The sequence below is a fragment of the Pseudomonas sp. AU11447 genome (genome assembly GCF_001672555.2).
GTDB lineage: Bacteria > Pseudomonadota > Gammaproteobacteria > Pseudomonadales > Pseudomonadaceae > Pseudomonas > Pseudomonas nitroreducens.
Window position 1 is genome coordinate 167399 of sequence record NZ_LZDG02000043.1, and the last position, 109410, is coordinate 276808.

General features: G+C 64.9%; 110 protein-coding genes, 2 pseudogenes and 1 riboswitch (2 of these 113 only partly in view). Of the genes and pseudogenes, 64 read left to right on the forward strand and 48 right to left on the reverse strand.

The genetic code is table 11. The annotated features are described in order from the left end of the window. The 4 genes from livG to A6723_RS14220 all read right to left on the reverse strand — a co-directional run. A protein-coding gene (livG, locus tag A6723_RS14205; protein WP_054907399.1) for a high-affinity branched-chain amino acid ABC transporter ATP-binding protein LivG crosses the window boundary here: on the reverse strand, nucleotides 1-498 show its 5' portion. It extends 270 nt beyond the left edge of the window; 498 of the gene's 768 nt are visible here — the first part of the coding sequence; its start codon is at nucleotides 496-498; its stop codon lies beyond the left edge, outside the window. Further along, nucleotides 495-1751: a high-affinity branched-chain amino acid ABC transporter permease LivM gene (locus A6723_RS14210; RefSeq protein WP_054907400.1), complete on the reverse strand. Its 1257-nt coding sequence runs from the start codon at nucleotides 1749-1751 to the stop codon at nucleotides 495-497. Before A6723_RS14210 ends, livG begins: the two co-directional genes overlap by 4 nt. Next, nucleotides 1748-2671: a high-affinity branched-chain amino acid ABC transporter permease LivH gene (gene livH / locus A6723_RS14215; protein WP_024766895.1), complete on the reverse strand. Its 924-nt coding sequence runs from the start codon at nucleotides 2669-2671 to the stop codon at nucleotides 1748-1750. The genes A6723_RS14210 and livH overlap by 4 nt, the downstream gene beginning before the upstream one ends. 116 nt (nucleotides 2672-2787) lie before the next feature. Next, on the reverse strand, nucleotides 2788-3909 hold the full coding sequence (locus A6723_RS14220) for a branched-chain amino acid ABC transporter substrate-binding protein (protein ID WP_024766896.1): 1122 nt from the start codon (nucleotides 3907-3909) through the stop codon (nucleotides 2788-2790). Between the two features lie 309 nt (nucleotides 3910-4218). Here A6723_RS14220 and A6723_RS14225 point away from each other — a divergent pair, with 309 nt between their 5' ends. After that, nucleotides 4219-4536: a DUF2288 domain-containing protein gene (locus A6723_RS14225; RefSeq protein ID WP_054907401.1), complete on the forward strand. Its 318-nt coding sequence runs from the start codon at nucleotides 4219-4221 to the stop codon at nucleotides 4534-4536. Between the two features lie 66 nt (nucleotides 4537-4602). Further along, nucleotides 4603-4968 (forward strand): DUF5064 family protein, encoded by a 366-nt coding sequence (locus A6723_RS14230; RefSeq protein ID WP_024766898.1) that lies wholly within the window; start codon nucleotides 4603-4605, stop codon nucleotides 4966-4968. Nucleotides 4969-5150: 182 nt separating this feature from the next. Here the strand turns inward: A6723_RS14230 and phnE are convergent, their stop codons facing one another. Genes phnE through A6723_RS14250 form a run of 4 tightly spaced genes read right to left on the reverse strand, consistent with a single transcriptional unit; the run spans nucleotide 5151 to nucleotide 8414 of the window. Beyond that, a complete protein-coding gene (phnE, locus tag A6723_RS14235; RefSeq protein ID WP_082450536.1) occupies nucleotides 5151-5921 on the reverse strand; it encodes a phosphonate ABC transporter, permease protein PhnE in 771 nt (256 codons plus the stop codon). Further along, nucleotides 5918-6760 carry an ABC transporter permease gene (locus A6723_RS14240; protein ID WP_054907402.1) on the reverse strand — a complete coding sequence of 281 codons (843 nt, stop codon included), beginning with the start codon at nucleotides 6758-6760 and terminating at the stop codon, nucleotides 5918-5920. The genes phnE and A6723_RS14240 overlap by 4 nt, the downstream gene beginning before the upstream one ends. Next, the gene (locus tag A6723_RS14245) at nucleotides 6754-7560 is read right to left on the reverse strand and encodes a phosphonate ABC transporter ATP-binding protein (RefSeq protein WP_054907403.1); all 807 of its coding nucleotides are present in this window, start codon (nucleotides 7558-7560) and stop codon (nucleotides 6754-6756) included. The genes A6723_RS14240 and A6723_RS14245 overlap by 7 nt, the downstream gene beginning before the upstream one ends. Further along, complete coding sequence (locus A6723_RS14250) at nucleotides 7557-8414, reverse strand: putative selenate ABC transporter substrate-binding protein (protein WP_054907404.1); 858 nt, start codon at nucleotides 8412-8414, stop codon at nucleotides 7557-7559. Before A6723_RS14250 ends, A6723_RS14245 begins: the two co-directional genes overlap by 4 nt. A 167-nt stretch (nucleotides 8415-8581) precedes the next feature. On the opposite strand from A6723_RS14250, the gene A6723_RS14255 reads away from it, so the two are divergent. Beyond that, on the forward strand, nucleotides 8582-9481 hold the full coding sequence (locus A6723_RS14255; RefSeq protein ID WP_054907405.1) for an NAD(P)-dependent oxidoreductase: 900 nt from the start codon (nucleotides 8582-8584) through the stop codon (nucleotides 9479-9481). Beyond that, complete coding sequence (locus A6723_RS14260; RefSeq protein ID WP_054907406.1) at nucleotides 9478-10269, forward strand: hydroxypyruvate isomerase family protein; 792 nt, start codon at nucleotides 9478-9480, stop codon at nucleotides 10267-10269. The genes A6723_RS14255 and A6723_RS14260 overlap by 4 nt, the downstream gene beginning before the upstream one ends. 13 nt (nucleotides 10270-10282) lie before the next feature. Here the strand turns inward: A6723_RS14260 and A6723_RS14265 are convergent, their stop codons facing one another. Further along, nucleotides 10283-12445, reverse strand: a complete 2163-nt coding sequence (locus A6723_RS14265) for a bifunctional diguanylate cyclase/phosphodiesterase (RefSeq protein WP_054907407.1) — start codon at nucleotides 12443-12445, stop codon at nucleotides 10283-10285. A gap of 296 nt (nucleotides 12446-12741) precedes the next feature. Between A6723_RS14265 and A6723_RS14270 the strand changes: the two genes are divergently transcribed. Further along, complete coding sequence (locus A6723_RS14270) at nucleotides 12742-14400, forward strand: phosphoethanolamine transferase (RefSeq protein ID WP_054907408.1); 1659 nt, start codon at nucleotides 12742-12744, stop codon at nucleotides 14398-14400. 78 nt (nucleotides 14401-14478) lie between these two features. Here the strand turns inward: A6723_RS14270 and A6723_RS14275 are convergent, their stop codons facing one another. Both A6723_RS14275 and rapA read right to left on the reverse strand, forming a co-directional pair. Further along, nucleotides 14479-14931 (reverse strand): universal stress protein, encoded by a 453-nt coding sequence (locus tag A6723_RS14275; RefSeq protein WP_024764627.1) that lies wholly within the window; start codon nucleotides 14929-14931, stop codon nucleotides 14479-14481. Nucleotides 14932-15252: 321 nt separating this feature from the next. Then, a complete protein-coding gene (gene rapA, locus A6723_RS14280) occupies nucleotides 15253-18105 on the reverse strand; it encodes an RNA polymerase-associated protein RapA (protein ID WP_175405549.1) in 2853 nt (950 codons plus the stop codon). Nucleotides 18106-18332: 227 nt separating this feature from the next. Between rapA and A6723_RS14285 the strand changes: the two genes are divergently transcribed. The 7 genes from A6723_RS14285 (at nucleotide 18333) to A6723_RS14305 (ending at nucleotide 23009) form a co-directional block, all read left to right on the forward strand. Then, entirely contained in the window at nucleotides 18333-18638 is a 306-nt protein-coding gene (locus A6723_RS14285; RefSeq protein ID WP_054907410.1) for a hypothetical protein, read from the forward strand. Between the two features lie 48 nt (nucleotides 18639-18686). After that, on the forward strand, nucleotides 18687-19286 hold the full coding sequence (locus tag A6723_RS14290) for an alpha-ketoglutarate-dependent dioxygenase AlkB (RefSeq protein WP_054907411.1): 600 nt from the start codon (nucleotides 18687-18689) through the stop codon (nucleotides 19284-19286). After that, nucleotides 19283-19444, forward strand: coding sequence for a hypothetical protein (locus A6723_RS32135; protein ID WP_089285726.1), 162 nt, complete (start codon nucleotides 19283-19285; stop codon nucleotides 19442-19444). Before A6723_RS14290 ends, A6723_RS32135 begins: the two co-directional genes overlap by 4 nt. A 216-nt stretch (nucleotides 19445-19660) precedes the next feature. Then, nucleotides 19661-19771, forward strand: coding sequence for a cytochrome c oxidase subunit CcoM (gene ccoM / locus A6723_RS32560; RefSeq protein ID WP_024764625.1), 111 nt, complete (start codon nucleotides 19661-19663; stop codon nucleotides 19769-19771). Between the two features lie 182 nt (nucleotides 19772-19953). Continuing rightward, nucleotides 19954-21942, forward strand: coding sequence for an FUSC family protein (locus A6723_RS14295; protein WP_054907412.1), 1989 nt, complete (start codon nucleotides 19954-19956; stop codon nucleotides 21940-21942). Beyond that, complete coding sequence (locus tag A6723_RS14300) at nucleotides 21929-22138, forward strand: DUF1656 domain-containing protein (protein WP_054907413.1); 210 nt, start codon at nucleotides 21929-21931, stop codon at nucleotides 22136-22138. The genes A6723_RS14295 and A6723_RS14300 overlap by 14 nt, the downstream gene beginning before the upstream one ends. 13 nt (nucleotides 22139-22151) lie before the next feature. Continuing rightward, on the forward strand, nucleotides 22152-23009 hold the full coding sequence (locus A6723_RS14305; RefSeq protein ID WP_054907414.1) for an HlyD family secretion protein: 858 nt from the start codon (nucleotides 22152-22154) through the stop codon (nucleotides 23007-23009). Here the strand turns inward: A6723_RS14305 and A6723_RS14310 are convergent. From A6723_RS14310 to A6723_RS14320, 3 genes are all read right to left on the reverse strand, one after another. Beyond that, nucleotides 22990-24168: an MFS transporter gene (locus A6723_RS14310; protein ID WP_054907415.1), complete on the reverse strand. Its 1179-nt coding sequence runs from the start codon at nucleotides 24166-24168 to the stop codon at nucleotides 22990-22992. The genes A6723_RS14305 and A6723_RS14310 overlap by 20 nt on opposite strands. 142 nt (nucleotides 24169-24310) lie before the next feature. Further along, nucleotides 24311-24781 (reverse strand): MaoC family dehydratase, encoded by a 471-nt coding sequence (locus tag A6723_RS14315; protein ID WP_054907416.1) that lies wholly within the window; start codon nucleotides 24779-24781, stop codon nucleotides 24311-24313. Next, entirely contained in the window at nucleotides 24778-25731 is a 954-nt protein-coding gene (locus tag A6723_RS14320) for an alpha/beta hydrolase (protein WP_054907417.1), read from the reverse strand. The genes A6723_RS14315 and A6723_RS14320 overlap by 4 nt, the downstream gene beginning before the upstream one ends. Nucleotides 25732-26037: 306 nt before the next feature. Between A6723_RS14320 and fadD2 the strand changes: the two genes are divergently transcribed. Continuing rightward, nucleotides 26038-27726 carry a long-chain-fatty-acid--CoA ligase FadD2 gene (gene fadD2 / locus A6723_RS14325; RefSeq protein WP_054907418.1) on the forward strand — a complete coding sequence of 563 codons (1689 nt, stop codon included), beginning with the start codon at nucleotides 26038-26040 and terminating at the stop codon, nucleotides 27724-27726. A 75-nt stretch (nucleotides 27727-27801) separates the two neighbouring features. On the opposite strand, the gene A6723_RS14330 is transcribed toward fadD2, so the two are convergent. Further along, nucleotides 27802-28038 (reverse strand): YdcH family protein, encoded by a 237-nt coding sequence (locus A6723_RS14330; RefSeq protein ID WP_054907419.1) that lies wholly within the window; start codon nucleotides 28036-28038, stop codon nucleotides 27802-27804. 510 nt (nucleotides 28039-28548) lie between these two features. On the opposite strand from A6723_RS14330, the gene fadD1 reads away from it, so the two are divergent. From fadD1 to hrpA, 6 genes and pseudogenes are all read left to right on the forward strand, one after another. Beyond that, nucleotides 28549-30234 (forward strand): long-chain-fatty-acid--CoA ligase FadD1, encoded by a 1686-nt coding sequence (gene fadD1 / locus A6723_RS14335; protein WP_054907420.1) that lies wholly within the window; start codon nucleotides 28549-28551, stop codon nucleotides 30232-30234. A gap of 39 nt (nucleotides 30235-30273) precedes the next feature. Continuing rightward, nucleotides 30274-31146: pseudogene (locus A6723_RS32650) on the forward strand (cache domain-containing protein); the annotation flags it as partial. 258 nt (nucleotides 31147-31404) lie between these two features. Beyond that, nucleotides 31405-32004, forward strand: a pseudogene (locus A6723_RS32655) (methyl-accepting chemotaxis protein); the annotation flags it as partial. Between the two features lie 288 nt (nucleotides 32005-32292). Continuing rightward, a complete protein-coding gene (locus A6723_RS14345; protein ID WP_054907421.1) occupies nucleotides 32293-32544 on the forward strand; it encodes a GlsB/YeaQ/YmgE family stress response membrane protein in 252 nt (83 codons plus the stop codon). 11 nt (nucleotides 32545-32555) lie between these two features. Further along, nucleotides 32556-33041 carry a hypothetical protein gene (locus tag A6723_RS14350; protein ID WP_054907422.1) on the forward strand — a complete coding sequence of 162 codons (486 nt, stop codon included), beginning with the start codon at nucleotides 32556-32558 and terminating at the stop codon, nucleotides 33039-33041. A 171-nt stretch (nucleotides 33042-33212) separates the two neighbouring features. Next, nucleotides 33213-37232: an ATP-dependent RNA helicase HrpA gene (hrpA, locus tag A6723_RS14355; protein ID WP_054907423.1), complete on the forward strand. Its 4020-nt coding sequence runs from the start codon at nucleotides 33213-33215 to the stop codon at nucleotides 37230-37232. Between the two features lie 53 nt (nucleotides 37233-37285). Here the strand turns inward: hrpA and A6723_RS14360 are convergent, their stop codons facing one another. Next, nucleotides 37286-37990 (reverse strand): glutathione binding-like protein, encoded by a 705-nt coding sequence (locus A6723_RS14360; protein ID WP_054907424.1) that lies wholly within the window; start codon nucleotides 37988-37990, stop codon nucleotides 37286-37288. A gap of 132 nt (nucleotides 37991-38122) precedes the next feature. Between A6723_RS14360 and A6723_RS14365 the strand changes: the two genes are divergently transcribed. Beyond that, entirely contained in the window at nucleotides 38123-38560 is a 438-nt protein-coding gene (locus tag A6723_RS14365; RefSeq protein WP_054907425.1) for an HIT family protein, read from the forward strand. Between the two features lie 14 nt (nucleotides 38561-38574). Here the strand turns inward: A6723_RS14365 and A6723_RS14370 are convergent, their stop codons facing one another. After that, nucleotides 38575-38994 (reverse strand): hypothetical protein, encoded by a 420-nt coding sequence (locus A6723_RS14370; protein WP_054907426.1) that lies wholly within the window; start codon nucleotides 38992-38994, stop codon nucleotides 38575-38577. Nucleotides 38995-39168: 174 nt separating this feature from the next. Here A6723_RS14370 and A6723_RS14375 point away from each other — a divergent pair, with 174 nt between their 5' ends. Beyond that, nucleotides 39169-40233, forward strand: coding sequence for a GGDEF domain-containing protein (locus A6723_RS14375; RefSeq protein WP_064979759.1), 1065 nt, complete (start codon nucleotides 39169-39171; stop codon nucleotides 40231-40233). On the opposite strand, the gene A6723_RS14380 is transcribed toward A6723_RS14375, so the two are convergent. Continuing rightward, nucleotides 40215-41258, reverse strand: coding sequence for an acyltransferase (locus tag A6723_RS14380; RefSeq protein ID WP_054907428.1), 1044 nt, complete (start codon nucleotides 41256-41258; stop codon nucleotides 40215-40217). The two genes, A6723_RS14375 and A6723_RS14380, sit on opposite strands and share 19 nt — an antisense overlap. An 87-nt stretch (nucleotides 41259-41345) precedes the next feature. Further along, on the reverse strand, nucleotides 41346-42530 hold the full coding sequence (locus tag A6723_RS14385) for an MFS transporter (RefSeq protein ID WP_054907429.1): 1185 nt from the start codon (nucleotides 42528-42530) through the stop codon (nucleotides 41346-41348). Between the two features lie 103 nt (nucleotides 42531-42633). Here A6723_RS14385 and A6723_RS14390 point away from each other — a divergent pair, with 103 nt between their 5' ends. Further along, the gene (locus A6723_RS14390; RefSeq protein WP_054907430.1) at nucleotides 42634-43536 is read left to right on the forward strand and encodes a LysR family transcriptional regulator; all 903 of its coding nucleotides are present in this window, start codon (nucleotides 42634-42636) and stop codon (nucleotides 43534-43536) included. A 1-nt stretch (nucleotide 43537) separates the two neighbouring features. Here the strand turns inward: A6723_RS14390 and A6723_RS14395 are convergent, their stop codons facing one another. Further along, nucleotides 43538-44050, reverse strand: a complete 513-nt coding sequence (locus A6723_RS14395; RefSeq protein ID WP_054907431.1) for an ankyrin repeat domain-containing protein — start codon at nucleotides 44048-44050, stop codon at nucleotides 43538-43540. A gap of 426 nt (nucleotides 44051-44476) precedes the next feature. Between A6723_RS14395 and A6723_RS14400 the strand changes: the two genes are divergently transcribed. From A6723_RS14400 to A6723_RS14410, 3 genes are read left to right on the forward strand one after another with little or no spacing between them, the layout of a single operon-like run. Then, nucleotides 44477-45598, forward strand: a complete 1122-nt coding sequence (locus A6723_RS14400; protein WP_054907491.1) for a beta-ketoacyl-ACP synthase III — start codon at nucleotides 44477-44479, stop codon at nucleotides 45596-45598. A 2-nt stretch (nucleotides 45599-45600) separates the two neighbouring features. Further along, entirely contained in the window at nucleotides 45601-46209 is a 609-nt protein-coding gene (locus A6723_RS14405; protein WP_054907432.1) for an RNA polymerase sigma factor, read from the forward strand. Further along, nucleotides 46203-46442, forward strand: coding sequence for an anti-sigma factor (locus A6723_RS14410; RefSeq protein ID WP_054907433.1), 240 nt, complete (start codon nucleotides 46203-46205; stop codon nucleotides 46440-46442). The genes A6723_RS14405 and A6723_RS14410 overlap by 7 nt, the downstream gene beginning before the upstream one ends. 55 nt (nucleotides 46443-46497) lie before the next feature. Here A6723_RS14410 and A6723_RS14415 read toward each other — a convergent pair whose 3' ends face one another. Both A6723_RS14415 and A6723_RS14420 read right to left on the reverse strand, forming a co-directional pair. After that, nucleotides 46498-47376: a hypothetical protein gene (locus A6723_RS14415; RefSeq protein WP_054907434.1), complete on the reverse strand. Its 879-nt coding sequence runs from the start codon at nucleotides 47374-47376 to the stop codon at nucleotides 46498-46500. A 109-nt stretch (nucleotides 47377-47485) separates the two neighbouring features. Further along, nucleotides 47486-48397, reverse strand: coding sequence for a DedA family protein/thiosulfate sulfurtransferase GlpE (locus A6723_RS14420; RefSeq protein WP_054907435.1), 912 nt, complete (start codon nucleotides 48395-48397; stop codon nucleotides 47486-47488). Nucleotides 48398-48696: 299 nt separating this feature from the next. On the opposite strand from A6723_RS14420, the gene A6723_RS14425 reads away from it, so the two are divergent. Beyond that, a complete protein-coding gene (locus A6723_RS14425) occupies nucleotides 48697-50013 on the forward strand; it encodes an OprO/OprP family phosphate-selective porin (RefSeq protein ID WP_054907436.1) in 1317 nt (438 codons plus the stop codon). A 186-nt stretch (nucleotides 50014-50199) separates the two neighbouring features. Here A6723_RS14425 and A6723_RS14430 read toward each other — a convergent pair whose 3' ends face one another. Continuing rightward, complete coding sequence (locus A6723_RS14430) at nucleotides 50200-50664, reverse strand: GNAT family N-acetyltransferase (protein WP_054907437.1); 465 nt, start codon at nucleotides 50662-50664, stop codon at nucleotides 50200-50202. A gap of 145 nt (nucleotides 50665-50809) precedes the next feature. Here A6723_RS14430 and A6723_RS14435 point away from each other — a divergent pair, with 145 nt between their 5' ends. Both A6723_RS14435 and A6723_RS14440 read left to right on the forward strand, forming a co-directional pair. Next, a complete protein-coding gene (locus tag A6723_RS14435) occupies nucleotides 50810-51949 on the forward strand; it encodes an acyl-CoA dehydrogenase family protein (RefSeq protein WP_054907438.1) in 1140 nt (379 codons plus the stop codon). A 42-nt stretch (nucleotides 51950-51991) separates the two neighbouring features. After that, complete coding sequence (locus A6723_RS14440; protein ID WP_054907439.1) at nucleotides 51992-53173, forward strand: CaiB/BaiF CoA-transferase family protein; 1182 nt, start codon at nucleotides 51992-51994, stop codon at nucleotides 53171-53173. Nucleotides 53174-53179: 6 nt separating this feature from the next. On the opposite strand, the gene A6723_RS14445 is transcribed toward A6723_RS14440, so the two are convergent. The 3 genes from A6723_RS14445 to A6723_RS14455 form a co-directional block, all read right to left on the reverse strand. Continuing rightward, the gene (locus tag A6723_RS14445; RefSeq protein WP_024764595.1) at nucleotides 53180-53677 is read right to left on the reverse strand and encodes a SprT family zinc-dependent metalloprotease; all 498 of its coding nucleotides are present in this window, start codon (nucleotides 53675-53677) and stop codon (nucleotides 53180-53182) included. 242 nt (nucleotides 53678-53919) lie between these two features. After that, nucleotides 53920-54516, reverse strand: a complete 597-nt coding sequence (locus A6723_RS14450; RefSeq protein WP_024764594.1) for a Yip1 family protein — start codon at nucleotides 54514-54516, stop codon at nucleotides 53920-53922. A 160-nt stretch (nucleotides 54517-54676) separates the two neighbouring features. Continuing rightward, on the reverse strand, nucleotides 54677-55273 hold the full coding sequence (locus A6723_RS14455) for a DNA-J related domain-containing protein (protein ID WP_054907440.1): 597 nt from the start codon (nucleotides 55271-55273) through the stop codon (nucleotides 54677-54679). A gap of 101 nt (nucleotides 55274-55374) precedes the next feature. On the opposite strand from A6723_RS14455, the gene ttcA reads away from it, so the two are divergent. The 6 genes from ttcA to A6723_RS14485 all read left to right on the forward strand — a co-directional run bounded on the left by ttcA (nucleotide 55375) and on the right by A6723_RS14485 (nucleotide 59687). Beyond that, nucleotides 55375-56202, forward strand: a complete 828-nt coding sequence (gene ttcA / locus A6723_RS14460) for a tRNA 2-thiocytidine(32) synthetase TtcA (RefSeq protein WP_054907441.1) — start codon at nucleotides 55375-55377, stop codon at nucleotides 56200-56202. Between the two features lie 35 nt (nucleotides 56203-56237). Next, the gene (locus A6723_RS14465; protein ID WP_054907442.1) at nucleotides 56238-56909 is read left to right on the forward strand and encodes a DNA-3-methyladenine glycosylase I; all 672 of its coding nucleotides are present in this window, start codon (nucleotides 56238-56240) and stop codon (nucleotides 56907-56909) included. A 28-nt stretch (nucleotides 56910-56937) separates the two neighbouring features. Continuing rightward, on the forward strand, nucleotides 56938-57702 hold the full coding sequence (locus tag A6723_RS14470) for an NAD-dependent deacylase (RefSeq protein ID WP_054907443.1): 765 nt from the start codon (nucleotides 56938-56940) through the stop codon (nucleotides 57700-57702). Between the two features lie 69 nt (nucleotides 57703-57771). Further along, nucleotides 57772-58398: a C40 family peptidase gene (locus A6723_RS14475; protein ID WP_139092981.1), complete on the forward strand. Its 627-nt coding sequence runs from the start codon at nucleotides 57772-57774 to the stop codon at nucleotides 58396-58398. A gap of 80 nt (nucleotides 58399-58478) precedes the next feature. Further along, a complete protein-coding gene (locus tag A6723_RS14480) occupies nucleotides 58479-59009 on the forward strand; it encodes a C40 family peptidase (protein ID WP_054907445.1) in 531 nt (176 codons plus the stop codon). 15 nt (nucleotides 59010-59024) lie between these two features. Beyond that, nucleotides 59025-59687, forward strand: a complete 663-nt coding sequence (locus tag A6723_RS14485) for a class I SAM-dependent methyltransferase (protein WP_054907446.1) — start codon at nucleotides 59025-59027, stop codon at nucleotides 59685-59687. 63 nt (nucleotides 59688-59750) lie between these two features. Here A6723_RS14485 and A6723_RS14490 read toward each other — a convergent pair whose 3' ends face one another. The 5 genes from A6723_RS14490 to A6723_RS14510 all read right to left on the reverse strand — a co-directional run bounded on the left by A6723_RS14490 (nucleotide 59751) and on the right by A6723_RS14510 (nucleotide 63932). Beyond that, a complete protein-coding gene (locus tag A6723_RS14490) occupies nucleotides 59751-60449 on the reverse strand; it encodes a pirin family protein (protein WP_054907447.1) in 699 nt (232 codons plus the stop codon). 126 nt (nucleotides 60450-60575) lie between these two features. Further along, nucleotides 60576-61343 (reverse strand): L-cystine ABC transporter ATP-binding protein TcyN, encoded by a 768-nt coding sequence (gene tcyN, locus A6723_RS14495; RefSeq protein ID WP_054907448.1) that lies wholly within the window; start codon nucleotides 61341-61343, stop codon nucleotides 60576-60578. After that, nucleotides 61340-62011, reverse strand: coding sequence for a cystine ABC transporter permease (gene tcyL / locus A6723_RS14500; RefSeq protein WP_024764585.1), 672 nt, complete (start codon nucleotides 62009-62011; stop codon nucleotides 61340-61342). The genes tcyN and tcyL overlap by 4 nt, the downstream gene beginning before the upstream one ends. After that, nucleotides 62011-62811, reverse strand: a complete 801-nt coding sequence (tcyJ, locus tag A6723_RS14505; protein ID WP_024764584.1) for a cystine ABC transporter substrate-binding protein — start codon at nucleotides 62809-62811, stop codon at nucleotides 62011-62013. Before tcyJ ends, tcyL begins: the two co-directional genes overlap by 1 nt. A gap of 119 nt (nucleotides 62812-62930) precedes the next feature. Beyond that, nucleotides 62931-63932 carry a D-cysteine desulfhydrase gene (locus A6723_RS14510; RefSeq protein WP_054907449.1) on the reverse strand — a complete coding sequence of 334 codons (1002 nt, stop codon included), beginning with the start codon at nucleotides 63930-63932 and terminating at the stop codon, nucleotides 62931-62933. A gap of 283 nt (nucleotides 63933-64215) precedes the next feature. Here A6723_RS14510 and A6723_RS14515 point away from each other — a divergent pair, with 283 nt between their 5' ends. The 3 genes from A6723_RS14515 to A6723_RS14525 all read left to right on the forward strand — a co-directional run bounded on the left by A6723_RS14515 (nucleotide 64216) and on the right by A6723_RS14525 (nucleotide 65398). After that, nucleotides 64216-64620 carry a hypothetical protein gene (locus A6723_RS14515; protein ID WP_233299125.1) on the forward strand — a complete coding sequence of 135 codons (405 nt, stop codon included), beginning with the start codon at nucleotides 64216-64218 and terminating at the stop codon, nucleotides 64618-64620. Between the two features lie 118 nt (nucleotides 64621-64738). Further along, nucleotides 64739-64945: a hypothetical protein gene (locus tag A6723_RS14520; RefSeq protein ID WP_054907451.1), complete on the forward strand. Its 207-nt coding sequence runs from the start codon at nucleotides 64739-64741 to the stop codon at nucleotides 64943-64945. A 201-nt stretch (nucleotides 64946-65146) separates the two neighbouring features. Beyond that, nucleotides 65147-65398: a hypothetical protein gene (locus A6723_RS14525; protein WP_054907452.1), complete on the forward strand. Its 252-nt coding sequence runs from the start codon at nucleotides 65147-65149 to the stop codon at nucleotides 65396-65398. 45 nt (nucleotides 65399-65443) lie between these two features. Here A6723_RS14525 and A6723_RS14530 read toward each other — a convergent pair whose 3' ends face one another. From A6723_RS14530 to A6723_RS14550, 5 genes are all read right to left on the reverse strand, one after another. Beyond that, nucleotides 65444-67090, reverse strand: coding sequence for a hypothetical protein (locus A6723_RS14530; protein ID WP_054907453.1), 1647 nt, complete (start codon nucleotides 67088-67090; stop codon nucleotides 65444-65446). A gap of 97 nt (nucleotides 67091-67187) precedes the next feature. After that, entirely contained in the window at nucleotides 67188-67820 is a 633-nt protein-coding gene (locus A6723_RS14535; protein WP_054907454.1) for an ABC-type transport auxiliary lipoprotein family protein, read from the reverse strand. Further along, entirely contained in the window at nucleotides 67817-68755 is a 939-nt protein-coding gene (locus tag A6723_RS14540) for an MlaD family protein (RefSeq protein WP_054907455.1), read from the reverse strand. Before A6723_RS14540 ends, A6723_RS14535 begins: the two co-directional genes overlap by 4 nt. Continuing rightward, on the reverse strand, nucleotides 68756-69541 hold the full coding sequence (locus A6723_RS14545) for an ABC transporter ATP-binding protein (protein ID WP_054907456.1): 786 nt from the start codon (nucleotides 69539-69541) through the stop codon (nucleotides 68756-68758). Next, nucleotides 69538-70683: an MlaE family lipid ABC transporter permease subunit gene (locus A6723_RS14550; protein ID WP_054907457.1), complete on the reverse strand. Its 1146-nt coding sequence runs from the start codon at nucleotides 70681-70683 to the stop codon at nucleotides 69538-69540. Before A6723_RS14550 ends, A6723_RS14545 begins: the two co-directional genes overlap by 4 nt. A 130-nt stretch (nucleotides 70684-70813) precedes the next feature. After that, a riboswitch (cobalamin riboswitch) is annotated at nucleotides 70814-71039 on the forward strand. Between the two features lie 269 nt (nucleotides 71040-71308). On the opposite strand from A6723_RS14550, the gene cobO reads away from it, so the two are divergent. The 10 genes from cobO (at nucleotide 71309) to A6723_RS14600 (ending at nucleotide 80609) form a co-directional block, all read left to right on the forward strand. Next, nucleotides 71309-71920: a cob(I)yrinic acid a,c-diamide adenosyltransferase gene (gene cobO / locus A6723_RS14555; RefSeq protein WP_054907458.1), complete on the forward strand. Its 612-nt coding sequence runs from the start codon at nucleotides 71309-71311 to the stop codon at nucleotides 71918-71920. Nucleotides 71921-71948: 28 nt separating this feature from the next. After that, complete coding sequence (locus A6723_RS14560; protein ID WP_054907459.1) at nucleotides 71949-73241, forward strand: cobyrinate a,c-diamide synthase; 1293 nt, start codon at nucleotides 71949-71951, stop codon at nucleotides 73239-73241. Beyond that, entirely contained in the window at nucleotides 73238-73888 is a 651-nt protein-coding gene (gene bluB / locus A6723_RS14565) for a 5,6-dimethylbenzimidazole synthase (protein WP_054907460.1), read from the forward strand. Before A6723_RS14560 ends, bluB begins: the two co-directional genes overlap by 4 nt. Further along, on the forward strand, nucleotides 73885-74970 hold the full coding sequence (gene cbiB / locus A6723_RS14570) for an adenosylcobinamide-phosphate synthase CbiB (protein WP_054907461.1): 1086 nt from the start codon (nucleotides 73885-73887) through the stop codon (nucleotides 74968-74970). The genes bluB and cbiB overlap by 4 nt, the downstream gene beginning before the upstream one ends. Continuing rightward, nucleotides 74970-75971, forward strand: coding sequence for a threonine-phosphate decarboxylase CobD (cobD, locus tag A6723_RS14575; RefSeq protein WP_054907462.1), 1002 nt, complete (start codon nucleotides 74970-74972; stop codon nucleotides 75969-75971). Before cbiB ends, cobD begins: the two co-directional genes overlap by 1 nt. Nucleotides 75972-76000: 29 nt before the next feature. Further along, nucleotides 76001-77449 (forward strand): cobyric acid synthase, encoded by a 1449-nt coding sequence (locus A6723_RS14580; protein WP_054907492.1) that lies wholly within the window; start codon nucleotides 76001-76003, stop codon nucleotides 77447-77449. A 172-nt stretch (nucleotides 77450-77621) separates the two neighbouring features. Then, a complete protein-coding gene (cobU, locus tag A6723_RS14585; protein WP_054907463.1) occupies nucleotides 77622-78143 on the forward strand; it encodes a bifunctional adenosylcobinamide kinase/adenosylcobinamide-phosphate guanylyltransferase in 522 nt (173 codons plus the stop codon). Then, entirely contained in the window at nucleotides 78140-79195 is a 1056-nt protein-coding gene (gene cobT / locus A6723_RS14590) for a nicotinate-nucleotide--dimethylbenzimidazole phosphoribosyltransferase (RefSeq protein WP_038803293.1), read from the forward strand. Before cobU ends, cobT begins: the two co-directional genes overlap by 4 nt. Continuing rightward, nucleotides 79192-79791: an alpha-ribazole phosphatase family protein gene (gene cobC / locus A6723_RS14595; RefSeq protein WP_054907464.1), complete on the forward strand. Its 600-nt coding sequence runs from the start codon at nucleotides 79192-79194 to the stop codon at nucleotides 79789-79791. Before cobT ends, cobC begins: the two co-directional genes overlap by 4 nt. Before the next feature lie 113 nt (nucleotides 79792-79904). Next, entirely contained in the window at nucleotides 79905-80609 is a 705-nt protein-coding gene (locus A6723_RS14600; RefSeq protein WP_054907493.1) for an adenosylcobinamide-GDP ribazoletransferase, read from the forward strand. Nucleotides 80610-80773: 164 nt separating this feature from the next. Here the strand turns inward: A6723_RS14600 and A6723_RS14605 are convergent, their stop codons facing one another. After that, a complete protein-coding gene (locus A6723_RS14605) occupies nucleotides 80774-82594 on the reverse strand; it encodes an acyl-CoA dehydrogenase C-terminal domain-containing protein (RefSeq protein ID WP_064979761.1) in 1821 nt (606 codons plus the stop codon). A 174-nt stretch (nucleotides 82595-82768) separates the two neighbouring features. On the opposite strand from A6723_RS14605, the gene A6723_RS14610 reads away from it, so the two are divergent. The 5 genes from A6723_RS14610 (at nucleotide 82769) to A6723_RS14625 (ending at nucleotide 86334) form a co-directional block, all read left to right on the forward strand. Further along, on the forward strand, nucleotides 82769-83185 hold the full coding sequence (locus A6723_RS14610; RefSeq protein WP_054907466.1) for a MarR family winged helix-turn-helix transcriptional regulator: 417 nt from the start codon (nucleotides 82769-82771) through the stop codon (nucleotides 83183-83185). Nucleotides 83186-83259: 74 nt separating this feature from the next. Next, nucleotides 83260-84453: an MFS transporter gene (locus tag A6723_RS14615; protein ID WP_139092990.1), complete on the forward strand. Its 1194-nt coding sequence runs from the start codon at nucleotides 83260-83262 to the stop codon at nucleotides 84451-84453. Continuing rightward, complete coding sequence (locus tag A6723_RS32415; RefSeq protein WP_256233654.1) at nucleotides 84450-84572, forward strand: hypothetical protein; 123 nt, start codon at nucleotides 84450-84452, stop codon at nucleotides 84570-84572. The genes A6723_RS14615 and A6723_RS32415 overlap by 4 nt, the downstream gene beginning before the upstream one ends. A 48-nt stretch (nucleotides 84573-84620) precedes the next feature. Continuing rightward, a complete protein-coding gene (locus A6723_RS14620) occupies nucleotides 84621-85172 on the forward strand; it encodes a glutathione peroxidase (RefSeq protein WP_054907468.1) in 552 nt (183 codons plus the stop codon). A 229-nt stretch (nucleotides 85173-85401) separates the two neighbouring features. Then, on the forward strand, nucleotides 85402-86334 hold the full coding sequence (locus A6723_RS14625; protein WP_054907469.1) for a DUF2167 domain-containing protein: 933 nt from the start codon (nucleotides 85402-85404) through the stop codon (nucleotides 86332-86334). A gap of 213 nt (nucleotides 86335-86547) precedes the next feature. Here the strand turns inward: A6723_RS14625 and A6723_RS14630 are convergent, their stop codons facing one another. From A6723_RS14630 to purM, 3 genes are read right to left on the reverse strand one after another with little or no spacing between them, the layout of a single operon-like run. Then, nucleotides 86548-87264, reverse strand: a complete 717-nt coding sequence (locus tag A6723_RS14630) for a DUF3108 domain-containing protein (protein WP_024764562.1) — start codon at nucleotides 87262-87264, stop codon at nucleotides 86548-86550. Nucleotides 87265-87274: 10 nt separating this feature from the next. Continuing rightward, nucleotides 87275-87925, reverse strand: coding sequence for a phosphoribosylglycinamide formyltransferase (gene purN, locus A6723_RS14635; RefSeq protein ID WP_037013713.1), 651 nt, complete (start codon nucleotides 87923-87925; stop codon nucleotides 87275-87277). Beyond that, nucleotides 87925-88986, reverse strand: a complete 1062-nt coding sequence (gene purM, locus A6723_RS14640; RefSeq protein WP_054907470.1) for a phosphoribosylformylglycinamidine cyclo-ligase — start codon at nucleotides 88984-88986, stop codon at nucleotides 87925-87927. The genes purN and purM overlap by 1 nt, the downstream gene beginning before the upstream one ends. Before the next feature lie 212 nt (nucleotides 88987-89198). On the opposite strand from purM, the gene A6723_RS14645 reads away from it, so the two are divergent. Both A6723_RS14645 and hda read left to right on the forward strand, forming a co-directional pair. Continuing rightward, nucleotides 89199-90239 (forward strand): DUF2066 domain-containing protein, encoded by a 1041-nt coding sequence (locus A6723_RS14645; RefSeq protein ID WP_054907471.1) that lies wholly within the window; start codon nucleotides 89199-89201, stop codon nucleotides 90237-90239. A 145-nt stretch (nucleotides 90240-90384) separates the two neighbouring features. After that, complete coding sequence (gene hda / locus A6723_RS14650) at nucleotides 90385-91089, forward strand: DnaA regulatory inactivator Hda (RefSeq protein ID WP_024764559.1); 705 nt, start codon at nucleotides 90385-90387, stop codon at nucleotides 91087-91089. Nucleotides 91090-91113: 24 nt separating this feature from the next. Here hda and A6723_RS14655 read toward each other — a convergent pair whose 3' ends face one another. From A6723_RS14655 to arsC, 3 genes are read right to left on the reverse strand one after another with little or no spacing between them, the layout of a single operon-like run. Beyond that, a complete protein-coding gene (locus tag A6723_RS14655; RefSeq protein WP_054907472.1) occupies nucleotides 91114-91563 on the reverse strand; it encodes a DUF2069 domain-containing protein in 450 nt (149 codons plus the stop codon). After that, nucleotides 91564-92160 (reverse strand): NAD(P)H:quinone oxidoreductase, encoded by a 597-nt coding sequence (gene wrbA, locus A6723_RS14660; RefSeq protein ID WP_054907473.1) that lies wholly within the window; start codon nucleotides 92158-92160, stop codon nucleotides 91564-91566. Further along, complete coding sequence (arsC, locus tag A6723_RS14665) at nucleotides 92157-92510, reverse strand: arsenate reductase (glutaredoxin) (protein ID WP_054907474.1); 354 nt, start codon at nucleotides 92508-92510, stop codon at nucleotides 92157-92159. The genes wrbA and arsC overlap by 4 nt, the downstream gene beginning before the upstream one ends. 125 nt (nucleotides 92511-92635) lie before the next feature. On the opposite strand from arsC, the gene A6723_RS14670 reads away from it, so the two are divergent. Both A6723_RS14670 and A6723_RS14675 read left to right on the forward strand, forming a co-directional pair. Continuing rightward, entirely contained in the window at nucleotides 92636-93865 is a 1230-nt protein-coding gene (locus A6723_RS14670; RefSeq protein ID WP_054907475.1) for a YihY family inner membrane protein, read from the forward strand. A 157-nt stretch (nucleotides 93866-94022) separates the two neighbouring features. Then, the gene (locus A6723_RS14675) at nucleotides 94023-94217 is read left to right on the forward strand and encodes a hypothetical protein (RefSeq protein WP_054907476.1); all 195 of its coding nucleotides are present in this window, start codon (nucleotides 94023-94025) and stop codon (nucleotides 94215-94217) included. A gap of 4 nt (nucleotides 94218-94221) precedes the next feature. Here A6723_RS14675 and A6723_RS14680 read toward each other — a convergent pair whose 3' ends face one another. After that, nucleotides 94222-94617 (reverse strand): hypothetical protein, encoded by a 396-nt coding sequence (locus tag A6723_RS14680; RefSeq protein ID WP_054907494.1) that lies wholly within the window; start codon nucleotides 94615-94617, stop codon nucleotides 94222-94224. Nucleotides 94618-94802: 185 nt separating this feature from the next. Then, entirely contained in the window at nucleotides 94803-96212 is a 1410-nt protein-coding gene (locus A6723_RS14685) for a PilZ domain-containing protein (RefSeq protein ID WP_054907477.1), read from the reverse strand. Between the two features lie 30 nt (nucleotides 96213-96242). Between A6723_RS14685 and A6723_RS14690 the strand changes: the two genes are divergently transcribed. Both A6723_RS14690 and A6723_RS14695 read left to right on the forward strand, forming a co-directional pair. Next, complete coding sequence (locus tag A6723_RS14690) at nucleotides 96243-96713, forward strand: TlpA disulfide reductase family protein (RefSeq protein ID WP_054907478.1); 471 nt, start codon at nucleotides 96243-96245, stop codon at nucleotides 96711-96713. After that, entirely contained in the window at nucleotides 96713-96988 is a 276-nt protein-coding gene (locus tag A6723_RS14695; protein ID WP_024764551.1) for an acylphosphatase, read from the forward strand. The genes A6723_RS14690 and A6723_RS14695 overlap by 1 nt, the downstream gene beginning before the upstream one ends. Before the next feature lie 3 nt (nucleotides 96989-96991). Here A6723_RS14695 and A6723_RS14700 read toward each other — a convergent pair whose 3' ends face one another. Together A6723_RS14700 and A6723_RS14705 are read right to left on the reverse strand one after the other, a co-directional pair. Continuing rightward, nucleotides 96992-97948, reverse strand: a complete 957-nt coding sequence (locus tag A6723_RS14700; RefSeq protein WP_024764550.1) for a hypothetical protein — start codon at nucleotides 97946-97948, stop codon at nucleotides 96992-96994. An 8-nt stretch (nucleotides 97949-97956) separates the two neighbouring features. Next, nucleotides 97957-99672, reverse strand: a complete 1716-nt coding sequence (locus tag A6723_RS14705; RefSeq protein WP_054907479.1) for a proline--tRNA ligase — start codon at nucleotides 99670-99672, stop codon at nucleotides 97957-97959. A 156-nt stretch (nucleotides 99673-99828) separates the two neighbouring features. Between A6723_RS14705 and A6723_RS14710 the strand changes: the two genes are divergently transcribed. Continuing rightward, a complete protein-coding gene (locus A6723_RS14710) occupies nucleotides 99829-100191 on the forward strand; it encodes a PaaI family thioesterase (protein WP_139092991.1) in 363 nt (120 codons plus the stop codon). A gap of 84 nt (nucleotides 100192-100275) precedes the next feature. Here A6723_RS14710 and A6723_RS14715 read toward each other — a convergent pair whose 3' ends face one another. Next, entirely contained in the window at nucleotides 100276-101634 is a 1359-nt protein-coding gene (locus tag A6723_RS14715; RefSeq protein WP_054907481.1) for an OprD family porin, read from the reverse strand. A 439-nt stretch (nucleotides 101635-102073) separates the two neighbouring features. Between A6723_RS14715 and A6723_RS31775 the strand changes: the two genes are divergently transcribed. The 5 genes from A6723_RS31775 to A6723_RS14735 all read left to right on the forward strand — a co-directional run. Then, nucleotides 102074-102316, forward strand: a complete 243-nt coding sequence (locus A6723_RS31775; protein WP_054907482.1) for a hypothetical protein — start codon at nucleotides 102074-102076, stop codon at nucleotides 102314-102316. A 29-nt stretch (nucleotides 102317-102345) separates the two neighbouring features. After that, nucleotides 102346-102771, forward strand: a complete 426-nt coding sequence (locus tag A6723_RS14720) for an HIT domain-containing protein (protein ID WP_054907483.1) — start codon at nucleotides 102346-102348, stop codon at nucleotides 102769-102771. 3 nt (nucleotides 102772-102774) lie between these two features. Further along, a complete protein-coding gene (locus A6723_RS14725) occupies nucleotides 102775-102981 on the forward strand; it encodes a SlyX family protein (protein ID WP_054907484.1) in 207 nt (68 codons plus the stop codon). Nucleotides 102982-103255: 274 nt separating this feature from the next. Beyond that, a complete protein-coding gene (locus A6723_RS14730) occupies nucleotides 103256-104932 on the forward strand; it encodes a ShlB/FhaC/HecB family hemolysin secretion/activation protein (protein ID WP_175405552.1) in 1677 nt (558 codons plus the stop codon). Nucleotides 104933-104971: 39 nt separating this feature from the next. Next, nucleotides 104972-109410: the 5' portion of a hemagglutinin repeat-containing protein gene (locus A6723_RS14735; RefSeq protein WP_082450538.1), read on the forward strand. Its footprint extends 7495 nt past the window's final position; 4439 of the gene's 11934 nt are visible here — the first part of the coding sequence; it begins with the start codon at nucleotides 104972-104974; its stop codon lies off the right edge, out of view.

The window sequence follows — 109410 nt, forward strand, 5'->3', positions numbered from 1 at the left end:
GCGGGCGATCTCCAGGCGGCGCTGCTGGCCGTAGGCGAGGGTGCCCGCCGGGCGGTTGGCGATGTCCTTGAGATTGACGATTTCCAGCCAGTGCGAGGCGTAGTCCAGGGCCTCGGCTTCCGCGCGACGGAAGGCCGGGGTCTTGAGCAGGCCGGCGAGGAAGTTGGTATTGATGTGCCGGTGTTGCGCCACCAGCAGGTTCTCTACCGCGGTCATTTCCTTGAACAGGCGTACGTTCTGGAAGGTCCGCACCACGCCCTTGTGGGCGATCTTGTGGCCCGGCAGGCCCTGGATGGGCTCGCCGCGCAGCAGGATCTCGCCACCGGTGGGGGCGTAGAAGCCGGTCAGGCAGTTGAACACGGTGGTCTTGCCGGCGCCGTTGGGGCCGATCATCGAGATCACCTGTTTTTCCTGGACCTTCAGGGCCACGTTGTTGACGGCCAGCAGCCCGCCGAAGCGCATGGTGAGGCCGGATACTTCAAGAATCGGTCGGCTCATTTGCGCAACTCCAGGTGCGGGCGCTGCATGGGCAGAAGCCCCTGCGGACGCCAGATCATCATCAGCACCATGAGGGCGCCGAACATCAGCATGCGGTACTCGCTGAACTCACGCATCAGTTCGGGCAGCAGGATCATCACTACGGCGGCCAGGATGACGCCGAGCTGGGAACCCATGCCACCCAGCACCACGATGGCGAGGATGATGGCCGATTCGATAAAGGTGAACGACTCCGGGGTGACCAGGCCCTGGCGCGCGGCGAAGAAGCTGCCGGCAAAACCGGCGAAGCAGGCGCCGAGGGTGAAGGCGGAGAGCTTGATCAGCGTCGGGTTGAGGCCCAGCGCACGGCAAGCGATCTCGTCTTCGCGCAGGGCTTCCCAGGCGCGCCCCAGGGGCATGCGCAGCAGGCGGTTGATGACGAACAGCACCAGCAGCACCAGCAGCAACGCGACCAGGTAGAGGAACACGACCTTGTAGTTCGAGTTGTAGGCGATGCCGAAGAACTCGTGGAAGGTCTGCATGCCCTCGGGGGCGCGGCGCTCGAAGGTCAGGCCGAACAGGGTCGGCTTGTCGATGTTGCTGATGCCGTTGGGGCCGCCGGTCAACTCGGTCATGTTGCGCAGCAGGATGCGGATGATCTCGCCGAAGCCCAGGGTCACGATCGCCAGGTAGTCCCCGCGCAATCTCAACACCGGGAAGCCGAGGATGAAGCCGAAGAACGCAGCCATCAGGCCGGCAATCGGCAGGCACACCCAGAAGCCCAGGCCGTAGTAGTGCGACAGCAGCGCGTAGCTGTAGGCGCCCACGGCATAGAAGCCGACGTAGCCGAGGTCGAGCAGGCCAGCCAGGCCCACCACGATGTTCAGGCCCAGGCCCAGCAGCACGTAGATCAGGATCAGGGTGGCGATGTCCACCGCGCCGCGCGAGCCGAAGAACGGCCAGGCGAGGGCGACGACGATCAGGCCCATGATGATCTTGCGTTGCACGGAGGCGTGGGTCAGGCGTTCGGCCAGACGGGTATGCGGATGCGACAGGGCTTGCTTGACGCTGCCGCCGAAGGCGAAGCGGTCACGCACCAGCTGCCAGACGAACATCAGCACGGCACAGGCGGCGATGGTCCACAACCGGGTGGGGCTGACGTTCTCCAGTTGCAGGCCGATGCCGATCACGCTGAGCTTCAGGCCCAGCACCGGGTAGGCCACGGCCATCACCAGCAGGGCGCTGAAGAAGGCGGTCTTGAGTTTCCGAGTCATACCTTTTCCACCTCCGGGCGACCGAGCAGGCCAGTGGGGCGGAAGAGCAGCACGAGCACCAGCAGGGTGAAGGCCACCACGTCCTTGTACTGGTCACCGAACACGTCGGCGCCAAAGGCTTCGGCCACGCCCAGCACCAGGCCGCCGAGCATGGCGCCCGGGATGCTGCCGATGCCGCCCAGCACCGCGGCAGTGAATGCCTTGATGCCGGCGAGGAAGCCGATGTGCGGGTTGATCACGCCGTATTGCAGGCCCAGCAGCACCGCGGCCACGGCGGCCAGGGTGGCGCCGATGACGAAGGTCAGGGCGATGATGTTGTTGGTGTTGATGCCCAGCAGGTTGGCCATCTTCAGGTCCTCGGCGCAGGCGCGGCAGGCGCGGCCCAGGCGGGAGCGGGAGATGAACATGGACAGGCCGTACATGGTCAGCAGGGTGACGATGAAGATCAGCACCTGCATGTACGAGATGGTCACGCCGGTCATTTCGTCGGCGCCGATCACGAAGTTGCCCGGCAGCAGGTTGGGGATTGCCTTGTCCTTGGAGTCCTGGGCGAGTAGCACTTCGTTCTGCAGGAAGATCGACATGCCGATCGCGGAGATCAGCGGAATCAGCCGGTTGCTTCCGCGCAGGGGCCGATAGGCGATCCGCTCGATGCTGTAGCCGTAAGCGCTGGTGACGATGATCGCCGCGGCGAAGGTGCAGATGATGACGACAGGAAGACTCACGATTCCCATCATCGCCAGCCCCGTGATCACGATGAAGGCCACGTACGAGCCAATCATGTACACCTCGCCATGGGCGAAGTTGATCATGCCGATGATGCCGTAGACCATGGTGTAGCCAATGGCGATCAGGGCATAGGTGCTGCCGACGGTGAGGCCGTTGATCAGCTGTTGCAGGTAGTGATAGAGCTCAGGCATTACCTAACTCCTCGGGCGTCGCGTGAAGCGGCGCTTGTGGCGCGACGGACCCCCGGAATACTCGGATAAACAAAGCCCACTGCGTGGGCAGTGGGCTTTGTGTGGCGGCGGGTGGCTTACTTGGCTTCGGTCTTGGTGCCGTCCTTGTGCCACTGGTAGACCACGAAGTTGAAGTTCTTCAGGTCGCCCTTCTCGTCGAAGGCCAGGTCACCGGTCGGGGTCGCGAAGGTATTGGCGCGCAGAGCGGCGGCTACCTTGTCGGTGTCCTCGCTGCCGGCTTTCTTGATGCCTTCGGCGATGACCTGGACCGCGGCGTAGGCCGGGAACACGAACGGACCGCTCGGGTCTTCGTTCTTGGCCTTGAAGGCGTCAACCAGGGCCTGGTTCTTCGGATCCTGGTCGAAGGACTTCGGCAGGGTCACGTACAGGCCTTCGGAAGCCGGGCCGGCGATGGCGGAGATTTCCTTGTTACCCACGCCTTCCGGGCCCATGAAGCCGACTTTCAGGCCTTTCTCGGCAGCCTGGCGCAGGATCAGGCCCAGTTCCGGGTGGTAGCCGCCGTAGTAGACGAAGTCGACCTTGGCCTGCTTGAGCTTGGCGATCATCGCGGAGAAGTCCTTGTCGCCGGCGTTGATGCCTTCGAACAGGGCGACCTTGATGCCGGCGCCTTCCAGGGTCTTCTTCACGGCAGTGGCGATGCCTTCGCCGTACTGCTGCTTGTCGTGGATCACGGCCACGGTCTTGGGCTTGATGTGCTCGGCGATGAACTTGCCGGCGGTCGGGCCCTGCAGGCTGTCCAGACCGATGGTGCGGAAGATCAGCTTGTAGCCGCGGGAAGTGATGTCCGGGCTGGTGGAGGCGGCGGTGATCATCAGCACGCCTTCGTCTTCGTAGATGTCCGAAGCCGGTTGAGTGGAGCTGGAGCACAGGTGGCCAACGACGAACTTGACGCCATCGTTGACGATCTTGTTGGCAACGGCCACGGCTTGTTTCGGGTCGCAAGCGTCGTCGTAGACCACGCCTTCGAGTTGCTTGCCGTCGACGCCGCCGGCCTTGTTGATCTGCTCAATGGCCATTTTCGCGCCAATGAACTGCATCTCCCCATACTGGGCGACTGCGCCGGTCACCGGGCCGGCCAGAGCGATCTTGATGGTGTCGGCGGCCATGGAGAAGCTGGCAACGCCGGCCAGAGCCATGGCGGTGAACAGCTGGGAAAGACGCTGAGTACCCTTTTTCATAGTGCTCCACTCTTCTTGTGTTTTCGTTTTTGTAGTCCTGGTGGCCGAAGGGCTACCGGACCGGGATTGCCCCGGACAGGCCCACCGGCAACTGTACCGGTACAGTGTAGAGTGCCGCCGGACCGCTTGAAAAGCGGGGGGCGGACAGCCGATTGTGGGCATGTCGCAAGATTGAAACAAACGTACAGAAAAACGGCGCCTTCCGACTTATCCCCATGGGTTTTCCGTCACCATGGAAAACGCCGTCCGAACCTTGCCTGGCGCGGTCTCGGCGCTATCATGGCGCCGTTCGTTTACCAGGTGAGATCCATGACAGAAGAAGCTAGCACCCTCTATGCCAAGTTGCTTGGCGAAACCGCGAAGATTTCCTGGCAGGAACTCGCGCCCTTCTTTGCCCGCGGCAACCTGCTCAAGGTCGCGGGTTCTGCCGATCTGGTGGAGGTCGCGATGGGCGTGGCCGAGGACGACAGGGCGAAGGTATCGGCCTGGCTGGCCAGTGGTGAGCTGAGCAAGGTCGACGAAAAGCTGGCGCAGGATTTTCTCGACCGCGACCCGGAGCTCTGGGCGGTAGTGATCGCCCCCTGGGTGCTGGTACAAGAAAGAGTTCGAAAAGAGTCCGTGCACTGACACAGGGCGATTTCCAATTCGCAAAGGCCGGCTAGACTGTCGGGATTCCATAGAAGGAGATTCGCCATGTTCGAACCGGGCCATCTGCATCTCCAGTCCCTGCCGGGGCTGGGGCAGCAGGAGATCGACGCTCACATCAACTATGAAGTCCGCAAGGATGTGGAAAAAGGCACCATCGTTCACTTCGTCATGAAGGGCGAAATCGACGGCAATGCCTTCACCGAAGAATGGGACATGCCCAAGGAACAGGCCTTCAATTTCGCCAGCGATGCCACCCGCATCGCGCAGAAGCATGGCCTGCACCCGCGATTCGGCTCGATGGTGCGCAACCACAAGGAATACGACGCGATGTTCGAGGACATCCGTCAGAAGCTCGGCACCCAGCCCGGCGACCCGATCGACCTGGACAAGGTGATCCACGGCGACTCGTAACCCACGCACGCAATAAAAAGCCCGGCCTGTGTGCCGGGCTTTTTATTGCGTGCAGTTCAGTCCCGCCAGGCGCCGGCGGTTTACCGGTAGGAGCGAGCTTGCTCGCGAACGGATTCACCGGTGACTTGGTCGTGGGACGGTTCGCGAGCAAGAACCGGGCGTCCCACTCGCTTCTACCAGCGCTAGTGGCTCACCCAGCGCTGCCGCGCCCAGGCGCTGAGCGAATCCACACACAGCACCAGCAACAGCATGGCGAGGATCACGGTCGCCGCCTGGGCCTGCTGGAAGAGGCTGAGGCTGAAATACAGCATCTGCCCCAGCCCGCCCGCGCCGACGAAGCCAAGCACGCTGGCCATGCGGATGTTGTTCTCCCAGCGGTAGAGCATGTACGCCACCAGTTGCGGCCAGACGGCCGGCAGGGTGCCGTAGGCGAATGCAGCGACGCGTCCGCCACCGCCCAGGCGCACGGCCTCTGCCGGGGCGCTCGGGGTATTCTCCAGCGCCTCGGCGAACAGCCGACCGAGCACTCCGCCGGTGTGAAGGGCCAGGGCGAGCGTGCCAGCGTTCGGGCCCAGGCCGGCGGCCAGCACCATCAGCGCACCCCAGACCAGCTCCGGCACCGCGCGCAGGGCGTTGAGCAGCAGCCGCGAGAGACTCTGCGCAATGCGCCCGAAGCGCCCGGCCGCCGGCAGCGCCAGCAACATGCCCAGCAGCGCTGCGAGCAGGGTGCCGATGGCCGACATGGCCAGGGTCTCCAGGGCGCCGCGCCCGACTGCCGCGAGGTGCGTTGCGCTCAGGTCCGGCGAGAGGAAATCGCGCCCGTAATCGAGCATCTGGCCCAGGCCGCGCGCGTCGAACAGGCCGCCGCTGTCCATCTCCAGGTAGGCGAAGGACGCGCCGATGGCGAGCAGGATCAGCAGCAGCCAGCTCAGGCTGCGCAGCAGGCCGGTCATTCGAGCCTCCCGCGTAGGAAGCGGCTGAGCAGGTCGGCGCCCAGCACCAGCACCAGGAAGGTCAGCAGGATGCTCGCCACTTCGCCGCCGGCGAACATGCGCAGCGACAGGTCGATCTGCTGGCCGAGGCCGCCGGCGCCGACGAAGCCCATCACTACCGAGGCGCGGATCGCGCACTCCCAGCGGTAAACGGTGTAGGAAATCAGTTCCGCCGCCGCCGAGGGCAGCACGCCGTAGGCGAAGGCCTGCAACCGCGAGCCGCCGCCCAGCAGCACGGCGCGCGTCGGTCGCGGGTCCACCGATTCGAAGATTTCCGCGTAGACCTTGCCGAGCATGCCACCGTAGGTGATGGCGATGGCCAGCACGCCAGCGGTGGGGCCCAGGCCCACGGCGCGGACGAACAGCAGCGCCCAGACGATCTCCGGCACGCTGCGCAGTACGATCAGCAGGCCGCGCACCGGCCAGCGCAGCGCGCGCGCCCACCAGGCCGGCAGCCCGCCGCGGGGCAGGGCGGAGATCGACAGCGCGCGGGTTGCCAGCAAGGCGGCGGGGAAGGCGATCAACCAGGCCAGGGCCATGCCGGCGGTGGCGATGGCCAGGGTTTCCAGGGTGGCGCGGCCGAGCAGGGCGAGGAATTCCTCGTCATGGGCCGGCGGCCAGAAGCCTGCGAGGAAGTTCGCCATGGTCCGCGCGTTGTCGCCACTGAACAGGCCGGCGATATCCAGTTCGGACAGGCGCACTCCAGGCCACAGCAGGGCGAGGGCGAGCAGGGTGAGCAGCAGGCGCGGTAGCGCCGCCGGATCGCGGGGCGAAGTCTTCGACAGAGCAGGGTTCAGCATCGCGGGATCTGCACCACCACAGGCCTGCCTTCCGGCGAGGAAACGCCCTGCTGGCCGAGCTGCTCGTTGGCGTAGAGGGTGCGCAGGTCATCGGGGGTGACGTGCTGTGCTGCCTTGTCGAAGGCGATGCGACCGTCGCGTATTCCGACTATGCGCGGGAAGTGCTGCAGGGCGAGTTCGACCGCGTGGAGGCTGGCCAGCAGGGTCACGCCACGGTCCTGCGCTTCGCGGGTAAGCACGCCGAGGGTGTGGCCGGCGAGCACGGGGTCCATGGCCGAGACGGGTTCATCCGCCAGCAGCACTTCAGCCTGCTGGTACAGCGCACGGGCGATGCCGACGCGTTGCAGCTGGCCGCCGGAAAGCTTGTCGCAACGTTCGAAGAGCTTGTCGCCCAGGTCCAGGCGCTGCAATTCGCTGCGGGCGCCGGCGCTGTCGATGGGGTAGAGCAGGCTGGCCAGGCTCTTCCACAACGGCCACTGGCCGAGACGGCCAGCGAGCACGGCGGTGACCACGCGCTGGCGCGGTGGCAGCGGCGGGGCCTGGTGAATCAGCGCGATGCGGGCACGCAGGCGCTGGCGCGCGCCGGCACCCAGCGTCCAGGGTTGGGCGTCGAGCAGCTCGTAGCGCCCCGCCGAGGGTTGCAGGGCGGTAGCCAGGATGCGCAGCAGGGTGGTCTTGCCGGCGCCCGAAGGGCCGATGATCGCCACCCGTTCACCGGTATCGACACTGAGGTCGATACCGGCGAGCGAGCGCTGGCCATTGGCGTGGATGTGCTCCACGCCGGTCAGTTTCAGGGTCACTTCAGCAGGCCGGCGGCGCGCGCCGATTCCTCGATGCCCTTGTAGTTGTCAGGCTGGGTCTCGATGAAGCGGCTGGCCGCCTGCAGGTCGAGGATTTCCTTGTCGCGCGGCTTGCTCGGGTCGAGGGCGAGGAAGGCTTTCTTGATCTTCTCGGCCAGGGCCGGATCGAGGTTGCCGCGCACGGTCCAGTTGTAGTCGTAGTAGGTCGGCGTGGTGGCGAAGACCTTCACCTTGTTGGTGTCGACCTTGCCGCTGTCCACCAGCTTCTGCCAGACCGAAGCGTTGAGCACGCCGGCGTCGACCTTGCCGGCCTGGACCCAGGCAACGGTGGCGTCGTGGGCGCCGGAATAAGCGACGCGGGAGAAGAACTGCTCGGGAACCACGCCGTCCTTCTGCATGAAGTAGCGCGGCATCAGGCTGCCGGAGGTGGACGATACGGAGCCGAAGGCGAAGGTCTTGCCCTTGAGGTCCTGGATCGATTTCACGTTCGGGTCGGCGGTGATGAATTTGCTGGTGAACTGCTGGTCCTGCTCGCGCTGCACCAGCGGGATGGCGTTGCCGGTCTTCAGGCGCGCCTGGACGAAGGTGAAGCCGCCCAGCCAGGCCATGTCCAGGCGATCCGAAGCCAGGGCTTCGACCACGCCGGCGTAGTCGGACACCGGGATGAACTTCACCGGCATGCCCAGTTGCTCTTCAAGGTAGGCGCCCAGCGGCTTGAATTTGCGCAGCAGCTCGGTCGGGGCTTCGTCGGGGATGGCGGAGACCTTGAGTTCCTTCGGTGTATCGGCGTGGGCGAAAACAGCGGACAGGGACAGAGCGAAACCGGCGGCGAGCGCCAGGGTGCGTTTGAGCATGGGGAGAGTTCTCCGGGTCAATGGCGGAAAAAACTCCGGGAGTATAGTGGCGGCGCGACTGTTTGGCTGCCCTGCGGTTTCGTCGCGGCGCCTTCGGCCGGCAGTGACCGGCGCCTGTTAGAATGCCGATCCCCGTACTTTTCCCACCTCTGTACTGGAGATTGTCCATGTCGTCCGCCATTCCCTCCCTTGCCTTCGCCGGCCTCGGCCTGATGGGCGTGCCCATGTCGCGACGCCTGCTCGCTGCCGGCTATCCGTTGACCGTGTGGAATCGCTCCGCTGGCAAGCGTGAGCTGCTTGCTGCAGAGGGCGCCAGGGCCGTGGAAAGGCCTGCGGACCTGTGCGCGGATGCCGAGGTGGTGATGCTCTGCCTGGCCGATACTGCCGCCGTGCGCGAAGTAGTGTTCGGTGTCGGCGGCATCGTCGAAGGCGCTCGTGCAGGCCAGGTGCTGGTGGACTTCTCCAGCCTGGAACCGGCCGCCACCCGCGAGATGGCCGCCGAGCTGGAAGCGCGCACCGGCATGCGCTGGGTCGACGCGCCGGTCTCCGGCGGTACGCCGGGCGCCGAAGCCGGTACGCTGGCAATCATGGCGGGCGGGCGCGTCGAGGACATCGAGCGCGTGCGGCCGATCCTCGCCCATCTCGGCCAGCGCCTGACGCGCATGGGCGATGTCGGTGCCGGGCAGGTGACCAAGGTGTGCAACCAGATGATCGTCGCCTGTAATGCGCTGGTGATCGCCGAAGTGGTGGCGCTGGCGGAGAAGTCCGGCGTTGATGCCAGCCTGATCGCGCCCGCCCTGGCCGGCGGTTTCGCCGATTCCAAACCCTTGCAGATCCTGGCTCCGCAGATGGCGCAGAGCCAGTTCGAGCCGGTGAAGTGGCACGTGCGCACGCTGCTCAAGGACCTGGACACTGCCGTGAAGCTTTCCCGCGAGGAAGGCTCGGCCACGCCCATGAGCGGCCTCGCCGCGCAACTGATGCGCCTGCATGGCAGCCAGGGCAATCTTGAACGCGACCCGGCTACCCTGGTCGAGCAATACCGTCTTTCGAAGGAATTCCCCGCATGAAACTCTGCGCCAACCTGTCCCTGCTGTTTACCGAAGTCCCGCTGCTGCAGCGTATCGACGCCGCCGCCAAGGCCGGTTTCGAGGGCGTGGAGATCCAGTTCCCGTACGACGTCCCCGCGCAGGACCTGAAAGCCGCGCTGGACGACGCCGGCCTGCCGCTGATCCTCATCAACCTGCCGGCCGGCGACCTGATGCAGGGCGGCCCGGGCATTGCCGCTGTGCCGGAGCGCGCGGCGGAGTTCGAGGCGGCGCTGGCCAAGGCGCTGGACTACGCGCGCATCGTCAAGCCGCAGCACGTCAACGTGCTGGCCGGCCGGCTGGTCGAGGGGCAGGAGCGCGAGGTTGCTCTGCAGACCCTGGCCGAGCGCCTGCGCAGCACCTGCGATGCCTTCGCCGGCACGGGCACCGACGTGCTGATGGAAGCCATCAACTGCCATGACATGAAGGATTTCCTGCTCAATACCCCGGAGCACCTGCAGGACATGCTCGAGCGCGTGGCGCGGGAAAACCTGCGTGCGCAGCTGGACCTCTACCACATGGCGCGCATGGGCCTGGAGCTGGTGGATTGCATCTACGCGCTGATGGGCCAGATCGGCCACGTGCAGTTCGCCGACTACCCCGAGCGCGGCGAACCGGGCTCGGGCGAGATGGAGTTCGAAGTACCGCTGCAGGTGCTCGACGACGTCGGCTACGACGGCTGGCTGGGCGCGGAGTACCGCCCTACCGGTACCACCGCCGATTCCCTGCGCTGGCTGCCGCGCTGGCGTGCGGGGAAGTTCGATTTCTGATGGAACCTCGCAGTCAGGCCTGATTGCGCAGCAAGGCCGTGTCGCTGTCTTCGCGGTAGGCCTCGAGGAATTCCACCAGTGCGGAGAGGGGCAGCGGGCGGCTGAACAGGTACCCCTGGGCCAGCTCGCAATGGTTGTCGCGCAGGAACGCCAGTTGCTGCGCGTGCTCCACGCCCTCGGCGATCACCTTCAGGTGCAGCTTCTGCGCCATGGCGATGATCGCCTGGGCGATCTCGCTGTCGCGGCGCGACTGCGGCACGTCGCGGATGAAGGAGCGGTCCACCTTCAGCGCATCCAGCGGCAGCTGGCGCAGGTAGGACAGCGATGAGTAACCAGTGCCGAAATCGTCGATGGAAAGGCTCACACCCAGCTCGCGCAGGCGGTTGAGCAAGGGAACGGCCTGGCTGATATTGGACATCACGGCGTTTTCGGTGACCTCCATCTCCAGGTAGCGCGCGGCAAGGCCGGTGTCTTCGAGCGTCTGCTGGACTTCATCGACCAACCCTTCGCGGCCGAGGTTGCTGGCGCAGCAGTTCACCGCTACCCGCAGGTCCTTGTAGCCCAGGTCGTGCAGGCGTCGCAGGTCCTCGCAGGCGCGGCGCAGTACCCAGGCGTCGAGCGCACCGATCAGGCCATTGGCGGTCGCCAGGCCGATGAAGCGGTCCGGCGCCAGCAGGCCGTGGGTAGGATGCTTCCAGCGCACCAGCGCTTCGAGCTGTTCCACTTCGCCATGATCGATACGCAGGATCGGCTGGTAGTAGAGCACCAGCTCGTCGTCCCACAACGCCTTGCGCAGTTCTTCCTCCAGCTGCAGTTCCTGGGTCGCCTTGGTCTTCAGGTGCGGGCTGAAGAAGTGCGTGGCGTTGCGGCCGTTGCCCTTGGACTGATAGAGCGCCAGGTCCGCGTGCTTGAGCAGTTCTTCGGGTTGATCGCCGTCGTTGGGGAACAGGCTGATGCCCACGCTCATGGTCATCACCAGGTTGCGCCCGGCTGTGCTGATCGGCTCCTTCATGCGCTGCATCAGGCGTTGGGCGAGGATGCGCGCCTCGTGGTCCTCACCCAGGTCGGCGAGGATGCAGAACTCATCGCCGCCAAAGCGCGCCAGCAGGTCGGTGCTGCGCAGCGCACTGCGCAGGCGCTCGGAAACGATGCACAGCAGCTCGTCCCCGGCGGCATGGCCAAGGGAATCGTTGACCCGCTTGAAGTGATCGACGTCCAGCAGGATGACCGCCATGCCCTGGCCCTTCTGCCGATTGCGCTGCAGGCGGGCGGTGAATTCCTCGTTGAGCGCGTTGCGGTTATGCAGGCCGGTGAGGCCGTCGAAGCGAGCCAATTGCTGCAGCGAGGCATTGGCGTGGTCCAGTTGGCTGAGCAGGGCGTTGACCCGGCTCAACTCGCTTTCCTTGCTTTCCAGGCTGTCTTCGATCCAGGCCGCCCAGAGCCCGGCGAGCACCACGGCGAGGGCCAGCAGGCCGACCATCAGGCCGAGCTGGATGGCGTTGTTGCGCCCCAGGTCCGCCACCGGCGCTACCCAGGTGGGCAGGGTCAGGGTCAGGGCGGCCATGCCGGTGAAGTGCATGCTGGCGATGGCGCCACCCAGCAGCAGGCTGGCGAAAACCTGGTAGAGCCACTGGCGGCCCGCCGGCTGGCGATTGAGCACCGGTGCCAGCACCAGCGCGACGAAAGCTACCAGTACGGCCATCAGCACCGACAGGGTGACCAGCAGCGGGTCGTAGTGCTGCATCGGCGGCGACTCGATGGCAGCCATGCCGGTGTAGTGCATGCCGGCGATGCTCGCGCCGATGCAGCAGGCGGCCAGCAGGTATTGCAGGGGGCTCAGGCCGGCATGGGCGAGCAGGCGCATGGCGACTACGCAGATGGCGATGGCGATGAGCAGGGAGATCAGTGTCAGGCCGCCGGTGAAGTGCAGCGGCACCGAGGAGTGGAAGGCCAGCATGGCGACGAAGTGCATCGACCAGATGCCACTGCCCAGGCAGATGCCGCCGACCCACTGCCAACGGTGCGCGTGTTGCGGCGCGCGGACCATCCGCGCGGCGATGCTCAGCGCGACGAAGCTGGCGACGCAGGCAATGAGGATGGCCAGCAGGACCAGGCCGGAATTGTGAGAGCACTCCAACAGCACAGCATCGGGTAAGGCGTCCTTCTGCCAGTCCATGGGCGGGATGCTCCAGATGTCGAGGGAGGTAGTTGGCGAATTGATATCACTTTGATGTGAGTCTAGGAAGCTGTCTGCGGCTCGCAAGGTCTGACGGTCTTTTCCGACAAACTGGTTAATACGAAACGACGTACGGTAGTGCCAGGTTCTGCTTTGATATTGTCCAGATTCTGAAGGACGGGCAGTGTTTCGAAATTGACACTTTTTTGACTAATTGCCCGCTAGAGTTGCGCCGCCGGCCGGCAGCATCGGCCATCCCATTTTCTATCCGACTATCGATGTAAGGAGTGCGCTCGATGTCCGAGGGCAAGCGCCGCCTCTTCCCCCAGGTCAGCTCTGCAAGGCTGGTCCTGCTGTTCTCGCTGGCACTGGTGTTGTTCTACAACTTCGCCACTTGGCGGGCCCTGAACAGCCTGGTGCCCATGGAGGGCCTGTGGGGCGTGGCGTTCTTCGCCTCGTTCGCCTTGTTCCTCTGGGCCGCCTTCACGCTGTTGCTGACCCTGGTGTCTTTCCGCCCCTTGCTCAAGCCTGCGTTGACCCTGGTGGCGCTGGTTTCGGCGGCGGCGGCGTACTTCATGAACTCCTACGGTGTCGTGATCGATACCGTGATGGTGCAGAACGTCATCGAGACCAACCCCGGCGAGGCTGCCGCGCTGTTCAGTGCGCGCATGGTCGGCTATCTGCTTCTGCTGGGCGTGCTACCGGCGGTGATCATCTGGTTGACGCCGGTACGCTACAGCTCATTCTTCCGCGGGCTGCTGAACAAGGTGCTGGTCATCTTCGGTTGCCTGGTGGTGGTCGCCGTCTGCGTCGGTTCGTTCTATTCCACCTACGCCCCGGTATTCCGCCAGGAAGAGAAGCTGACGCACTTCATCAACCCGACCAACTACATCTATGCGGTGAGCAAGTTCACCAAGCAGCGCCTGGGCATCAAGGAAAACCTGGTGGTGCAGCCCATCGGCGAGGACGCGGTGATGCCGCGCAAGGTGAATGCCGACGGCAAGAAATCGCTGATGATCTTCGTGGTTGGCGAAACCGCCCGTGCGGACCATTTCTCACTCAACGGCTATGAGCGCGAGACCAACCCGGAGTTGAAGAAGCTCGATATCCTCAACTTCACCAACGTCAGTTCCTGCGGCACGTCGACGGCGGTTTCCGTGCCCTGCATGTTCTCGAAGTTCCCTCGCGAGGACTACAGCGACAAGAAAGGCAAGACCAACCAGGGGCTGCTGGACATCCTCCAGCGAGTCGGCGTGTCGGTGCTCTGGCTGGACAACAACAGCGATTGCAAGGGCACCTGTCTGCGCGTGCCCAGCCGCGATATCTCGAAGAATCAGCCGGGCCCGTTCTGCGACGGCAATCGCTGCCTTGACGAAGCCATGCTGCAGGACCTGCAGGCCTACATAGACGGCCTGAAGGACAACGCGATCATCGTCCTGCACGCCGACGGCAGCCATGGCCCGGAGTACTACGACCGCTATCCGAAGACCATGGAGCGCTTCACCCCGGTCTGCCATACCAACCAGTTGGGCAGCTGCAGCAAGGAAGAGCTGGTGAACGTCTACGACAACACCATCCTCTACACCGACTACTTCCTGTCCAAGGTCGTGGAGCTGCTCAAGCACAACGAGGGACGCTTCGATACCTCGATGCTCTACGTCTCCGACCACGGTGAGTCGCTGGGCGAGAACGGCGTATATCTGCACGCCGCGCCCTATGCCATCGCGCCGAAAGCACAGACCCACGTACCGATGGTGATGTGGTTCGGCAACGGAGCGCTGGGTGGCATGGGTGTCGATCGCGGCTGCCTGGAGAAGAAAGCCGGCGGCGACGAGCTGAGCCATGACAACCTGTTCCATTCGGTGCTCGGGCTTTACGGTGTGCAGACCAGCCTGTACCAACCAGACCTGGACATCTTCCACACCTGCAAACGCGCCATGACCGCTTCGCAATGACTGAAGCGCCGACCTGAACGGCGGCCATGAAAAAGGCCCTGCGGCAAAAGCCGCAGGGCCTTTTGTTTGCCGGGGCTGTTACTTCTCGCGAACCAGCAGCACCGGGCGGTTGCTGACGCGCAGCAGGCCTTCGGCCACGCTGCCCAGCATCAGGCGGCGTACGCCACGACGGCCGTGGGTGCCCATGACGATGACATCGGCCTTGGAGGCTTCGGCCTCGATCTCGATGCGCTCGGCGATTTCCTCGCTGGCGCGCTCCTGGCAGACCCGCTCGAAGCTGGTTTTCACCGGGAACTCAGCGATCTTCTCCTTCGCCTTGCCGAGGATGTCATCGGCGGCCTTCAGCGCGGCTTCGCGCAGCGGCTCCGGGTTGTAGTACACCGCGTAGTCGGGCAGATGGCGCAGCGGGCTGTCGACGATGGTGATAACGCGCAGCTCGCCGCCGCTCAGTTGGGCCAGCTTGGCCGCTTCGACCAGGGCTCGGTCGGAAACCGGGCTGCCGTCCACCGCTACCAGAATGCGCTCGTACATGATGTGTTCCCTCAATGAGTGGCTTGGTAGGGAAACTCTATCCCCCCATGGGCGAGAATCCCTTGCGCAGCGTCAATGGTAGTCGGTGTGCCCGAATGTGCCGGGAATAGAGCGGCGTAACGCGGTGTTTCGGTGGTGCGGGGCGTGGGAGCGGACTCTGTCCGCGATCGTGTCGTCCATGCGCCTGTCTTGCCCACGGAGCCGCCGATTCGACATCGCGGACGGAGCCCGCTCTGACACAGGCCGGCATGGACAGGTGCCCATGAAAAAAGCCGCCACCGGTTGTCCGGTGGCGGCTTCTTCATTTCAGCGTTGCCGCGATCAGCCCGCGACCAGCACGCGGATCGCCTCCAGGCGCAGCGAGGCCTTGTCCAGCATCGCCAGGCTGTCGTCACGCTGCTTGCGCAGGGCATCCAGCTCGCTGTCACGCACGCTGGGGTTGACGGCCTTGAGCGCGGTCAGGCGCGCCAGCTCTTCGTCCAGGGTCGCTTTCAACTGCTGGCGAGCCAGCTCCACGCGCTCGGCATGGCGCGGGGTGATCTTGGTCTCGGCCACGGAGAATTGCTTCGCCAGCACGTCGCGCTGGGCCTGCACGAACTTGTTGGCGCTGGCGCGCGGCACGCTTTCCAATTGGTCGTTCAGGGTGTCGAAGGACACGCGCGAGGACAGGTCGTTGCCGTTGGCGTCCATCAGGCAGCGCAGCGCCACTGGCGGCAGGAAGCGGCCGAGCTGCAGCTTGCGCGGTGCCACGGCCTCGCTGACGAACAGCAGTTCCAGCAGCACGGTGCCGGGCTTGAGTGCCTTGTTCTTGATCAGCGCCACCGAGGTATTGCCCAGCGAGCCGGACAGCACCAGGTCCATGCCGCCCTGCACCATGGGGTGTTCCCAGGTGAGGAACTGCATGTCTTCGCGGGCCAGGGCCTGGCCGCGGTCGTAGGTGACGGTCACGCCTTCGTCGTCGCCCAGCGGGAAGCTGGCGTCGAGCATCTTCTCGCTCGGACGCAGGATCAGGGCGTTCTCGGAATGGTCCTCGCTGTCGATGCCATAGGTGTCGAACAGGCGCTCCATGTAGATCGGCAGGGCGAACTGGTCGTCCTGTTCCTCGATCTCCGCCACCAGCGCCTCGCCTTCGCCGGCGCCACCGGAGTTGAGCTCCAGCAGGCGGTCACGGCCGTTGTGCATCTCGGCTTCCAGCGCCTCGCGAGCAGCGGTGCCTTCGGCCAGCAGGGCCTCGAAGGCGTCATCGTCGCCGCCGTCCAGCAGTTCCACCAGGCGCGGGCCGAAGCGGTGCTGCAGGGCGTTGCCGGTGGGGCAGGTGTTGAGGAAGGCGTTCAGCGCCTGGTGGTACCACTGGAACAGACGTTCCTGCGGGCTGTTTTCCAGGTGCGGGACGTGGATCTGGATGGTGTGCTTCTGGCCGATCCGGTCCAGGCGGCCGATGCGCTGTTCCAGCTGGTCCGGGTGGGCCGGCAGGTCGAACAGCACGAGGTGATGGGCGAATTGGAAGTTGCGGCCTTCGCTGCCGATTTCCGAGCAGACCAGCACCTGGGCGCCGAACTCTTCATCGGCGAAGTAGGCGGCGGCACGGTCGCGTTCGAGGATGCTCATGCCTTCGTGGAACACGGTGGCCGGGATGCCGGACTTCAGGCGCAGGGCGTCGCCCAGGTCCATGGCGGTCTCGGCGTGGGCGCAGATCACCAGCACCTTGTACTGCTTGAGCATCTTCAGGGTGTCGATCAGCCACTCGACGCGCGGGTCGAAGCGCCACCAGCGGTTGTTCTCGTCGCCGTCGTCGGCCTGGGCCTGGAAGCTGACTTCCGGGTAGAGGTCCGGGTGCTCGCCCAGCGGCAGTTCCATGTACTCGATCGGGTTGGTCAGTACGTAAGGATGCAGCTGGCGTTCCGGGAAGCCCTGCACGGCGGCACGGGTGTTGCGGAACAGCACGCGGCCGGTGCCGTGGCGGTCGAGCAGCTCGCGCACCAGGCGGGCACGGGATTCTTCGTTGCCGCCCTCGACGCTGGCCAGCAGTTCGTCACCCTCGCTGCCGAGGAAGCCGTGGATGGCCTGGCGCGCGGCAGGGGAGAGGGTGCCCTGGTCGACCAGCTCCTGCACCGCTTCGGCCACCGGGCGGTACTGGCTGCTTTCGCTGCGGAAGGCTTCCAGGTCGTGGAAACGGTCCGGGTCGAGCAGGCGCAGGCGGGCGAAGTGGCTGTCCAGGCCGAGCTGTTCCGGGGTCGCGGTGAGCAGCAGCACGCCGGGGATGACCTGGGAGAGTTGCTCGACCAACTGATATTCCGGGCTGGCCTGTTCCGGGTGCCACACGAGGTGGTGGGCCTCGTCGACCACCAGCAGGTCCCATTCGGCGGCGAACAGCGCGTCCTGGGCCTTCTCGTCCTCGCGCAGCCATTCCAGCGCCACCAGGGCCAACTGGGTGTCCTCGAAGGGATTGCTGGCATCGCTCTCGACGAAACGCTCGCGGTCGAACAGCGCGACTTCCAGGTTGAAGCGCCGACGCATTTCCACCAGCCACTGGTGCTGCAGGTTCTCCGGCACCAGGATCAGCACGCGGCTGGCGCGGCCGGAGAGCAGTTGGCGGTGAATCACCAGGCCCGCTTCGATGGTCTTGCCCAGGCCCACTTCGTCGGCCAGCAGAACGCGCGGCGCCATGCGGTCGGCGACTTCGCGGGCGATGTGCAACTGGTGGGCGATGGGTTGCGCGCGGGCGCCGCCCAGGCCCCAGAGCGAGGATTGCAGCAGGCGGGTGCGGTGTTCCAGGGTGTGATAGCGCAGGCCGAACCAGGACATCGGGTCGATCTGCCCGGCGAACAGGCGGTCGCTGGCCAGGCGGAACTGGATGAAGTTCGACAGCTGGGTTTCCGGGACGGTGTGCTGCTCGTTCTGCGCGGTCAGGCCGTGGTAGATCAGCAGGCCGTCGATCTCGTCCACTTCGCGGACGGTCATCTTCCAGCCTTCGAAATGGGTGATCTCGTCGCCCGGTGCGAAGCGCACGCGGGTCAGCGGCGCATTGCGCTCGGCGTACTGGCGGGTATCACCGGTAGCCGGATAGAGCACCGTGAGCATGCGGCCGTCCAGAGCGAGGATGGTCCCCAGCCCAAGTTCCGCTTCACTGTCACTGATCCAGCGTTGACCGGGTTGATACTGCGCCATGGACACCTCCCAAAAAAAGCCGGCTATGGTACCGGAACGCGCAGCGTTCAGCGATGGCGATCGACGCCTCCGGTCGTCCGAAATGTCGCTGGTGCCGCCGGCAGGTGCCGGGTTTCACGGCAGATTCATCGCGAATCGAAGAAAGTGTAGCGAGGCGGGCTCAAGTCTCTAGCGCTTGCGCCGATAGCCTGACCAGAGGACTTCCCACCGAGCTTCGGCGCAGGAGCATCCCGATGCTGCCACTTGTACCGACCCATTTTGCCCCCGTCACTGCCCAGCAGGACGTGCCCAGGCCGCGACCGGATGTCACCCCGGTGACCCCACCTGCGCCCAGTGCCGGCAACGCTGGCGTGGAGCTGGAGCGCCGGCCGGACGAGCAGGCGCTCAAGGACGAGTACCAGCGCCGACGCAAGCGTCGCGAGCAGGCCGATGGCACGCCCGAGGGCGAGGCGCTGGAGGAGCTGGAAGAAGTCGAAGAGTTGGGTGAAGGCGTGCAGGCCGCGCCGCGCAAGGGACTGTGGATCGATGTCGAGGTCTGACTTCCCGGGGGAGTAGACTCTGCCCATTGCTGAATCCCCGAGCCTTCCATGCTGTTCGACGACGCCCCCATCCTGCTGCCCGATGCAGAGCTGCGCCTGACCCCCGACTGGTGCCCGCCGCCGCGTGCTGCCCGCTGGCTGGCGCAGTTGCTGGCCGAGACGCCCTGGGAGCAACCGCTCGTCCATCTGCACGGCCGCGACTACCCGGTGCCGCGCCTGGTCAATTGGTACGGCGATCCCGATGCCTTCTATACCTACTCCGGCCTGACTCATGCGCCGCTTCCCTGGACGCCGCTACTGGCGGAGATTCGTGCCGCTGTGGAGGCGGCGGCCGGGCAGCGCTTCAATGGTGTGCTGCTCAACTACTACCGCGACGGCCAGGATTCCATGGGCTGGCACAGCGACGACGAGCCCGAACTCGGGCGTAATCCAGTGGTGGCCTCGTTGAATCTGGGAGGCACGCGGCGCTTCGACCTGCGGCGCAAGGGACGAAACACAATCGAACATTCCATCGCACTGTCCGACGGTTCGCTGCTGGTCATGTCCGGCGCGACACAGCATTATTGGCAACATCAGGTCGCCAAGACGCGCCGTCCGGTCGCGCCGCGCCTGAATCTGACTTTCCGCCTGGTGCATGCCCTGCCATGAGCAACGACGACAAGCTGATCGACTTCACCGCCGAGCGCGACAAGCGCATTCACGACGTGCACGAAAAGCGCCTGCAGGATGTACGCAAGGCCTTCGAGCAGGCGCTGCCGCTGGGCAAGTCGCGCAAGAAGGGCAAGAGCAAGCCGAAGAAGCGCTGAGTTTTTTCGCCGCCAATCCCCCGCTTCACCCGCAAACCCCCGCCCTGCGCGGCTTCCCGCCGCACCCTGTCCCCTCCGAAACTTGACCTGCGTCAGTGCTCCGGGCCTCCCCGGAAAGCGCCTTGTCGACCATTGATCCAGGTCAATTGGCCCCGCCCGGCCGCCGGTAATCTGCACACATCCCCAGACGATGTGAGGCAACAGGAGGCCAGCATCATGTTCATCGACGAAGTGGTTCTAGCAGGCATCCTTACCGTCGGACTGATGGTTGTTTTCTTCGGTGGGGTCGGAATTTTCATCTGGAAGGACAGCCACAAGAAGAGCTGATCCTTACAGATACACAGAGCACGCAAGGCACTTCGGGCGACTTAGGTCGCCCGTTTTTTTTGCCTCGACGAAAGTCGGGATGACATATTGTTAGCTTGCTAATAATATGATCAGCAACGATTCCGTCATCCTCTTTGCCGGCTATCTTTAAGCGATAGACCCGGACCCTTTCGAGAGACCGCGTGCGACCTACGCTGCAGGCATTCCTCGCGCCGGATACGCTGGCGCTGAAATTCGCGATCAAGACCCTCCTGGCCGGTGGCCTGGCGCTCTGGTGCGCCTTCCGCTTCGACCTTGAACAGCCGCAGTGGGCGCTGATGACCGTGTTCATCGTCTCCCAGCCGCTGTCGGGCATGGTGGTGGCCAAAGGGCTGTTCCGCCTGATCGGTACCCTTGTCGGCACCGCCATGTCGGTGGTGATGATGGCATTGTTTGCGCAGACGCCCTGGCTGTTCCTGCTGGCCATCTCGCTCTGGCTCGGGCTCTGCACTGCCGCCTCCACCAGCCTGCGCAACCATGTGTCCTATGCCTTCGTGCTGTCGGGCTACACCGTGGCGATCATCTGCCTGCCGGCGATCAGCCATCCCCTGGAAGTGTTCGACCAGGCGGTGGCGCGCAGCACGGAAATCTGCCTGGGGATCCTCTGCGCGTCGGCGATCAGCGCCATCCTCTGGCCGCGCCGCGTCGAGGCCAACCTGGACAAGCAGGCCCACGCTACCTGGCTCACCGGCATGCAGGCCGCGCGCAGCGAGATCGATGCGGACGCGCGGCAGATCAAGGGCCTGCTGCAGGCACTGGGCAAGATCGTCGAGGTCGATGTGCAACGCGACCACGCCTGGTTCGAAGGCTACCGCGGGCGGATGCGTTCGCGTGCGCTACGGATTCTTTCCCGCGACCTGCTCAGCCTGCTGCGCACCGCACGGGGCGTGGCCCGGCAGCGCAGCGTGCTGGACGCCGAGGACCGTGCGCGGCTGCAACCCTGGTTCGAGGAGTTGCGTGCCACCCTGGAAAACCCGCAGGTCGACACCATGCGCTCGCTGCAGGAACGCCTGCAGGAGGCCGGGCTGGATGAAAACTACTCCAACGACCTGCGTTACTGCCTGACTCGCTGCTCCTTGCTGCTGCTCAAGGCGCTGAACTCGGAAATGACCATGCGTGCGGTGGCCGACGGTCGGGTCGACGACGTTGCAACCGGCACCCTGTCCTGGCACCGCGACGGGCTGATGGCGCTGTTCTACGGCTTGCGCAGTGCGCTGGCGCTGCTGGGCATGTCGGCATTCTGGATGGCCACGGCCTGGCCGGCGGCGACCGGCGGCATGCTGCTGGCGGCGGTGATCTGCAGCCTGTTCGCCAACCGCGACAACGCCGTCACCATCGGCCTGGGCTTCCTGCGCGGCATCCTTTACGCGATCCCCGCGGCGGCCGTCGTCAGCCAGTGGCTGTTGCCGCAGTGGAACGGCTTTCCGCTGCTCTGCCTGGCACTGGGCGTGCCGCTGTTCTTCGCCTTGCTGGGCATGGCCACGCCGGCGCTGGCGGGCACGGCGACATCCTTTTCGATCCACTTCATCACCCTGGTGGCGCCGAGCAACGTGATGAAGTACGACCTGGCCAACCTGCTCAATTCCGCCCAGGGCATCGTCATCGGAGTGGGCTTTGCGGTGCTGGTGTTCCGCCTGCTGACCTTGCCGGCGGACTGGCTCAATCGCCGCTTGATCCAGGCCACCTGCGAGGACCTCGGGCGCCTGACCCGACGGCCGCTGGCGGAAGCCGAGAACTGGTTCGGCGGGCGCATGGCCGACCGTCTGATCCGCCTGGCGCGGCACTACACCCTGTTGCCCAGGGAAGAGCAGAAGCGCTGGCAGGATGGCTTGCTGGCGCTGGACCTGGGCAATGAGCTGATCCACATGCGCGCCTGTCTCAACGGTGCCCAGGGGCAATTGCGCAAGCGTCGCGACCAGTTCCTCGGCGCCCTGGGGAGTGTGTTGGAAAAGGGCCCGGGTGCGGGGCGCGAGCAGCGCCTGGAAAGCCTTTGCCCGCCGCTGGAGGAGGCCCTGGCTCACGATCTTGAAGGCGACAACGAACCCAACCGCCTGGCCCGTGCGGCGCTCGCCCAATTGCGTCATACCTGGCGCCAGTGGTGCCGTCTGGAGGACGCCAATGGGACTGCATGAGATCGGCTGGGGCGGCGTCTACATCAGCCCGCTGTTCATCTATGCACTGATGGCCCTGGGCCTGACTGCGCTGTTGCGCCTGCTGTTGCAGGCCACCCCCTTCGGGCGTTGGATCTGGCACGAGGCGCTGTTCGACTGCGCGTTGTTCGTGCTGATTCTTTGTGCCATTACCTGGGTGCTGAGTACGGCGCCTTGAGAGGAGAAGCTGTATGCGCGGATACCTTCGCGTAGCTGTCACCATCATTCTGGTCATTGCCGCCGTCATGGCCGGTACCTGGCTATGGCGCTACTACATGCTCTCGCCCTGGACCCGCGATGCGCGGGTGCGCGCGGATGTGGTGGTGATCGCCCCGGACGTTTCCGGCTGGGTCACCGACCTCGCCGTGCAGGACAACCAGCAGGTCAAGGCCGGCGACCTGATCATGCGCATCGACCACGAGCGCTACGCCGCCAACCTGGAGCAGGCCAAGGCCGTGGCCGAGACGCGCCAGCAGCAATATCGCCTGCGCCTGAGCGAAGCCTCGCGGCGCAACAAGCTGGGCATCGCTGCCATCAGTGCCGAGGACAAGGAAACCGCGCAGATCAACGCCGCCATCGCCAAGAGCGAGTTCGACGAGGCCCAGGCCCAGGTGCGGCTGGCGCAGCTCAACCTGACCCGCAGCGAGATGCGCGCCCCCCGTGATGGCCAGGTCACCAACCTGCGCCTGGCCCAGGGCAACTACGCCCAGGCCGGCCAGCCGGTGATGGCGCTGGTGGATCAGAAATCCTTCTACGTCACCGCCTACTTCGAAGAAACCAAGCTGCCCGGCATCGGTGTCGGCCAGCCGGCGCAGGTAGTGCTGATGAGCGGCGACATCGCCATCGACGGCACCGTGGAAAGCATCAGCAGTGGCATCACCGACCGCAACGCGATTCCCGACAGCCAATTGCTGGCCAACGTCGAGCCGACCTTCAACTGGGTGCGCCTGGCCCAGCGCATCCCGGTGCGCATCCGCCTGGACAAGGTGCCCGAGGGCGTGCACCTGAGCGCCGGGATGACCGCCAGCGTCACCGTGAAGGAGCGCTGAGCCCCGCTGCCTGCGGTTCGCGCCCGAACCAGCAGGAGAGTGCCGCGCACAGCACCGACGCGGCCACCAGGCTGACGCCGACCCAGGGCGTCCAGGCGATGCCGGCCAGGCTGATCACTGCGCCGCCCAGCGCCGCGCCGAGGGCAACGCCCAGGTGCATGGCCGAGGTGTTCAGTGCCACGCCGGCGCTGCCGCTGGCCGGGTCGCTGGCCAGCAGGTAGCTCTGCACCGCTGGCGAAATCATCCAGCTGATGGTGCTCCAGACCATCAATGCCCCGAGCAGCAGCCACGGATGCCCGAGGCTCAGCGGGATCGCCGTCATCGCCAGGGCGAACAGCACCGGCACCACGATCAGCGCGCGGCGCTGGCCGAGCCGGTCGCTCAGCCAGCCACCCAGATAACCGCCACCGATGGCCGCAAGGCCGATCAGTAACAGGGTCAGCGCAATGCTCTGGCTATCAGTGATCCCGGCGACCTGCTGGAACCAGGGCGTGATGTAGGCGAACAGGGTGAAGTGACCGCCCAACAGAAGAATCGACACCAGTTGCGCGAGGTTCAGCGCCGGGCTGCTCAGCTGGCGCCTGTACGCCGCGCCATTGGCCGGGCTCTCCAGCGTGCGGCGGGGCAGGGCGAGCAGCAGCAGGGCGGCCAGTGGCAGCGAGTAAAGGGCGATGGCGGCGAAAATCCAGCGCCAGCCGAACCAGTCGTTGACCAGTACGCCGGCTGGTACGCCGAACACCAGCGAGCCGCTGATGCCCATGAAGATCAGGCCAATGGCGCGCCCGCGCTGGCCCGGCGGCGCCAGCTCCACCGCCAGCAGGCTGGCTTGCATGATCAGCAACCCACAGCACGCGGCCATGCCGATACGCATCAGCAGCAGCGAGACGTAGCCGGGACTCAGCGCGGCGCCAGCATTGAACGCGGCAAACACCAGCAGGGTGATGAACAACAGCCGCCGGCAATCGGCGCCACGGGTCAGCCAGCCAAGCAAGGGGGCGGCGATGGCGAAACTCAGGGAAAACAGGCTGGTGAGCTGGCCGGCGAGGCTGAGGGAGACGTGCAGGTCGTCGGCGAGAGAGGGCAGGATGCCGGTGAGGATGGCCTCGGCGAGGCCCGCGGCGAAGGTGCAAAGGGACAGCAATAGCAGTCGAAGGTCCATGGCGGCTCCGATTCCCGGTGAGGGGTTTCGGGCACGAAGCCTTCGGTTATCCCGGATGGATGTGAGGTGACGGGGGCAGGGTAGTCGAGGGGGAAACTGTATACAAGTTTCCGGGGCCGGATGGCCGGCCCCGGAATTTGCATCAGCCGATGGTGATCGGCGGCAGGGCGGGCAGTTCGATGTCGAGTTTCTCGGTCGGCGCCATCACTTCGGCCTCGCCTTTCACCACGGCCTTGCCGTCCTGGTTGAGTACCACGGTGCCGATGCGCACGCGGTTCTTCGGCAGCTTTTCCAGCACTTCCAGTTCCACCGTCAGTTCGTCACCGAGCTTCACCGGGCGGGTGAAGGTCAGGTTCTGGCCGAGGTAGATGGTGCCCGGACCGGGCAGGGTGGTGGCGATCGCCGCGCTGATCAGCGCGCCGGTGAGCATGCCGTGGGCGATGCGCTCCTTGAACTGGGTGGTGGCGGCGTATTCGGCGTCCAGGTGCACCGGGTTGCGGTCGCCGGAGACCTCGGCGAACAGCTGGATGTCGCGCTCGCCGACGCTGCGCTTGAAGTTGGCCTTCTGGCCGACTTCGAGTTCTTCATAGGGGACGTTCTGCACGGAAGTCATAGGGGCTCCTCGGATTTCTCGACCTGCGGGACCGGGCACTGCACGCCCAGCCAGTCGATCAGGTTGTGGATGACCTCGTCGCGGTTGCTCTCGTTGAACAACTCGTGGCGAGCGTCGGGATAAATCTTCAGTTGGACGTCACGAACCCCGGCGCGGGTCATCGCCTGGGCGAGATCGCGCAGGCGCTTGCCCTGGCTGACCGGGTCGCGCTCGCCGCCGATCACCAGCACGGGCAGGTCGTTGCGGATGCGCGACAGATGCTCCACGGGTGTTATATCCGCCAGGCCGCCGAGCAGATCCACCCACAGCTGGTTGCTGCAGCGGAAGCCGCAGAGCGGGTCGGCGACATACTTGTCGACTTCGACGGGGTCGCGGCTGAGCCAGTCGAAGGCTGTACGGTTTGGCTTGAAGGCCTTGTTGAACGAGCCGAAGGACAGGACGTCGATCAGCGCGCTTTGCCCCAGCGGGCCCTGGCGCCAGCGCTCGAAGCGGGCGATGGCGCGAGCGCTTTTGTACAGTGCGACCGGCTGGTAATTGGAGCCGGACAGCACCGCCGCATTCACGCTGGCGCTGTGCTGCAGCAGGTAGGCGCTGCCAATGTAACTGCCCATGCTGTGGCCGAGCAGGATGATCGGCAGGTCCGGGTGTTCCTCGCGCACATGCTGGTTGAGCGTGTGCAGGTCGCCGATCACCTTGCCCCAGCCGCCGCGGTCGGCGTAATGGCCCAGCTCGCCGTTCTCGGCGGTGCGGCCGTGGCCGCGCTGGTCGATGGCATAGAGGTGATAGCCGGCGGCGTTCAGCGCCAGGGCCAGGCGCTCGTAGCGGCCGGCATGCTCGGCCATGCCGTGGGACAGCATCAGGGCCCCGCGGGACGGGCCTTCCGGCGCCCAGTGGCGGGTGTAGAGCAGTGTCTCGTCGCTGGCAGCGAGCCAGTAGGCGGCGTAGGGCATGGGGTCCATCCTGCTTCTTGTTCGTCGATTCTTATTGGAATGGGGCCATGGAGCGGGCCAGACGGGGCGATTCTGCCACGCCGGGACATCTTCTGTATGGATTGCCGATAGCTCCCGGCCATTGTCGTGCAAGTCCCGTCCCAGGCGGCCGCCGGCTCTATCCCGCGCCGTGCCGGGATGGTGGAGCAAGATTCACGCAGTCTATGACGCCGCCTGGAGTCTTTGCGATGACCAAAGGAACTGCTAGCTTCCGTCGAATGACCGCAATGACGGTTCGGTTTCGTTCAGGTACGAGGACAAGAATAAATGCAACCTGATTTCTGGAACGACAAACGCCCGGCCGGCGTGCCCAGCGACATTGACCTGACCGCCTACAAGTCGGTGGTGGAAGTCTTCGAACGCTCCTGCAAGAAGTTCGCCGACCGCCCGGCCTTCAGCAACATGGGCGTGACCCTGACCTACGCCGAGCTGGATCGCCTGTCCGCCGCCTTCGGCGCGTACCTGCAGAAGCACACCGACCTCAAGCCCGGCGACCGTATCGCCGTGCAGATGCCGAACATCCTGCAATACCCCATCGCCGTGTTCGGCGCCCTGCGCGCCGGCCTCATCGTGGTCAACACCAACCCGCTCTACACCGCCCGTGAGATGCGCCACCAGTTCAAGGATTCCGGCGCCCGCGCGCTGGTCTACGTGAACCTGTTCGGCAAGCTGGTGCAGGAAGTGCTGCCCGACACGGGCATCGAATACCTGATCGAAGCGCAGATGGGCGACCTGCAGCCGGCGCTCAAGGGCCTGCTGGTCAACACCGTGGTCAAGCACGTGAAGAAGATGGTGCCGGAGTACAACCTGCCCCAGGCCGTCTCCTTCAAATCGGCCTTGCGCCAGGGCCGCGGCCACGGCCTGCAACCGGTCAAGGTCGGCCTGGAAGACATCGCGGTGCTGCAGTACACCGGCGGTACCACCGGCGTGGCCAAGGGCGCCATGCTCACCCACGGCAACCTGGTGGCGAACATGCAGCAGGTGCATGCCTGTCTGCAGCAGCACGGGCCGGACGGCAAGCCGCTGATGCAGGTCGGCAACGAGGTGATGATCGCGCCGCTGCCGCTGTACCACATCTATGCCTTCACCGCGAACTGCATGTGCATGATGGTCAACGGCAACCACAACGTGCTGATCAGCAACCCGCGCGACATCCCCGGCTTCATCAAGGAACTGAAGAAGTGGCGCTTCTCTGCGCTGCTGGGCCTGAACACCCTGTTCGTCGCCCTGATGGACCGCCCCGAATTCAAGGAGCTGGACTTCTCCAACCTGAAGGTCACCAACTCCGGCGGCACTGCGCTGGTTACCGCCACCGCCGAGCGCTGGAAGGCCATGACCGGTTGCACCGTGGTCGAAGGCTACGGCCTCACCGAGACCTCCCCGGTGGTCAGCACCAACCCCTATGGCGACCAGGCCCGCCTGGGCACCGTCGGCATCCCGGTGCCGGGCACCGCGCTGAAGGTGATCGACGACGACGGCAACGACCTCGGCCTGGGCCAGCGTGGCGAGCTGTGCGTGAAGGGCCCGCAGGTGATGAAAGGCTACTGGCAGCGCGAAGAGGCCACCGCCGAGGTGCTGGACGCCGACGGCTGGCTGCGCACTGGCGACATCGCCGTGATCGACCCGGACGGCTTCACCCGCATCGTCGACCGCAAGAAGGACCTGATCATCGTCTCCGGCTTCAACGTCTACCCCAACGAGATCGAAGACGTGGTCATGGCCCACCCGAAAGTCGCCAACTGCGCAGCGGTCGGCGTGCCGGACGAGAAATCCGGCGAGGCGGTGAAGCTGTTTGTTGTCGCCCGCGAAGGCGGTGTGACCGTCGAGGAGCTCAAGGCCTACTGCAAGGAAAACTTCACCGGCTACAAGGTGCCCAAGCACATCGTGCTCAAGGACGCCCTGCCGATGACCCCGGTGGGCAAGATCCTGCGCCGCGAGCTGCGCGAAACCGCCTGAGACGAGCGTAAATGAAAAAGGGGGCTGATCCAGGATCAGCCCCCTTTTTTATGGCTGGTTGTCGGCCAGCGCTAGTCAACCACCACAGCCGCCACAGCAGCCGTCCTTCTTGCGCAGAATCTCGTAGAGATCGTCCTTGAGCTGCAGCTTCTGCTTCTTCAGCGACTCGATGGTGTCGTGCGATGCAGGGGTGATGCCGGCTTCCATGTTCTTGATCTCCTGGTCGAGATCGTTGTGGCTATGGAAGAGCTTTGCAAAGTGCGGGTCTTCGGCCTTGAGGCGGGTAATTTTTTCGCGGTATTCGGGAAACATGAGGGTTCTCCAGGAGAGTGCAAAAGTACTTTGCGGGAACCGCAAGGGGCCGGTGTTGAGGTAGATCACTGAAGACTGCGCAGCAAGGGCGCCCCGAGTGAGACCTTGTTCACAGCAGCAGGTGGCCGCAAATCACTTCCGGCGTACGAATTCGCGAAAAACCATCCGATCCGCAACGGCTGTTCCAGCCTTCCAGGCATAGGGTGGCTGAGCTCTCGTCACCGTTCTTTTTTCCGGTTTCATTTCCCTGAAATCTACTTTGTCAGACAATCCAACAAGGCTGAGAGCCTTCTGGGACGGGCTTTTCCGACGAAAGGGTGGTTGGTGACCGGAAAGCCTGTCTTCGGTCATTTTTCTTACGGACAAGGCTGTGTTTGGTGCTGGTCGCTGTTTCCCAAAGCTGATAATCTCGGCCCGCTTTTCGCTCCCCGAGCCGGGGGAAAGCGACATAAACACAACAAAGAACCGCGCACGCGGTAAAGATGAGCTGTTGCTTAGGAGTGGGCTTCCATGACCGACAATTTCTGGAAGGACAAATACCCAGTGGGGATCGCTGCCGAGATCAACGCTGACCAGTACCCGAACATCCTCGCGGTACTCAAAGAATCCTGCCAACGTTTTGCAGACAAGCCTGCCTTCAGCAACCTGGGCAAGACCCTGACCTACGGCGAGATGTACAAGCTCTCCGGGGACTTCGCCGCCTACCTGCAACAGAACACCGATCTCAAGCCCGGCGACCGCATCGCCGTGCAACTGCCCAACGTGCTCCAGTACCCGGTCGTGGTCTTCGGCGCCATGCGCGCGGGCCTGGTCGTGGTCAACACCAACCCGCTGTACACCGCGCGGGAAATGGAGCACCAGTTCAACGACTCCGGCGCCAAGGCGCTGGTGTGCCTGGCGAACATGGCGCACCTGGCCGAGGAAGTGCTGCCCAAGACCGGCATCCGCAATGTCATCGTCACCGAAGTGGGTGACATGCTGCCGCCGCTCAAGCGCTTCATCGTCAATTTCGTGGTTCGCAACATCAAGAAGATGGTGCCGGCCTACAACATCCCCAACGCGCAGAAGCTCACCGACGTCCTGGCCAAGGGCCGTGGCAAGGCGGTGAAGGAAGTCTCGCCGCACAACGACGACGTTGCCGTACTGCAGTACACCGGTGGCACCACCGGCGTGGCCAAGGGCGCGATGCTGACCCACCGCAACCTGGTCGCCAACATGCTGCAGTGCAAGGCACTGATGGGCGCCAACCTCAATGAAGGTTGCGAGATCCTCATCACCCCGCTGCCGCTGTACCACATCTACGCCTTCACCTTCCATTGCATGGCGATGATGCTCACCGGCAACCACAACATCCTGGTGACCAATCCGCGCGACCTGGCCAGCATGGTCAAGGAGCTGTCGCAGTGGAAGTTCACCGGCTTCGTTGGCCTGAACACCCTGTTCGTCGGCCTGTGCAACAACGAAGGCTTCCGCAAGCTGGACTTCTCCGCGCTGAAGCTGACCCTCTCCGGCGGCATGGCCCTGCAACAGGCCGCTGCCGAGCGCTGGAAGGACGTCACCGGCTGCGCCATCTGCGAAGGCTACGGCATGACCGAGACCAGCCCGGTGGTGTCGGTGAACCCGTTCCAGAACATCCAGATCGGCACCATCGGTATCCCGGTTCCGTCGACCCAGTGCAAAGTCATCAGCGATGACGGCCAGGACCTGCCGCTGGGCGAGCGTGGCGAACTGTGCGTCAAGGGCCCGCAGGTGATGAAGGGCTACTGGCAGCGCCAGGAAGCCACCGACGAGATCCTCGACAAGGATGGCTGGCTGCGTACCGGCGACATCGCGATCATCCAGGAAGACGGCTACATGCGTATCGTCGACCGCAAGAAGGACATGATCCTGGTGTCGGGTTTCAACGTGTACCCCAACGAGCTGGAAGACGTGCTCGCCACCCTGCCGGGCGTGCTGCAGTGCGCCGCCATCGGTATCCCGGACGAGAAGTCCGGCGAGGCGATCAAGGTCTTCGTGGTGTCCAAGCCGGGCGTCACGCTGACCAAGGAGCAGGTCATGCAGCACATGCACGACAACCTCACCGGCTACAAGCGTCCCAAGTCCGTGGAATTCCGCGACAGCCTGCCGACCACCAACGTCGGCAAGATCCTGCGCCGCGAATTGCGCGACGAGGAGCTCAAGAAACTCAAGGCTTGAGCCGATAAACAAGAAACCCGCCGCAAGGCGGGTTTTTTGATGGGGCAAGGAAGCCATGTCCCTTATCCGCCTGAGGTGAACGCCTTGAATACTGCCCTCCGTTTGCGCGCCAAGGTCCTGCTCCTGGCCATCGTGCCGATCCTGATCCTCACTCTGCTGTTGTGCGCCATCGCCACCGTCGCACTGAAGCAACTGGCGACGCAGCAGGAAGCGCAGATTCGCGAGAACCTCACCCAGGACCGCGAAGCGCAGCTGAAGAACTTCGTCGACGTCGCCCTGGCGGCCGTCGGCCCGGTTTACCAGGCTGCCGCTGACGGCGATGCCCAGGCGCGCGCGCAGGGCATTGCGATCCTCAAGCGCCTCGAATACGGCAAGGGCGGCTACTTCTGGGGTTACGACACCCGCTCCATCCGCGTCTTCCAGGGCACCAGCGACGAGCGCCTGGGCGAAGACTTCAGCGGTTACCGCGACCCCAATGGCGTCTACGCCATCCGCGAACTGGTGGCGGCGGGGCAGAGCGGCCAGCACTACGTGCGCTACAGCTTCACCCTGCCGGGCGGCAATACCATCGTGCCGAAGATCGGCTACGCGCATTACCTGCCCAAGTGGAACCTGGTGTTCGGTACTTCGCTCAACCTCGACGACGTCGAGCGCGAAGTGAAGGAAGCCGGTGCCACCTTCGACGCCAAGATCGACAACCTGCTGCTGCTCATGGGCGGCGCCGCGCTGGCGCTGCTGGTGGTGATCGGCCTGCTCGCCGGGCTGTTCAGCCGCACCATCGTCCAGCCCATCGTCCAGGTGCGCGATAACCTCGACGACATGGCCGCCGGCGACGGTAACCTGACCCATCGCCTGAACCTTGGCCGCCATGACGAACTGGGTGAACTGGCCGGCTCGTTCAACCGTTTCGTCGAGAAGATCCATGTACTGGTGCAACAGGTCGCCGGCACCACGAACCAGCTGTCGGGTCTGGTGGGTGATGTGGCCCAGCAGGCGCAGCGCTCCGAGCGCGCGATGGACGGCCAGCGTCACGAGACCGACCAGGTTGCCACCGCCATCAACGAGATGACCGCGGCTGCCCAGGAAGTCGCGCGCAGCGCACAGCAGGCCGCCGATGCGGCGCAGCAGACCGACCGCGAGGGCCAGGCCGCCAAGCGCGAGGTGGACCTCTGCGTGGCGCAGATCAACGACCTGGCCGGCGAGGTGCGCAGCAGCAGCGACTCCCTCGACACCTTGCGCCAGGACGTGCAGGGCATCGTTGGTGTGCTCGAAGTCATCCGCTCCATCGCCGAACAGACCAACCTGCTGGCGCTCAACGCCGCCATCGAAGCGGCCCGCGCCGGTGAGGCCGGGCGTGGCTTTGCCGTGGTCGCCGACGAAGTCCGCGCCCTGGCCAGCCGCACCCAGCAGAGCACCGGGGAAATCCAGCAGATGATCGACCGCCTGCGCGGCACCACGGAGGGCTCGGTGAGCGCCATGCAGCGCGCCAGCGACATGGCCGAGCGCACCCGTGGCCAGGCCAACCAGGCTGGCCAGTCGCTGGATGCCATCGCCCAACTGATCGGCACCATCAACTCGATGAACGCGCAGATCGCCAGCGCCGCCGAGGAGCAGACCGCGGTGGCCGAGGAGATCAACCGCAGCGTGCACCAGATCGCCGGCGGCGTGGAAAGCGTGGCGGACGACGCAGCCAAGGGCGCGCGTACGGCGACCGAGCTGAACGGCCTGGGCGAGCGCCTGCGCCAGCTCGTGGGGCAGTTCCGCATCTGAGCGGAGCCGCGCGTTGGCGGCGTCGCAGTGGTTTCGAATCGGAAGCGCCCATGGAAGGGAGCTTGCGTTCCGCTGAGCGTGCCAAGCCGGTAGCGCATTCAGTGGCAGCCCGAACAACCGGCTGCCCGGCCGATCGCAAGCCTGTCCCCCTCAAGGACCCTCCACCGGCGCCTCCGCGTTGGAGAGAGTCAACATTCCCCGCGGTACTTTCGGAAATCACCGATATCTCCATGGCACTGCCGCTCGTAGCCTCGGCCGGCGTTTCCACTGTCACGGAGTTCTAGCGCCATGCACCTCATCTGGACAATCTGTATCGGCTTCGTTGCGGGGCTTGTAGCGCGGTGGTTGGCGCCTGGGAGCAATTCCCTGGGGCTCTTCATCACCGCCGCCCTGGGTATTGCCGGCGCGCTGCTGGCGACCTTCGCGGGGCAGGCCTTGCACTTCTACCAACCCGGCGAGTCCACGGGCTTCATTGGCGCGGTCATCGGCGCCGTTGCCCTGCTCGTCCTCTACCACTTGCTGTTCGCCAAAAAGAGCTGAGGAAATTCGCCATGAGTTTGATGGATTCGTTGTTGCAGCAAGTGGTTGGTGCCGTCGGTGGCAATCTGGACGAGCACCTTGAAAATGCGCCCGCCGGCGCACTGGGGCAGAGCCTCACCGCCATGTTCCATTCCGATCAGACGCCGCCTTTCGCCAACACGGTGAGCCAGTTGTTCGGCCAGTCCAGCGATGTGCAGCGTGCGGGCATGCTGAATCAGTTGCTGGCCGCCGCTGGCCCGGCACTGCTCGCCCAGATGATGAGCGGCGGCCTGGGCAAGGTGCTGCAGCCAGGCGCGACGCAGCTGACGCCGGAACAGGCCGGACAGTTGAGCGCGTCGGAGGTGGAGGTGATGGCTGCCCAGGCGGAAAAGGCCAACCCCGGCGTAGTCGAAAGCATCGGCAACTTCTATGCCCAGCATCCCACGCTGATCAAGACCCTCGGCGGCGCGGCACTGGCCATCGCCCTGGCCAAGCTGCGCGAGCACCAGCAGGCCTGACTCCCGGCGGGGCGCGATGCCCCGCCAATCCGGGCCGCTACGCATTCGGCGTGGCGGCCCTTGCCGGTCCTCTGCGACAATCCACGGATTGTCGCCATGACAGCCCACTTTCCGGGACCGGCCTCGCTCGTTTGCGCTGCGCCGCTTCCCGCGCATACGCCAGCGAAGCCGATGACCCCAGAAACCACGCCGACTCCCGAACAGCTCCTGCAGCGCATGGACCATGCGCTGATCCGCGACCGCCATCGCCTGCGCCGGCAGCTCCACGAACTGCGCAAGCACCCGGACGACGCCAAGCTCGCCCAGTGGGCCGAGCGTTTCCAGGCCTCCTGCGCCAAGGTCGAGGCGCGCCGTGCGAGCATTCCGAAGATTCGCTACGACGACAGCCTGCCCATCGCCGCCAAGCGCGACGAGATCAAGGCCGCGCTGGAAAAGAGCCAGGTGGTGGTGATCGCCGGCGAAACCGGTTCGGGCAAGACCACCCAGCTGCCGAAGATCTGCCTGGAGCTGGGCCGCGGCACCCACGGCCTGATCGGCCACACCCAGCCGCGCCGGCTGGCCGCGCGCAGCGTGGCGACCCGCGTCGCCGAGGAAATCGGCACGCCACTGGGCTCGCTGGTCGGCTACCAGGTGCGCTTCGAGGACCAGAGCGACGAAAGCACGCTGATCAAGCTGATGACCGACGGCATCCTGCTGGCCGAGACCCAGCACGACCGCTACCTGGAACGCTACGACACGATTATCGTCGACGAAGCCCACGAACGCAGCCTGAACATCGACTTCCTGCTCGGCTTCCTGAAGACGCTGCTGCCGCGCCGTCCCGACCTGAAGCTGATCATCACCTCGGCGACCATCGACCTCGAACGCTTCTCCAAGCATTTCGGCGATGCACCCATCGTCGAGGTCTCGGGCCGCACTTACCCGGTGGACACCTGGTACCGACCGCTCGCCGCGGAAGTGGACGAGGACGGCGAGGCGCTGTTCGACGACCTGTCCGTGGACCAGGGCATCCTTCGTGCGCTGGACGAGATCGCCGCCCACGAACGCGAGATCGGCAAGCGCCCCGGCGATGTGCTGGTGTTCCTCCCCGGCGAGCGCGAGATCCGCGACGCCGCCGACATGCTGCGCAAGGCCAACCTGCGCCATACCGAGGTGTTGCCGCTGTATGCGCGCCTGACGCCGGCCGAGCAGCAGAAGATTTTCGCGCCCATGCCGGGGCGCAAGATCGTGCTCGCCACCAACGTCGCCGAGACCTCGCTGACCGTGCCGGGCATCCGCTACGTGATCGATAGCGGCACCGCGCGCATCAGCCGCTACAGCTACCGCGCCAAGGTCCAGCGCTTGCCCATCGAAGCCGTCTCGCAGGCCAGCGCCAACCAGCGCAAGGGCCGTTGCGGCCGGGTCGAGCCGGGCATCTGCGTGCGCCTGTACAGCGAGGAAGACTTCAACGGCCGCCCGGCCTTCACCGATCCGGAAATCCTGCGCACCAACCTGGCGGCGGTGATCCTGCAGATGCTCCATCTGCGACTGGGCGACATCGAGGCCTTCCCCTTCATCGAGCCGCCGGATGGCAAGGCGATCAACGACGGCTTCACCCTGCTGCAGGAACTCTCGGCAGTGAACCGCGAGGGCCAGCTCACACCGCTGGGCCGCCAGCTCGCGCGCCTGCCCATCGATCCGCGCCTGGGCCGCATGCTGCTGGAGGCCGCACAACTGGGCAGCCTGCCGGAAGTCCTCACCGTGGCCAGCGCGCTGTCGGTGCAGGACCCGCGCGAGCGGCCGATGGATCGCCAGCAGGCCGCCGACCAGGCCCACGCACAGTGGAAGGACCCGGACTCGGACTTCGCCGCCCTGATCAACCTCTGGCGCGGCTTCGAGGAGCAGCGCCAGGCGCTGGGCTCCAACCCGCTGCGCAACTGGTGCCGGAAGAATTTCCTGAACTACCTGCGCCTGCGCGAGTGGCGCGATGCGCACCGCCAGCTGACGCTGATCTGCCGCGAATTGCAGCTGCCTTTCGGCTCGAAGTCGGACGGTGCCCAGCGCAAGAGCGAACCCGTCCGCGAGCAGGCCAAGCCGCACGACAACCGTGGCCGCCAGCCGGTCGCCAAGGCGGATGAGCCGAAGGCCCGCGACATCGACTACGCCGCCGTGCACAAGGCGATCCTCTCCGGCCTGCTCAGCCAGATCGGCCAGAAGGCGGAGGAGGGCGACTACCTCGGCGCGCGCCAGCGGCGCTTCTGGATTCATCCCTCCAGCGTCATCGGCCGCAAGAAGCCGCAGTGGATCATGGCCGCCGAGCTGGTGGAGACCACCAAGCTGTTCGCCCGCATGGTCGCGAAAATCGAGCCGGACTGGCTGGAACCGCTGGCCGGGCACCTGGTGAAGAAGAACTACCTGGAACCGCACTGGGAGAAGCGCCGCGGCCAGGTGGTGGCCTACGAGCAGGTCACCCTGTACGGCCTGATCATCATCGGCCGCCGCGCCGTGCACTACGGCCCGATCGATGCGCCGGTGTCCCGCGAGATGTTCATCCGCGAGGCGCTGGTGCGCGGCGAGATCAACAGCCGCGCCAAGTGCCTGTCGGCCAACCGCCAGTTGCTGGAGAAGCTCGACGAGCTGGAAGCCAAGGCGCGCCGGCGCGACATCCTCGCCGACGAGGAAACCCTGTTCGCCTACTACGACGAACGACTGCCGGCGGATATCTACCAGTCCGCCAGCTTCGAGAAATGGTACGAGCGCGAGCACAAGGCAAAACCGGACCTGCTGATCATGCGCGAGGAAGATGTCCTCGCCCGCGATGCCAGTGAAGTCACTGCTGGTCTTTACCCGGATCGCCTGCAGCTGGGTGAGTTGCAGTTGCCGCTCACCTACCATTTCGAACCGGGCCACGTGCGTGACGGCGTGACCCTGCGCGTGCCGGCGCCACTGTTGCCGCAACTGCCTGCCGAACGCCTGGAATGGCTGGTGCCGGGCCTGCTGGAAGCCAAGTGCATCGAGCTGGTGCGCAGCCTGCCCAAGGCCATCCGCAAGAACTTCGTGCCGGTGCCGGACTTCGTCCGCGCAGCGCTGGGCAAGATGGTCTTCGCCGAGGGCGCGCTGTCCGAATCCCTCGGCCGCGAGCTGCAGCGCATGACCGGCAGCCGCGTGCCGGAAGAGGCCTGGGCGGAAGCCGAGACCCAGGTGGAAAGTCACCTGCGCATGAACATCGAAGTGGTCGACGCCCGTGGCAAGTTCCTTGGCGAAGGTCGTGATCTGGCGGAGCTCACCGCGCGCTTCGCCGAGGCCAGCCAGGCGGCGCTGGCGATTCCGCAGGCCGACAAGCCGCAAAAACCAGTGGAAGCCAAGGGCTTCGCCGGGGTGGCGGAAAAGGTCCAGCAGAAGGTCGCCGGGCTGTCGATGACGGTCTATCCGGCGCTGGTGGAAGAGGCTGGCGTGGTCAAGGAAAACCGCTTCCCGACTCAGGCCGAGGCCGACTACCAGCACCGCCGCGCCCTGCAACGCCTGCTCCTGCAACAGCTCGCCGAGCCGGCCAAGTTCCTGCGCAGCAAGCTGCCGGGGCAGACCGACATGGGCCTGCTCTACCGCGAGCTGGGCCGGGTCGAGTCGCTGGTGGAGGACATCCTGCTGGCCAGCCTGGACAGCGCCATTCTCGACGGTGAAGCCAACCTGCCGCGCGATGGCGCCGGGCTCGCGTCACTGGCCGAGAAGAAGCGCGGCGCCTGGACCGAACACGCCGAGCGCATCGCTCGCCTGACCCTGGAAATCCTCAAGCTCTGGCATGGCTTGCAGAAGCGCTTCAAGGGCAAGGTCGATCTGGCCATGACGGTGCCGCTCAACGATGTGAAGGGGCAACTGGCCAGGCTGGTCTACCCCGGCTTCGTGCGTGACACGCCGCTGGAATGGCTGAAGGAAATCCCGCGCTATCTGAAGGCTGTGGAACAGCGTCTGGACAAGGTCGCCGGTCAGGTCCAGCGCGACCGCGTGTGGAGCGGTGAGATGGCCGGCTACTGGGAGCAGTACTCGGCGCGCCTGGCCAAGCATGCCCAGGAGGGCAAGCGCGACCCGGAGCTGGTGCTCTATCGCTGGATGCTGGAGGAATACCGCGTCTCGCTGTTCGCCCAGCAGCTGGGGACGAAGATTCCGGTGTCGGACAAGCGCTTGTCGAAGCAGTGGAGCCAGGTCGAGGCCTGACGCTCAGGCTTCCTGTAGGAGCGAGCAAGCTCGCTCCTACAGGAAGTGAACCGTTAATCCCGTTTCGGAATGTTCAGCCCGCGCTGCACCGCAGGCCGCGCCAGGAAGCGCTCCAGCGCGCGCTTCACGTTCTGGAAGTTCTCGAAACCGACCAGACCACCCGCCTCGTAGAAACCGACCAGGTTGCGGATCCACGGGAAGGTGGCGATGTCGGCGATGGTGTAGCGCTCGCCCATGATCCAGTCGCGGCCTTCCAGGCGCTGGTCGAGCACGGCCAGCAGGCGCTTGGCTTCGTCGACGTAGCGCTGCAGCGGGCGCTTGTCCTCGTAGTCCTTGCCGGCGAATTTGTTGAAGAAGCCGATCTGGCCGAACATCGGGCCAATCCCGCCCATCTGGAACATCAGCCACTGCAGCGTCTCGTAGCGACCGCTGGCGCCGGGGGCGATCAGCGAGTCGGTCTTGTCGGCGAGGTAGACCAGGATCGCGCCGGACTCGAACAGCGCCAGCGGCTGGCCGTCCGGCCCGTTGGGGTCGAGGATCGCCGGAATCTTGTTGTTCGGGTTCAGCGAAAGGAATTCCGGGCTCATCTGGTCGTTGCGCTCGAAGCTGACCAGGTGCGGCTCGTAGGGCAGGCCGAGCTCTTCCAGCATGATCGACACCTTCACGCCATTGGGCGTGGGCAGCGAGTACAGCTGCAGGCGGTCAGGGTGTTCGGCGGGCCATTTACGGGTGATGGGGAACGCGGAAAGGTCTGACATGCATACTCCGGTCAGGTCACTGGGAAAAGCAGCGGAAGGCCTGAGGATAGACCTCCGGAAGCGGCCGGTCATGACCCGCGCGCGACAAAAAGGTAAGGTGCGGCCCCATAGTCAACGGAGAAGGAACCCACCATGAGCCTGCACGGCACCTACGACCCGCAGAACATCTTCGCCCAGATCATTCGCGGCGAAGCCCCCTGCTACAAGCTGTACGAGGACGACGACGTGCTCGCCTTCCTCGACCTGTTCCCGCAGTCCTACGGCCATGCGCTGGTGATTCCGAAGAATTCGCCGGCGCGCAACATCCTCGAAGTCGACCCTGACGCCTTGTCCAAGGTGATGCGGGTGGTGCAGCGCCTGACCGGCGTGATCGTCGAAGAGCTCAATCCCGATGGCGTGCAGGTCGCCCAGTTCAACGGCGCGCCCGCCGGGCAGACGGTGTTCCATATCCACGTGCACATCGTCCCGCGCTATGCCGGTGAAGGCCTGGGTATCCACGCGGCGAACAAGGCCGAGGCGGCTGAACTGGAGAAGCTGCAGGCGCGCCTCGTTGCCCGTCTGAACGGCTGAGGCGCGCCAGGCGGTTATTCGACGGCGGGCTTGATGTCGAAACCGGTGCGGTTGTCGCTGACGATGCGGAAGGCGTTGTTGCCGCCCGGCTCGAGCGGCACCAGCAGTTCGCGGCGCAGCATGGCCTTGCTGCACAGGCCTTCGCCGTCCTTGTCGCCGATGATGCCGACCACGTGCTTGCCCGCCGGCACGTGGAAGCTGGCCGACTCGCCCTTGCCGATGCGCGCGGCTATTTCGTGGTCGATGGTGATGGCGACGTAGCAGCCGCCACCGAGATAGCCGACGTCGCGGGTGACGTCGACCTTGACGCTGTCCTTGCCGGGTTGCTGGTAGGCCAGCAGGCGGTCGGTGGGGACGGGATGGACCTCGTCGTTCTGGTACGAGGCACAACCGGAAAGCGCGAGCACGGACAGGACGGCAAGAATCGAACGCATAGATTTCCTCCATGGACAATGCAGCCTAGGCTAGCCCATCCGGCTGGTTTCCGTCGGCTTGGCAACGCGCTGTAGGAATTTGGAGTAGTCTTCAGCAAACGTGAGCCGGGCTGGAGCGCTCGGCCGCCGCCATCGAGGCCGACCCGCCGGGCGGTTGAGCCAAGGAGCAGGGCGATGCACCGCAACAGCGATCCTGACCATCTGTTCGAGTCCAGCGCCGGACCGACCGGCCTGGAGGAGGCAGACCATCGTCTGCTGATGCGGTTGATCTTTACCTGTACCGGCGCGACGCTGGGATTGTTCTCGATTCTCCAGTTCTTCGCCGGCAACTACTGGCTGGCCGGTGCCGAACTGGCCACCTGCGGCCTGCTACTGTGGGCCACGCAGCGGCTCAAGCGGGTAACGCGCCTGGTGCCCTGGATCATCGCCTACCTGCTGCCGACCTTCTGCTTCATCCTCTACATCATCGTCATGCCCAACGCTTCGGCATCGGCCTTCGTCTGGGTCTACCTGATGCCCGTGATGGCTTACCTGCTGCTGGGCAAGTGGCGCGGCTTCCTGCTTGCCGTTCCGTTCATGCTGATCGCCACGGTCATGTACCTGCACGCCAATCACCTGCGCCTCGATGCCCCGGGGTTGATTGACATCGGCAATGGCATCTTCTGTGGCGTCCTGGTGATCGCCTTCATGCACGTGTACGAGGAGCGGCGTGCGGCCGCCTACAAGCAGCTGCGGAACCTGGCGCTGACCGACGCGCTGACTGGGGTGGCCAGCCGCGAGAGTTTTCAGCGCACGTTGCGCCGTTGCATCCAGGAGGCGGCGCGCTACGAGACGCGGCTTGTGTTGGTGGTGCTGGACGTCGACCATTTCAAGAACATCAACGACCAGTGGGGCCACGATGCCGGCGACAAGGCCCTGCAGCATCTGTGCAATCGCCTGCGCCACCGCCTGCGCGCCACCGACCTGATCGGCCGGCTGGGCGGCGAGGAATTCGGCCTGTTGCTGCCCTTCACCGACCGCTTCGACGCCAAGCCGCTGGTGGAGTCCCTGCGCCGGGATATCGACGAGGCGCCGCTGATGTACCACGGCCAGCGTATCCCGATCTCAGCCACCTTCGGCCTCGCCGAATGGCCGGGCGACGGGCTGGATGCGGACGAACTGTACCGCTGCACCGACCGTCGCCTGTATCGCGGCAAGGCTGAGGGGCGCAACCGCCTGGTCTACAGCGATCCGGTCTGAGTGCGCCTGGCGGCCAGCGGCTCGGCCAGGCGCGCATAGGCCGTGCGCACCTGGCGGGCCATCTTCCGTTCAACCCATTCGTAGCTCAGCCAGGACAGCAACAGGATGGCTGGCACGCTGATGCCCAGCGTCTGGTAGGGCGTCAGGCCCAGCCGTTCATGCAGCCAGTACGCGGCCAGCCAGAGCACGATCACGTGCAGCAGGTAGACCGAATAGGACCAGTCGCCCAGCGCATGCAGCACCCGGTTGCGCTCGAACAGCGGTTCCAGCGCCACGCAGGCGGCGAGCAGCGCGGCGGCGGGCAGGCCCCAGGTCAGCAGGCGCCAGGGATGGTCGGCAGGGAACAGCGCGATGGTCGCCACTGCCATCGCGGCTGTCGCCAGCGCCAGCGGTCGCGGCCAGTCCAGCCAGCCGCGCCGGTACAGCGCCGCGAGGCCCAGGCCGAGGAGGAACTCGAAGATGATCGGGTTGCGGTAGAAGTTGCTGACCCATGGCTCGCGCGCCAGTACCTGCGCCACCAGCAGCACCAGTGCGGTCACCAGCCAGGGACGCCAGCGTTCGGCAACCAGGAAGGAGAGGGCGAACAGGCCGTAGAAGAGCATCTCGAAGTTCAACGTCCAGCCCACCGGTAGCACCGGATACTTGCCGAAGCCGCCGGGGTTCTCGCTGGGGATGAACAGCATGGACAGCAGCAGCGACTTGCCGCCGACGCCGTAGACCGGCATCACGTCGGCGAAGGCATAGATGATCAACGCGGTGATCGCCGTGTATAGCCAGTAGGCCGGGGCGACGCGGGCCAGGCGCTGGACCAGGAAGGTCACCGGCGACATCGGTCGGCCGGCGCTGGAAAGGTGGATCACGAAGCCGCTGAGGACGAAGAAGATGTCGACGCCGACCTGGCCACGGGTGGAGAGCAATCTGCCGCCGAGGCTGTCGGCGCGGAAATCGAAGAACACCTGCATGAAGTGATGGAATACCACCAGCCAGGCGGCCAGTGCCCGCAGTGCCTGAAGCGAAACCAGCATGGGTGGGCGAGCCCTCCGTCTGTGGGAAAAGAAAAGGGGCGCGACAGTGCGCGCCCCTTTCCTCGACAGTGCGGCTTCGCCGATCGTTCACCGTGCCTGCTGGACGGTGCCCGCCGGCAGCGCCGGGCCGCGCTCCAGGCGCAGGCAGATCAGCGCTGTGGCGATGGCCGCCACCGGCAGCAGGGCGCCGACCCAGGGCAGTGCGGCGAGGCCGGGGCCGTGGTCGATGGTCATGCCGCCGAGCCAGGCACCCAGCGCGTTGCCGAGGTTGAACGCAGCGATGTTGAAACTGGCTGCCACGCTCTGGCCGGCACCATGGGCTTTCTCCAGCACCCACATCTGCAGCGGTGGCACGGTGGCGAAGCCGGCGGCGCCGAGCAGGGCAATGAAGACGACCACGGCGATCTGGTTCTGCAGCGCAAAACTCATCAACCCCATGACCACCGCCAGCGCCACCAGGCTGCCAAGCAGGGCGGGCACCAGCTTGCGGTCGGCCAGCTTGCCGCCGAGCAGGTTGCCCAGCACCAGCCCGCCGCCGAATACCAGCAGCACTGGCGACACGGCGCTTTCGGAGAAGCCGGCGAGTCGAGTCAGCAGCGGCGACACGTAGCTGAACACGGTGAACACGCCGCCGAAGCCGAGCACGGTGGTCAGCAGGCCAAGCAGCACGGCCGGGCGCTTCAGCACGCGGAAGTCGTCGCGCAGGTTGCCGGCCGCCGGCGGAGCGCCGTTGCGCGGCAGATAGATCGCCAGGATCGCCAGGGCCAGCACACCGATGCCGGTCACCACCCAGAAGGCCGCACGCCAGCCGTACAGTTGGCCGAGCCAGGTGCCCAGCGGGACGCCAAGGATGGTGGCGACGGTCAGGCCGGTGAACATCAGGGCGATGGCCGAGGCGCGGCGTTCGGCCGGCACCAGGCTGGTGGCGACCACCGAGCCGACGCCGAAGAAGGTGCCGTGGGCGAAGGAGGTCAGCACCCGCGCGGCCATCAGCGTGGCGTAGTCCGGTGCCAGGGCACAGGCGAGGTTGCCGAGGGTGAAGATCACCATCAGCCCCAGCAGCGTGCGGCGCTGCGGCCAGCGCGCGGTTAGGGCGGTGAGCAGCGGTGCGCCGAGCACCACGCCGAGGGCGTAGCCGGAAATCAGCAGGCCGGCAGCGGAGATCGACACGCCGAAGTCCTGGCCGACCTCCAGCAGCAATCCCATGATCACGAATTCGGTAACGCCGATGCCAAAGGCACCGGCGGTCAAGGCATACAAGGCAATGGGCACGATGGCTCTCCCTAGTGATTCGTAGAATGGGCGCCACCTTATCTCCGCGCGTATTGCTGATATAGACTGCCTTTGAGCAAATCACCTGTGAATTGAATTCAACATGGCGCGCCCTGACGTCAACCGCTTCGGCGAAATGGAAGTCTTCATCCGCGTGGTGGAAACCGGCGGTTTCACCGCCGCCGCGCAGCAGTGCGGGATGACACCCTCGGCAGTGAGCAAGCTGGTGGCGCGCCTGGAGGATCGCCTCGGCGCGCGGCTGTTCAACCGTTCAACCCGACGCCAGCAGCTCACGGCCGAGGGCGCGGCCTTCTACGAGCGCAGCCTGCGCATCCTCGCCGACCTGGACGAAGCTGAGCGCGAAGCCTCGGCCAGCGCCGAGCCCCAGGGCCGGGTACGCATCAGTTGCAACCTGCCGGTGGGGCGGCAATTCCTCATTCCGGCGCTCCCGCTGTTCTTCGAGCGCTACCCCGGCGTCAGTCTGGACCTGCAACTGACCGATGAAGTGGTGGACCTGCTGGAAGTGCGTGCAGACGTCGCCGTACGCAGCGGACCGCTGCGGGATTCGCGGCTGGTGGCGCGTTCACTGGGGGAGTCCGGGCACAAGATTGTCGCCGCACCCGAGTACCTGGCGCGACACGGTACGCCACAGCATCCGCGTGAGCTGCGCGCATACAACTGCCTGGGCTTCAGCTACCGGCGCGTCGAGCCGGACTGGCCATTCCTCGGCAAGCAGGCGGACGATCCCGAGCCCAACGGCAACCTTTTGGCCAGTGACGGCGACAGCGTGCGCCACCTGGCTTTGGCGGGATTAGGGCTGGCGCGGCTGGCGGAGTTCCAGGTGCGTGGGGATATCGCTGCCGGACGGCTGGTGGAGGTGCTGGCGGACTTCAACCCCGGCGATCGCAAGCCCATGCATGCGCTCTATCTGGGCAAGCCGGGGCACTTGCCCGCGCGGGTACGCGCGGTGCTCGACTTCCTCGCCGAGCACGTGCGCATCGACTGACTCAGGCGGCTTCGAGCAGCGCCAGGGTGTCGGTTGCACCCATCATTCTTGCCGCGGCCAGCGGAGTCAGGCCGCTGGCGTCGCGAGCATCGCGGTTCGCGCCGTGCTCCAGCAGGCAGCGGACGATTTCCGGGCGGTTGAACATCGCGGCCATCATCAGCGCGGTCTTGCCGTCGGGCGAGGCGCCGTCCACCTGGGCGCCGCGGCCGAGCAGCAGGCGGACCATCTCCAGGTCGCCCTTGAAGGCGGCGCCGGCCAGCGGTGTCTGGCCCGCATTGTTGCGCAGGTCCGGGTCGGCGCCGTGCTCCAGCAGCACGGCCACGGTGTCGTGGTGGCCATAGTAGCTGGCCAGCATCAGCAGGCTGTCGCCCTTGTGGTTGCGCAGGTTGGCCGGCAGGCCCTGGCCCAGCAGGCTGGCCAGGCGCTCGGTGTCGCCCTGGCGGGCGAGGTCGATCACCTGGTTGGCGAATTCCAGGGTCTGTTCGTCCATTTCCGGGCGGTTCGCAGCATTCATCCTGAAGTCTCCTTGGCAATGTCGGGAATGATTCGCAGGATAAGGATCCGCGCGCTCTGGCGCGCTAACGCCGTGCCTATGGTGCCGGTGGAAAAAATCAATCCCTTGCTTCAAGGCAGGCATGGCGTGATTTGCGTCTGTAATCTTGCGTAAATGCCGTCCTCGCACGGCGGCTTTTCGGCGAATTTTGCAGCATAATCAGCGACCAGCGGTTGCACCTGAGGTGAAACCGCAAACCGCCGGGCGGGCAAAGGTGCCGCCCCGGCAAGGGAGTGGCAAACTGCCCGGTTGCAGGGATTGCCATCCCAGAGGCTTCGCGCAGGGCGCGCAAGCCCATGAATATTCGGTGCCGGCCAATGCGCGGGCACCTTGCTGCCTAACCCAGCCGCCCGGCCCGGCGGCTTTGAGAATTGAAGAGGATTGACCGTGCATAAAGTCGTGATCAGCGGAACCGGCCTGTATACCCCGCCGTTCAGCATCTCCAACGATGAACTGGTGGAATCCTTCAACAGCTACGTCCGCAGTTACAACGACCAGCACGCTGACGCCATTGCCAAGGGCGAAGTGGAAGCCCTCTCCGAGTCCAGCTCGGCGTTCATCGAGAAGGCTTCGGGCATCAAGAGCCGCTTCGTGGTGAACAAGGAAGGCATCCTCGACCCGCAGCGCATGGCATCGCGCATCCCGGAGCGCTCCAACGACGACTGGGGCATCCTCTGCGAGATGGCCGCTGCCGCTGCCAAACAGGCGCTGGAACGCGCCGGCCGCAAGCCCGAGGACATCGACGGCGTGATCGTCGCCTGCTCCAACCTGCAGCGCGCCTACCCGGCTGTGGCCATCGAAGTACAGGCTGCCCTGGGCATCCAGGGCTTCGGCTACGACATGAACGTCGCCTGCTCCTCGGCCACCTTCGGCATCCAGGCCGCGGTGAACAGCGTGCAGCTGGGCCAGGCCCGCGCGATTCTGATGGTCAACCCGGAAATCTGCACCGGCCACCTGAATTTCCGCGACCGCGACAGCCACTTCATTTTCGGTGACGCCGCTACCGCCGTGATCATCGAGCGCGCCGACCAGGCGACTTCCAAGCACCAGTTCGACGTAGTCAGCACCAAGCTGCTGACCCAGTTCTCCAACAACATCCGCAACAACTTCGGCTTCCTCAACCGCGCGGCGGAAGAGGGCATCGGCACTCGCGACAAGTTGTTCGTGCAGGAAGGCCGCAAGGTGTTCAAGGACGTCTGCCCGATGGTGGCCGAGCTGATTGGCGAGCACCTGGCGCAGAACGACATCCCGGTCAGCGACGTGAAGCGCTTCTGGCTGCACCAGGCCAACCTGAACATGAACCTGCTGATCACCCGCAAGCTGATCGGCCGCGACGCCGAGCCGCACGAGGCGCCGGTGATCCTCGACACCTACGCCAATACCAGCTCGGCTGGCTCGGTGATCGCCCTGCACAAGTACCAGGACGACCTGCCCGCCGGTTCCATCGGCGTGCTGAGCTCCTTCGGCGCCGGTTACTCCATCGGCAGCGTGATCCTGCGCAAGCGCTGATCGTGCCCGCCGACGACAACGAGCTGTTGTCGCGCCTGCTGGCCGGTGACCAGCAGGCCTTCCGCACCCTGGTCGCGACCTACCAGGGTGCGATGCGCGCCGTCGCCATCGCCATTCTCGGCAGCGCCCATGCCGACGAGGTGGTGCAGGACGCCTGGCTTGCCGCTGTGCGCAACCTCGATGGTTTCCAGGGCCGCTCCAGCCTCAAGACCTGGCTGCTGACCATCACTGCCAACACCGCCAAATCCCGCCTGCGCAAGGTTCGTCGCGACGTTTCGCTGGACGAGCTGCCTGCGCCCCACGGCAGCATCGACGATTCCCGCTTCGCCGCCGACGGCCACTGGAGCCCGGCGCCGTTGGCGTGGCACGAGGACTCGCCCGAGGCCCTGCTGGCCGAGGACGAGCTGCGCCAATGCCTGGAAAAGACCCTGCTCAGCCTCTCCGAATTGCAGCGCAGCGTGTTGCTGCTGCGTGAGCGCCAGGGCCTGGAATTGGAGGAGATCTGTAATCTGCTGGAGGTTTCGCTCTCCAATGCCAGGGTGCTGCTGCACCGTGCGCGGCTGAAGGTGTTCGCCACCGTGGAGCACTTCGAGGAGACCGGGGAATGCTGACCTGCAAGGAACTGGTGGCGCGCTCCAGCGACCTGCTGGACGAACAGTTGGGCTGGCGCGAGAAGATCGCGTTGCGCCGGCACCTGCTGCTGTGCCGCCACTGCCGGCGCTACCTGCGGCAGATGCGCCTGACCCAGGCGACCCTGCGCCTGCTGCCAGAACCGCCTCGCCCGGACTCGGAGCGCCTGGCTGACCATCTCGCCGAGCTTCGCCGGGACAGCGCACGGCGCTGATGCTGGTGTCCTGCCTGTCTTTGGAAAGCGGACGCTTTCTGGGGCCGTGATGTGCCTATTCCGCAAGAGGTTGTTCGTTGACCAGGCTGTCGGCCAGAGCCTGCTCAATCGACATGATGTTTTCTGGCCTCAGCGGCCACTGGGGATTGCCGGCGATGGCCATCGTCCAGTCGTAGGGGAAGTAGTCATGCATTTGCCTGCTCGCGCCGACCTGGCAGCGATGGATCAAGAGCTCTTGAGCTTCAACCAGCGCAAGTCGTTGAAGCTCCAGATCCTTCAGTGTTTCTGCCGCTTCGGGGTCCGCCAGATCGATGCTCCCGTCCACGTTGTAGAGTGTGAGATTCCCGATTTCATACGTGCGATGGAAAGCAGTTCTCCAGCGTGAGTTGTTTCCCCAGCCGTGGGAAAGATCGTGCACGGGACGGTGATTGCGGTGGTTCGTGAAGTACAACGTGCTGCAGTCGGCAAAACCGTTGATGATCTGGAGGGACTGAGGACAGGAAATGTCGACAGCGCAGCGGGAGAAGATCAGCTCTCCGAATTTCAATCCTGGCCAATGGCAATGGCCCAGGGCAATACTCTGCTCGGCGGTGGAGTTATCCACCGACATTACTTCGCAAAGTGCAGGGTTGAATTGGGCGGGCGGATCGAACGGCACAAAACCCAAAGCTCGGAAGAACTGCTGGTATTCGCTAAGCGAAAAGTCCGAAGCGCACAGCAAGTGTTCGTTGATGACGGACAGGGCGAACAGTTCCTGAAGCTTTTCCTGATCCACGGTGCCGGGCCTTGAGCTGTTCAGTCTCTTCAGCGGCTCAAGTGTGCTCATGAGCGCGTGAAGCTCCTCGAGGGATCGCTTTAGAAGTTCTTCGTAGCGTCCCTCTCCGCTGTGCTGGATGAGTGCGTAATAGAGCGACCGAAAGCTGTCGTGCTTCATGGGGATCGAAAGTTTCCTTCGGGGGAATGGCGTGGTTTTGCTACGAGACTCAGGACGAATGGGTATGCACGCAGGATTGCTGTCCCTTTCGGTGTGACGATCAGGCGCATCAAGCCTGTTGCGCCCGCCACGCATCCAATCCCCCCGACAGGGCCCAGGTACGCGGATGCCCAAAAGCCTGCAGCCGCTCCGCCAGCATCGCTGCGGAAAGCTCGTGTGGGCAGGCGCAGTAGATCACCACGTCCTTGTCCTCCAGGCTGTCGCGCAACTCGTCCAGCTTCCCGTCCAGGCTGAAGGCGATGGAGCCGGGAATCGCCTCGTCATCGAATTGCGCGCGCACATCGAGGATCAGCGGTGGCTGGCCTGCGTCCAGGCGTGCGCGCAGCTCATCGACGCTGATGCGTGGAATCCGCGCGGTGCGCTTGAGCAGGCTGAAGCGCTGCCAGAGCTTCCAGGCGATGAACAGTGCGAAGGCGCCCAGCAGCACCGCTACGCCAAGGCTCGCGTACTCGGTGAGCCAACCCAGGACACGATCCACGGCATCGCTGAAGATGCTCCCGAGCATCAGCGCCGAGCCCGCCCAGAGCGCGGCGCCGGCACAGTCGTAGGCGAGGAAGCGTGGCAGCGGCGTGCGGGTCATGCCGGCCATGGTGGTGGTCAGCGCGCTGGCACCGGGGAGGAATCGCGAGATCAGCAGCGCCCGCGGCCCGATGCGGAGGTACAGGCTCTGGCTCTGGCGGATGCAACTGTCAGGCGACAGCGAAACCTTGCACACGCTGCGCAGCATGAAGCCGCCATAGCGTCGCCCGGCGCTGAACCAGATCAAATCGGCAATCAGGCAGGCGCACACGGCCACGGCCAGCGCCTGCCCCAATGGAACGCCGCTTCCCTGCAGGGCAAGTGCTCCGGCGACGATCAATGCCGGATAGGCGGGAATCGGCAAGCCGAGTTGTTCCAGCAGGACGTTGAAGAACAGCAGCGTCAGGCCGTGCTGCTGGATCAAGGGTTGCAGTTCATGCATGGGTAAGCCTGAGGGCGCTGTCTTTCAGAAGTGAGGTCGGAGCATACCGCCAAAGAGGCCGACAGAAACGGCTGAAAGCCTAGTCGGGCGTGGTCCTGAGCCTTTATGCCATAAGGAAATCAAAAGTTCCTTTGTAATAAAAGTTTTATCTACGAGCAACCGATCTGAAATAACCCCTCGCCAAGATTCCCAGCAACACAAACGGGGGCCGCCAGAACGGCCTGTGCGAGTCCTTGGGGGGCGCGCAGCAGCCAGGCACTCGGCGTGTTCAACGCAAATACCATTAAGGGGAATCTTCGATGATCCGTAAGCACTTCGCCGGTTACGCCGCCACTGCCCTGGCACTGGCCGTTTCCGCCCAGGCTTTCGCAGGCACAGTCACCACCGATGGCGCCGATATCGTGATCAAGACCAAAGGCGGTCTTGAAGTTGGCACCACCGACAAGGAATTCAGCTTCAAGCTCGGTGGCCGTCTGCAAGCGGATTACAGCCGCTTCGATGGTTTCTACACCAAGAACGGCAACAACGGTGACGGCGCCTACTTCCGCCGTGCCTACCTGGAACTGGGCGGCACTGTCTACAAAGACTGGAAATACCAGATCAACTACGACATGTCCCACAACTCCGGTAACGCTGACAACGGTTACTTCGACGAGGCTTCCTTCAGCTACACCGGCTTCAGCCCGGTTACCCTGAAGTTCGGCCGCTTCGACCCGGACTTCGGTCTGGAAAAAGCCACCAGCTCCAAGTGGGTCACCGCCACCGAGCGTACCACTGCCTACGAACTGGCTGATTGGATCAACACCCACCAGGACGGCATGGGTGCCCAGGTTGGCGGCGTCGTCGCCAACATGGCTTACCTGGACGCCGGCGTATACGCCAAGGATGCCGACGACACCGACGGCGACAGCGTCAAGCAGTTCAACTTCCGTGGCGTGTTCGCTCCGCTGAACACCGACGGCAACGTGCTGCACATTGGTGTGGACTACGCCTACCGCGACCTGGACGACGTAGCCTTCGACTCCCGCATCCGTCCGCGTCTGGGCATGCGTGGTATCGCCACCAACGGCGGTAACGATGCTGGCGACAACGGCAACCGCGCTACCTTCGGCGGCGCCACCCTGAGCCCGGCCGGTTCCTACAAGGACGACTCCACCTGGGGTGCTGAATTCGCCTACGCCTTCGGCCCGTTCTCCGCTCAGGCCGAGTACCTGAAGCGCAAGCTGAAGGCTGATGCCGACGCTTACGAAGACATCAAGGCTGACGGCTACTACGGCCAACTGGCTTACACCATCACCGGTGAATCCCGCGTGTACAAGCTCGATGGCGCCAAGTTCGACACCATCAAGCCGTCCAACAAGGAAATCGGTGCCTGGGAAGTCTTCTACCGTTACGACCACATCAAGGTCGATGACCCGAACGTGGTTGTGGCTACCGCTACCCGCGACGTGGGCGACACCAAGGCCAGCACCAACACCATCGGTGTGAACTGGTACGCCAACGAAGCCGTGAAGGTCTCCCTGGACTACGTCCACGTCAGCACCGACGGCATCCGCAATGCCAACGGCGACGACGACGGCAACGGTGTCGTGACCCGTCTGCAGTACGTGTTCTAAGAACTACAGCAATACCGTTTGACTCCTTTGTGTGAACCCCCGCCTCGGCGGGGGTTTTTTTATGGGAGTCGGAAAGCTTTTCTGTAGGATCGAGGGGGACGCCATCGTTATTGCTCGCGAACCTGCTGCATGCCAGAGCAGTCTGAAGCCTCGTTCGCGAGCAGGCTCGCTCCTGCACGGTTTGCCTCAGCGAAAGCCGGGCCTCGCCGGGCGCTGGCGGAATTCGAATTCGAGCAGTTCATCGAACGGATTGCCCATTTCCAGCCGCGTCCAGCCCAGCTTGATGAGGAAGGCCAGCGCCCCCTGGTTGTCTGGCCTCACGCTGGCGCGCCACAAGGGGCTGCTCTGCAGTTCCGCTCGGCTCATCACCAGCGCCATCACTGCGCGCCCTACGCCTGAGCCGCGCAACTCCGGGCGCACGGCGAGATCAGTGACGAAATAGTACGGGTGCTCGGGGCTCGGCAGGCAAATACCCACTACTGCCACCAGCACATCGCCACGCAGGATGCTGTACAGGACTCTGTCCGGAGCGGTCAGCAGCTGTTCCAGCCAGTCACGGTCCATCGGGCCAAGCTGCGCAAAGAGCACGGGGTCGGCGAACCAGCTTTCGTACGGCGGGAAGTCTTCCGCCTGGAAAGGGCGAATCTGCATGCGGGCGCTCTCCGGTGCAGCTTTGGGAAGTTTCACACTCGCATCTGCTGGGCGATTGCGTCAATCGACCCTGAGCGCTCGCGTCATTGAGGCCGCGCGTGGCCAGCACCTACCCTGCGGGCACTCAACCCACCGGGAGTCGATCATGCTGCGCAATCACTTCGAGACCGAACACAACCTGTTCCGCGATGCATTCCGTTCCTTCCTCGACAAGGAAGTGGTGCCCCACCAGGACGAATGGGAAGAAGCCGGCGTGGTGGACCGCTGCGTCTGGCGCAAGGCGGGGGAGATGGGCTTCCTGTTGCCCTGGGCAGAAGAGGAGTACGGCGGAACCGCTCTGAAGGATTTCCGCTACGAACAGATCATGTGCGAGGAACTGGCCGCCATCAACGAGCCGGGTTTCATGATCCCGCTGCACTCGGCGCTGTGCGGCCCCTACATCGCCGAGTATGGCAACGCTGAGCAGAAGGCCCGCTGGCTGCCCGGGATCATCCGTGGCGAGAGCATCCTCGCGGTGGCGATGACCGAGCCTTCCGCCGGCTCTGATCTCGCTGGCATGCGCACCACGGCGGTGGACAAGGGCGATCACTACGTCCTAAACGGCTCCAAGGTGTTCATCTCCAACGGCCTGCTGGCGGACCTGGTGATAGTCGCGGCCAAGACCGACCCGGCGAACAAGCACGCCATGGGCCTGTTCGTGGTCGAGCGCGGCATGCAGGGCTTCGAGCGCGGGCGCAATCTGAAGAAGCTGGGCATGAAGAGCCAGGATACCGCCGAGCTGTTCTTCAACGACGTGAAGGTGCCCAAGGAAAACCTGCTGGGCGACGCCAAGGGCGGCTTCTTCTACCTGATGAACATGCTGGCGCAGGAGCGACTGACCAACGCCTGTGGCGCGGTGGCTGGCGCCGAGGCCGCGCTGAACGCGACCGTCGACTACGTGAAGGAGCGCAAGGCGTTCGACCGTCCGATTGCGCATTTCCAGAACACCCGCTTCAAGCTCGCCGAGATGCGTACGCAGATTGACGTGGCGCAGGTTTTCACCGACCGCTGCGTGATGGACCACAACCAGAAGAAGCTCACCCCCGAAGTGGCCGCCGAAGCCAAGCTGTTCACCACCGAGCTGCTCTGCAAGGTGGTCGATGAAGGCGTGCAACTGCACGGCGGCTGGGGTTACATGTGGGAGTATCCGATCTGCAAGATGTACGCGAATGCGCGCATCCAGCGCATCTTTGCCGGTACTTCGGAGATCATGAAAGAGATCATCAGCCGCGGCATGAAGCTCTGAGGCGCGGCGCCCACGCATCGATTGAGCGAAACAGGAGTGCCCATGAACGGCCCGCTCGCCTCCCTGAAGATCCTCGACTTCTCCACCCTGCTGCCGGGGCCGTTCGCCTCGTTGCTGCTGGCCGACATGGGCGCCCAGGTGTTGCGCGTGGAGTCGCCCACGCGCATGGACCTGGTGCGCGTGCTGCCGCCGCACGTGGACGGCACCTCCGCCAGCCACGCCTACCTCAACCGCAACAAACGCTGCATTGCTCTGGATCTCAAGCAGGCCGAGGCGGTGGAGGTGGTGAAGCAACTGGTGCAGGAATACGACATCGTGCTGGAGCAGTTCCGCCCCGGCGTGATGGACAAGCTCGGCGTCGGTTACGAGGCGCTCAAGGCGATCAACCCGAAGCTGATCTACGTATCGATCACCGGCTACGGCCAGACCGGGCCGCTGCGCGACCGCGCCGGGCATGACATCAACTACTTGGCCCTGGCCGGCGTGGCCAGCTATACCGGCCGCCGCGAGACCGGCCCATTGCCGCTGGGCGTGCAACTGGCGGACATTGGCGGTGGTTCGCTGCATGGTGTGATGGGCCTGCTGGCGGCAGTCATCCATCGGCTACAGACGGGTGAGGGGCAGCAGGTCGACGTGAGCATGACCGACTGTGCCTTCAGCCTGCACGGCATGGCTGGCGCCGGCTATCTCGCGGCGGGAGTGGAGCCGGAGATGGAAGGCCTCGCGCTCAACGGTGGCAGCTTCTACGACTACTACCGCACCCGCGATGGCCGCTGGTTCTCGGTAGGCAGCCTGGAACCGCAGTTCATGCAACAGTTCTGCGCCGCCATCGGCCGCCCGGAGCTGGCCGCGCGCGGGCTGTCGCCCAAGCCGGAAGAGCAGCAGGCGCTCAAGCGTGAAATCGCCATCGAGTTCGAGAAGCAGGACTTCGCTCACTGGCAGGAGCGCTTTGCCGCGCTGGACGCCTGTGTCGAGCCGATGTTGTCCCTGGCCGAGGCGGTGGAGCATCCGCAGTTGCGTGAACGGGGTGTGGTCACGCAGGTGCCCAACGGCAAGGGCGGGGCGCAACGGCAGGTGGCCTGCCCGATCCGTTTCTCCGCCGGCCTGCCCGAGCCACGCCATATCGGCGCTGCGCTGGGAGCGCACACGGCGCAGGTGATGGCGGAACTGGGTTACACCGACGAACAGGTTGCTGCGCTGAAGGCGGCCAAGGTCATCGTCTGAGCAGCATCACTCGCGGCGGGTTTCGCCGGTGAATACCAGGGTGGCGCGGCACCGCCGGCAATAGTAGCGGCGGCCCTGGGCGACCAGGTTGTGACGCTGGGAGGAGAAGGGGAATTCGTTTCCCTCTCCACAGTGACAGCGATACAGGTAGCGGGTGGAGCGGCGACGCTTGATCTCGTAGGTGTGGCAGCGGTCCGGCGGCAAGCCGTAGATGCCGCGCATGATCAGTTGCCACTCCTCGCCGTGGGGGCGAATGCGCGGACCGAACATCTGGTGGGCGATCAGGTGCGCCACTTCATGGGCCACGGTCTGCTGCAGGAAGTGTTCGTGGTTTTCCCGGTACAGCTGCGGGTTGAATCGCAGCAGGTTTTCATCCAGGTGGGCGACGCCGGCCTTCTGGCCGCGTAGCCGGAAGCTCACTTCCGGGCGGGGAAAGCGCCGCTGGAAGAAGGCTTCGGCCTGCTGGTAGCAGGCTTCGACGCGAGCGTTGAGCTGTTCAGGCATACAGTGGTTCTCCGACGGGGCAAGATTATGCCGCAGTCGGCGCGCCGGTGGAGGATTTCTCGCGGCCGCTCGTCCGGGGTGCAGCTTCAGGCAAGCCGGACGAGTTTCAGGCAAGTGCCGCTCTCTGCAGGAGCGAGTTTGCTCGCGAACCCGTTCAGGAGGTGAAGTCGGCGGCTCGCTCCTGCGAGGAGCCCAAAAGAAACCGGGCCACAAGGGCCCGGTTTCTTCTGCAGAGTGTGAGATCAGGTGTATTCCGGGCCGACGCCGCTGCCCCAGAGGATGACCGACAGGGCCATCATCGCCACCAGCACCACCAGTCCTACCGCCAGCACGGAGCTGGAGAACAGGAAACCTTCATCCTTGGGAATGTTCATGAAGGTCGGGATGCCGACATAGAGCAGGTAGACCGTGTAGCAGATCGCGGCGGTGCCGATGATCATGCCCAGCCACAGGTGCGGATAGAGAGCCGCCAGGCCGCCGATGAACAGCGGAGTTGCGGTGTACGCAGCAAAGACGATGCATTGGGTCAGTGATGGCGACGCGTCGTACGTACGAGCCATCCAGTGGATGAAGGCGCCCATCACGGCGACGCCGGCGAGCATGGCGATGTAAGTCATGATGGTCAGCTGGATCGCGCTGGCGGCCGTCAGCTTGACCGGTCCCGCATTACCCAATACCCAGCCGACCTGCGTGGTGCCGATGTAGGCGGAAATGACCGGGATGGCAGCGAGGATCAGGACGTGGGTCAGGTACATGTGGCTGATGGATTCTTCCTCGCCACGGATGTCCTGCCATTCCTGATCGGGATGGGTGAAGAGCCCCCACACATGATGGATCATGTCAGCATTCTCCTCTTCTTATAGAAGGTCGCCCCCCAGCGAGGCGCCAGGTACGCGTAGCCAGCGTCATCCGGTGCCCGGCCGACCTATGCGACCTTAAGTCGCAGTATAGGAATGGCTGCAAGCCACGTCGTCCGTGGGTTTAGAGCAAATGGAAGTTTCACGGGCGGCTGTAATAGCGCTCCAGAATTTCCATCGCCTTGTTGATCGACTGCAACCGAGTGGTGCTGCCGCCGCGATCAGGGTGGTGCTGGCTCACCAGTTGGCGGTAGCGCAGCTTGATCAGCGCGTAATCCACCGGGCCGTCTTCCAGCTCGAAGAGTGCCAATGCCGCGGCTTTTTCCTCGTTGCCCTGCATGCGCGTCCAGAAGCTTTCCAGCAACTTCTCCACATCGCGCTCGGTGGTTTCCTTCAGGTGTTTTTCATCGAGGTAATAGGCGCGCAGCGCGTCCTGTTCGCCGAGAGCCTGCACACCCTGCATATAAGGAGAGAGGCGAATCTGCAGCGGACCGATCTCCAGGTGCGCGGCACCTTCTCCCCAGAGCTGGTCACGCAGTCGATACAGCGCGTTGAACACCATGAAATGGGTGCGGAACAACACCAGCTTGTCGGTCAGCGGCAGGTTGGGCACGCGGGTGGAGTGCCGAGCCTTCAATTGCTGGATCAGCTGGAATTCGGAGATTCCTTCAGGCGCTTCCCGTAGCAACTGCAGGAGCTGGTCCGTCAGTTCGAGGGAAGGATCGAGATCGTGCGTCATGCTGTCAGATTAGCAGCAGCCCGATAGAGGGGCTGGGGTACGCGTCGCTTTGCGCGTAAAATGACCGGCTTTTCGTCTTGCCCTTTGGATTCCAGAGCACCATGGCCAGCACCCTTTCGGTCAATCAGAACAAACTGCAGAAACGCCTGCGCCGCCAGGTTGGCGAAGCGGTCACCGACTTCAACATGATCGAGGACGGCGACAAGGTGATGGTCTGCCTGTCCGGCGGCAAGGACAGCTACACCCTGCTGGACATCCTGCTGTACCTGCAGAAGGTCGCCCCGATCCAGTTCGAGATAGTCGCGGTGAACATGGACCAGAAGCAGCCCGGCTTCCCCGAGCACGTGTTACCGGCGTACCTGGAGTCCGTCGGGGTGCAGTACCACATCATCGAGAAGGACACCTACTCGGTGGTGAAGGAGAAGATCCCGGAGGGCAAGACTACCTGCTCGCTGTGCTCGCGCCTGCGCCGTGGCACCCTCTACACCTACGCCGATGAGATCGGTGCAACCAAGATGGCGCTGGGGCACCACCGCGACGACATCCTGGAAACCTTCTTCCTTAATATGTTCTACGGCGGCACCCTCAAGGCCATGCCGCCCAAGCTGCTCTCCGACGACGGCCGCAACGTGGTGATCCGCCCGTTGGCGTACTGCAACGAGAAGGACATCGAAGCCTACTCGGTGCTCAAGGAATTCCCCATCATCCCGTGCAACCTGTGTGGTTCGCAGGAGAACCTGCAGCGCCAGGTGGTCAAGGAGATGCTGCTGGATTGGGAGCGCAAGTCGCCGGGCCGCACCGAGATCATGTTCCGCGCCCTGCAGAACGTGGTGCCGTCGCAATTGGCGGACCGCAACCTGTTCGACTTCAACAGCCTGCGCATCGACGAGAGTGCCACCCCGCGCTTCCTCGACGTGATGAACCTCTGATCCCCGTAAAGAACGAAAGCCCGCAAGGACGCCCGATGCGCGACTACCAGTGGTTGTACGAATACTGTCTGAACCGCTTTGGCTCGGTCGAGGCGCTGGAAGCACGCTTGCCCCAGGCCAGGTCGCCGGCGGAACTGGTGGAGGTCGGTGATGATCGCTACCTGTCGCTGATCAGCCTGCGCATCTTCCGCGCCGGGCTCAAGCACAGCCTGGTGGACGCCAAGTGGCCGGCCTTCGAGGAGGTCTTCTTTGGTTTCGACCCGGAGAAGGTCGTGCTGATGGGCGGCGAGCGCTTGGAAAACCTGATGCAGGACGCCCGGCTGATTCGTCACCTGGGCAAGCTCAAGAGCGTGCCGCGCAACGCCCAGTTCGTCCTGGACATTGCTCGTGAATACGGCAGTTTCGGCAAACTCCTGGCCAGTTGGCCGTCCAGTGACATCGTCGGTCTCTGGAAGCTGCTGGCCAAGCGTGGTAGTCAGTTGGGCGGCATGTCTGCGCCGCGTTTCCTGCGCATGGCCGGCAAGGATACGTTCGTCCTCGGCGACGATGTGGTTGCCGCGCTCAAGGCTCAGGAGATAGTCGACAAGGCGCCCACCAGCCAGAAGGATCTGGCGTTGGTGCAGGCTGCCTTTAATCAATGGCAGGAACAAAGCGGCCGTCCGCTGTGCCAGATTTCCATGATGCTGGCTTTCACGGTCAACCACTGATACGCGGTCCCGCCGCGGAGGAGGGCGCATGGACTCGGCGATCGAACGTACTGGCGCGGCGCTGGCTCGCGCAGAACGCATCCTGGTGATTACCGGTGCCGGGCTCTCCGCCGACTCCGGGATGCCTACCTATCGCGGCCTGGGCGGCCTGTACAACGGCCGGACGGCAGAAGGTGTGCCCATCGAAGTGGCGATCTCCGGGCCGATGCTGCAGAAGGACCCGGCGCTGTGCTGGAAGTACCTGGCGGAACTGGGCAAGGCCTGCCTGGGCGCGCAGCCCAACGCTGGTCATGAGGCCATTGCTGAATTGCAGAGGCTCAAGCCGGAATGCTGGGTGCTCACCCAGAACATCGATGGTTTCCACCGGCGCGCTGGGTCGCCGGCCGAGCGACTGATCGAGATCCATGGCGAACTGGCGCCGCTGTACTGCCAGTCGTGTGGGTTGGAAAGCGCCGAGCTGGCAGGGCACCTGGATGGCCCGCTACCACCGAAGTGCGCGCGCTGTGCAGGTGTGCTGCGCCCGCCGGTAGTGCTGTTCGAGGAGATGTTGCCGGAAGAGGCCATCAATACGCTCTATGCGCAACTGCGCAAGGGTTTCGATGCTGTTCTGCTGGTCGGGACCACCGCGAGCTTCCCGTACATCATCGAGCCCGTGCTGCGAACTCGGGATGCTGGAGGCTTCACCGCCGAGGTGAATCCGGGGCTGACTGACCTGAGTTCGGTGGTCGAAGAAAGAATGGTGGGTCGAGCCTTAGACATTATGCCGCGCCTGCTGAGTCACATTCCGCGATAAAAAACTTGCATTGGCCCCATTGAGCGGGCAAATTAGCCCGCTAATAAATGGAGCTAATGAGACACGGTCGTGCCCATGCTTAAACGCTTAGCACCCCTCGTGCCCATGAGTTTCGTTCTGCTGCTGGCAGCTTGCGCCAGCCATTCGCCGGAATCGCAGCCGAACCAGGTCGCTTCAGCACCTGCCACTCGAGCCGCCTTCCAGGTTAATCAGCACAAGATAGTGCTGGAGAATGAGTCGCAGGACGAGGGGGCCAAAAACGATAACGGCAGTTCGACTGCCCATGTATCCGACATTCTGGACCGCGCTTTCTCGCTGATCGGTACGCCGTACCGCTTTGGTGGAAAGTCGGAGCGGACCGGCTTCGATTGCAGCGGCTTCGTGGGCTATCTGTTCCGCGAAGAAGCGGGCATCAGCCTGCCGCGTTCCACGCGGGAGATGATCAACATGGATGTCCCGCTGGTCTCGAAAGAAGACCTGCAGCCGGGCGACCTGATCTTCTTCAACAACCGTGGTCGCGGTCGGGTCAGCCATGCCGGCATCTATATCGGTGACGGACAGTTCATCCACTCTGCCAGCCGCCGTGGCGGCGGTGTGCGCGTGGACAGCCTGGACGAGAGTTACTGGCGCCTGAGCTACATGGAAGCCAAGCGCGTGCTCGAACCGGGTTACGAGCCGAAGACGGTGACGCGCTAAACTTAAAGTTTTACTTTAAGTATTGCGCTCAAGTCACTGTTGGTACAAAGTGATGGCACTCCTTGACGGGATGCCATCACATGCTCGTTCCTCAGCGCATCATTCTCCTCGCTATTCTTGCCTCGCTGGCTGCCTGCGCCAGTCGCACTCCGCCTGCGCCGCCTCCCGTAGTGCGCGCTAACGCTGCTCCCGTCTACAACACCCAGGCTGCCGACGATGTTCTGATCCGTGCCATTGGCCTGGTCGGCACGCCATATCGCTGGGGCGGTAATACGCCGGATAGCGGATTCGATTGCAGCGGCCTGATCGGCTACGTCTATCGCGATGCCACCGGCCTGATGCTGCCGCGTTCCACTCGCGAGATGATTTCCATGCGTGCGCCGACCGTTGGCCGCGAATCCTTGCAGAGTGGCGACCTGGTGTTCTTCGCTACCAGCGGTGGACGTGGCGTCAGTCATGCGGGTATCTATGTCGGGGAAGGGCGCTTCGTTCACGCGCCCAGAACGGGCGGGACCGTGCGCCTGGACAGCCTTGATAGTGCCTATTGGCAGAAAGCCTTCCTGGAAGCCAAGCGCGTCCTCGCCGTGCAGAGTCTCGCCCTCCATCCCTGATACTTAGGAGGGCCCATGACCACCCGCACGCTGAACCTCGACGACTCGCTTTATCAGTACCTGCTCGACGTTTCCCTGCGCGATTCGCCAGTGAAGGCACGATTGCGCGCCGAGACGGCCAGGTTACCGATGTCTCGCTGGCAGGTCGCTCCGGAGCAGGGGCAGTTCCTCGCGCTGCTGGTCGGGCTGACCGGCGCGAAACGAATCCTCGAGATCGGCACCTTCACTGGCTATAGCGCCCTGTGCATGGCCGAGGCGCTGCCCGACTGCGGCCATATCCTCTGCTGCGACCTGCCGGGTGAGTACAACGACATCGCGCGCAGCTACTGGCACGACGCTGGCGTCGACTCGCGCATCGAGCTGCGGCTCGGACCTGCACTGGCCACCCTGGAAGCCCTGGTTGCAGGCGATCAGCAAGGCGCTTTCGACCTGGTCTTCATCGACGCCGACAAGGCGAATTACCTCACCTACCTGGAGCACGCGCTGGCTCTGCTGCGTGTGGGCGGGCTGGTGGTCTTCGACAACGTACTGTGGAGTGGACGAGTGTTGGAGGCCAACCCGGAGAGTGCGGATACCCGCGCGATCCAGCAACTCAACCTGGCCTTGAAGGTGGATGAGCGAGTGGACTATTCGCTGGTGCCGATTGGCGATGGCATGAGCCTTTGTCGCAAGCGTTGAAAAACCTTGGGCCAAAAAAAGGCACGCCGTGAGGCGTGCCTTTTTTCGTTACTGCGGCCTGGGTCAGGCAACATCCACCAGAATCACTTCGCTGTCTTCGAGTGCGGTGACCTTCACCACGGCCTCATCGGCGATTGCGGCGCCGTCACGGGCCAGTAGCTCGATACCGTTGACCTCGACCTTGCCCACCGCCGGAACCAGGTAGCCCCGGCGATTGCCGCCAAGCTCGTACTCGGCAGTCTGGCCTGCCTTCAGGGTGGCGGCGACCAGGCGGCCTTCGGCGCGGATGCGCAGGGCGTCGGCGTCGTTTTCATAGCCGCTGGCCAGGGTTACGAAGCGCCCGGCGCGATCGCCCTTCGGGAAGGGCTTGGCGCCCCAGGACGGTGTGCCGCCGCGTACCGAAGGGATGATCCAGATCTGGAAGATCTTGGTGACATCCTTCTCCAGGTTGTACTCGGAGTGCACGATGCCCGAGCCCGCGCTCATCACCTGTACGTCACCCGCTTCGGTGCGGCCCTTGTTGCCCAGGCTGTCCTGGTGGGTGATCGCGCCCTGGCGGACGTAGGTGATGATTTCCATCTCGCGGTGCGGGTGCGGTGGGAAGCCGGTGCCCGCGGCGATTTCGTCATCGTTCCAGACGCGGAGGTTGCCCCAGTCCATCCGCTCGGCGTCGTAGTACTCGGCGAAGGAGAAGTGGTGCTTGGCGTTGAGCCAGCCGTGGTTGGCACCGCCGAGTTGCTGGAAGGGTCTGCGTTCGATCATGACTTAGTCCTCGTGGGGCGCGGCTGGCCGGTGGGCCAGTCCGCGCGGTTCATGGGACTATCTTCTCTCGCAGATGATCGATAAAAAAGCGCAAATATCGGCAGATATAGATCGATTAATTCGATTCTATTCGGCGGCGCGCCTGTCGCCCTGATCGAGGAATTTGCTGAGGAACTGGCGGGTGCGCTCTTCCTTCGGGTGGGCGAACAGCGCTTTGGCATCGCCCTGTTCGACGATCACGCCTTTGTCGATGAAGATCGCCCGGTTGGCGACGTCGCGGGCGAAGCTCATCTCATGGGTGACGATGACCATGGTGCGCTTTTCCTGGGCCAGGCCGCGGATGGTCGCCAGGACCTCTCCGACCAGTTCCGGGTCCAGTGCCGAAGTCGGTTCGTCGAAGAGAATCACGTCCGGCTGCATGGCCAGGGCACGGGCGATGGCGACGCGCTGCTGCTGCCCGCCGGAGAGGCGCTTAGGATAGGAGTCTTCCTTGCCGGCCAGCCCGACCTTCGCCAGCAACTGGCGGGCGCGCTCGATGGCTTGGGCGCGCGGCTCCTTTTTCACGATGATCGGGCCTTCCACCACGTTTTCCAGCGCGGTGCGGTGGGGGAACAGGTTGAAGTTCTGGAAGACGAAACCCACGTGCTGCCGCAGCTTGCGGATCAGCCCCTGCTGACCGCTGAGCGGCCGCGAGGCGTCGATGAGGATGTCGCCGACCTTGATGGTCCCGCCGTTGGGCACCTCCAGCAGGTTCAGGCAGCGCAGCAGGGTGGTCTTGCCCGAGCCACTGGGGCCGATGATTGCGACCACTTCGCCGGGCTGGACGGTCAGGTCGATGCCCTTGAGCACCTCCTGGCCGCGGAACTGCTTGGTCAGCTGGCGGACTTCGATCATGCGTCTTGCTCCCGGTCGTGGCGGTTGACCCGATCTTCCAGGCGGTTCTGCAGGTGCGACAGGATGCTCGCGAGGATCCAGTAGATCAGCGCCGCGGCGAGGTACATGGTGAAGACCTCGAAGGTGCGCGCGGTGATCAACTGGGCCTGGCGGAACAGTTCCGGGACCTGGATGGTCGCGGCCAGGGCGGTGTCCTTGACCAGCGAGATGAAGCTGTTACCGAGCGGCGGCAGGGCGGTGCGGGCAGCCTGCGGCAGGATGACCCGGCGCAGAGTCTCGGCGCGGGTCATGCCGATGCTGGCGGCGGCCTCCCATTGGCCCTTGTCGATGGAGCCGATGGCGGCACGGAGGATTTCGCAGACATAGGCGGCCATGTTCAGCGAGAAGCCGATCAGAGCCGCCGGCAGCGGGTCAAGTTCGATGCCGGCCTGTGGCAGGCCGTAATAGATCATGAAGAGCTGGACCAGCAACGGCGTGCCGCGGAAGAACGACACGTAGATGCGCGCCAGCCAGCGCACGGCAGTGAATCCGTAAAGGCGCATCAGTGCCAGTACGAATCCGAGCAGTAGTCCGAAGAACATGCCGCCTACGCTGAGGACTACCGTGAAGATCGCGCCCTTGAGCAGGAAGGGCGCGGAATCCAGCGCAAGCTGCAGGCTTTCTTCGATCATTGGGTGACGTCAGCCTGGAACCATTTCTCCGAGAGTTTCTTCAGCGTGCCGTCGGCGCGGAATTTCTCGATAGCCTTGTTCAGCGCTGCGAGCAATTCCGGGTTGCCCTTGCGCAGGGCGATGCCGGCTTCCTGGCGGGCGAAGGGCGCGCCAGTGAGGGCCATGGCGCCCTTGGTCTTGTTGACCATGTCGAAGGCGGCCAGACGGTCGACCAGAATCACGTCGATGCGGCCGCTGCGCAGGTCCTGGAATTTGGTCGGGTCGTCCTCGTAAGTACGCACGTCAGCTTGCGGCACGTGTTCGCGCAGCCATTGCTCGTAGTTGGTGCCCAGGCCCACGCCGACTTTCACGCCCGCGAGTTTTTCCGGCGCGTCGTATTTGCCTTCGTCACCCTTGCGCACCAGCGCCTGGATGCCTGAAACGGTATAGGCCTCGGAGAAGTCGTACTTCTTCTTGCGCTCTTCGGAGATGGTCACCTGGTTGATCACCAGGTCCAGGCGCTTGGACTCCAGCGCGGCGAGGATGCCGTCCCACTTGGTCGGCTGCAGCTTGGCGGTGACGCCCAGTTCCTTGGCGATCAGCTCGGAGAAGTCGACTTCGAAACCGGCGAGCTTGCCGTTTTCGTCCTGGAAGCTGAAGGGTGGGTAGGTGCCTTCCAGGCCCACGCGCACCTGGCCTTTTTCCTTGATCTGGGCGAGCAGGTCGTCGGCGGCCTGGGCCTGGCCGAAGAGGCCGGCGCCGAGGGTGAGGGTCAGGCTGGCAAGCAGGAAATGGCGTCGCAGTGCGGAGAAGGTCATGGTGGTCCCCGTTTTTGGTGTTTTAAGCAGGTTAGTCAACGCGTGGCGACTATAGGGTCGGAATCGTTATGCAATAAAATAATAAAAAATTACATGCCTAGTTCTGGTTGGCATGTAGGTCAAGTCGCCGAATGATAGGCGAACAATGCCGGCGAACCGCCGGTGTGCAGGAAGAGGAGAGGTCCGGGTTTTACGAAGCGATCCCGGCGGATGCCGTCGAGCAATCCCGCCATGGCCTTGCCGGTATACACGGGGTCCAGCAGTAGGCCCTCCTGGCTCGCCAGCAGGCGGATCGCATCGAGCGTCCCGGCATTGGCTTCGCCGTAGCGCGGGCCAAAGTACTGGTCCCACAAGTGCACGGTCGGCACCTCCTGCGCTTCGTGGCTGAGCAGTTGCAGCGTGCGCTCAACCAGTCCTTCCACCTTTGGCCTCTGTGCCGCATCGGTGCGCGAAACGGTCACGCCGATCACGTCCAGCTGCGGCAGCGCATCGGCCAGTGCGATCGCAAGGCCTGCATGGGTGCCGGCGCTTCCCGAGGCGAGTACCACGGCGGAGAACTCCTGGCCGCTGGCCCGAACCTGCTCGGCCAGCTCCAGCCCGGCGCGTACGTAGCCCAGGGCGCCCAGCGCGTTGGAGCCGCCAATGGGTACGATGTAAGGCTTGCGACCCTCGCTGAGCAAGCGTTCACCGGTGTGTGCCAGCAGCTCGTCCGCGCTATCGAGGTTGGGCACGAGTTCGATGTCGGTGCCGAACAGGTCCAGCAGCAGGCGGTTGCCGTTGCTCAGGTAATTGCGATCCTCGGTGCCGATGGGGTTTTCCAGCAACGCCACGCAGCGCAGGCCGAGCTTCGCCGCAACGGCGGCGGTCTGGCGCACATGGTTGGACTGGATCGCGCCAGCGGTGACCAGCGTATCGGCGCCGGCCTTCAGTGCATCGGCGGCGAGGAATTCCAGCTTGCGCACCTTGTTGCCGCCCAGGGCGAAGGGTGTGGTGTCGTCACGCTTCACATAAAGTTCGCGGCCCAGGGATGTGGACAGGCGTTCCAGCTTTTCCAGCGGCGTCGGGCTGCCGGCCAGGTCGAGGCGGGGAAAGCGGGCGAGGGCTTCGCGAAGGGCGCTCATGAAGGATTCTCGATATGGCAGCGGAGTCGTCACGATAGAGCGCGGAAACTCCTCTCGCAATCTGCCGAGCGGCCGCTTGACGCCGGGCTGCACGGGAATGTCGCGTGACAATCCGCCATCTCGCCCTGGGAATCTCCGGAGGCTGTGAATCAATGTGCGGACAGCGGCTCGGCGAACCGCTACGCTCCACGCTCAGATCCGGAGTCTTCAACCGGGCGATAACGAAAACAGGAAAACCAGGGCGGGAAATCCGATGACTTCAGCAGTACTTTCACGCGCTTCGATGCAACGCTGGACGTTCCGGTTGCTCGGCGCACTGGCCCTGATGCTGGGGCTGAGCAGCCCGGCGCTGGCTGACCGGGTGATTCCCTCGGGGATGATGGTGGGCTTCGTCGACAGTGCGGTGTATCCGGTGATCACCCTGAAACGACCGAAACCGAGCCTGTTACGCCGGGTCATCACCATCGGCCTGTATGAAAAGACCATCAGCTATCCGCTGTCGGTGTCCATCCGTATCCGCGACGAGACCAATCGCTTCATGGTTTACGGCATGCTGCCGAAGATCACCGGGAAGTTCGTCGGCATCAAGATGGGCCTGGATAGCCGGATCAGCCAGATCTGGGTGATGACCGAGGCGGAAGCGACCGAGTACGTGACCCGCCCGGACACGCTCTTCCCACCGAGCTGATGGCATCTCCTGCCGAACTGAACGCTCTGCCTGCACCACTCGTGCGGGCAGGCAGCCGGAAGAGGGCGACATCGGCTATCATGTGCGCCGTTTCGACACTTTCAGAACCGGTCTACCCATGACGTCCTCCCAGCAACCACCCCGCGACGACAGCGCCGACAACGCGCAGGAACAACCCAAACTTTCCCTGGCCGAGCTGGCCAAGGCTGCGCTTGCTGCACAGAAGCAGGCCGCGTCCGCCTATCAGCACCGCAAGGCTCACGACAAGGCCGAGTTCCGCCCGCCGCACCCGCGCGGTTCGCGTCGCTCGATGGGCAAGCGCTGAGGCAGCCTCTCATCTGAAACTCCGTCAGCCAGCGCTCTTGCGGGGAGCGCAGGCTGAACTGCGACGACCGTTTCAGGTCGTATTCGCATCTGCCGGGCCAGGTCGGCTGGCAATTTCCCGCTCTCGCGAACACGTCAAGGATCGACAGCTGCGCACCCCTATGCCATGGCTGGAGGGGCGCCTCGCGTCAAAGGAGAATCAATGAAAGTCCTCGTTCCCATTTTCTCGCTGCTGGCGCTGGCCGGCTGCATCACCATGACCGGCAACTACGAAGTCAGCGCTCACGACGAGTCCGGCAAGGCCCTGAGCAATGGCAAGTTCCTCGCCCACGGCAGCGGCATCTACACCGTGCGCAACTCACTGTGCTCGGTCTACCCGAAGGCCATCGTCACCATCAGGGACGTGGAGTCGGACCAGGAACTGGAAGGTGAAAGTCCTTACCACTGTCGTTGATCCGCGTGATGGCGGCGCCAGGCCTGGGCCGCCATCTCTCAGGAGTCAATGCTGGTCTTTCAGCAGTTCCCCGCAGCGCTGCCGGACATCTTCGTCAGGGTCTGACTGCTGGCATTTGCGAAGCGTAGGCAGTGCGTCGCCCGGCCAGATTTCCCGCGGCCAGGCCGAGATTGCCTTGAGCGCCATATTGCGGTTGCGCACTGTCGGGCTTTGAAGACCCGTGCGAATCAGGTCCCAGCCTTCGCCGGGGAAGCGGTCGAGGTCCTGCAGTATGACGTCGAGTTCACTGTGCTGACGGTACGCCGGGCCCAGCCCAAGGGTCTTGCCCGGACCACTGGCAATGGCGGCCAGATCCAGTTGCTGTCTCGCCAGGTCCAGTACTCGCTGCATGCGCTCGTTGTCATCCGTTTGCATCAATTGGTACCAGTGCTCGTCGCGTCCTTCGGCCTGACGCAGGAAGAGCGGCTCCCAGATGTCCAGATCAAGCCGTCGTGCAGCGGATATTCCCTGCCAGGCCTGCTGTCGGTCGCCCTGTTGGAGCGCCGCCAGTACTACTCTTGGCCAGGCGGGGTCGTTGATGAAGTCCTGCGCTCGGGCAGTCAGGCGTTGGCGCGCCTGGGGTGTCCAGCCGGACTGTGCCAGGGTGTCCCAATCTTCATCGCCTTTCAGAAACTCGAGAATCTGTCCGGTGGTTTCCAGTGATTGCAGAGAGTCGCTCCGGCGATTGGTCACTTGCAGGAGATAGCTGTCACAAGCCCAGGCACCGTCGGAGTAGTCGCGAATATCACGGGCAGGGCCCCCGCACAGCAATGCGGAGAGGATTTCCCCGGCAGAGTTCAGCAACTCGTCATCCAGTCCGACGGTAGGTACCGAGAGCGCGGCGGCCAACTGCCCACCGACCGCGCAGCTATAGGCGAGGTATTCGTACATCACACCGTTGCGATACCCCTCTCGCAGTAGCCAGTCTCTGATCTGCAAGTTGTGCGTTCCTGCCAAGCGCTCTACCAGATGGATGCGTCCCCAGGCATGCACCTTGCGGGCAAGCTGCCACTGTTGCTGTTCCGCCTCCGTCGAGGGCAGCAGGTTCCCCAGCGCCACGGCTGCGTACAAGGTGAACTCTTCATGCAGGCCGAGTGTGGTTAGGATGTCGACATGACTCCTGTTTCCCAGAACTCCCAGCATCGCCATGGCGAATTTCACCGGGGCGCGGTCGGGGGCTTCGGTTGCCAGCCAGAGCGACAGCGACTCCAGTTTGTCTCTGCTGATACCAGGGTAATCGGGCAGGCGCTCGATCAATGCGTCGAGAAATTCCAAGGGAGAGGCGCGGCAAAGGTGTTCGTACAGCGTGTTCGTGGCAGGAGAGTCGGGGCTGTCGCAAGCCGCGCGCAGTTCGCCCAGCAGTTGCTCTACCTCCCCCGATTGCCCGGTATTGCCATGGTGGCCAAATACGCCATCCAAGGCACCGGCGCCCCAGCGCAATTCTCCTTCTGCCGTGGGAGCTTCATCCGGCAGCGTCGTTGCGTCGTCGGGAAGACCGTCAGGCTGGTCCGCGAAGCGGGTGAGAAAACCGTAGAGGCTCTGGCGCTCCGCGGGCCAGGCTTCCAGGGGGCGGTCCTGAAGAAGGACCACATTGGTGTCGGTTGTCCCTGCTGGGCGTCCCAGCAATCTGCGGAGCCAGACGTTCATGTCCATATGCGAACTTCCGTGCCGGTGAAATCCTGCAAGCTTGAGCCATTACACGACAAGCGCACAACCTGCCTGGGCCGGACGTGATGCGGTTGTCTTCAGGCTACCGGGCGCTGCCATCCTGTGGGCGATTCAATTGCCCCTGCTGCAAAGTCCATTGCACTACCTGCGCGGAAAGCTGATCGGCGGCCTTGCCGAAGGCGCTGACCACTTCGGGCACCTGTTTGCCGTCCACCGGCTGGCTGACCTCGAAGCTGCGCGAGGCGACGATGCGCTGGCCGAGGGTGCGTACCAGGCGGGCGTCGTAGCGGATGTGGATCACCGGTTTGCCGTTCTGGTACTCGCTCTGGAAGGCGCGTAGCTCGCCCGTCAGGTCGAGGTCGGCTTGCAGGCTGGTTTCGTCGCTACTCAGGGCGCGGATGCTGCCGTTGGCGGTGAAGGCGTCGAGCAGGCGGTCACGCAACAGGCCCGGCGCACGGTTGCTCCAGCGTGCCCCCTGGTAGCTGCTCAGCTGGTTGCCCTGCGGGACCACGGCGATGCGGTTGCTGTCCAGCGCCAGGCTGGCGGTAGGCGCGCTGACCCGCAGCGACCAGTTCACCGCCGCGCTGCCGCGCGCGGGTTGCTGGGTGGCCGGCAGCAGGTAGAAGTCCGGGCTTTCCGCTTTCGGCAGGATCGAGCAGGCGCCCAGCAGACCAACCAGAGTGGCGACGCCGAGGAGGCGGGGAAGGGCGGTCATGGCTGGAACTCCTTGTTGCGCTCGCGGCCGAGCAGGTAGCCGGTGGGGTTCTCCTGCAGGCGACGGGTGACGCCGCGCAGGTCTTCCAGAGTGGAGCGCAGTTCACGGATCGCCGGGCCGATCTCGCCCAGGCCATTGAGGCCGCCGTTCACCGAGTCGTAGTTGCTGTTCAGCAATTGCTCTACCCGTTCGCTGCTGGCGCGCAGGGACGCAAGGGTCTTCTGGGTGTCGTCGAGAATCGTCTGGCCCTTGCCGCCCAGGGTCTGGTTCGCGCGGTCGAGCAACTGGCTGGCATTGGCCAGGGTGACGCGCGCCTGCTCGCTGGCGGCGGCCAGTTCCTTGAAGGTCCGACGGATGTCGTCGCGCTGTTCGGCGACCACGCCGGTGGCCTGGTCGATGTGGTCCAGGGTGCGGCTGATGCGGTCGACGTTCTCCTGGGAGAACATGCGGTTCACGTTGTTGATCAGGTTGTTGATGTTGGTGGCGATGTCCTCGCCGTTGGCCAGCAGCTTGGCGAAGGGCGACGGGATGGTCTTGATCACCGGGATTTCGCCATCCTTGGCCTCCAGTGGCGGGCTGTCCTGGCCGGCGCTGGAGAGCTGGATGATGGCCTGGCCGGTGACGCCGGTGAGCGCCAGCTTGGCGCGCGTGTCCTCGCGAATCGGCGTGCTGTCGTAGACGCGGATGCGCGCGCGAACCTTGCGTGGGTCGTTCGGGTCCAGGCGCAGCGAGACCACGTCGCCGACGCGGATGCCGCTGTACTGCACGGTGCCGCCTTCGGACAGGCCGGTCACCGCCTCGCTGAAGATCACGTCGTAGATCTTGTAGCGCTGGTCGTTGCTCGATTGTGCCAGCCAGAGCGCGAAGAGCAGCGCACCGATAGACACCACGAGGGTGAACAGGCCGATCAGCACGTGATGGGCACGGGTTTCCATTCAGCTTTCCTCCTGCAGGTGTTCGGTGGCCTGCAGCGCGGCACGGCCGCGTGGGCCGTGGAAATAATCCTGTACCCAGGCGTCGTCGGTCTGGGCGACCTGGTCCAGCGGCCCGACCACCAGCACCCGCTTCTGCGAGAGCACGGCGACGCGGTCGCAGATGGTGTAGAGGGTGTCCAGGTCGTGGGTGACCAGGAACACGGTGAGACCGAAGGCGTCGCGCAGGGTCAGGATGAGTTGGTCGAAGGCCGCCGCGCCGATGGGGTCGAGGCCGGCGGTGGGTTCGTCGAGGAACAGGATGTCCGGGTCCAGCGCCAGGGCGCGGGCCAGGGCGGCGCGCTTGACCATCCCGCCGGACAGTTCGGCGGGATACTTGGCCCCTGCGTCCGGCGGCAGGCCGGCGAGGGAAATCTTCACCTTGGCCATGAACTCGGCGTCGCTGCGCGACAGGCCGGCGTGCTCGATCAGTGGCAGGCAGATGTTCTCGCTCACGGTCAGCGAGGAGAACAGCGCGCCGTTCTGGAACAGCACGCCAAAGCGCCGTTCGAGCTTCGAGCGCTCCAGCGGCGGCAGCGCTGGCAGGTTCTGCCCGAACACGTGGACGCTGCCTTCGCTGGGCTGGCGCAGGCCGATGATGCTGCGCAGCAGTACTGACTTGCCGGTGCCTGAGCCGCCGACCACGCCGAGTATCTCGCCCTTCATCACATCGAGGTCGAGATGCTCGTGCACGGCGTGGGTGCCGAAGCGGTTGGCCAGGTCGCGGACGACGATGATCGGTTCGCTCACCAGCCCATCTCCATGAAGAACAGCGCGAACATCGCATCCAGCAGGATTACCACGAAGATCGACTGGACCACGCTGGAAGTCGTGTGCTCGCCCACCGACTGCGCGCTGCCGCTGACGCGGAAGCCTTCCAGGCAGCCGATCACGGCGATGATGAAGGCGAATACCGGGGCTTTGACGATGCCGACCAGGAAGTGCTGCACGGCGATGTCGTTCTGCAGCATGTAGAGGAACATGCGTGGCGAGATGTCCAGACTCAGCGCGCAGACCACGCCGCCGCCGAAGATGCCGGAAATCATCGCCAGGAAGGTCAGCATCGGCAGGGTCAGCAGCAGCGCCAGCACGCGCGGCAGCACCAGCAGCTCCACGGGGTCGAGGCCCAGGGCCTGGATGGCGTCGATCTCCTGGTTGGCCTTCATCGAGCCGATCTGCGCGGTGAAGGCGCTGGCGGTGCGGCCAGCGAGCAGGATCGCGGTGAGCAGCACGCCGAATTCACGCAGGAAGGAGAAGCCCACCAGGTCGACGGTATAGATCTGTGCGCCGAATTTCTGCAGGACCGTGGCGCCGAGGAAGGCCACCACCGCGCCGACCATGAAGGTGAGCAGGGCGACGATGGGCACGGCGTCCAGGCCGGTTTCTTCCATATGCGCGGCTAGTGCGGTCAGTCGCCAGCGACGCGGCCGGAACAGGTTGCGCACCAGGGTCTGCAGGGTCAGGCCGATGAAGCCGAGTACGCCGATCAGGTGGTCCTTGAACGTCAGGGTAGCGACGCCGATGCGCTCCAGCACATCGACCAGCGCGTTGCCCGGTGCCGGGCCCTTCTCGTCCAGCCGGCACTGGGTAATGGCGCTGCCCACCGTGCGCAGCAGCGCCTGGCGCTCGGCGGGGAGGTTGCGGGCAATCTGGTCGAGCTGGCTCATGCGCGCGCCGCCGATGATCTCGGCGAGCAGCGCGGCGCCGGCGGTATCCAGCGCGCCAAGGCCGGCGAAATCCAGCTCGGCGGGGGACTCGGCGTTGCGCTGGGCGGCGACCTGGGCTTGCAGCGTGGCGAAGTGCGCGAGTGTCCAGTCGCCGCTGATGTGCATCAGGGACGGGGTCGCGGAGGTGTCGAGCTGAAGCTGGCCGGGTTGGGCAGTCGTCGTCATGATTCGCATTCTAGCGAAGTTGAGCGGCCTGACCACTTGACTTGTGTGACCCTTTTTAGAGCCCTGGCGGTTCTGCAGGCGGGCCCCGGCGACAGTCTGTTCAATTGACGCCCCAGCCCGCCAGCCACTAAGCTGCGCGCCTGCTTCAGGTGCCCGCGGCGCAAGTCGAGGGTGAAACAGGGAAGCCGGTGAATTCGATGCGCAATCGAGCATTCCGGCGCTGCCCCCGCAACGGTAAGCGAGCTTCGAACCGCATCCGCCACTGTGCCACTGGCATGGGAAGGCGCGGTTCTTTCGGAAACGCCAGGCGCTTCCACTCGCAAGCCCGGAGACCGGCCTGCTGCATCGCATGGCATCGCGGGAGGCGCTGTCGACGCAGGCCATGTGCGCCGCGCGTTGCCGTCCTCCGCCTGCCCCGACTGGTCAGTGCCGCGCGGGTGAGAGCGGCGGAGAATCCTTCAGGTGAATTCCCTGTTTCCCAAGCCGACGGCTTTCGCGCCGAGCGGCTTTTACCGCATGGCGCCGACGCATGCCGGCGGTTCGTTCCTGCCCATCCCATTCTCCGCTCGCTGCCGCCCGGCCAGCGAGCTGGCGCCTGCGCGCTCCCTTTCTAGAGGCAAACCCCATGACTGAATCCCCTGAAAAGGACGAACGCCACCGTTCGCGCATGCAGCGCAAGAAATCGGTGATCGACGAGAAGATCGCCCAGGCCCAGGGTGAACGCGGTGTGTTCCTGGTCAACAGCGGCAACGGCAAGGGCAAGAGCAGCTCGGCCTTCGGCATGGTCGCCCGCGCGCTGGGCCACGGCATGAAGGTCGGGGTGGTGCAGTTCATCAAGGGGGCTGCGACCACCGGGGAGGAGGCGTTCTTCCGCCGCTTCCCCGAGGAAGTCAGCTTCCATGTCATGGGCGAAGGCTTTACCTGGGAAACCCAGGACCGCCAGCGCGACATCGCCAAGGCACAGGCTGCCTGGGATGTGGCATGCCAACTGCTGAGCGACCCGCAAGTCGGCCTGGTGGTGCTGGACGAGGTGAACATCGCCCTCAAGCACGGCTATCTGGAGCTGGACACTGTGCTCGCCGACATTGCCGCCCGCCCGCCGATGCAGCATGTGGTCGCCACCGGCCGTGGCGTGCTACCGGAGATGGTAGATGCCGCCGATACCGTGACCGAGATGGGCCTGGTGAAACATGCCTTCAAGGCTGGCATCAAGGCGCAGAAAGGGGTGGAGTTCTGATGCATCCCGTTGTGGCGGAGCGCGCCCGATGACCTCTCGCCAATGCCCTGCACTGCTGATCGCCGCTCCCGCCTCCGGGCAGGGCAAGACCACCGTGACCGCTGCCCTGGCGCGCCTGCACACGCGCCTCGGGCGCAAGGTGCGGGTGTTCAAGTGCGGCCCGGACTTCCTCGACCCGATGATCCTCGCCCGCGCTAGCGGCGCGCCGGTCTATCAGTTGGACCTGTGGATGGTCGGCGAGGGCGAAAGCCGCCGGTTGCTCTGGGAGGCGGCCGGTGAGGCCGACCTGATTCTCATCGAAGGCGTGATGGGCCTGTTCGATGGCTCGCCCTCGGCCGCCGATCTTGCGCGGCGCTTCAACGTGCCGGTGATGGCGGTGATCAATGGCCAGTCCATGGCCCAGACCTTCGGCGCGATGGCCGTCGGCATGGCCACCTACCAGAGCGACCTGCCGTTCTCCGGCGTGCTCGCCAACCGCATCGGCAGCCAGCGCCACCGCGACCTGGTGCGTGACAGCCTGCCGGAATGGATTCGCTGGTATGGCGCGCTGCCGCGCGACACCGAGGTCGAGTTGCCCAGCCGTCATCTCGGGCTGGTGCAGGCCGACGAACTGGCCGACCTCGACGCACGCCTGGACGCCGCCGCTGATGCCCTGGCCGCCAGTGCCAGCACCGAGTTGCCGGCGCCGGTGAGCTTCGCCGCGCCCGAACCGCGTAGCGAGTCTTCCCGCCTCGACGGCGTGCGCATTGGCGTGGCGCGAGACAACGCCTTTGCCTTCCTCTATCAGGCCAACCTCGATCTGTTGCGCGAGCTGGGCGCCGAACTGGTGTTCTTTTCGCCGCTGCGTGACGAATTACTGCCGGAGGTGGACAGCCTCTATCTGCCCGGCGGCTACCCGGAGCTGCACCTGCAAGCGCTGGCCGACAACCGCGCCATGGCCCAGGCGATTCACGCCCACCACGAGATGGGCAAGCCGATCCTCGCCGAGTGCGGCGGCATGCTCTACCTGCTCGATGCCCTGACCGACGTAGCTGGCGAGCGTGCGGAGCTGCTGGGCCTGCTGCCGGGTGAGGCGCGCATGCAGAAGCGATTGGCCGCGCTGGCGTTGCAGGCCGTGACGCTGCCCGAAGGTACCCTGCGCGGACACACCTTCCACCATTCGTTGCTCGACAGCACTGAAGTACCGCTGGCCCGTGGCGTCTGCCCGAACGACAAGCCGGTGGCCGAAGCCGTGTTCCGACGTGGCCGTCTCACGGCGTCCTACATCCACTTCTACCTGCCATCCGATCCGGATGCCGCGGCCGCATTCTTCAGACCATGACCGACCACGCCTATAGCCCCGAGGAACGCGCGGCGCTCTACCGCGCTATCGCCGAGCGCCGCGACATGCGTCATTTCAGCGGTGGCGAGGTGCCGCCCGAATTGCTCGCGCGCCTGCTGGAAGCTGCCCACCAGGCGCCGAGTGTCGGCTTGATGCAGCCTTGGCGCTTCATCCGCGTGACGTCCAGAGACGTGCGCCAGTCGATCCACCAATTGGTGGAAGAGGAACGCATTCGTACCGCCGAAGCGCTGAGTGAGCGCTCCGATGAGTTCATGAAGCTGAAGGTCGAGGGCGTGCTCGACTGTGCCGAGGTGCTGGTGGCCGCACTGATGGATGGCCGCGAGGCGCATGTCTTCGGTCGCCGCACGCTGCCGAACATGGACCTGGCCTCGCTGTCCTGCGCCATCCAGAACCTCTGGCTGGCTTCCCGTGCGGAAGGGCTGGGCATGGGCTGGGTGTCGCTGTTCGACCCTGCCGCGCTCGGTGACCTGCTTGGCCTGCCAGACGGTGCCGAGGCGGTGGCAGTGATCTGTCTGGGGCCGGTCAGCGAGTTCTATCCCGCACCGATGCTGGCCCTGGAGGGCTGGCGCCAGCCGCGCTCGCTGGACGAGTTGGTGTTCGAAAACCGCTGGGGAGAGAAGGCATGAGCCTGGCCTTGCTGAGCGTCCTTGGCGTGGCGCTGGACGTCCTGCTAGGCGAGCCGAAACGCTGGCATCCGCTAGTGGCGTTCGGGCGGTTGGCGGATCGGCTGGAACGAAGGTTCAATCGTTCTCGAGTGGCCGACAGCGCCGAAAAGCTCCCTTTCCCTAACCCTGGCTGCGCGCCCCGCTCCGAAGGGAGAGGGGATCAATCGGAGCAGGCGGACACGGTGGTGTCAGCCGGCACATTCAATTCCCTCTCCCTTCAGGGAGAGGGTGTATCAGCGAGCACCATTACGCCCAAGAGCGACACCCCCGGCCTCGGCTGGCGCAGCCATGGTGTCACCGCGTGGATCATCGCGGTCATTCCGCTGACCCTCATCGCGCTGTTGCTGAGTCTTTTGCCCTACGTCGGCTGGATCGTCCAGGTGCTGGCGCTCTACGCCGCGCTGGGCCTGCGCAGTCTGGGCGAACACGCCGATCCGGTGGTGCTGGCGCTGCGTAGTGGCGACCTCAACGAGGCGCGCCTGCGCGTGGGTTACGTGGTCAGCCGCGAAACTGCCGAGCTGGACGAAACCGCGGTGGCCCGCGCGGCCACCGAGTCGGTGCTGGAGAATGGCAGCGACGCGGTCTTCGCGGCGCTGTTCTGGTTCGCCGTGGCGGGTGCTCCGGGCGTGGTGCTCTACCGCCTGAGCAACACCCTCGATGCCATGTGGGGCTACCGCAATGCGCGCTTCGAACGGTTCGGCTGGGCCGCGGCGAAGATCGACGATGTGCTCAACTACATTCCCGCCCGGCTGGTGGCGCTGACTTACGCGCTGCTGGGCCACACCCGGCTGGCCCTGCGCTGCTGGCGCACGCAGGCGCCAAAATGGGACAGCCCCAACGCCGGCCCGGTGATGGCGGCCGGCGCGGGGGCTCTGGGCGTGTCGCTCGGCGGCTCCGCCCGCTACCACGGCGAACTCCACGAACGCCCGCAGCTGGGCGAAGGCCCGGCGCCGACTGCCGTGGATATCTGGCGCGCGCTTGCCCTGGTGCGTCAGGGCGTGTTGTTGTGGTTGCTGATCATCCTGATTCTGGGAGTGCTCTGATGCTCGAACATGGCGGCCGGTTGCGCAAAGCGGCGCAGCAGTACGGAATTCCGCTCTCCGAGTGGCTCGACCTGTCCACCGGCATTTCGCCCTGGCCCTGGGCGTTGCCCAGCGTGCCGACGGCAGCCTGGATGCGCCTGCCCGAAGACAGCGACGGCCTCGAAGCCGCCGCGCGGCGCTACTACGGCGCCGAGAAGCTGCTGGCGCTGCCCGGCAGCCAGGCGGCGATCCAGCTGCTGCCGCGTTTGCGCCGGCCGGGCAAGGTCGGCGTGGTCTCGCCCTGTTACGCCGAGCACGCCGAATCCTGGCGTGCCGCCGGGCACATCCTGCGCGAAGTCAGCGACCAGGAAGTTCCTCATCACCTGGAGCGTTTCGACGTGCTGGTGGTGGTCAACCCGAACAACCCCACGGGGAAGCGCATCGAGGCTGGCGTACTGCTGGAATGGCACGCGCGCCTTCAGGAACGCGGCGGCTGGCTGGTGGTGGACGAAGCCTTCATGGACTGCACGCCCGAGCACAGCCTGACGCCCAGTTGCGCCAGCCGTCCGGGGCTGATCGTGCTGCGCTCCTTCGGCAAATTCTTCGGCCTGGCTGGCGCGCGGCTCGGCTTCGCCTTCGCCGAGCCACGCCTGCTGGAAAGCCTGGCGAAGCTGCTCGGCCCCTGGGCGGTGAACGGCCCTACGCGCTGGGTTGCCCAGGCGGTGCTGGGCGAGTTTCAGGAGCAGATCCAGCGGCGCCGCGACCTCAATGAAGCGAGTCGGCGCCTGGCTGGCCTGCTGGGCGAGCACGGCTTCGCGCCCCAGGGCGGCACGGCGCTGTTCCAGTGGGTGGTGTCCATGCGTGCTCACGCGCTGCGCGACCATCTGGCGCGCCAGGGCATTCTCGTGCGTCTGTTCGAGACGCCCGGCAGCCTGCGCTTCGGCCTGCCGCCGGACGAGAAGGGCTGGGAGCGCCTGGAACATGGCCTGCGTACCTTCAACCAGATGGAGAGCCTGCGGTGACGTCGCCCAGCGCACACAGCGCGACCTTGATGGTGCAGGGCACCACTTCGGATGCCGGCAAGAGCACGCTGGTGACGGCGCTGTGCCGCTGGCTGCGCCGCCAGGGCGTGGCGGTGGTGCCGTTCAAGCCGCAGAACATGGCGCTCAACAGTGCGGTGACCGCCGACGGCGGCGAAATCGGCCGCGCCCAGGCGGTGCAGGCGCAGGCCTGCCACCTGGCACCGCACACCGACATGAACCCGGTGCTGCTCAAGCCCAACAGCGACACCGGCGCCCAGGTGATCATCCATGGCCGCGCGGTCACCAGCATGAACGCGGTGGCCTATCACGACTACAAGCGCGTGGCGATGCAGGCGGTGCTCAAGTCCCATCAGCGCCTGAGCGCGCAGTACCCGGTGGTGATGGTGGAAGGTGCGGGCTCGCCGGCGGAGATCAACCTGCGCGCCAACGACATCGCCAACATGGGCTTCGCCGAGGCAGTGGACTGCCCGGTGATCCTGATCGCCGATATCGATCGTGGCGGCGTGTTCGCCCACCTCGTGGGCACCCTGGAGCTGCTCTCCGAGAGCGAGCGGGCGCGGGTGAAGGGCTTCGTCATCAACCGTTTCCGTGGCGATATCGCGTTGCTGCAGAACGGCCTCGACTGGCTGGAAGAGCGCACCGGCGTGCCCGTACTGGGCGTGCTGCCGTACCTGATGGACTTCCATCTGGAAGCCGAGGATGCCATCGACACCCGCCAGGCCGCCAAGACCGGCGAGCGACTGCGTGTCGTCGTGCCGGTGCTGCCGCGCATCAGCAACCACACCGATTTTGATCCGCTGCGCCTGCACCCGCAGGTGGAGCTGACTTTCGTCGGCCCCGGCCAGCCGATCCCACCGGCGGACCTGATCATCCTGCCTGGCTCCAAGAGCGTGCGGCCGGACCTGGCCTTTCTCCGTGAGCACGGCTGGGACGTGGCGATCCAGCGCCACCTGCGCTACGGCGGCAAGGTGCTGGGTATCTGCGGTGGCCTGCAGATGCTCGGTCGTACCCTGGCCGATCCGCATGGGCTGGAAGGTGCGGCGGGGGAGAGCGAGGGGCTCGGCCTGCTGGACCTGCGCACCGTGCTGGAACCGGAGAAGCAACTGCGCAACGTCAACGGCCGGCTGGCGCTGGAAGACGCGCCGGTGAGCGGCTACGAGATTCACGCCGGCGTCACCGAAGGCCCGGCGCTGGCCAATCCCGCCGTGCGCCTGAGCGATGGCCGTGCCGATGGTGCGTTGAGCGACGATGGCCAGGTGCTGGGCACCTATCTGCACGGGCTGTTCGAGTCCTCCGCCTCCAGTGCCGCGCTGCTGCGCTGGGCCGGGCTGCGCGAGGTGCAGCAGATCGATTACCACGCCCTGCGCGAACGCGACATCGAGCGCCTGGCCGACCAGGTCGAGGCGCATCTGGATACCGAAAAACTGAGGGCGTTATGCGGACTGCAGGGCGCATGACCGTTCGCGGTTATCCCCCATCCCGCCTCGCCGTGAAGTCGACGAATAACGCCGGAGACACGCTTTCTTGTAGGAGCGAGCTTGCTCGCGAACCGCATGACTCCGGCGTGACCGGAAACCTCTGTTCGCGAGCAAGCTCGCTCCTACAGGGGCTGACCTACTGGAAGAACCCATGCTTGAACTGATCCTCGGCGGCGCCCGCTCGGGCAAGAGCCGCCTGGCCGAGCGCCTGGCGCAGGACAGCGGCCTGCCGGTTACCTACGTCGCCACGGCCCAGGCCGGCGACGGCGAGATGTCCGCGCGCATCCTCCAGCACCGCGAGCGCCGCCCGGAACACTGGGGCCTGGTGGAAGAACCGCTGGCCCTGGCCGACGCACTGGAGCGCCTGGCCGCCCCCGGCCACTGCGTGCTGGTGGATTGCCTGACCCTGTGGGTTACCAACCTGCTGATCCATGAAGACGGCTGGCGCCTGCGCGGCGAGATCGACGCGCTGCTGGAAACGCTGCCGCAACTGCCGGGGCGCATCCTCCTGGTCAGCAACGAAACCGGGCTGGGCGTAGTGCCGATGGGCGAGCTCAGCCGCCGATATGTCGACGAGGCCGGCTGGTTGCACCAGTCCCTGGCCGAGGTCAGCGAGCGCGTGGTGTTCACCGTCGCCGGCCTGCCCATGGTGTTGAAGGGGGAAGCGTTATGAGTCTGCAATGGTGGCTGCAAGGCACCCAACCGATCGACCGCGTGGCGCAGGACAAAGCCGCCGCGCGTCAGGACCAACTGACCAAGCCGCGTGGCGCACTGGGCCGGCTGGAAGAGGAAACCATCCGCCTGGCCGGCCTGCAGGGCCGCGAGCGGCCGGGCCTGGAGCATGTCTGGATCGCCCTGTTCGCCGGTGACCACGGGGTGGTGGCGGAGGGCGTATCGGCCTATCCGCAGGCGGTGACCGTCGAGATGCTGCGCAACTTCGTGCGCGGCGGCGCGGCAATCAGCGTGTTGGCGCGCGACCTCGATGCGCGCCTGGAGGTCATCGACCTCGGCACGGCAACGCCGCTGGAGCCGCTGCCGGGTGTGCTGCACGTGATGGTCGGCGCCGGTACGGCGAACTTCACCAAGGAGCCGGCGATGACCGCCGCGCAATGCCTGATCGCCCTGGAAGCCGGCCGCGAGTCCGTGCGCCGCGCGCAACAGGCTGGCGCCGAGCTATTCATCGGCGGCGAGATGGGCATCGGCAACACCAGTGCCGCCGCTGCGCTGGCCTGCGCGCTGCTCGACGAACCGGCCCGCGCGCTGGTCGGCCCCGGCACGGGGTTGGACTCGCAGGGTGTCGCCCGCAAGGTCGAGGTGATCGACCGCGCGCTGGCGCTGCATCGCGCCCACTGTGACGAGCCATTCGAAGCGCTGTGCCGCCTGGGCGGCTTCGAGATTGCCGCACTGGTCGGCGCTTACCTGGCATGTGCGCAGAAGGGCATTGCCGTGCTGGTGGACGGCTTCATCTGCAGCACTGCCGCGCTGTGCGCGATTCATCTGAATCCGGCCTGTCGCGACTGGCTGCTGTTCGCCCATGCCGGTGCCGAACCGGGGCACAATCGTGTGCTGGCCGCGCTCAACGCGCAGCCGCTGCTGGACCTTGGCCTGCGCCTGGGCGAGGGCAGTGGCGCGGCGCTGGCAGTGCCGCTGCTGCGCCAGGCCTGCCGGCTGCACAGCGAGATGGCGACCTTCGCCGAAGCGGCGGTATCGGATCGCCCGGCATGACGCTGCGGCTGGAATTGCTGCGCCACGGCGAGACCGAGCGCGGCGGTGGCTTTCGCGGACGGCTGGACGACGCGCTGACCGAGAGCGGTTGGGCGCAGATGCGCGCGGCGGTGGGCGACGAATGTCGCTGGGCGGCGCTGGTCAGCTCGCCGTTGCAGCGTTGCGCGGCCTTCGCTCGGGAGCTGGCGGCGCGTCACGGCCTGCTGCTGGGCTTTGAGCCAGGCTTGCAGGAGCTGGACTTCGGCCAGTGGGAAGGCATTTCGCCAGCTAAGCTGATGGAGACGGATGCGCAGGCGCTCGGACGCTTCTGGGACGATCCCTACGCTTTCCCTCCACCTGGCGGCGAGGCCATGGGCGACTTCGAATCCCGCGTCTTTGCGGCGTTGGGGCGGCTCTACCAGGCCCATGCCGGATCTTCCGTACTGGTCGTCACCCATGGCGGTGTGATGCGCCTGTTCGGCGCCCTGGCCAGCGGCCTGCCGGCGAAGCGTCTGCTGGAAGTGGTGGTGGCCCACGGCGAATGCATGGTGCTGGACGTGACCCGCGAGGGCGACGGCTGGCACATCCAGAAAGCGCAATCACAAGTCGAGCCCTGATGAGCAACCTGCACCCGGAACGCGACCAGGAAGCCCCCGAGCCGCCCGCTGAAGCGAGTGGCGAAGACGCGCGCGCCGCCCAGCTCAGTGACTGGTCCCTGCCGCTGGTGGCGATGCAGTTCCTGACCCGCCTGCCGGTGCGCCTGGGGCACATGCCGACGCCGCAGCAGTTCGGTCGCGCCACGCTGTATTACCCGCTGGTGGGGCTGCTGATCGGGGCGGTGCTGTTCGCCATGGGCGAATTGCTCAGCGGCGTACACCTGCTGTTGCAGGCGGCACTCATCCTTCTGGTGTGGGTGGCCTTCACCGGCGCGCTGCACCTCGACGGCCTGGCCGACACGGCGGATGCCTGGATCGGCGGGCTGGGCGATCGGGAACGTACGCTGGCGATCATGAAGGACCCGCGCTGCGGCCCGGCCGCGGTGGTCGCCCTGGTGCTGTTGCTGCTGCTGAAGTTCGCGGCGATCACCGCCATTCTCGGCAACCACCAGCACTGGGGTTTGCTGCTGGCGCCCTGGCTGGGTCGCTGCGCGTTGCCGCTGCTGTTCTACACCACCGATTACGCGCGCAAGGGCGGCCTGGGCCAGGCGCTGGCCGATCACCTGCCGCACCGCGCGATGCCCTGGATGCTGGCGGCCAACGCCGCGCTGATGGTGCTGGTGGGCCTGACCGGCATGCTGGCGCTGGCTGTCGCGCTGGTGATGTTCGTCTGGCTGCGCAGCCGCTTCATCGCCCGCCTGGGCGGCACCACCGGGGATACCGCCGGGGCGATGCTGGAGATGATCGAGTGCGCGGTGCTGGTGGCGTTGGCGCTCTAGGGTCCAACGGATAGGCGCATGGGCTGTTCGTGTAGGAGCGAGCTTGCTCGCGAACTGCATGGCACCGCTGTTTCCGGGAAGCTTGTTCGCGAGCAAGCTCGCTCCTACAAAATACCTTCACTACCGCTCTCCCACGGGAGAGCGGGATAGCCGTGCCCCCCCCATCAATCGAACGCAAAATGCTCCGTCTTCAACCCCATGATCGACCGCACCGGCTTGGCCATCGCTGACGCGTGCCCCTTGGCGCGGGGTAGCAGGCGGGCGAAGTAGAAGTCACTGGTGGCGATCTTGGCCTTGTAGAAGTCGCTCGATTCGCTGCCGCCCTGGCGCAGGCGCTTGCGTGCGGCGGATTCCTGCAGTGCCCAGGAGTACGCCAGCGCGGCGTAGCCGGAAAACATCAGGTAATCGTGGCTGGCGGTGCTCACCAGGTCGCGTTGTTTGCGCGCGGTGAGGGCGATGCGCAGCGTGAGGATGTTCCACTGCGCGCAGAGCTTGAGCAGCGTGAGGGCGCGGCCACGCATGGCCGGTTCCTGCTTGAGCAGGTCGACGGCGAACTTCGCCACCTGGCGGGTGAAGTCGCGCACGGCCTTGCCCTGGGTCATCAGCAGCACCTTGCGGCCGAGCAGGTCCAGCGCCTGGATGCCGGTGGTGCCCTCGTAGAGCGTGGCGATCCGCGCGTCGCGGACGATCTGCTCCATGCCGTGTTCCTTGATGTAGCCGTGGCCGCCGAACACCTGCATGCCGAGGTTGGCGCTCTCCAGGCCCAGTTCAGTCAGGCAGCCCTTGAGGATCGGGGTGAGGAAGCCGAGCTTGTCGTCCCAGCGGTCGTACTCGGCATTATCGTTGGGCAGCAGGCCCTGGATCATCTTGTCGGCGTACTGGGTGGCCAGGTAGATCAGCGCGCGGCCGCCCTCGGCCACGGCCTTCTGGGTCAGCAGCATGCGGCGCACATCGCCGTGGTGCATCAGGCTATCGGCGATCTCCCCCGGCTCCTTGGTGCCGGAAAGGGCACGCATGGAGCGACGCTCGCGGGCATAGGCCAATGCGCCCTGGTAGGCCAGTTCGGCGGTGGCCACGCCCTGGATGGCGGTGCCGATGCGCGCGCTGTTCATGAAGGTGAACATGCACTCCAGGCCCTTGTTCGGCTCGCCGATCAGGTAGCCGGTGGCGCCGTCGAAGTTCATCACGCAGGTGGCCGAGGCCTTGATGCCCATCTTCTTTTCCAGCGCGCCGCAGCTCACGCCGTTGCGCGGGCCGAGGCTGCCCCCGTCGCCCGGCAGAAACTTCGGCACGATGAACAGCGAGATGCCGCGCGTGCCCTTGGGCGCGTCAGGCAGGCGGGCGAGGACGATGTGCACGATGTTCTCGGTGAGGTCATGTTCGCCCGAGGAGATGAAGATCTTGGTGCCGGTGATGGCGTAGCTGCCGTCGGCGTTGGTTTCCGCGCGGGTCTTCACCTGGCCCAGGTCGGTGCCGCACTGCGGCTCGGTGAGGCACATGGTGCCGCCCCAGCGACCTTCGGTGAGCGGGGTGAGATAGGTGTGTTTCTGCTCCTCGGTGCCGTGCTGCATCACGGTGTTCATCGCGCCCAGCGACAGGCCCGGGTACATGGAGAACGGCCAGTTGGCGGTGCCCAGCATTTCCTGCTTGAGCGCGCCCAGACTCATCGGCAGGCCCTGGCCGCCATATTCCACCGGGTGCGACAGGCCCTGCCAGCCGCCGGCCACGTAGGCGTCGTAGGCTTCCTTGAAACCCTTGGGTGTGCGTACTTCGCCGTTTTCCAGGTGGCAGCCTTCCTCGTCGCCGCTGTGGTAGAGCGGGGCGATCACCTCTTCGCAGAGCTTGGCGCATTCGCCGAGGATGGCATCGACCATGTCCGGCGTGGCTTCGCCGCCATTCACCAGGTTCTGGTAGTGGCCGGGGAAATCGAAGACTTCGTTGAGCAGGAAGCGGGTGTCGCGCAGCGGAGCTTTGTAGACGGGCATCGGGGACCTCGGACCGTGATGCGCCCCGCCGAAAGCGCGGGGCTGGATGGCCGCAGTTATACGGCTGGTGCGATGCGGTGCCCTTGGCTGCGTCAACGCCGGGCGCTGGCAGATGGGACAATCGGTCGCATCGGCCATTGCGCTTGAATGATTGCGGGTATATACACGTATCCCATGCTGACCACCCAATGTCTCTGTACCAAACTGCGCCGCTCGGCCCGTGCCGTGACCCGCGTCTACGACGATGCCTTGAAAGGCGTCGGGCTGACGACTGCGCAGTTTTCCCTGCTGCGGCATCTGTCGCGGCTGGAGCAGCCGAGCATCTCCGACCTGGCCGAGGCCATGGGTCTGGACCGCAGTACGCTGGGGCGCAACCTCAAGCCGCTGGAAGCCGACGGCCTGGTGACGCTGGAAGAGGGTGAGGACCTGCGCAACCGCATCGTCGCGCTGACTCCCGCAGGGTTGGAACGCATTGTCCGCGGCGGTGAAGTCTGGGACGCGGCGCAGGACGATGTAGCGGCCCACCTGGGCGATGACAAGCGTCGGCAACTGGAAGCCCTGCTGGATGAACTGGCCGCGTTGGAGAGCTAGCGCGGGCCTGCGTGCACTGGATACGAACGATTAGAAGCGGGTATATACCCGTGTAGGAGCAAGTGATGTCGAAGCTGTCGCGTACGGGGTTCTGGATACTGCTATCCGGCGCCCTGATCCTCGCCCTGTCCCTGGGCACCCGCCACGGCTTCGGCCTGTTCCTGGCGCCGATGAGCGCCGAATTCGGCTGGGGGCGCGAGACCTTCGCCTTCGCTATCGCCCTGCAGAACCTGATCTGGGGCATCGCCCAGCCGTTCACCGGCGCCATTGCCGACCGCTTCGGCGCGATGCGTGCGGTGGTGGTGGGTGGCATCCTCTATGCCATCGGCCTGGTGCTGATGGGCTATTCCGATTCGGCCTTCAGCCTGTCCATGAGCGCCGGCCTGCTGATCGGCATCGGCCTGTCTGGCACCTCGTTCTCGGTGATTCTCGGTGCGGTCGGCCGCGCGGTGCCGCTGGAGCAGCGCAGCATGGCGATGGGTATCTCGGCGGCGGCGGGCTCGTTCGGCCAGTTCGCCATGCTGCCCGGCACGCTCGGGCTGATCAGTTGGCTCGGCTGGTCTGCTGCGCTGCTCGCCCTCGGCCTGATGGTGGCGCTGATCGTGCCGTTGGCCACGCTGATGAAGGACAAGCCGCTGCCGATGCAGGGGCATGAACAGACACTGGGCGAGGCGCTGCGCGAAGCCGTCGGGCATTCCGGCTTCTGGTTGCTGTCCCTGGGCTTCTTCGTCTGTGGCTTCCAGGTGGTATTCATCGGTGTGCACCTGCCGGCTTATCTGGTGGACCGCCACCTGCCGGCCACCGTCGGTACCACGGTGCTGGCGCTGGTGGGGCTGTTCAACGTGTTCGGCACCTATATCGCCGGCTGGCTCGGCGGTCGCATGAGCAAGCCCAAGCTGCTCACCGGGCTGTACCTGCTGCGCGGCGTGGTGATCATCGCCTTCCTCTGGGCGCCGTTGACGGTCTGGACTGCTTACCTGTTCGGCATCGCCATGGGCCTGCTGTGGCTGTCCACGGTGCCGCTCACCAACGGCACGGTGGCCACGCTGTTCGGCGTACGCAACCTGTCGATGCTCGGCGGCATCACCTTCCTGTTCCACCAGATCGGCGCCTTCCTCGGCGGCTGGCTGGGCGGCTACGTATATGACCACACCGGCAACTACGACCTGGTCTGGCAGATTTCCATCCTCCTCAGCCTGCTGGCCGGCCTGCTCAACTGGCCGGTGCGCGAGCGTCCTGTCGAGCGCGCCGCGCTGGGGACAGCGTGAAGCGCCCAGTGGTGATCGGGCTGGTGCTGGGCCTCGGCCTGGCGCTAGCGGGCCTGGCGTGGTGGGGCTGGCAACGTGGTGGCCTCGCGCTGATGCAACTGGGCATGGGCAGTTGCTGATGCCCGTCGTGCGGGGTAGCGTGACGGGATAATTCGAGGATCACTGCCATGCGTCTCTCCCTGCTCGCTCTCTCTCTTTTCTTGCCGCTGGCGGCCCAGGCCGCCGATTGCCCGGCGCTGCTCAAGACCCAGGGCGAACTGCCCAAACTGCGTTCCAAGGATGTGCTCGACCTGTGCGAGCTGTACGCCGGCAAGCCGCTGGTGATTGTGAATACCGCCAGCCACTGCGGCTTCACCCCGCAATTCAAAGGGCTCGAAGCCGTCTACCAGAAGTACAAGGGCCAGGGCCTGGAAGTACTCGGCGTGCCATCCGACGATTTCAAGCAGGAAGACGCGGACGCCGCCGAGACCGCGAAGATCTGCTACGGCAACTACGGTGTGACCTTCAACATGACCTCGGTGCAGCACGTCAGCGGCGACGAGGCGATCCCGCTGTTCAAGGACCTCGCCCAGCAGGCCGACCAGGTGCCGCGCTGGAATTTCTTCAAGTACGTAGTGGACCGCCAGGGCAAGGTGGTGGCGGAGTTTTCCAGCCTGACCAAGCCGGATGATCCGGAGCTGCAAGCGGCAATCGAAAAGGCCATCGCCAGCCAGCCGTAAGCGTGCGAATGAGCTCTTCGTAGGAGCGAGCTTGCTCGCGAACCTTTTGGCACAGGCACTGCCGGCTGATTTGTTCGCGAGCAAGCTCGCTCCTGCGGGTGAATACTGCTCCGTGCCCGAATGCAGAAATTTCCTGTTACAGACCGACTGGGTCAGTGAGACAATCCGCGCCCGGCGCCACCACGGGTGGCCGCCGATGTCATGGATTCGATTCAGGAGATTCACCCCTATGGATGGCAAAGCCCTCTTTCTCGTTGCCTTGCTCGCCCAGGCCGTGGCCGCCCCGGCGTTCGCTGCAGCCGCTACCTCCAACCAGAGCGAAGCCCCCGCGGCTGCCGCTGCTCCCGCCGCCGAGTCGGACGAGGAGATGTCGCCCGAGACCTTCGTCGCCAGCCTGCATTTCCAGAAGGGCAAGGTGGTAGTGGGCGACAACCTCGCCACCTTCGACCTGCCGGACAACTTCGTCTTCCTCGACAGCAAGGATGCCGAGCGCGTACTGGAAGCCTGGGGCAACCCGCCCAGCTCCGAGCCGCCGCTGGGCATGTTGATGCCGGCCGGTGTCTCGCCCTTCGAAGCTGCCTCCTGGGCAGTGACCGTTCAATACGAAGAGAGTGGCTACGTGTCCGACGAGGACGCGGCGAAGATCGATTACGCCGAGATGCTCAAGGACATGCAGGACGACCTCAAGCAGGCCAATCCGCAGCGCGAGCAGCAGGGTTTCGAGGCCATCCAGCTGATTGGCTGGGCCGCGCCGCCGCGTTACGACGCCGCCGAGAAGAAGCTCTACTGGGCCAAGGAGTTGCAGTTCGGCGACGCCAAGGAGCACACGCTGAACTACAACATCCGCGCGCTGGGCCGCAAAGGCGTGCTGGTGCTGAATTTTGTCGCGGGCATGGAGCAGCTGCCGGAAATCGAGAAGAACGTCGGCAAGGTATTGGCGATGACCGAGTTCAACCCGGGCAACCGCTACGTCGATTTCAATCCCAGTGTCGACAAGGTTGCCGCCTACGGCCTGGGTGCGCTGATCGCCGGCAAGGTTGCCGCCAAGGTCGGCCTGTTCGCCACCCTGCTGGTCCTGCTGAAGAAGCTGTGGATCGTCCCGGCCCTGGCCATCGGCTGGATTGCCCGGCGATTCAAGCGCAAGCCGTCGAACGAAGGCTGATACGCAGCCGATGAACAGCCGGGCAGATGCCCGGGTTTTTGGGCTCTTCGTAGGACCGAGGGGGACGCCCAGTCCTTGCTCGCGAACCGCTTGATGCCGGAGCCGCCTGGAACTCTGTCCGCGAGCAAGCTCGCTCCTACAGGGTCATGGCAATAGCGCAAGCGGACAAGAAAAAGCCGGGCAGATGCCCGGCTTTTTCTTGGTGCTGAAGGATCAGCCTTTCTCGCCCTGAACCGCCTTGCCGTTCACGGTGCCTTCCTTGAGCATGATCTGGTACTCCTTGCCGTCGGACTCCTGCTGGTACAGGCGCACGAGGAGGAAGTCCCAATCCTTGGCGAACCAGAGGATGGTCTTGCGGTTGCTCTTGGTGGGGTCGCGGACGCGCTCCACCTTGATCGCGGTGATCAGGCCGGCCTGGGTACGCACCTTCTCTTCGCCGAGAACACGGAAGTCGTAGGTATCGACGTCGGTCCCCTCGATGACCTGGTAGCTCATGGCCTTCTTGCCAACGGCCACGTCATGCTGCAGCGCGAGCTGGTAGGTGGACTTGTCCAGCTGGCCCTTGTTCAGCGGCTGGCGTACCTGGTCGCCACGGTCGCTGCCCAGCACCTGCTTCTCGGCCCAGTCGAAATCGAGCTCGGTCTGCTTGTTCTTGCCCAGGCCTTCGCGGGCCCAGCGGTAGGTCAGCGGCAGGTAGGTGTCGTTCTCGACCTTGAACGTGCTGTTCTCGGTCAGGCTGGCCAGCAGCATGGAGGCCTTGAAATTCAGCTCCCAGCGGCCGCCGTCGCCTTGCTTGAGGCTGCGGGAGGCGGTGCCGCTGATGGGCATCTGCTTCCAGTCGGCGGTGTAGCTGGCGTCGAACGGTTCCAGCTCATAAGCCTGGGCCGGCAGGGTCAGCACGGCCATCAGGAATAACAGAGCTCTACGCATCGCGAATCTCCTAGGTTCGGTACGAATGGCCGGATGCGGGCAGAAGCTCCCCATCCAGCATGGCGCCATGTTCGCCCAGCCTGACTCGGCCTTCGGCGAACCAGCGCATGGCCAGCGGATAAATCACATGTTCCTGCACGTGCACGCGCTGGGCCAGCGTTTCCGGCGTGTCGTCAGACTCTACCGGGATTGCCGCCTGTACGACCAGAGGCCCGCCATCAAGTTCCTCGGTAACGAAGTGTACGCTACAGCCGTGCTCGGCATCGCCAGCCTCCAGCGCCCGCTGGTGCGTGTGCAGGCCCTTGTACTTGGGCAACAGGGACGGATGGATGTTCAGCAGGCGGCCCTGGTAGTGACGCACGAAGTCGGCGCTGAGGATGCGCATGAAGCCGGCGAGCAACACCAGGTCGGCGTCAAAGCCATCGATGGCCTGGATCAGCGCGGCATCGAAGCTTTCGCGGTCGGCGTAGGCCTTGTGGTCGAGGAAACGGGTCTCGATGTGGGCCTTACGCGCGCGCTCCAGGCCGTAAGCGTCCGCGCGGTTGGAGATCACCGCGCGGATCACTGCCGGCGTGTCGGCGCCGGCGAGACTGTCGATCAGGGCTTGCAGGTTGCTGCCGGAGCCGGAAATCAGCACCACGACATTGCAAGGTGTGGACATCAGTGGCCTTTCAGGTTGTTCAGGACCACGCGCTCGGCGTCGGCGGCGCAAGCCTCGATGCGGCCGATGACCCACGGCTGCTCGCCGGCGTCACGCAGGGCCTTCAGGGAAGCCTCGACCTGATCCTGGGCGACGCAGATGACCATGCCGACGCCGCAGTTCAGCACGCGGTGCATCTCGGTCTCGTCGACGTTGCCTTTTTCCTGCAGCCAGTCGAAGACCGCCGGGCGCTGCCAGCTGGCTACATCGACCACGGCCTGGGCGTTGTCCGGCAGTACGCGCGGGATGTTGTCCAGCAGGCCGCCGCCGGTGATGTGGGCCATGGCCTTGACCGCGCCGGTCTGCTTGATCAGTTGCAGCAGCGGCTTGACGTAGATGCGGGTCGGGGCCATCAGCAGGTCGGCCAGGGGCTTGCCGTTCAACTGGGTGGATTCGATGTCGGCACCGGAGACTTCGATGATCTTGCGGATCAGCGAGTAGCCATTGGAGTGCGGGCCGGAGGAGGGCAGGGCGATCAGGGCGTCGCCGGCAACCACTTTCGAGCCGTCGATGATTTCCGATTTTTCCACTACGCCGACGCAGAAGCCGGCCAGGTCGTAGTCTTCGCCTTCGTACATGCCCGGCATTTCGGCGGTTTCACCACCGACCAGGGAGCAGCCGGCCAGCTCGCAGCCGGCGCCGATGCCGGTGACCACGGTGGCGGCCACGTCGACATTGAGTTTGCCGGTGGCGTAGTAGTCGAGGAAGAACAGCGGCTCGGCGCCGCAGACGACCAGGTCGTTCACGCACATGGCGACCAGGTCCTGGCCGATGCTGTCGTGCTTGTTCAGGTTCAGCGCCAGGCGCAGCTTGGTGCCGACGCCATCGGTGCCGGAGACCAGCACGGGTTGCTTGTAGCCAGCCGGGATTTCGCACAGAGCGCCAAAGCCACCCAGGCCTCCCATCACTTCAGGACGTGCGGTGCGCTTGGCGACGCCTTTGATGCGTTCGACCAGGGCTTCGCCGGCGTCGATGTCCACACCGGCGTCCTTGTAGCTCAACGAGGGTTGCTTGCTGCTCATAAATCCAGGCCTATAGAAGGGATGATTCGTCTTGCCGCCGGGTGCGCCGTTTGCGCTTCCCGGCCTGCGCGGGAGGCGCGGGATTTTATCAGGCTTGCCCGGCAGCGGCCATCTCGCGCTGTTGCCGCTGGCCGGACGGCTGTTTAAGGTATAGGCCTTCATTGCCAGCTCGTTGCGTGCTGGCATCTTCGTTTTCGCCGCGAGAGCCCGCCATGCGCCTGACCGCCCGCCTGTTGATCCTCTGCCTGACGCTGTTCAGCCTGCCGTCCTTCGCTGAAACGCTGGGCAACCTGTACCAGGTGCACGAACCGGTCGCCTCCCAGCAACCGGACGAGCGCAACGCCGGCCTGACCCGCGCCCTGCAGACCCTGGTGCTGCGCCTGACCGGTAACGCCGGCGCCGCACAGAACCCGGCGCTGGCCGGTTACTTCAAGGATCCGCAGCAGCTGATCAGCCAGTATGGCTTCGAGAACGGCCCGCCCATGGCGCTGGTGGTGGACTTCGACCCGACTGCCACTGACAACGCCCTGCGCCAGGCCGGCCTGCCGGTCTGGGGCGCCAGCCGCCCGAGCGTGCTGGCCTGGTGGCTGAACGAAAGCGCCAACGGCAGCAGCCTGGTCGGCGACAGCCAGGAAGCCTCCGCCCCGCTGAACCGCGCCGCCCAGCGCCGCGGCCTGCCGCTGCGCCTGCCGATAGCTGATCTCAGCGAACAGCAGGTCGGTACTGCCGAAAACCTCAACGCTGCGCAGCCCGACGCGCTGAAATCCGCCTCCGAGCGCTACGGCGCCGACGCCCTGCTGGCGGTGGACGCCAAAGAGGCCGACGGCAAATGGACCGCCACCTGGCGCGTGTGGATGGGCGATAGCCGCGAGCAGGGACAGGCCCAGGGCGATACCCCGGATGCGCTGGCCGATGCAGTGATGCTGGGCGTGTCCCAGCGCCTGTCGCAGCGTTTCGTCGGTTCCGCCGGCTCGGCTTCGGCCCAGGTCCTGCAGATCGAGGGCGCCGACCTGGCCCGTTACGCCGAAGTCTCGCGCCTGCTGGAGCCCATGGGCGCCAAATTGGTGGAGGTACAGGGCAACCGTCTCGTCTACCGCGTCACCGCCAGCCCCGAACAACTGCGTGCGCAACTGGCCCTGGCCCGCCTGCAGGAAGCCCCGGCCGAGCCGGCGCAACCGGCGGTCGACGCCAATGGCCAAGCGCTGCCGAACGCGGCCGTGCCGGCGCAGAGCACCCTGCGCTTCCACTGGTAATGAGCCCTGCGGAGGCGGGCAAAGTCCCGCTTCCCGGCGCCGGTGGCTCTGAGTCGCACGTGGTAGCTGCGTTATCCTTCTGATTTGGATAAACTTTCAGTCACCAAGGCCCACCCCAAGCGATTGAAGAAACGCCCGGCCCGGCATGACTCCTATGCAGCTCCCACTCAGCGTACGTCTGCGCGATGACGCAACGTTCGCCAACTACTACCCCGGTGCCAACGCCGCGGCGCTCGGCTATGTCGAGCGTCTGTGCGAGCCCGAGGCGGGGTGGACGGAAAGCCTGATCTATCTCTGGGGCGCCGAAGGCGTGGGCCGCAGCCACCTGCTGCAGGCCGCCTGCATTCGCTCCGAGCAACTGGGCGAGCCGTCTGTCTACCTGCCAATGGCCGATCTGGTGGCCTACGGTCCGGAAATCTTCGACAACCTCGAACAGCGCGAGCTGGTGTGCCTGGACGATCTCGACGCCCTGGCCGGCAAGCGCGAATGGGAAGAGGCGCTGTTCCACCTGTTCAACCGCCTGCGCGATTCCGGCCGCAAGCTGCTGCTGTCGGCCTCGGTGTCGCCGCGCGAGTTGGGGGTGAAGCTGCCGGACCTGAAATCCCGCCTGACGCTTTCGCTGATCTTCCAGCTGCACCCGCTGACCGACGACGAGAAGCTGCGCGCCCTTCAGCTGCGCGCCTCGCGCCGTGGCCTGCACCTGACCGACGAAGTGGGGCGCTTCATCCTCACCCGCGGCGCGCGCAGCATGCAGTTCCTCTTCGACCTGCTGGACGAGCTGGACAAGGCCTCGCTGCAGGCGCAGCGCAAGCTGACCATTCCCTTCCTCAAGGAAACCATGGGCTGGTAAGCCCCGGTTTCCCTGACTCCCTTATCAGGCGCTCGTCGCTTCCTGCTGCGGTTCCTGGCCTTCACCGGCTAGCTTGCGGTCGTACTGGAAGCGCCAGCGCGTGTACATCAGCGCCGAGCAGAACAGCGACACGCTGAGGATGATCTCCGCCCAGCCGAAGATGGCGTGGTTGGGATCGAAGGCATTCAGCACGCCGAGGATGAAGTACAGGTTGATCACGTAGCACGCCCAGGCATGGCCGCGGGCGCTGCCGATCAGGATGCCCGGCGCTACCACCAGCAGCGGCAGCAGCTTGAAGCCTAGGAACACCCAGGGTACCCAGCGCGCGCCGCCGTGGGCGTCGGCGAACAGCAGGTCCCAGATGACGATGAGCAGGATCAGCCCGATGAAGCTGCCGAGGGCGACCGCGCGGCTGGCGGCCAGCCGGGGTTTGAGCCAGTCCATGGACGGCAGCGGTTTGTTCTTGCGGGCCATTCAACTCTCCAGTTTGCGGGCAACTTCGGCCAGACGCTTTCCGAGCGCGCGGCACAGGGTGATCTCGTGTTCGTCCAGGCTGCGCTTGCCATCGGCGCCGGCGAAATGGCTGGCGCCGTAGGGCGTGCCGCCGCCGCGGGTTTCCAGCAGGGCGGGCTCGCTGTAGGGAATGCCGGTGACGATCATGCCGTGGTGCAGCAGTGGTAGCAGCATCGACAGCTGGGTGGTTTCCTGGCCGCCATGCAGGCTGGCGGTCGAGGTGAAGACTGCCGCCGGCTTGCCTACCAGGCCACCGGTCAGCCAGAGGCTGCTGGTGCCGTCGAGGAAGTACTTGAGCGACGCGGCCATGTTGCCGAAGCGGGTCGGACTGCCGAGGACCAGGCCGGAGCAACCCTTCAGGTCATCCAGGGTGGCGTAGAGCGCGCCTTCTGCCGGAATGTCCGGGGCGACGGCTTCGCACTCGGTGGACACCGCCGGCACTGTGCGTACGCGCGCTTCCAGGCCGCCGGCCTCGACGCCGCGGGCAATCTGCCGGGCCATTTCGGCGGTGGCGCCGTGGCGGCTGTAGTAGAGGACGAGGACGTAAGGCGCGCTCAAGGCAGGATCTCCAGCACCTTCTCCGGCGGGCGGCCGATCACCGCCTTGTCGCCGACGATGAGGATCGGCCGCTCGATCAGCTTGGGATGGCTGGCCATCGCCTCTATCAGTTGGTCGTCGCCCAGTGCCGGGTTGGCCAGGTTCAGCTCCTTGTATTCGTCCTCGCCGGTGCGCAGCAGTTGGCGTGCGCCGATGCCCAGCTTACCGAGCAGTGCCTTGAGTTCGGCCGCGCTGGGCGGAGTTTCCAGGTAGCGGATGATCTCGGGCTGGATGCCGCGTTCCTCGAGCAGTTCGAGGGCGCCGCGGGATTTGGAGCAGCGCGGATTATGAAAAAGTGAAATCTGGCTCATGTGCCGGGACTCGCAAGGCCGATGAAGTGGCGGCTATTCTAACCGCCTCCTCGGACTGGACTGAACCGCTGTCGTTCGCCGCGATCTACGAGGACGGTTTTTTCAGTGCAGCCAAAGGACACTTCATGCACGAACGCTTGCAGGGCCTGGTCGAATTCGGCCGTTATCTGGTCCAGCGCTTCCTGGCCGACAAGGCGCCCAACAGCGCCGCGGCCCTGACCTACACCACGCTGTTCGCGGTCGTCCCGATGATGACGGTGACCTTCGCCATGCTCTCGGCCGTACCGGCCTTCGAGGGCATGGGCGAGCGCATCCAGCTGTTCGTGTTCCGCAACTTCGTGCCCTCTACCGGCGAGGCGGTGGAAGCCTACCTGCGCAACTTCACCGTGCAGGCGCGCCACCTGACCTGGCTGGGCGTGGCCTTCCTGGCGGTGACTGCGTTCACCATGCTGGTGACAATCGAGAAGGCCTTCAACGCCATCTGGCGTGTACGTCAGCCGCGTCGGGGCGTAACGCGCTTCCTGCTGTACTGGGCGATCCTCAGCCTGGGCCCGTTGCTGCTGGGGACCGGTTTCGCCGTGTCCACCTACATCACCTCGCTGTCGCTGCTCTCCGGCCCCCACGCGCTGCCGGGCGCGGCGATGCTGCTGAAGTTCATGCCGCTGCTGGCCAGCGTGGCGGCCTTCACCCTGATCTATGCGGCGGTACCCAACGCTCGGGTGCCGTTCCTGCACGCACTGGCCGGTGGGGTGTTCACCTCGATCCTGTTCGAAGCGGCGAAGTCGCTGTTCGGCTTCTATGTGAGTTTCTTCCCCGGCTACAAGCTGATCTACGGCGCCTTCGCCACGGTGCCGCTGTTCCTGCTGTGGATCTACCTGTCGTGGCTGATCGTGCTATTCGGTGCGGAACTGGTCTGCAACCTGTCGTCGACCCGTCTCTGGCGTCGACGCGCGATGCCGCGCCTGCTGGTGATCCTCGGCGTACTGCGGGTGTTCTTCGACCGCCAGCGCCATGGCTTGCCGACGCGTCTGGCGCATCTGCATCGGGCGGGCTGGTTGTTGCCGGAAGACGAGTGGGAAGAGGTGCTGGATTTCCTGGAGGGCGAGCAACTGGTCTGCCGTGCCGGTTCGACCACCGCGGCCTGGGTGCTGTGCCGCGACCTGGGCAGCTACAGCCTGCACCACCTGCTCAACCGCAGCCCCTGGCCATTGCCGTGCCTGGAGGCCTTGCCGGCGACTCTGGATGAGCCGTGGTACCCGCACTTGCGGGAAACGCTGGCGCGCTATCAGGCCGACCGGCAGGAGCTGTTCGGCGATAGCCTGGCGAAATGGTTGAAGCCGTCACATTCCGAGTGACGCAAAACGTCAGTTTGCGGCGAATCTGATTCTGTCGCGGCTTTGTACCACTTCAGAAATGCGCCAATTCTCGCTATTTCAGAATTGGCACAGTTCTGGCTATGGAGGTTTCAGGACATAGGAGTCCTTCAGAAGTTCCTCCAAGGCCAGCGAATCCATGAAAAAAGACCAGAACAACGTAGTGCACCTGCATCAGCGCGATCTGACGAGCGCCCTGGAGCGGTTGAATCGAATCACTGGTCTGCAATTCAGCAGCTGGCCTGAGTCGCTCCTGCCGTCCGTCACGCACGACAGCGCCGAGACCGTTGCGGCCGAGCCGTCGGATGAAACCCTGGTGCGGCAGCTGGGCTGATTCTTCAGAGGCTGGTGGCTACTGGACGCGCGGCGCCTGCCTGCTGCTCCACCGCCTGCATGAAGACTTCCTCGGCAATCACCCGAGACAAGGGAATGGCCGCGCGAAGCTTGATCTGTGCATCCTCGATCCGCAGGGAAAACGGCAGTCGAGCCACACCCGAGAGCAGGATGCGACTCTGTTTATTGACCGTGCCATGGTCGATTACCACTTCCCGACTGCGCTCCCCATCGCGGTAGCTGAGCAACAGCGTCACCGGCAGGTCCGCCACGCCAGGCAGATGCAGCCAGACCGCGACATTGAAGTCGGCCAGCCGTCCTCCATTCGCCGCATTGGCCGGCCGGGCGCTGGCGACAATATGGCTGGGAACCTTGCTGACAAGCTGGTCTGTAGGCTGCATCTGGCTGTCCTGTCGCTGGAGGCTGGCGTGCATGGCGCCAGTCGCATTCTGAAGGCCGCTGAGTTATCGGCGAGCGAGAATCGTCCCGAGAGTCAGAACGAACGTTCGAATTATAAGGAGGCAGATGCCTGGCATATCGGGCCTACTGCCGATCTTGCCTGTGACATCTCTCCCAAAATCGACAATCAGGCCAGGCGTAGCGGGTGCCGAGCTACCAGTGGCGTGCTGAGGTTGGCTGCCGGCAGGGGCAGGATGGTCTGGTTGTCGAAGCTGGCCAGTTGCAGCCAGAGGTTCTCGCCTTCGACGAATTGCCCCTGGGCGACCCAGAGCCCGTGATACCAGCCGTTGCCCGGTTCCGGAGTGCTCTGCAGTACGCCGGGGTGACGCTGCGCGTCAGGTGCACGGCGCAGCCAGACCGGGCGGGGAAGCCCTTTGAGGTAACGCAGGCCCAGGTGCAGCCCGTCACTGTTGAGGTGTCGCCAGCGCACCACGGCCAGGGTGGGAGTGCCGCCATTGCTGGGGATCAGCAGGAGTTGGCCGACCGGGAGCTGCCCGGCCTGCTGGCCGGAACAGAGAATGCGCGCGCCGCCCGCGCTGGCATCCATCAGCGTGGCTTCCCGGCAGGGGCTGGCTGAGCTGTCCAGCAGGTGCTGCTGGATGGCTGGGAGGCCGACTACCACGCGGCAGTTGCCGGTTTGTTCTGCACGTTCATGGCGGCGGGTCTGGTGGCCCAGCCAGTGGTGGCGGACGCGGTCCAGCAGTGCGCCTTGCTCCAGTCGACGCAGCGGCGCGGGATCGTGCAGGGCGATCAGCAGGGCGCCCAGTTCCAGGCGGCGCAGTTGCTCCTTCGGGGCATCGCTTGCCTGCTCTGCAGCCAGGCAAGGTTGATCGGAGCCCAGGTCGACCACGAAGCCTTCCTGTTCCTCATCGTCCCAGGGCAGGAGTCGACCGAGAGCAGCCAGCGGTGCCAGCGCGCTGAACAGTTGCGGGGCTTCCCCTTCGGTCAGGTGGAACGGGTTGCTCAGGGCCAGCAGCAGGATCTGCTGGTACAGCCCGCGCAAGGTGCCTGCGGGCACCGGGTCGAAAGCGGCGGCAACCGGCTCGTCCAGGCACTCCTGATGCTCGCCGATCCAGTAAAGCAGGTGGCTGTCGCGCCAGAGGCTGCCGGGCGGCTGCTGGTATTGCTGGTAATGGCGCAGCAGGGCCTGGGCGAGGAAATGCTGGGCCATGTACAAGCACCAGGCCATGTGCGGCCGCGAAGGCTTGTGGCCGTGCAGGATCTGCAGCAACAGGCGCTTGAAGCCGGCGGCCAGTTCGCTGCAGAAGTGCACGAACAACGCCGGCGGCGTCTTTTCCTGGCGGATCAGCCGTTCGTAATGCCGGTATTCTTCGCTGAGGCTTTGCAGGGCGCGCTGCCTTTCCAGTAAGGTCAGCGCGCATCGGTTGAGGCGGAACAGCGTGCCCAGGGCCTTCTGCAAACCTTCCTGCAGGGGCTGCTGCCGCGATTCCTGGAGCCCAGCCGCCAGGTTGCTCATTGCCTCGGTGTCTTCTTCGAGGATGTCCGGCACCTCCAGGCGCAGGGCATTGAGCATCATGACCACCCCGCATACACGAGGATTGAAGGCATGGGAGTGCGGCTCCGTATTGTGATGGGCTTGATGGCCGGCCTGATCCTGGCCGGCTGCTCGGCGGACTATGGCACCGATCAGCATGGACAGAAAGTACCCGCTGCCGGCGTGGATGGCCAGTGGCTAGTTATCAATTACTGGGCCGAGTGGTGTGCGCCCTGTCGCAAGGAGATTCCCGAGCTGAATCACCTGGCAGAGGAGGGCAAGGCTAAGAGCTTCCGGGTGCTGGGGGTGAACTTCGATGGGCTGCGCGATGCGGACCTGGCAAAGGCTTCACAGGCGCTGGGCGTGCAATACACCGTGCTGGCTGATGACCCCGCGCCGCGGTTCAGTCTGCCGCGCAGTGAAGCCTTGCCTGTAACCTACATCGTCGACCCTGAGGGCAAGCTGCGCGAGCAGTTGCTCGGCGAGCAGACCGCCGCCGGCGTGCTGGCGCGCCTTGGCGCGTTGCGTGAGGAGAAGCAGTAATGGCCAGGATCTGTCTGCACGGCTACATCAGTGGCAAGGTGCAGGGTGTTTATTACCGCCAGAGCACCCAGGAACAGGCCGAGCGCCTGGAAATCGACGGCTGGGTACGCAACCTCGAAGACGGGCGCGTCGAGCTGTTGGTCGAAGGCGAGGAGGATGCGGTGCGCGAGCTGGAGAAATGGTTGGCCCGCGGACCGGTGAAGGCGAAGGTAGCGGCGGTGGAGCTGCAGCCGATGACACCCCAGGGCATCACCGGCTTCATCGTTCGCCGCTAGGCGTCAGTTGCTGACGCCGGGGTCCGCTGCCAGGCGACCGGCGTCGGTCATCAGGCTGTGGAGGAACTCCTTCTGCAGCTCCGGATCGTTGCGGGTCAGCTCGATCAGGCTCTGTTCCAGTTCGCTGGCTTCCTCTTCCAGGCCCAGGTCGGAGAGGCGTTTCACCCGGTGTACCCAGTGGTGCACATCGTCACCTTCCAGGTCATCGTAAATCAGCGCGTGGGCTTCCTGCAGCTTGCCGCGCAGAGAGCGGCTGACCAGCAGGCTGGCGTCGGCGCGGGTGTCGTCGGAAGGGTCCTGGACGCTGAACTGCAGGCGGCCGATGCGGCTGACCTCGTCGTCGCTGAACGGGCCTTCCAGCAGGTTCAGGCGCAGCACGCCGTGACGGTCGGTGAGCAGCTCCTGGGAGTTCTTGCCGGCGGTGACGGTCACCGGGCGCTCCGACCAGGGCAGGCTGGAGTACTCGGTGCGCTTGTCGCGCTGTTTCTCGTCGATCGAGGCCAGGTTCTGCTCGGCACGGCCGTTGGACTCGACGTTCATGAACGGATTCATGCCGTCGATGCCGTAGCGGATCCAGCCACGGGTGACGCTCTCGGGCAGGTTGCCCAGGGCGAACACGTTGACCACGTTGGCGCCGATACCGCCAACGAAGGCCACGACGCCCAACGGCATTTCGTAGACCTTGCGCCAGCCCTGGTACGGCGTGTAGCGGTCGTAGCGGCGGGTGACCTCGAACTCGGTGACTTCGAAGGTCTTCTGTTCCTGCACGCGAATACGGCGCTGCGGCAGTTCCAGCGTGCCCGGGGTGCCCACGTCGATCTGCAGGCTGTGGTCGAGCAGTTTGCGCTCGACACGCTCTTCATGCTCGCTGCGTTGCGGCAGCTGGTTGGCGCAGCCGCTCAGCAGAAGGCTGCCGCACAGGGCGGCAGCCACGAGGCTTGAGGTACTTCGGGTGGACATCGCTCTGCTCAGTTGCCGATCTTGGCCGTGATGAAAGCTTGCAGGTCGGACAGGGCGACAGGCTGCGACTCGGCGTCACGGCGACCCTTGTACTCCAGGGTGCCTTCGTCCAGGCCGCGCTCGCTGACCACGATGCGGTGCGGGATGCCGATCAGCTCCATGTCGGCGAACTTCACGCCGGGGCTGGTCTTCTTGTCGCGGTCGTCCAGCAGCACTTCGAAGCCAGCGGCGGTGAGGTCCGCGTAGAGCTTGTCAGTGGCGGCGTGCACGGCCTCGTTCTCGTACTTCATCGGCACGATGGCGATCTGGAAGGGCGCCAGGGCGGCCGGCCAGAGGATGCCGCGGTCGTCGTAGTTCTGCTCGATGGCGGCGGCGACCACACGGGATACACCGATGCCGTAGCAGCCCATGATCAGGGTGACCGGCTTGCCGTTCTCGCCCAGTACGGAAAGCTTCATGGCTTCGCTGTACTTGGTGCCGAGCTGGAAGATGTGGCCGACTTCGATGCCGCGGCGGATGATCAGAGTGCCCTTGCCGTCCGGGCTCGGGTCGCCTTCCACGACGTTACGCAGGTCGGCGACTTCCGGTACCGGCAGGTCGCGTTCCCAGTTCACGCCGAAGTAGTGCTTGTCGTCGACGTTGGCGCCGGCGGCGAAGTCGCTCATCAGTGCCACGGAGCGGTCGATGATGCAGGGCAGCGGCAGGTTCAGCGGGCCGAGGGAGCCGGGCGCGGCGCCGATGGCGGCCTTGATGTCCGCTTCGCTGGCCATCTGCAGGGGGCTGGCCACCAGCGGGTGGTTGCCGGCCTTGATTTCGTTGAGCTCGTGGTCGCCACGGACGATCAGGGCGATCAGCTTGCCTTCCTCGGCGGCGTGCACCACCAGGGTCTTGATGGTTTTCTCGATCGGCAGGCCGAACTTCTCCACCAGGGCGGCGATGGTCTTGGTCTCGGGAGTATCGACCAGGCGCAGCTCTTCGCTGGCAGCGCCACGAGCGGTCTCGCGAGGCAGGGCCTCGGCCTTCTCGATGTTGGCGGCGTAGTCGGTGGACTCGCCGAAGACGATATCGTCTTCACCGGAGCCGGCCAGTACGTGGAATTCGTGGGAACCACTGCCGCCGATGGAGCCGTTGTCCGCCTGCACGGCACGGAAATCCAGGCCGAGGCGGGTGAAGATCTTGCTGTACGCACCGTACATGACGTCGTAGGTCGCCTGCAGCGAGTCCTGGCTGGCGTGGAAGGAGTAGGCATCCTTCATGATGAACTCGCGGCCACGCATCAGGCCGAAGCGCGGACGGATCTCGTCACGGAACTTGGTCTGGATCTGGTACATGTTGATCGGCAGCTGCTTGTAGCTGTTCAGCTCGTTGCGCGCCAGATCGGTGATCACTTCCTCGTGCGTCGGGCCGACACAGAAGTCGCGGTCATGGCGATCCTTCAGGCGCAGCAACTCGGGGCCGTACTGCTGCCAGCGACCGGATTCCTGCCACAGTTCGGCGGGCTGGATGGCCGGCATCAGCACTTCCAGGGCACCGGCGGCGTTCATCTCTTCGCGAACGATGGTCTCCACCTTGCGCAGCACCCGCAGACCCATTGGCAGCCAGGTGTACAGACCGGACGCCAGCTTGCGGATCATGCCGGCGCGCAGCATCAGCTGATGGCTGATCACGACCGCATCGGAAGGGGTTTCTTTCAGGGTGGACAGCAGGTACTGACTGGTACGCATCTTTGGCCGTTTTGTCGGTTGCGAAGGGGAATATAGGCTGGGCATTGTACGGTGCAGGTCTGGCTGCGTACAGGGCGCGGCGGACGGAGAGGGAGGAGTGGCGTGAGTCGTTTAACTGCGGCGCAGGTACAGGCGTTCATTCGCGCGGGATTGCCCATGGCGGACGACATGGATCTGCGCATCGATGCACTGGAAGGACGCAGCGCCTTCGTACGGGTTCCGTTCCACGGGCGGATGGTGCGTCCGGGGGGTACAGTGTCCGGGCCGACCATCATGTCACTGGCGGATGCGGCGATGTACGCAGTGATTCTGGCGCAACTGGATAACGTCGAGATGGCTGTTACTTCCAACCTCAATATCAACTTCTTGAGCAAACCCAAGCCGGAAGACCTGTTGGCGGAAGCCAAGATATTGAAGCTGGGGCGTCGGCAGGTGGTTTGCGAGGTATCTGTCTATTCGGTCAGCAATCCCGAGGAGTTGGTTGCCCATGTGACCGGGACCTATGTTTTACCGATGTAACAGATACGTTCGAAGTTGTAGGTAAGTTGCAATAAAAAAGCCCGGCAGAAGCCGGGCTTTTTAATACCAGCGCGTCGTCGTGAATTACATCACGGACAGCGGGTAGTCGACGATCAGACGGAACTCGTCCACATCGCCTTCGCCCTGGTCGGAGTTGCCGCGGTGCCAGGCTTGGCGAATGCGGAAGGACAGGTCCTTCGCGGCGCCTTCCTGAATCACGTACTTGGCTTCCAGGTTGGTTTCGTGGTGTTTGCCGTCTTCGCCGTACAGGCCATCGTAAGCGGTGCCAACAGCCTTGGTGCCGTCGATGTCCTTACCGTTGATGTAGCGGCCCATGAAGGTCAGGCCAGGCACACCGTACTCTTTCATGTTCAGGTCGTAACGAGCCTGCCAGGATTTTTCGCCCGGGCCGTTGAAGTCGGAGTACTGAACGGAGTTGGCGAGGAAGATCGAGTCGCCGCCCTTGTTGTTGTCGCCGATACCGATGTAGTCGAACGGGGTATCGCCATTCACTTTCTGGAAGGCCAGGGTGAAGGTATGCGCGCTCAGGGTGTAGGCGGCTGCCAGCGAGAAGGCATTGTTGCTGATGTCGCCAGCTTTGGCCGAACCGGTATCGCTGGTGCGGTAGTAGTTGAAGTCGAAGCCCAGGGACTGGTCGTCGGCGATCGGCAGGGTGTAGTTCAGGTTGGTGTAGTACTGGTTCCAGACGTCTTCCAGCTTGGCGCCGTACAGCGATGCGCTGAAGTTGTCGGAGAAGGCGTACTTGCCGCCAACGAAGTCTGCGGTCTTGCCGGTTACGCCAGCGTAGTTGGCCCAGATTTCACCGTCGTGGCTGGTGTCGTTCTGGCTGGTGCCGGAGTAGTAGTGGCCGCCCTCGACGTCCAGGCCGTCGATTTCGCTGCTCATGATGGCCAGGCCGCTAGCGGTCTGGGGCAGCAGGCGGGTGCCGCCTACGGCGAATACCGGTGCGGTCGGCTGCATGTCACCGGCTTTCAGCTCGGTCTTGGAAACGCGAACCTTGATAGCGCCGCCAGCTTTGCCGAAGGAATCCTGCGGGGTGCCGTCGTCGCTGATTGCCAGGTTCTCGGTGCCGGTACGGCCACGGCCGGAATCCAGCTTCAGGCCGAGGTAGCCGAAGGCGTCAACGCCGAAGCCTACAGTGCCCTGGGTGAAGCCAGAGTTGTAGTTGGCCCAGAAGCCCTGGGTCCATTCTTCGCGGTAGCCGTTCTTGTAGCCACTGGCTTTGGAGGCGTCGGCAACGTTACCGCCGCCATTGCGCTGATCGCGATTGAAGTAGTAGTTGCGAACCAGGAAGTTCAGGCTGCTGTCTTCGACAAAGCCTTTAGCGTCAGCCTGATTACCTACGAAGGGTTCGGCCATTGCCAGTTGTGTGCTGCCTGCAGAAACCGCCAGGGCGATGGCGCTCCACTTCATCACTTTCATTGTGATTGCTCCTTTGGTTTTGAAATTATCTGCCATCACAGTGCCGCGGTGACGGCTCATTCTTTTTGTCGGCGCTAACTTATAGCACGCGTGTTCAGTTGGCGATAGTTGCCCAAATAAACACACGGAAACGTTACGGGACTGTCGCAAAGCTGCATGAAGCATGTCGCATTCAAGCAGTTTCGATGTTGCAAAAAGAGGTTGTCCCCCCATTGCTCCAATGTTGCTTCAGTCTTGTGGTTTTATTCTCCCTCAACCACTTCATGCTTTCTCACGCTTTCGCGTCCACATTCTGAAAGGGGTGGCCGTCGGAGCGATGTCCTTGCCTCTAGCAACAACCGTGCACAAATGCCCGGAGCCGCTTTCACAGTGCGCGTCTTGCGACGTGTTGGCGCATTTCACGGCTTCTGTTGGGGATTTGCAACATGGAAGCGCGCCGATGTCGTTTTCCGACATCCCGCAGATCCCGCTGTTTAAACGATTTTTCAGCGCTGATGGGCGGGATTGCCGTGTGGTTTCCTGCACGCGCCTGTTGTCGGGATATGCCAATTCGCGTCATGCCCGATCCTGGGGCAAGGCCCTGGCCAGCTTGCTCCGGGATGGGGCTGCGCCTGAGCATGTTCGCCGCAACGGCTCTCTAGTATTCTTCGCGCCCTTCGGCTCCTTCGCGGAGCTAGGCTAAAACAAGGCTCGTCGAGCAGGAGAAGTCTTATGTTCGCCCTGGATTCCCGTCTCCAGCAGGACACCGTTGCACTGGGGGATTTCCCACTGAGCAGCCTGCTGCTGATGAATGACTCACAGTACCCCTGGTTCATCCTGGTGCCGCGCCGCGAGGATGTCAGCGAAATATTCCAGCTGGACGTCGCTGACCAGCAGCAGCTTTGGCGCGAGGCGACCCAACTGGCCGAAGTGCTCAAGGACACTTTCGATGCGGACAAGATGAACGTCGCCAACCTGGGCAACGTCGTCAGTCAACTGCACGTGCACGTCATTGTGCGCAAGACGAGCGATGCCGCCTGGCCGGGCCCGGTTTGGGGCAAGCACCCGGCTGTGCCTTATAAAGAAGAAGAGCTGGCTCGCATACGCGAGAAGTTGCGCATGGTGCTGGGCGATGGTTTTCGCTTCAGCCAGGAGTAAGTGATGGATCTGGAAAAACGGATGGCCGATCTGGAGAGCCGGCTGGCCTTCCAGGATGATGCGCTACAGACAATGAGCGATGTGGTCTATGAGCAGGAGCGGGTGATCGAGCGCCTGCGCCTGCAGATGCAAGCATTGCTCAAGCGCCTGGAAGACTTGCAGGGGCAGGTTGGCGTCTCGGAAGACGATGCGCCTCCTCCCCATTACTGAGCAGTAAGCGCCCGGTATTAAAAGGGAATCCTGGTGTGCGCGAAGCCTTCTCCCGGCAATTGCTGCTCGTGCCGAAACCGTGACAATCGGACGCACAGGCAAATGCTACTTGTGCGGAATGTCTCCCGGAAAATGGGAAACAACCTACATTTCATCGGGATAATGGCCTAAGGGCATCATGTATCAAATATGATCCAATCCGTCTTTTGGGATGGACTGGCCGTGTGGCCAGAAGACAGGGATCGTAAGGATGCGTGTTCTCTACCGTGGCTGGATGCCGGCCCTGGCATTCTGCTGTGCTTCGGCAAGCTTTGCTGCACCACTGCCCACACCGGGTGACAACGACCTCCAGCGTCAACGCCAGGAGCAACTCCTGCGTGAGCAGCAGAAGCGCCTGGAGGAGCTCCAGCAGCTCCCTGGCAAGGCGCCCAGCGAGGCGCCGCCGACCACGGCGCCGGACACTCGTTGCTTCACCATACGCAACATTACCCTCGAAGGCGCCGAGCACCTCGACGCGCGTTCGCGTGAAGCGCTGCTGGCCCCCTATCGCGACCAATGCGTGGGGGTGAATCAGCTCAATGAGCTGCTCAAGGGCATCACCGACCATTACCTCTCCCGAGGTTTCGTCACTACCCGCGCTTACTTGCCGCAGCAGGATCTTTCCAGCGGCGAGCTGAAGGTCATCGTGGTTGAAGGCCGCTTCGAAGGTTTCGACCAGTCGGAGCTGGCCAGTGATCGCGAACTGGCCATGACCTTTCCCGGTGCCACCGGCGACGTCCTGAATCTGCGCGAGCTGGAGCAACTGGTCGACCAGATCAACCGACTGCCCTCACGCCAAGCGCAGATGGAGTTGGTGCCGGGCCAGGAGGTCGGCGGCAGCCGGGTGCAGCTCAAGGGTGAGCGCAGCAAGCCCTGGCGCGTCTCCGCCAGCCGCGACAATAACGGCGACTCCAGCTCTGGTGAACAGCAGGCCGGCCTCGGCCTGGACTGGGACAGCCCGCTGGGCCTGGCCGACCAGTTCGGTCTGCGCTTCGGCGAGGACGTCGTCAGTGACCACTGGAAGCACTCCGACAACCAGAGCCTGTGGTACAGCGTCCCGTATGGCTGGTGGACCTTCAACTACAACTACAGCCGCAATTACTACCGCACCCTTAACCAGGGCACCGGGTTCGCTTTCAAGTACGACGGCGATAACGAAACCCACCAGTTGGGTGCTGAGCGCGTGCTGCATCGTGACGACGTGAGCAAGACCGCGGTGAACCTCGGGCTTAGCCATCAGCGCACGCGCAACTATGTTGAGGACACCCTGCTCGAAGACTCCAGCACCCACCTTAGCGAAGGCCGTGTCGGCTTCAACCATGGCCGGCGCATCGGCAGTGCCTTCGTCAACGCCGACATCGGCTGGCAGCGCGGCATCGGTGCCTTCGGCGCACAGGACGACGATCACGACGCTCCCCACGGCAACCCCACCGCCCGCTACAACAAATACAGCCTGACCCTGAGCTATTTGCAGCCGTTCACGCTTTGGGAACAAGCCTTCAGTTTCGAAAGCCTCGCCACCGGCCAACGTAGCGAAGACGCCCTCTATAGCCCCCAGCGCATCAGCCTGGGCGGGCTCAGCTCGGTCCGCGGGTTCAAGGACCAGACCCTCTCCGGCGATTCCGGCTACTACTGGCGCAACCAGCTGCGTTGGCGCCGTGCCGTGACCTGGGAACCGCTGTTGCCCTGGGTGCAGGAGTACGGTGTGGCCTACGCCTATGACTTCGGCGCCATTCGCCACGACCGGTACAACACCGGTGTCAGCGGGCGCCTGAGCGGTCAGGGGGTGGAGCTCAGCGCGCGCGGGCAATACGCCGCCGCCTCCGTCACCTTGGCGCGCTCGCTGGAGCGCCCCGACATCATCGAACGACGCGAACACCCGGTTTATTTCCGCGTCGACCTCTTCTTCTGAACCGCTCCGCTCTTTAGCTAGTACTTGGGAGATTCCCACATGGACATCCGCCACCCGTTGTACCAGGCCATTGCCAGCGTCCTCGCCGGCATCCTGATCCTCAATCCCATCGTCGCGGCTGCGGCCGAGCTGGCAGTGGATGCGGCGGCGGGGGGCAATACCCACCTGGGTGCAGCAGGCAACGGCGTGCCGGTGGTGAACATCGCCACGCCCAATGGCGCGGGGCTCTCGCACAATAAATTTACCGACTACAACGTCGGGCAGAACGGCCTGATCCTCAACAACGCCACCGGCAAGACCCAGGCAACCCAACTGGGTGGAATCATCGTCGGCAACCCGAACCTCAAGGGTGGCGCCGCGCAGAAGATTCTCAACGAAGTCACCGGGGCGAATTCCTCGCAATTGCGTGGCTACACGGAAGTAGCGGGGCAAGCGGCCCATGTGATCGTCAGTAATCCACATGGCGTTACTTGCAACGGCTGCGGATTCATCAATACCCCGCGCGCCACGCTGACCACCGGCAAGCCGCTGATGGACGGCGAGCGCCTGCGCGGCTATGACGTTGATGGCGGCGAGATCGCCATCGAAGGCGCCGGCCTGAATGCCAGTAATATCGACCGGTTCGAACTGATCACCCGCAGCACCAAGCTCAACGCCGACCTTTACGCCAAGCAGCTCGCGGTGGTGACCGGGCGCAACCAGGTGGACGCCGAAAGCCTGGCCGCCACCGCCAAGGCCGACGACGGCAGCGCCAAGCCGCAACTGGCCATCGACAGCTCCGCATTGGGTGGCATGTACGCCGGCGCCATTCGCCTCGTAGGCACCGAGCAGGGCGTGGGTGTGAAGCTGGCCGGCAACATGGCCGCCAGCGGTGGCGATATCCAGATCGATGCCAATGGTCAGTTGTCACTCGCGCAAACCAGCGCTGCTGGCAGCCTGCGCGCCAAGGCCAGTGACATCGCTCTCAACGGCCAGACCTATGCGGCTGGCGTCGCCGAGTTGAGCGCGACCGGCCAACTGAGCAATAGCCAGAGCCTGGCTGCCGGCCAGCGCGTGGCGCTCAGTGCCGCGCGGGTCAGCAACAGCGGCATCGTCGAAGCCGGCGTCAATCCGGACAACAGCCGCAACGCCCAGGGCGACGTGGCGATCACCGCGCAGAACCTGCGCAACAGCGGCAGCGTGGTGGCCAGCCGCAACCTCGAAGCCAACGCCAGCGGCACGCTGGACAATCAGGGCGGCGCATTCAAGGGCGCCGACACCCGGCTCACCGCCGCGACCCTGGACAACCGTCAGGGGCGCCTGCTCGCCGGCAATCAACTGACGCTCAGCGCTGCGCGCCTGGACAACCGCAACGGCCAGGCCGTCGCCAATCGCCTGCAAGTCAGCGGTGGCGCGCTGGACAACCGCCTCGGCCGGATCGAAGCCGAACAAGCGCTGGACTTCACCCTCGACAGCCTCGACAACAGCGGCAAGGGCAACCTCGTCAGCAATGGCACCCTGCAAGCCCGCGTCCAGCAGAAGCTCGACAACCAGGCCGACGGCCTGCTTTCGGCCAAGGGCGCGCTCGGTGTGCAGGCCGGTACCCTCGACAACCGGGGAGGACTGGTGGTCGGCGATGCCGGCGTGACCGTTTCCGGCGCCAGCCTGAACAACGGCGCGCTGGGCGTTATCAGCAGCCTGGGCGAGCTGAAACTCGACGTCGGCCAGCTGGACAACAGCCAGGGCGGCGCCCTCGACAGTGGCGCGGCGCTGTATCTGACCGCCGGCCAGGTGGACAACGATAAAGGCAGCGTCAGCGCCAAGGGCGACCTGCAGGCCAAGGCCGACCGCTTCAGCCAGCAGGGTGGTGAACTGCTCGCCCAGGGCGCGCTGAACCTCGAAGCCGGGCAGCTCGACAACCGTAACGGCGGCCTCATTGCCGCCAACAACGGAGTGACCCTCAAGGGTACCGACGTGCTCAACCAGGGCGGCGAAATCTCCAGCCGCGCCAAGGTCGACGTGCAGGCAGCTAGCCTGGAAAACGGAGCCGGCAAGGTCATCGGCGACGCCGGCCTCAACCTGAAGGTACAACGCATCGCCAACCGGGCCGGCACCCTGTCCGGCCGCGACGGCCTGACTGTCACCGGGCAGAGCCTGGACAACAGCCAGGGCGGCCTGCTCAACAGCCAGAAGAATCTCTGGCTGCAACTGGCCGGCGCCCTCGATAACAGCGGCAACGGCGCGCTGCTCAGCCAGGAGACCCTGACCCTCAACGCCGGCAGCCTCGACAACCGCGCCGGCACTGTCTCCAGCGCTGGCCAACTGTTCTCGCGCCTGGCCGGCGCCCTGAACAACCAGGGCGGCAAGCTGCTCAGCGACGCGACCATCGACCTCGCCGGAGCCGACCTGAACAACGCCGGCGGCATCCTCAGCGCAGCGGGTGACATCAGCCTTCAAGGCGCCCGGTTCGACAACAGCCAGAAAGGCCGCATCGTCACCGACGCCGCGATCCATCTCGCCACCGCCCAATTGGACAACAGCCAGGGCGGCAGCCTGTCCGCGCGCGGCGTCATCGATGGTCGTGTCACTGGCCTCGACCAGCACGGTGGCGGCCAACTGATTGGCCAGGGTGGCATCGACCTCGACTTGCAGGGCGGCGCCCTGAACAACGCCGGCGGCCTGCTCGGCAGCCCCGGCCAACTGGTCCTGCGCAACGTCGCCAGCCTCGACAACCGGGGCGGCGAAATCTCCAGCGACCGCGCCTTCACCCTGACCACCGGCGCCTTGCTCAACCAGGGTGGCAAGCTGATCTCCAGCGATCGCCTGACCCTCACCACGGGCGCGCTCAACAACAGCGGCGCCGGCGTGCTGTCTGGCAACAACGGCCTTACCGTCAACGCCGCCAGCCTCGACAACAGCCAGGGCGGCACCCTTGCCAGCCGTGGCGACCTGCTGCTGCGTAGCCAGGGCGCGCTGGACAACCACGGCGACGGCGCACTGGTCGCGGGTGGCCAACTCGATGTCGGCAGCGCCAGCCTGAACAACCAGGGCGGCCTGCTTTCCGCCAGCGGCAACCTGCTGCTGGCCACCGGCACCACCGACAATCGCGACGGTCGCCTGCTCGCTCAAGGGCGCCTCGACGGCACCACGGCCGCCCTCGATAACCGCGACGGCGTCATCAGCGGCGCTCAGGGCCTCGACCTCGGCGCTGGCAACGTCCTCAACGGCGCCAGCGCCACCGGCAAGTCCGGCGGCCTGATCACCAGCCAGGGCGAGCTGACCCTGCGCGGCGGCAAGCTCGAATCCACCGGCGGCGGGGAAATCTCCGCCAAGGGCGATCTGCACCTGATCGTCGCCCAGCTCATCCAGCAGCAGGCGGCACTGATCGGCGAAGGCAAGGTCACGCTCGACCTGGGCAACGGCGCCCAGCGCGGCGACTTCGACAACCGTGGCGGCCTGCTCAGCGCAGGTGGCCTCCTGGCAATCAACGGCCTGGGCAGCCTCGACAACCGCGGCGGGGAAATCTCCGCCAGCCAGGGCTTCGCCCTGACCGCCAGCGGCACCCTCGACAACCGCGACCAGGGCCGCATCATCAGCGCCGGCCAGCTCGACCTGAACGCCAACACCCTGCGCAACGCCAACCAGGGCCTGCTCTCCGGCTGGCAGGGCCTGGCAGTCAATGCCGCCAGCCTGGACAACAGCAGCGGCGGCACTGTCTCCAGCCGCGACGGCGCACTGGCTCTGACCCTCAGCGGCGCCCTCGACAACCACGACCAGGGTGCGCTGGTCAGCAAGGGCAAACTCAGCCTCGACGCCGGCAGCCTTAATAATGCTGGCGGCATCGTCTCCACCCAGGGCGACCTCGGCCTGACCCTCACCGGCGATCTGGACAACAGCGCCGCCGGCCTGCTCAGCACCCAGGGCAGCCTGACCGGCAGCGCCAAGGCCATCAACAACGGTGGCGGACAGATCAGCGCCGCCAGCGTCGACTATGACGCCAGCGGCCTCGACAACAGCGGCGGCAGCCTGGTCAGCCAGGGCGCCCTGCGTCTCGGCCTGCTCGGCGCGCTGCTGAACAACGGCGCCGGCTCGAAGATCGCCAGCGGCGGCCCGCTCAACCTGAATGTCGGCAGCCTGCAGAACCGTGGCGGCCAACTCGCCAGCCAGGGCTTGCTCAAGGTCCTCGCCGGCAGCTTCGACAACAGCGCCGGCGGCACCGTGGCCGCGCAAACCGACCTGACCCTGACACTCACCGGTGAACTGCTCAACGGCCAGGACGGCCTGATCTTCGCCAAGACTGGCCAGCTCAACGCCAGCGCCAGCCGCATCGACAACAGCGCCGGCACCCTGCAGGGCCAGGGCGACACCACCCTCACGACCACCGGCGCGATTGCTAACCAAAGCGGCCACATTATCAGCCAGAGCGGCCAGCTCGACCTGGGCAGCGCCAGCCTCGACAACAGCAACGGCGGCGTTCTCAACGCTGCAGACGGCAGCCT

Excerpts from the sequence above, each read along its gene's own strand:
- A6723_RS14240 (WP_054907402.1), bottom strand. The coding sequence starts at position 6,760 with ATGCTGAACCCTGCTCTGTCGAAGACTTCGCCCCGCGATCCGGCGGCG.
- A6723_RS14375 (WP_064979759.1), top strand. The coding sequence starts at position 39,169 with ATGCACCGCAACAGCGATCCTGACCATCTGTTCGAGTCCAGCGCCGGA.
- A6723_RS14450 (WP_024764594.1), bottom strand. The coding sequence starts at position 54,516 with ATGATCCATCATGTGTGGGGGCTCTTCACCCATCCCGATCAGGAATGG.
- cobC (WP_054907464.1), top strand. The coding sequence starts at position 79,192 with ATGACGCTGCGGCTGGAATTGCTGCGCCACGGCGAGACCGAGCGCGGC.
- phnE (WP_082450536.1), bottom strand. The coding sequence starts at position 5,921 with ATGACCGGCCTGCTGCGCAGCCTGAGCTGGCTGCTGCTGATCCTGCTC.
- A6723_RS14515 (WP_233299125.1), top strand. The coding sequence starts at position 64,216 with ATGCAACGCTGGACGTTCCGGTTGCTCGGCGCACTGGCCCTGATGCTG.
- A6723_RS14250 (WP_054907404.1), bottom strand. The coding sequence starts at position 8,414 with ATGCTCAAACGCACCCTGGCGCTCGCCGCCGGTTTCGCTCTGTCCCTG.
- fadD1 (WP_054907420.1), top strand. The coding sequence starts at position 28,549 with ATGACCGACAATTTCTGGAAGGACAAATACCCAGTGGGGATCGCTGCC.
- A6723_RS14290 (WP_054907411.1), top strand. The coding sequence starts at position 18,687 with ATGCTGTTCGACGACGCCCCCATCCTGCTGCCCGATGCAGAGCTGCGC.
- A6723_RS14510 (WP_054907449.1), bottom strand. The coding sequence starts at position 63,932 with ATGAGCGCCCTTCGCGAAGCCCTCGCCCGCTTTCCCCGCCTCGACCTG.
- A6723_RS14365 (WP_054907425.1), top strand. The coding sequence starts at position 38,123 with ATGAGCCTGCACGGCACCTACGACCCGCAGAACATCTTCGCCCAGATC.
- cobD (WP_054907462.1), top strand. The coding sequence starts at position 74,970 with ATGCTCGAACATGGCGGCCGGTTGCGCAAAGCGGCGCAGCAGTACGGA.
- A6723_RS31775 (WP_054907482.1), top strand. The coding sequence starts at position 102,074 with ATGTCGTTTTCCGACATCCCGCAGATCCCGCTGTTTAAACGATTTTTC.
- A6723_RS14700 (WP_024764550.1), bottom strand. The coding sequence starts at position 97,948 with ATGTCCACCCGAAGTACCTCAAGCCTCGTGGCTGCCGCCCTGTGCGGC.
- A6723_RS14415 (WP_054907434.1), bottom strand. The coding sequence starts at position 47,376 with ATGAAGCACGACAGCTTTCGGTCGCTCTATTACGCACTCATCCAGCAC.
- A6723_RS14300 (WP_054907413.1), top strand. The coding sequence starts at position 21,929 with ATGGGACTGCATGAGATCGGCTGGGGCGGCGTCTACATCAGCCCGCTG.
- A6723_RS14260 (WP_054907406.1), top strand. The coding sequence starts at position 9,478 with ATGAAACTCTGCGCCAACCTGTCCCTGCTGTTTACCGAAGTCCCGCTG.
- A6723_RS14440 (WP_054907439.1), top strand. The coding sequence starts at position 51,992 with ATGAACGGCCCGCTCGCCTCCCTGAAGATCCTCGACTTCTCCACCCTG.
- livH (WP_024766895.1), bottom strand. The coding sequence starts at position 2,671 with ATGCCTGAGCTCTATCACTACCTGCAACAGCTGATCAACGGCCTCACC.
- A6723_RS14490 (WP_054907447.1), bottom strand. The coding sequence starts at position 60,449 with ATGATCGAACGCAGACCCTTCCAGCAACTCGGCGGTGCCAACCACGGC.
- A6723_RS14230 (WP_024766898.1), top strand. The coding sequence starts at position 4,603 with ATGTTCGAACCGGGCCATCTGCATCTCCAGTCCCTGCCGGGGCTGGGG.
- A6723_RS32135 (WP_089285726.1), top strand. The coding sequence starts at position 19,283 with ATGAGCAACGACGACAAGCTGATCGACTTCACCGCCGAGCGCGACAAG.
- A6723_RS14535 (WP_054907454.1), bottom strand. The coding sequence starts at position 67,820 with ATGACCGCCCTTCCCCGCCTCCTCGGCGTCGCCACTCTGGTTGGTCTG.
- A6723_RS14320 (WP_054907417.1), bottom strand. The coding sequence starts at position 25,731 with ATGCCCTACGCCGCCTACTGGCTCGCTGCCAGCGACGAGACACTGCTC.
- cobU (WP_054907463.1), top strand. The coding sequence starts at position 77,622 with ATGCTTGAACTGATCCTCGGCGGCGCCCGCTCGGGCAAGAGCCGCCTG.
- A6723_RS14275 (WP_024764627.1), bottom strand. The coding sequence starts at position 14,931 with ATGTACGAGCGCATTCTGGTAGCGGTGGACGGCAGCCCGGTTTCCGAC.
- A6723_RS14530 (WP_054907453.1), bottom strand. The coding sequence starts at position 67,090 with ATGGACATGAACGTCTGGCTCCGCAGATTGCTGGGACGCCCAGCAGGG.
- A6723_RS14705 (WP_054907479.1), bottom strand. The coding sequence starts at position 99,672 with ATGCGTACCAGTCAGTACCTGCTGTCCACCCTGAAAGAAACCCCTTCC.
- purM (WP_054907470.1), bottom strand. The coding sequence starts at position 88,986 with ATGAGCAGCAAGCAACCCTCGTTGAGCTACAAGGACGCCGGTGTGGAC.
- A6723_RS14675 (WP_054907476.1), top strand. The coding sequence starts at position 94,023 with ATGAAAAAAGACCAGAACAACGTAGTGCACCTGCATCAGCGCGATCTG.
- A6723_RS14390 (WP_054907430.1), top strand. The coding sequence starts at position 42,634 with ATGGCGCGCCCTGACGTCAACCGCTTCGGCGAAATGGAAGTCTTCATC.
- A6723_RS14685 (WP_054907477.1), bottom strand. The coding sequence starts at position 96,212 with ATGATGCTCAATGCCCTGCGCCTGGAGGTGCCGGACATCCTCGAAGAA.
- A6723_RS14425 (WP_054907436.1), top strand. The coding sequence starts at position 48,697 with ATGATCCGTAAGCACTTCGCCGGTTACGCCGCCACTGCCCTGGCACTG.
- A6723_RS14550 (WP_054907457.1), bottom strand. The coding sequence starts at position 70,683 with ATGACGACGACTGCCCAACCCGGCCAGCTTCAGCTCGACACCTCCGCG.
- A6723_RS14715 (WP_054907481.1), bottom strand. The coding sequence starts at position 101,634 with ATGAAAGTGATGAAGTGGAGCGCCATCGCCCTGGCGGTTTCTGCAGGC.
- A6723_RS14720 (WP_054907483.1), top strand. The coding sequence starts at position 102,346 with ATGTTCGCCCTGGATTCCCGTCTCCAGCAGGACACCGTTGCACTGGGG.
- A6723_RS14445 (WP_024764595.1), bottom strand. The coding sequence starts at position 53,677 with ATGCCTGAACAGCTCAACGCTCGCGTCGAAGCCTGCTACCAGCAGGCC.
- A6723_RS14630 (WP_024764562.1), bottom strand. The coding sequence starts at position 87,264 with ATGCGTAGAGCTCTGTTATTCCTGATGGCCGTGCTGACCCTGCCGGCC.
- A6723_RS14710 (WP_139092991.1), top strand. The coding sequence starts at position 99,829 with ATGGCGGACGACATGGATCTGCGCATCGATGCACTGGAAGGACGCAGC.
- ccoM (WP_024764625.1), top strand. The coding sequence starts at position 19,661 with ATGTTCATCGACGAAGTGGTTCTAGCAGGCATCCTTACCGTCGGACTG.
- A6723_RS14525 (WP_054907452.1), top strand. The coding sequence starts at position 65,147 with ATGAAAGTCCTCGTTCCCATTTTCTCGCTGCTGGCGCTGGCCGGCTGC.
- A6723_RS14520 (WP_054907451.1), top strand. The coding sequence starts at position 64,739 with ATGACGTCCTCCCAGCAACCACCCCGCGACGACAGCGCCGACAACGCG.
- tcyN (WP_054907448.1), bottom strand. The coding sequence starts at position 61,343 with ATGATCGAAGTCCGCCAGCTGACCAAGCAGTTCCGCGGCCAGGAGGTG.
- A6723_RS14430 (WP_054907437.1), bottom strand. The coding sequence starts at position 50,664 with ATGCAGATTCGCCCTTTCCAGGCGGAAGACTTCCCGCCGTACGAAAGC.
- bluB (WP_054907460.1), top strand. The coding sequence starts at position 73,238 with ATGACCGACCACGCCTATAGCCCCGAGGAACGCGCGGCGCTCTACCGC.
- A6723_RS14670 (WP_054907475.1), top strand. The coding sequence starts at position 92,636 with ATGCACGAACGCTTGCAGGGCCTGGTCGAATTCGGCCGTTATCTGGTC.
- A6723_RS14360 (WP_054907424.1), bottom strand. The coding sequence starts at position 37,990 with ATGTCAGACCTTTCCGCGTTCCCCATCACCCGTAAATGGCCCGCCGAA.
- A6723_RS14680 (WP_054907494.1), bottom strand. The coding sequence starts at position 94,617 with ATGCAGCCTACAGACCAGCTTGTCAGCAAGGTTCCCAGCCATATTGTC.
- A6723_RS14465 (WP_054907442.1), top strand. The coding sequence starts at position 56,238 with ATGCGCGACTACCAGTGGTTGTACGAATACTGTCTGAACCGCTTTGGC.
- A6723_RS14610 (WP_054907466.1), top strand. The coding sequence starts at position 82,769 with ATGCTGACCACCCAATGTCTCTGTACCAAACTGCGCCGCTCGGCCCGT.
- A6723_RS14285 (WP_054907410.1), top strand. The coding sequence starts at position 18,333 with ATGCTGCCACTTGTACCGACCCATTTTGCCCCCGTCACTGCCCAGCAG.
- A6723_RS14380 (WP_054907428.1), bottom strand. The coding sequence starts at position 41,258 with ATGCTGGTTTCGCTTCAGGCACTGCGGGCACTGGCCGCCTGGCTGGTG.
- A6723_RS14580 (WP_054907492.1), top strand. The coding sequence starts at position 76,001 with ATGGTGCAGGGCACCACTTCGGATGCCGGCAAGAGCACGCTGGTGACG.
- ttcA (WP_054907441.1), top strand. The coding sequence starts at position 55,375 with ATGGCCAGCACCCTTTCGGTCAATCAGAACAAACTGCAGAAACGCCTG.
- A6723_RS14620 (WP_054907468.1), top strand. The coding sequence starts at position 84,621 with ATGCGTCTCTCCCTGCTCGCTCTCTCTCTTTTCTTGCCGCTGGCGGCC.
- A6723_RS14345 (WP_054907421.1), top strand. The coding sequence starts at position 32,293 with ATGCACCTCATCTGGACAATCTGTATCGGCTTCGTTGCGGGGCTTGTA.
- hda (WP_024764559.1), top strand. The coding sequence starts at position 90,385 with ATGACTCCTATGCAGCTCCCACTCAGCGTACGTCTGCGCGATGACGCA.
- A6723_RS14435 (WP_054907438.1), top strand. The coding sequence starts at position 50,810 with ATGCTGCGCAATCACTTCGAGACCGAACACAACCTGTTCCGCGATGCA.
- A6723_RS14420 (WP_054907435.1), bottom strand. The coding sequence starts at position 48,397 with ATGCATGAACTGCAACCCTTGATCCAGCAGCACGGCCTGACGCTGCTG.
- A6723_RS14625 (WP_054907469.1), top strand. The coding sequence starts at position 85,402 with ATGGATGGCAAAGCCCTCTTTCTCGTTGCCTTGCTCGCCCAGGCCGTG.
- A6723_RS14315 (WP_054907416.1), bottom strand. The coding sequence starts at position 24,781 with ATGACTTCCGTGCAGAACGTCCCCTATGAAGAACTCGAAGTCGGCCAG.
- A6723_RS14395 (WP_054907431.1), bottom strand. The coding sequence starts at position 44,050 with ATGAATGCTGCGAACCGCCCGGAAATGGACGAACAGACCCTGGAATTC.
- A6723_RS14210 (WP_054907400.1), bottom strand. The coding sequence starts at position 1,751 with ATGACTCGGAAACTCAAGACCGCCTTCTTCAGCGCCCTGCTGGTGATG.
- purN (WP_037013713.1), bottom strand. The coding sequence starts at position 87,925 with ATGTCCACACCTTGCAATGTCGTGGTGCTGATTTCCGGCTCCGGCAGC.
- A6723_RS14730 (WP_175405552.1), top strand. The coding sequence starts at position 103,256 with ATGCCGGCCCTGGCATTCTGCTGTGCTTCGGCAAGCTTTGCTGCACCA.
- A6723_RS14220 (WP_024766896.1), bottom strand. The coding sequence starts at position 3,909 with ATGAAAAAGGGTACTCAGCGTCTTTCCCAGCTGTTCACCGCCATGGCT.
- A6723_RS14540 (WP_054907455.1), bottom strand. The coding sequence starts at position 68,755 with ATGGAAACCCGTGCCCATCACGTGCTGATCGGCCTGTTCACCCTCGTG.
- A6723_RS14470 (WP_054907443.1), top strand. The coding sequence starts at position 56,938 with ATGGACTCGGCGATCGAACGTACTGGCGCGGCGCTGGCTCGCGCAGAA.
- A6723_RS14310 (WP_054907415.1), bottom strand. The coding sequence starts at position 24,168 with ATGGACCTTCGACTGCTATTGCTGTCCCTTTGCACCTTCGCCGCGGGC.
- cbiB (WP_054907461.1), top strand. The coding sequence starts at position 73,885 with ATGAGCCTGGCCTTGCTGAGCGTCCTTGGCGTGGCGCTGGACGTCCTG.
- A6723_RS14350 (WP_054907422.1), top strand. The coding sequence starts at position 32,556 with ATGAGTTTGATGGATTCGTTGTTGCAGCAAGTGGTTGGTGCCGTCGGT.
- A6723_RS14255 (WP_054907405.1), top strand. The coding sequence starts at position 8,582 with ATGTCGTCCGCCATTCCCTCCCTTGCCTTCGCCGGCCTCGGCCTGATG.
- A6723_RS14690 (WP_054907478.1), top strand. The coding sequence starts at position 96,243 with ATGGGAGTGCGGCTCCGTATTGTGATGGGCTTGATGGCCGGCCTGATC.
- A6723_RS14600 (WP_054907493.1), top strand. The coding sequence starts at position 79,905 with ATGCAGTTCCTGACCCGCCTGCCGGTGCGCCTGGGGCACATGCCGACG.
- cobT (WP_038803293.1), top strand. The coding sequence starts at position 78,140 with ATGAGTCTGCAATGGTGGCTGCAAGGCACCCAACCGATCGACCGCGTG.
- A6723_RS14225 (WP_054907401.1), top strand. The coding sequence starts at position 4,219 with ATGACAGAAGAAGCTAGCACCCTCTATGCCAAGTTGCTTGGCGAAACC.
- cobO (WP_054907458.1), top strand. The coding sequence starts at position 71,309 with ATGACTGAATCCCCTGAAAAGGACGAACGCCACCGTTCGCGCATGCAG.
- A6723_RS14645 (WP_054907471.1), top strand. The coding sequence starts at position 89,199 with ATGCGCCTGACCGCCCGCCTGTTGATCCTCTGCCTGACGCTGTTCAGC.
- A6723_RS14270 (WP_054907408.1), top strand. The coding sequence starts at position 12,742 with ATGTCCGAGGGCAAGCGCCGCCTCTTCCCCCAGGTCAGCTCTGCAAGG.
- fadD2 (WP_054907418.1), top strand. The coding sequence starts at position 26,038 with ATGCAACCTGATTTCTGGAACGACAAACGCCCGGCCGGCGTGCCCAGC.
- A6723_RS14485 (WP_054907446.1), top strand. The coding sequence starts at position 59,025 with ATGACCACCCGCACGCTGAACCTCGACGACTCGCTTTATCAGTACCTG.
- A6723_RS14695 (WP_024764551.1), top strand. The coding sequence starts at position 96,713 with ATGGCCAGGATCTGTCTGCACGGCTACATCAGTGGCAAGGTGCAGGGT.
- A6723_RS14265 (WP_054907407.1), bottom strand. The coding sequence starts at position 12,445 with ATGGACTGGCAGAAGGACGCCTTACCCGATGCTGTGCTGTTGGAGTGC.
- A6723_RS14605 (WP_064979761.1), bottom strand. The coding sequence starts at position 82,594 with ATGCCCGTCTACAAAGCTCCGCTGCGCGACACCCGCTTCCTGCTCAAC.
- A6723_RS14370 (WP_054907426.1), bottom strand. The coding sequence starts at position 38,994 with ATGCGTTCGATTCTTGCCGTCCTGTCCGTGCTCGCGCTTTCCGGTTGT.
- A6723_RS14410 (WP_054907433.1), top strand. The coding sequence starts at position 46,203 with ATGCTGACCTGCAAGGAACTGGTGGCGCGCTCCAGCGACCTGCTGGAC.
- hrpA (WP_054907423.1), top strand. The coding sequence starts at position 33,213 with ATGACCCCAGAAACCACGCCGACTCCCGAACAGCTCCTGCAGCGCATG.
- A6723_RS14655 (WP_054907472.1), bottom strand. The coding sequence starts at position 91,563 with ATGGCCCGCAAGAACAAACCGCTGCCGTCCATGGACTGGCTCAAACCC.
- A6723_RS14725 (WP_054907484.1), top strand. The coding sequence starts at position 102,775 with ATGGATCTGGAAAAACGGATGGCCGATCTGGAGAGCCGGCTGGCCTTC.
- tcyJ (WP_024764584.1), bottom strand. The coding sequence starts at position 62,811 with ATGACCTTCTCCGCACTGCGACGCCATTTCCTGCTTGCCAGCCTGACC.
- A6723_RS14305 (WP_054907414.1), top strand. The coding sequence starts at position 22,152 with ATGCGCGGATACCTTCGCGTAGCTGTCACCATCATTCTGGTCATTGCC.
- A6723_RS14480 (WP_054907445.1), top strand. The coding sequence starts at position 58,479 with ATGCTCGTTCCTCAGCGCATCATTCTCCTCGCTATTCTTGCCTCGCTG.
- arsC (WP_054907474.1), bottom strand. The coding sequence starts at position 92,510 with ATGAGCCAGATTTCACTTTTTCATAATCCGCGCTGCTCCAAATCCCGC.
- A6723_RS14330 (WP_054907419.1), bottom strand. The coding sequence starts at position 28,038 with ATGTTTCCCGAATACCGCGAAAAAATTACCCGCCTCAAGGCCGAAGAC.
- A6723_RS14455 (WP_054907440.1), bottom strand. The coding sequence starts at position 55,273 with ATGACGCACGATCTCGATCCTTCCCTCGAACTGACGGACCAGCTCCTG.
- A6723_RS14560 (WP_054907459.1), top strand. The coding sequence starts at position 71,949 with ATGACCTCTCGCCAATGCCCTGCACTGCTGATCGCCGCTCCCGCCTCC.